Raw genomic sequence first — 115,343 nt, 5'->3', positions numbered from 1 at the left:
CAGCACGGCGGCAATGGCGTAGAGAAAATAGTCGCCGGCCATGTTCGGAGCGGCGGAGGAGAGGCTCGCGGCGAGCAGCACGGCGGTGATCGAGGCGAAAACGCCGGCCAGCAGCAGGCCAAGCCGCTTCATCCGCATGGTCGCGATGCCTGCGAGCCGCGCCGCCTCATCAGCCTCGCCGGTTGCCGCCATATGGGCGCCGGTCCGGGTCCATTTCAGCAGCACATAGGAGATGCCGGTCGCCGCAAGCAGGAACCAGATCAGATTGGGCAGGCCGAGCGTCGTGCCGCGTGCCAGGCCGGTGAATCCGGCCGGCCAGCGCCCGACGAAGGCGACGCCCTGCGTGATCATGAAGGCGAGCCCCTTGGCGATGGCGGCCGTGCCGAGCGTCACGATCAGCGAAGGAACCTTCAGCACCGTGACGCCGAAACCGTTGAAGGCCCCCAGCCCGGCGCCCACCGCAAGAGCGGCCAGGACCGCGATCGCGGGGTCATAGCCCGCCTGGATGAACCAGCCAGCGGCGACTGCAGCCAGGCTCGCGACCTCGGCGATCGACAGATCGAGCTCGGCGATGGTCAGGGCGAGCGCAAAGCCGAGTGCAAGGATGGCGAGGAAGCTCGTGTCCTTGGCGATGTTCAGGAGATTGCCCGGGCTTGCGAAATTCGGCGCAAACGCGACGAAGAACCCGATCAGGGCGAGCCCCGCCAATGCAGTGCCATGCCGTTCGACAAGCGTGCGCATTCAGTGCGTTCCCCGCAACGGAAGCGCCATGCGGCCTCCGGGCGTCGCAAAGGGCTGATGGGGAGACGGGATCGAGTGTCGGGGCATCATGTCATGACAGCGGGCGAGCGGGCATTCCATCCGAACCGGCCGAAGCCGTACCGAATGGAACAACTCAACCCTAGTGCGGGGCCAACGCGAATGCGAGCCGGCGCAACGGGTTGAGAGCGAATTCTCCACGTCCAATTGCGCAACGTCAGGCCCATGCTGCACGTGCGGCCCCTCACTCGCGCCAACCGGCGAGCTGACGCCCGATTGGAGCCAGAGCCTGCTCTGCCTGTCGGAAGAGGCCAAACAGCCGATCATAGGGTTCGCGTGAGGCCGGGTTCGGCTGGTAGACCCGCGCCAGTCTGACAAGCGCTTCCTGCGCTGCGGCGAGATCCGGAAAGCGTCCGAGAGCGGTCCAGGCGACGATGGCAGCACCGAGCAGACCATGCTCCTCGCCTTCGACGACGCCGACCGGACGGCCGAGGATATCCGCCTTGATCTGACACCAATGGCGATTGGCAGCGCCGCCTCCGCCGAAGCGAAGTTCCGCGATCGGCCGGCCTGACGCTGCCTCGGCACGCTCCAGCACGACACGATTGAGGAAACCGACGCCCTCCATCACCGCCCAGGCGAGGTCAACCGCGCGGTGGCGGCGATTGAGCCCGACGAGAGCCCCGCGCAGTGACGGGTCCCAGTACGGCACGCGTTCGCCCTGGAGATAGGGCAGGAAGATCACCGGGGCGGCATCGCGCGGTTCCGCAAGGACGCGGCCAAGCTCGCGACCGGCTTGCGCCGGTTCGCCCTGGAAGCGACCGAGCAGCTCGAGCAGCCAGACCAGCGTGTCGGCCCCTGTCTGGCTGGGGCCGCCGAGCTGGGTGAGGCCGGCGCCCCAGTCTACCGTCATCAGCCCTTCGGCCCAGGCAGCCCGTGCATTGACGAGACCCAGCACCTCCGTCGTCCCGGACAGGTTGTAGCCAAAACCCGGACGCATGGCGCCCAATCCGACCACGCTCGCCCAGGTGTCGTTCGCCATGGCGATCACGGGCCGGCCGGCAAGATGGCCAAGTGCGCCTTCCAGCCCCGGCTGGACATGGCCCATGATCGAAACCGGCTGGCGCAGCGGCGGAAGAAGCGTCACCGGCAGGGCGGCAGCGTCGAACAGCGAACCGCCGGCGGGCGCGGCCGCTGCGGCCGCCTCCAGCCGCGCGAGCGAAACGGTATCGCTCGCCACGACCCCGGTCAGGCGCAGATTCAGATAGTCCTTGGGATCGAGAACATGCGCCGTGGCCGCGAGGATGCCCGGCTCGGACTGTTTCAGCCACCAAAGCCGCGCGAGCGGGTGGAAGGCATTGAGGCCCGCTGTCTCCGGATGCTCCTTCGGGCACGTGGCCAGAAGCGAGGGCAGCGTCGTGTCGGCGCGCGTATCGCGCCATAGCATGGCGGGACGGAGCACCTGGCCGTCGCGATCGACGAAGACCTGCGTGCGCGTCAGCGCCGAGATCGCCAATGCCTCGATCTGCCCGAAGAGCGTGGGATGGGAAGCCTGGAGCACGGCTGCGCTCTCGCGGAGCGCGCTCCACCAGTGGTCGGGATCGATCTCGGCGGCGCCGCCCTGCTCGATCGGCACCCGCATGACGATGCTATGGCGGGCCCGAAGCTGCCCCGCCTCGTCGACGAGAGCTGCGCGAAAACTGGTGCCGCCGAGATCGCAGGCGAGAACCATGCTCACCGGCGAATACTCCCGTCGCCGCTACGCCTGCCGGACATCACCCTCACCTGCATCGCCTTGATCCGTCGCTCCCTGCCAGGGGCCTGCCTCATAGCAGGAGAGCGAGCGGGCGCGTAGCGCCCGCCGCCGGAAGCTGGGGATCAGGCGAGCGCGGCTTCGGTTTCGTCGACCAGCCGCCAGAACAGGCGCACGCCTCCGTCCGGCGCGGTTTCGAGGCCGGGCACGGCAGAGAGCAGCTTGCGGGTATAGGCATGCTGCGGCCGGTCGAAGATCTCGTCGCGGGTCCCGTCCTCGACGATCCGGCCCTCGTTCATCACCACGACACGGTCGGCGACCTGCTCGACCACGCCGAGATCATGGCTGATGAACAGGCAGGAGAAGCCGTGCTTGCGCTGCAGCTCGGCGAAGAGCTCCAGCACCTGCGCCCGCACCGTCACGTCGAGGGCCGAGACCGGCTCGTCGGCGATCACGAATTTCGGACGGCGCACCACGGCGCGTGCGATCGCGATGCGCTGGCGCTGGCCGCCCGAGAGCTCGTGCGGATAGCGTGACGCGAAGCCGTCGGCGAGGCCGACCTCCGCCAGCACCTCCTGCAGCCGCGCCGCCTTCAGGGCCGCCGTCATGCCGGGCACCAGCCGGAGCGGCTCGGCCACGAGATCGCCGATGGTCATGCGCGGATCGAGCGAGGAATAGGGATCCTGGAAGACCATCTGGCAGTTCAGCCGGTAATCCCAATAGGCCGTCTCGCTCTTGTCGATCGGCTTGCCCTCGAAGCGGATCTCGCCGCTGGTCGGCTTGATCAGGCCGGCGATCGCATGGCCGAGCGTGGTCTTGCCCGAGCCCGAGCCGCCGACGACGGCGACGACTTGGCCCGGCGCGACATCCAGGCTGATGCCATGCAGTGCGCGCTTCGGCGCCTCCTTGCGGAAGAAGCCCTGGCGTCCGCCATAGTCGATCACGAGATCACGCACCGAGACGATCGGCGTTCCGGCTTCCGGCAGCGCGCGCGCCGGACCGCGATGCGGCATCGCGGCCAGCAGCTTGCGCGTATAGGGGTGCTTCGGCCGCGCCAGCAGCTCCTCGGTCCGGCCCTGCTCGACGACATCGCCCTGGCACATCACGATGGCGCGGTCGGAATAGCGCGCGATCATGCCGAGGTCGTGGCTGATCATCAGCACGGCGGTGTTGTTGGCCTTGGTCAGGTCGACCATCAGCTCCAGCACGTCGCGCTGCACGACAGCGTCGAGTGCCGTCGTCGGCTCGTCGGCGATCAGCAGCGCCGGCTTCAGCAACATCACCGAGGCCAGCATGATGCGCTGGCGCATGCCGCCGGAGAACTGATGCGGATAGGAGGTCAACGCGCCCTCGGGATCGCGGATGCCGACACGCCGGAGCATGTCGAGGATCAACTCCTTGCGCTCGCTGGTGCTGAGCTTGCGATGCAGCGCCAGGCCCTCGTCGAGCTGCCGGCCGATCAGCATCGACGGGTTCAGCGAGGTCATCGGCTCCTGGAAGACCATGCCGACACGCGAACCGCGCATGGCGCGCAGCTGCTTCGGTTCCATGGTCGTGACCTCCTGGCCCTCGAACTTGATCGACCCGGCGACGCGCCTGACTGCGGGCGGGATGAAGCCCATCAGGGCGCGCGCAGCCAGGGTCTTGCCGGAGCCGGACTCGCCGACGATGCCGACGATCTCGCCTGGCGAGACGGAAAAGCTGACGCCGTTGACGACGCGCTTGCCGGTGCTGCCGATCTCGAGCGTGAGGTCGTCGACGCGCAGAAGTGTTTCGGACGAGGCCATCACATTCCCCTCATGCGCGGGTCGAGCTTGTCGCGCACCGCATCGCCGAGAAGATTGATCCCGAGCAGCGTCAGCGAAATGCACAGGCCGGGGAAGATGCCGAGCCAGACGGCCTGGCCGATATAGGGCCGCGAACCGGCGAGCATGTTGCCCCAGGTCGGGGCCGGTGGCGGCACGCCGAGGCCGAGGAAGGAGAGCGCGCTCTCCGCCAGCAGCACATAGCCGAACATCGAGGTCGCCAGCACGGTCAGCGGCGCGATGCAGTTCGGCAGGATGTGGCGGGCCATGGTGAAGCCCTCGGAATTGCCCATCACGCGGGAGGCGGCGATGTATTCGCGCTCGCGCAGCGAAAGCACCGTGCCGCGCACGATGCGGGCGACCGAGGGCGCATAGGCGATGCCGAGCGCGACGATGATGCCGTATTTGTTGGCACCCACCACCGCGAGCAGGCCGAGCGCCAGCAGGATTCCGGGAAAGGCGAGCAGCGCATCGTTGAAGGCCATGACGATGCGGTCGAACCAGCCGCGGAGATAGCCACTGAAGACGCCGATCACGGTGCCCAGCGTCACGGCGAGCGTGACGGTCAGCAGGCTGATCCAGACGCTGGTCGCAGCGCCCGCCATCAGGCGGGAGAGCACGTCGCGGCCGAACTCATCGGTGCCGAGCCAGTGCATGGCGCTCGGCGCCGCGAGCTTGGCGCGGAACGAGAGCTGCAGGGGATCGTAGGGGGTCCAGACCGCGCCGGTCAGGGCGACGACGAGCAGGACACCGATGAGCAGACCGCCCAGCAGGGCGTTGGGTGCGGGGAGCTTCATTCGGCTGTCACCCGCGGGTCGAAGATGGGATAGCACAGGTCGATCACCAGATTGACGAGGACATAGGTGAAGGCGACGAAGAGCAGGCAGCCCTGGATCACCGGGTAATCGCGCGCGAAGATCGAATCGACCAGCAGACGGCCGAGGCCGGGAATGGTGAAGACGGTCTCGACCACGGCGATGCCGCCGAGCAGGTTGCCGAGCACGAGCCCGATCAGCGTCCAGGTCGGCCCGAAGGCGTTCTTGAAGGCGTGGCGCCAGAGCACGGCGCCTTCCGAGAGGCCCTTGGCGCGGGCATGGGTGATGTAGTCGAGCCGCAGCACCTCCAGCGTCGAGGCGCGCGCCATGCGCAGGATCACGCCGATCTCGTGCAGGAACAGCGTCAGGATCGGCATGACGAGGTAGAGGATGCCGCGTGTCGTGTCCTCGCCGATCGAGACATAGCCGACGACCGGAAGCCATTCGAGCTTCAGCCCGAAGAACAGCAGCAGGAGCAGGCCGAGCCAGAAGGTCGGGATCGAGAGCAGCAGCGTCGCCAGCCCCACCAGGGTGAGATCGAGCGAGCTGTTCTGGCGCCAGGCGGCAATCACGCCGGCCGGTACGGCGACCAGGCAGGCGAACAGCACCGCAACCAGCACCACCTGCGCGCTGATGAAGAAGCGCTGGGCGATGAGCGGCAGGACCGCCTGTTGCGAATTGATCGACTGGCCGAGATCGCCTTGCAGCAGATTGCCGAACCAGATCGCGAACTGCATCGGCAGGCTGCGATCGAGGCCCAGGCGTGCCCGGAGATCGGCCAGGCTCGCCGGATCGGCGAGGTCGCCCAGCATGAGCTGGGCCGGATCACCCGGGATCAACCGGATCAGGACGAAAACCGAGACTGCCACGATGAACAGTGTCGGCAACGCCATCAGGATGCGCGTGAGCGCGAAACGCAGCATTGGTGCTTCCCCTCCCCGTCAGACCTGCGCCTCAATTGGCGAGGTTGACGCCCCACATCCGCATCTTCGACTGCCACGGCTGGAAATCGCGCACGCGCTTGGAATGCGCGATCACGTCGAGGCCGTTGAAGTAGATGATCAGCGGCACCTCTTCGATCATGCGCTTGTGCAGGTCGTCGAAGAGCTTCTGGCGCTCGGCCTTGTCCGAAACGACCATCGACTTGTCGATCAGTGCCTGCGCCTCGGCATTGTCCCAGACCTTGCGCGGCTGCTTGTCCTTCGGCCCGGCGAACTGCTCGAACCCGAGTGCGGGGTCGAAGCGTGCCGAATAGGAGAAGGACTGCATCTGGTAATTGCCCTTGTTGTAGCGATCGAGCTGGGTTGCCCAGTCCAGGACCTCGATCTCGGCATTGATGCCGGCGGCCTGCATCATCGCCTGAGCCACGACGGCGGCCGGGAAACTCGGCACGGTCGGGCGCTTGTTGGCGATGATCGAGATCTTCTCGCCCTTGTAGCCGGCCTCCTGGAGCAGCTTCTTCACCTTGGCCGGGTCATAGCTGAAGCCCTGCTTCTCGACCGGTCCGAAATAGGCCGAGCTCGGATAGATCGCCGAATTGTTCGGCGTGCCGAGATTGCTGGAGGCGGCTGCGACCAGCTCGGTCATGTCGAGCGAGGCGGCGATGGCCTGGCGCAGCTTGACGTTCTTGATCAGCGCGTCGTTCGTCTGGAACAGGAAGGTGTGGCGCACGGCGTTCGGGGCGACCTTCACGTCGAGCTTGGGATTCTTGCGCAGTTCCTCGACATCGCTCGGCAGGATTTCGGCCATGTCGATGGCGCCTGAGATCAGGCCGGCCTTCACCGTCGCGGGATCGCGCACGACAAGGAACTTCACGTCCTTGATGAGCGGCTTCTTCAGGCCGATATAGCCGTCGCGCTTGTCGCTCTTCGGCGACACATAGCCGTCGAAGGCGGTCATGGTGAAATACTCGCCGCGCTTCCAATCGCCGATCTTGAACGGCCCGGTGCCGACCGGCTTGTCCCAGGAACCGTCCGCCTTCAGCGAGTCCTTGTGGATGACGGCGGCCATGGCGCAGTCGGTGCGTGCCAGCGCGTCGAGGAAGAGCGCGCTGGGCGAGTTGATGCGCATCACGACGGTGTTGGCGTCGGGAGCCTCGATCGCCTCGACCTTCAGGCCATTGCGACCGTCGAATTCGGACAGGCAACGCCACTCCGTCTTCGGATCCATGTAGCGGTTCCAGCTCCAGACGACGTCGGCCGAGGTCAGCTCCGCGCCATTGTGGAACTTCACGCCCTTGCGCAGCGTGAAAGTGTAGGCCTTGCCGTCGGCCGACATCTCGACCTTCTCGGCGAGAAGCGGCCCGACCGTGCCATCCTCGGCATAACCGACCAGGCCCTCGACGAGCTGCAGGACGAAATCATCCGTGTTGTCGTCGCGGTTCACGCCGGGATTGGAGCTGCGGATATCGGCAGCGACCGCGACCGTGACGGACTGGGCGGCGGCCGGACCAGCGACGAGCGCTGAGGTCGCCAGTGCGAAGGCCGAGGCATAGATGCGGTTCATGTCGATGTTCCTGTTGTCGTCGTTCTTCTTGGTTTTGAGATGAGCTGGCCCGGGTCCGGCGCGGGCCAGGAGCAACGCCTCAATTGGCGAAGCTGACCTCCCAGAGCCGCGGCTTCCCAGCGACCCAGGGGGCAAAGCCGCGCAGCTTCCTGGAGACACCGGCCGTGTCGACCTGATTGTAGAGGAAGATCAGCGGAGCTTCGGCGAGCATCAGCTTGTGGAGCTCGTCGAACAGCTTCTGGCGCTCGGCCGGATCGCCGACGAGAGTCGCCTTCTCGATCAGCTCGTCGGCACGCCGGCTGTCCCAGGCCTTGGACGGGAATGCGTCCTTGGGTCCGCTGAACTGGTTGTAGCTCTGGGCAGGATCGATGCGGGCGGAATAGCTGAAGGACATCATCTGGAAGTTGCCCTTGGAATAGCGGTCGAGCTGGGTCGCCCATTCCAGCACCTCGATCTCGCTGTTGATGCCGGCGGCCTGCAGCATGGCCTGGGCCACGACCGCGGCCGGGAAGCTCGGCACCGTCGAGCGCTTATTGGCGATCAGCTTGATCGGCTGGCCCTTGTAGCCGGCCTCGGCGAGCAGCTTCTTCACCTTGGCGAGGTCCTGGGTGTAACGCTGGCGCTGCACCTCGCTGTAATAGGGCGACGTGACATAGATCGCCGAGTTGTTGGTCTTGCCGAGCTCGTTCGAGGTGTGCGCGACGATCTGGTCGAGATCGAGCGCGGCCGCGATCGCCTGGCGCATCCGGACATCGCCGAGCAGGGCGTCGCGCGTCTGGAACAGGAAGGCGTGCTTCGTCGCGCTCGGGGCGCTCATCACCTCGAGATTGGGGATCTTCTTCATTTCCGGCACGTCGGAATCAGGGACGTCTGCCACATGCAATGCGCCCGACATCAAGCCGGCCTTGATCGTGGCGCCATCGGCGATGGAGAGGAATTTCACCTCCGGCACCAGGGCACGCTTGCGGCCGACATAGCCGTCGCGCTGCTCGCCCGGGGGCGAGACGTAACCGTCGAAGCGCTTCAGCGAGACGAATTCGCCGCGGCGCCATTCGCCGAGCGTGAAGGGGCCGGTGCCGATCGGCCGGTCCCAGCTGCCGTCGGCCTTCACCGAGTCCTTGTGGATGATCGCGACCATGGCGCAATCGGTGCGCGCCATGGTGTCGAGGAACATCGCACTGGGCTTTTCCAGCTTCATGACGAAGGTCGACGGATCAGGTGCGTCGACACTGGTGACCTTCATGCCGGTCCGGCCGTCGAATTCCGCCCGGCAGCGCCAGTCGGTCTTCGCGTCCATGTAGCGGTTCCAGTTCCACAGCACGTCGGCCGAGGTCATGACCGCGCCATTGTGGAACTTCACGCCCTTGCGCAGCGTGAAGGTGTAAGTGAGCCCGTCGGGCGAGACCGCGATCGACTCCGCCAGCAACGGCGCGACCGCGCCGTTCTCGCGGTAGCCGACCAGGCCCTCGACCATGTGCAGCACGACGGCATCGGTATTGTCGTCCCGGTTGACGCCCGGGTTGGTCGAACGGATGTCCGCATTGAGCGCGACATTGATCGTCGATTGCTGGGCCAGAACCGGCGCAGCAACAAGGGTCAAAGCAATAGCCAGGGACGACGTCAGGTTCACTTCATTTCCCCTTCAGCACGGTGAGAGGCGCAGCATCTGCACGCAGGCGGGTCAGCGTTTCCGCCAGGAATTCCTCGACGCGCGGCACAGCCTTGACGCCGTCATGCGGCATGTTCGGCACCAGATCGAAGCGCACCTTCACGCCTTCGGCTTCGAAGGAGCGCTGCAGGCTGGCGAGCCGCTCAGGGCGGGTCTTGCCGGCATGGTTGGCATCCGGCATCCAGTTGCGGCCGCCTTCCTTGTGGGTGATTTCCCAGGTTTCCAGATCGGCAGCCCCGACGATCATCTGGACCGGCACTTTGGCGAGGGCGGCCAAGTCGATCTCCTGCCCGAACAGCGCCGCGAAATTCCGCGTGCCGACCCACCAGTCGCGCGTCGGATCGAGCAGCGTGACCGAACCCGGTGCTCCGATGCAGGCAGCCCAGAGGCGGTCGGGATGCAGAAGCATGAAGCGATGTGCGAAGTGCCCGCCGCCGGAATACCCGAACAGGGCAAAGCGCTTGAAGTCGAGATTGTAGCGCTCGCCGACCTCATCGACGATGGCAAGCAGTTCGTGATCGTAGCGGATGTCGGCTTCGCGCATGTACTTGAAGCCGTCACGATAGCCGTCGCCCCGCACCCCGACCGGGAAGAGCGGCGCGAGCACGATGCAGTTGTTCCAGCGCGCGAACTCGGTGAAGGCATCGCGATAGGTGATGAAACTGCGGCCGGTGCCATGCATGGCGACGACCAGCGCCGGCGGCTCGCCGCCCTGCCCCACTGACGGCGGCACGTAGAGGCAATAGGCAAAGCGGGGATCGTGTCGGCTGGCGAAGACCGTGGTCCGGTCCATGTCGTAGAGCGCGGCAGCCTTGTCGGCCTTCCCGGCTTCGGGCGCTTCACGCGTCGCAGTCATCGCAGCCATCGGATATCCTTTATTGGCTTTTAAATTGGCGCCAATTATGTTGCACGTTGCATTCAGGCTGGCAAGCTTGGATCGGTCGCTTCGCCCGGTAGCGAAATCGCGGCGAGATGAGCTAGGGGATGACGATGACGACCGTGAAGCGTAAGCCGAAATCGAAACACGCCCTGGCTGGAGAGATCGCCGAGGCGATCAAGCTCGGCCACTTCCGGTCCGGCGAATGGCTCCGCCAGATCGACATCGAGCAGAAATTCGCCGCGACGCGCTTTGATGTTCGCACCGCGCTCGACGAACTCGTCGTGCGCAAGGCGATCGAACATGTCCCCAACCGGGGCTACCGCGTGGCCGAGATCGATCGAGAGACCCTGCGCCATATCCGGTCCGTCAGGATCGTGATCGAGACCTCCGTCGCGACCGCGATCGTTGGCCGGATGACGCCGGCAACCCTCTCGACGCTTCGTGGCCTCGCCGAGGAGTTCGGCGTGGCGGTGCGCGAGGGCACGCGCGCCGACCAGAGCCGGGTCAACGCGGAATTTCACGAAGTGATGTATCATCTCAGCGGCAACCCCGTGCTGGAGGAGCTGATCTGGAACCTGCGTGATCGCGGGCGCGGGTCGAACGTCACGGTATGGGCCTCCCACGACTCGCTGCTGCGCAGCGACCGTGACCATCACGCCATGATCGAAGCCATCGAGAAGCGCGACATTGCGCGCCTCTCGCAGTTGATTGCAGCTCATATTCTCAAGGATGCACCCGAGAGAGAGCCGGGGGACCTTTAGTCGGTGACGCTGACTTCCCAGAGCCTGGGCTTGGACAGGATCGAGGACTGGTAGCCCTTCACGCGCTTCGCATAGACGCCGGCATCGAGCCCATTATAGAGCATGACCATTGGCACCTGGGCGATGAAGCGCGTGTGCAGTTCGTCGAACAGCTTCTGGCGCTCGGCCTTGTCCGAAACCACCATCGACTTGTCGAGCAGCGCGAGCGAGTCCGGATCGTCCCAGACCTTGCGCGGCTGGGTCGCTTTCGGACCGGCGATCGACTCGAAGCTCAGTGCGGGGTCGAGGCGGGCCGAATAGGGGAAAGCCTGCATCTGGTAGTTGCCCTTGCTGTAGCGGTCGAGCTGCGTCGCCCATTCCAGCACTTCGATCGAGACATTGATGCCGGCGCCCTGCAGCATCTGCTGCGCGATCACCGCGGAATCGAAGCTCTGCGGATAGCGCTTGTTGGCGAGCATCACGATCGGCTCGCCCTTGTAGCCGGCTTCCTGAAGCAGCTTCTTGGCAGCCGCGACATCGTGCTTGTAGCCCTGCTTCTGCACCGGCCCGTAATAGGACGACATCGCAGGGACGATCGAATTGTTCGGCTTGCCCAGGCCGTCCGTGACGGCGGAGACGATCTCGTTGACGTCGAGCGCCGCGGCAATCGCCTGGCGCAGCTTCTGGTTCTGCAGCAACGGATCGCGGGTCTGCAGCAGGAGGCCGACCAATCCCATGTTCGAGACGAGCGAGACCTCGACCTTGGGGTTCTTGCGCAGCTCGCCGACTTCAGCGTTGGCGACGTCGGGGATGACGTCGATGTCGCCACGCAGCAATGCGGCCTTGGCGGTGGAGCTGTCAGGCACGATCAGGAAGCGGACTTCATCCACCAGCGGACGCTTGCTGCCGGTATAGCCATCGATCTTGCCGGGAAGGCTGGCGTAGTCGGCATTGCGCACGAGCCGGATATATTCGCCGCGGCGCCATTCGCCGAAGCTGAATGGCCCCGTGCCGATCGGCTTGTCGAAACTGCCATCCGCCTTCACCGAATCCTTGTGCATGATCCCGGTCATGGCGCAATCGGTGCGGGCGATGCTGGCAAGGAAGAGAGAGCTCGGCTTGTCGAGCTTGAACACCACCGTCGAAGCATCCGGCGCCGTTACGGATTCGACCTTGACCCGCCCTCGCCCGTCGAATTCCGAAAGGCAGCGCCATTCGGTCTTCGGGTCCATGTAGCGGTTCCAGCTCCAGACGACGTCGGCAGCCGTCAGCGGCGCGCCATTGTGGAACTTCACCCCCTTGCGCAGTGTGAAGGTGTAGCTCAGCCCGTCCTCGGACAGCGCGACCTTCTCGGCAAGGAGCGGCTTGACCTCGGCATCATCGCCATAGGCGACGAGGCCCTCGACCATATGCAGCACGACGGCGTCGGTATTGTCGTCCCGGTTCACGCCCGGATTGATGCTGCGGATATCGGCATTGAGATGCGCGCGAATGCTCGTTGGCGCCGCGAGCGACGGGCCGAGACCTGCCAGCAGCGAGGTCATTGCCGCACTGGCAAGCGCTGCTGCCGCAATCGGTTTGAAAGCCATGTTCGATCCCCTCCTGATTTTTTGTTAGCGAATGGCGTCGGGCCGCCCTCTACGGCTCCGACGCATGCAAAGAACTCACTCGGCGGCTTCGGCCAGCGTCACCGGATCGTCAGTCAGGCTGTAGCGCGTGAACTGCCGGTTCAGGGCCGGCAGCGGGGCCACTTCCATGATGCCCTTCGCCGGCTGCATGATCACCATCGACACCGTGGCCGAGAGATTGCCGGTCTCGTTGGGACGCGGCGGGCGGCAGACGGCATAGGGCGACAGGAAGTCGTCGAAGAACGCATTCTTGAGATCGGCGACGCTGAGCTTGCGGCCGGCATCGTCGAGCAGCTTGCGGACGCGCCAGTCGCGATAGAAACTCTCCGGCACCCGCGGAATGCCGGTGTCCTTGATCTTGGTGAGCGCGATCGAGCCGACCCAATGGTTGGCATGAACGATCAGGCCATCGGCCGGGTAGATCGGGAAGGCCTCATCAGGGGCGCATTCGAAGTCGATGGCGAAGCCTGCGACCGTCGAGAGCATCATGTTGTTCGAGCAGGCCTTCGGCGTCGTCGCCACGGCCTTCATCGCCATGGCGAAATGCTCCTGCTCCAGCACCTTGCGCCGGATCAGCGCCAGCGGCACGCCAGCCTGGGTGAAGTCGCGCTCGGATTCCAGATAGTTGGCGGTGATCGAAACGCCGGCGGCGTTCATGCCACAGCGAGCAAGACCGCCCGCCTCGACAAAGGTCAGGAAGTCCGGGCCGTCATCGCGGCGCACGCGCAGCACGATGGCGGTCTCGGCGCATTCCGCCTTCCAGTCCCAGTTCTGGCCGTGGATGAGTTCGCCCGTCACGCTGCGCTCGGGCAGAATGACCGCGCCCGTGCAACCATCGTCGAGCTCCTCGCCGGCCTCGACCGGCTTGGCCTTCTCGAGCCGTGCCTTGGCCATGACTTCGGTGCGGGCATTGACCATCACGATATCTTCGAGCGTGACGCCGGCACCGTCGGCTATGCCGCGCATCTCCTCGACATAGTGGGCGCCGAAAGCCTCGATCTCGCGGGCGAATTCGGCGATCAATCGCGACTTGGCAACGGCATCGTAGCCGAGATCGGTGAGCTGGCCGCCATAGAGCTCGATGCTGCGCTTGACGCGCGTGGGGACCGCTGCGCCATGCTGCCGGCCGCGCTCATAGGGCGATCCCGAAACATCGATGAATGGAAAGGGCTCAACCATGGACCAAATCTCCGCGCCGGCTCTGGCGCCCGGCTAACAGTTAATGTATTTCATCACGCAGTAAGACAATCAAGAGGAAATTCATGGCCGAACCGACGCGGCTCCAGCAGGATCTGGCCGAGCGCATCATCCAACTGGCGCGCGAGGATGGCCTCGCGGCGGGCGCATGGCTCAACGAGAACAATCTGGCCAAGCGCCTGAATGTCTCGCGGACCCCGGTGCGGGCGGCGCTCAGCCACCTCGAAGGCCAGGGAATCGTGCTTCGTCACCCCAACAAGGGCGTCGAGCTGGTCAGCGCGCTTCCGCTTCCGGCAGACAGTGGCGGCTCGCCCGACGAGACCGACCTCGCTCTGGTCAGGATCGCACGCGACCGCGAGAGCGGCGCGCTTGGCGATGACGTTTCCGAGCTGGAGCTGATGCGCCGATACGAGATGGCGCGACCGGAAATCCAGCGCACCCTGAAACGCCTGGCCGAGCTGGAGATGGTGGAGCGCAAGCCGGGCTATGGCTGGCGCTTCCTGCATGAATCCTCGGATTCGTCGCTGCGAATGGAGCGCTATCGCTTCCGCATGCTGCTCGAACCCATGGGTTTTCTCGAACCTGGCTTTCGCCTCGACGAGCACTGGGCGGCGGAGATGCTGAGGCGGCACCGCCACACCCTGACCCAGCCCTGGCGCGAGTCCTCCAGCGTCGCCTTCTACGAGATGAACGCGGCCTTTCACGAAGGTCTCGCGGCCGCATCGGGCAATCGCTTCATCCACTCCGCCATCCGCCGGGAAAACCAGATGCGACGGCTCTCCAACTATGATTGGGGCTCCGGCACCGAACGGGTCCAGGTCAGCTGCACCGAGCACATCGAGATCCTCGAACGCCTGCAAGCCGGAGACCGGGAAATCGCCTCGGTCCTGATGCGCCGGCATTTGCAGCGCGCCAGCGAACTCAAGCGGAGAGTCCGGCAACCGCCGCCCACGCCCGGCTAGCAAGGCATGTGAAGTGATATTGTCTTTCGTACGGAATAAAGACAGTATCGCCTCTCGCCAATGGCGCGCCCGTGATGGGATCGCCCCGCCCGAGGATCGCTTCATGCCAGCCACCGCCCTTCGCAGCGAAACCGACCGCAGCAACGCTCCGGACGCCTTCTGGATGCCGTTCACGCCGATGCGCGGCTTCAAGCAGGAGCCGATGCTGTTCGAGCGCGCCGAGGGCATGCACTACTTCACTCCCGAAGGGCGCCAGGTCCTCGACGCGATGGCAGGCCTCTGGTGCGTCAATGCCGGCCACGGCCAGCAGCGCATCGTCGAGGCGATCCGTGAGGCGGCTGGGCGCCTCGATTTCGTCTCTTCGTTCAAGATGAGCCATCCTGCCGCGCAGACCTATGCGGCACGGCTGTGCGATTTCGCGCCCGAGGGGCTCGATCACGTCTTCTTCGTCAATTCCGGCTCCGAGGCGGTCGATACCGCGCTCAAGATCGCACGCGCCTATCACCATGCGCGCGGCGACGCGCGCCGCACCAAGCTGATCGGCCGGGCCAAGGGCTATCACGGCATGGGTTTTGGCGGGCTTTCCGTGGCAGGCCTCGGCCGGCACAAGCGCGGCTTTGGCCCGCTGCTGCCGGAAGTCGCCCATCTCGCCCTACCCTATGATGCCGGCATGGCGTTCTCGCGCGGCCAGCCGGACACCGGCGCGGCCTATGCCGAGGAACTCGAGCGCGTGCTCGAGATGAACGACCCGGCCAGCGTCGCGGCCGTCATCGTCGAGCCGGTGACCGGCTCGGGCGGCGTCTACGCGCCGCCGAAGGGTTATCTCGAGCGCCTGCGCGCGATCTGCGACAAGCATGGCGTGCTCCTGATCTTCGACGAGGTCATCACGGGCTTTGGACGCCTCGGCACCCCATTCGCGGCGCAGGCATTCGGCGTGACGCCCGATCTCATCACCTGCGCCAAGGGCATGACCAATGGGGCGGTGCCGATGGGCGGCGTCATCGTCTCGAATACGGTCTATGATGCCTTCATGGCCGGCCCGCCCGAGGTGATCGAGCTGTTCCACGGCTATACCTATTCGGCTCACCCGCTCGCTTGTGCCGCTGGGCTCGCCACGCTCGATGTCTTTGCCGAACAGGGCATCGTGGCGCGCGCAAAGGCGGCAAGCACGCATTGGCAGGAGCGTGCGCTGGCGCTCAAAGGCTCCCCGCATGTTGCCGACATCCGCAGCATCGGCCTGCTCGGCGCCGTGGAGCTGACACCGCGGCCAGGGCAGCCCGGCGCGCGCGGAGCGGCCTGCGCCAAGGCCTGCTATGAGGCAGGTGTGCTGGTGCGCGGGTCGGGCGACACGATCGTGCTGTCGCCGCCGCTCATCGTCTCGGAAGGCGAGATCGACCTGGTTTTCGCGACCATCGCAACTGCCCTGCGCAGCATCGATTGATGCATCGGCTCTTCAGGACTTGATAGCAACCTCCCAGGCCCGCACGCGCGACTCCCACGGCACGAAGCCGGAGACGCGCGCCGTCGAGGCCCAGGCTTCGATCGAGTTGAACAGCATCACCAGCGGCACGTCGTCGATCATCCGCTTGTGCAGTTCGTCGAAGATCTTCTGACGCTCGGCCGGGCTCTCGATCTTCGAGGCCTTGTCGAGCAGCGCAATCACAGCGGGGTCATCCCAGACCTTGCGGGGCTGGTCCGCCTTCGGCCCGGTGAAATGCTCGAAGCTCAGCGCCGGGTCGAGCCGCGCCGAGTAGGAATGCACCATCAGCTGGTAATTGCCCTTGAGGAAGCGATCCATATGGGTCGCCCACTCCACGACATCGATGTCCGAGTTGACGCCGACGGCCTGGAACATCGACTGCAGCACGACTGCGATGTTGAAGCTTGGCGCCGATTTACGGTTATTGGTGGTGATCTTCAGCCGCTCGCCCTTGTAGCCGGCCTCGGTGAGAAGCTTCTTMGCACGCGCCGGATCGTAGCCGTGCGAGAGGTTCTGCACGTCGCTGTGATAGGCCGACTTGGCGTGGATCGTGGAGTTGTTCGGCTGCACGCCGAGATCGGAGACGATCGCGACGAGCTGGCTGAAATCGATGGCCGCCGCAAGCGCCTGGCGCATCGCCGGCGTCCTGAAGATCGGGTCATTGGTCTGGAAGAGCAGTGCATGGCGCGCTGCCGTGGTCGCGGTCTGGACCGTTATACCGGGAGCCTTCTTCAGCTCGGAGACATCAGAGCCCAGCACTTCGGCGATGTCGATCTGGCCTGCGATCAGGCCGGCCTTCACCGAGGCTGCATCCGGGACGACCAGGAACCTGACCTCCGGAACGAGCGGCCGCTTGCTGCCGGCAAAGCCGTCGAGGCCGCCGGGCAGCGACTGGTAGCCAGCGAAGCGCATCAGGCTGATCTGCTGGCCCCGCCGCCACTCGCCGAACTTGAACGGGCCGGTCCCGACCGGTGCTTTCCACGACCCGTCAGGATTCAACGAATCCTTATGGATTACTGCGGCGCTGCCGCAATCGGTGCGCGCCAGCGAGAACAGAAAGAGCGCGTTGGGCTCGTTGATGCGCATTCGCACGGTGGTTGGCGACACGGCTTCGACCGCTTCGACCTTGAGCCCGCTGCGGCCGTCGAAATCGGCAAGGCAACGCCATTCCGTTTTCGGGTCCATATATCGCTGCCAACTCCAGACGACGTCCGCGGCGGTCAGCGGCGCACCGTTGTGGAAGGTCAGTCCCTTGCGCAGTTCGAAGGTGTAGCTCAACCCATCCGGTGAGGTCTCGACCTTCTCCGCCAGCATGGGCCCGACGGTGCCGCCTTCGCGATAGGCGACCAGCCCTTCGACCATGTGGAGGGTCACCGCGTCGCTGTCGTCGTCGCGATTGACGCCCGGATTCGTGCCGCGAATATCGGCCCTGAGAGCGATGGTCAGGGTTTGCGCTGCCACCGGAGCACTCGACAGTGCCGCGAGCAGCGCCATCGCCGCAATGCGCGTTCGTGAAGCACGTCTCATGAGCAAGGACCTCCCAATCCCCGTGTCAGGCCGCAGCCGCGACGGCGACCGGATCGCCGGAAAGGCTGTAGCGGGTGAAGTGTCGGTTGAGCGCGGGCAGCGGCGCCACCTCCATGATGCCGAGCCCGGGCTCCATCACGATCATCGCGACGCTCGCCGTCAAATCACCGGTCGCTCCGGCTCGTGGCGGGCGACAGACGGCATAGGGCGACAGGAAATCGTCGAAGAGCGCGGCCTTCAGGTCCTCCCGCGTCAGGAAACGCTGCGGCTCGGTCAGCAATCGCCTGACACGCCAGTCGCGGTAGTGACTGTCGGGTGAGCCGAAGCCGGTATCGCGTAGCTTGGCAAGCGCGACCGGACTGATCCAGTGATTCGCGTGCACGATGAGCCCATCTTCCGGGTAGACCGGAAAGGCCTCGTCCGGGGCGCATTCGAGGTCGATGGCAAAGCCCCGGTCCTGGCTCAGCATCATATTGGTCGAACAGGCCTTCGGCGTGGTCGCCATCACCTTCATCGCCAGTGCCAGGTGCTCCTGCTCCAGTGCCTTGCGGCGCACCAAGGCGAGCGGAACGCCTTCCTGGCGGTAGTCGCGATCACTGCGCAGATAATTGCCGGTCACGCAGATGCCGGCTTCGTTCATGCCGTGACGGCCAAGGCCGCCCGCCTCGACGAAAGTGAGCAGATCGGGCCCATCCTGCCGGTGCACGCGCAACACGATCGCGGTTTCCGCGCATTCCGGCTGCCAGTCCCAGTTCTGCCCCTGGATGATGCTCCCGCTCCAGCTTCGCTCCGGCAGGATGATGGCGCCGGTGCAGCCATCGGCCATCTTCTCCTCCTCCTCCTCCTCATCGTCCTCATCGATGGGGCGGGAGGCAAGGAGGCGCGCCTTGGCGACGATCTCGGTCCGTGCATTGATCATGATGATCGCCGAGAGGTCGAGGCCGGCCCCATCGGCAATGCCGCGCATTTCCTCGAGATAGGCCTCGTCGAAGGCAGCAATTCCCCGGCTGAACTCGGCGATCAACGCTTCACGTTCACCTGGCTTCGATCCGAGCCTGTCGAGCTGGCCTGCGTAGAACCGTGCGCTGCGATGCACGCGATCTGTCACCGCCGCACCATGTTGCCGCCCTCGCTCGTAAGGCGACCCAGATACCGAGACGAAGGGAAATGGTGCAATCATCCACAGGCTCTGTGTTTTTTATTGCAGTTATATACACTGGACCATCGCCAAACCTTATTGTCAATGGCAAGAAAGGGAAGCTTCGGAGACGCCCACGTGTCGAGCGGACTGCATCGCGAAATCATTGGTGACATCCTGCGGCTCGGTCGGGACGAAGGATGGGCGGTCGATGCCGCGGTCGGAGAAAAGCCACTGGCCGCGCGCCTCGGTGTTTCACGAACGCCTGTGCGCCGCGCCCTGATCGATCTCAGCGAACGCGGCATTCTGCGGCGGGAGCTCGGCTCGGGCTTCAAGCTCAACCGCCCGATCGATGCCGCGGTCATCGCGGAATGCAGCAATGACGCTGACGGCGGCGCGGAGCTCTACCGGAAGATCCTGAACGACCGCGCCTCGGGCCTGATCCCGCTATCGGTGACGGAGAACGCGTTGCTTGTGCATTTCGGCGCGTCGCGCGGCGAAATGCGGCGCGCTTTGTTGCGCCTCTCCGCGGAAGGAATCGTCCAGCGCCAGCGCGGCCATGGCTGGCAGTTCTCGGAAAGCCTCGATAACCCGCAGGCTATCCTCGAGAGCTATGCCTTCCGCGAGGCGGTCGAGACCGCGGCGCTCAGCCAACCCGACTACCGCATCGATGGCGCCGCTCTGGAAAAGATGCGCAACGCGCATGAGGCGCTGATGCGCAAGCCCGCCTCCGAGATCGCKCCGGACATGTGGTTCCAGGTGAATGCGGAATTCCATGAGACGCTCGCCTCATGGTCACGCAACCGCTTCTTCCTGCAGGCGGTCAAGCGCCAGAATGCCCTGCGGCGCATGCATCAGTTCGTMGACTTCCCGCAATTGACGCCTGACCAGATCAAACAGTCCTGCGAGGACCATCTCGCCATCCTCGACGCTTTGGCCGCGGGGGATCGGCCGCGTGCCGTCGCCCTGCTCTCGGCCCATCTGAGCCAGGCAGCACAGGACTGGCGCAATCAGAACTAAAGACGCATGCGCGCCCTTGCCCCGGGGCTTGGCTTTTCCTTCGGTCTTCCTGATGGTTCGGGCGCCGCTCCCGAAAGGTGGCAAAGCCCACGCCTCTCCTTTGCCAGCAGGATGCCATGTCTGATCGCAGGAATATCGGCACCTTCGACTATGTCGTGATCGGTGCGGGGTCGGCGGGCTGCCTGCTCGCGAACCGGCTCTCGGCCGATCCATCCAAGCGCGTGCTCGTGCTGGAAGCCGGTGGCATGGACGACTGGATCTGGTTCCACGTCCCGGTCGGCTATCTCTACGCGATCGGCAATCCGCGTGCCGATTGGCGGTTCCAGACCGAGCCGCAGGCGGGGCTGGGCGGCCGGGCGCTCGCCTATCCGCGCGGCAAGGTCGTCGGCGGCTGTTCGGCGATCAATGCGATGATCTACATGCGCGGCCAGGCGGCCGATTATGACGGCTGGCGGCAACTCGGCCTGCAGGGCTGGAGCTGGGACGACGTACTGCCCTATTTCCTGAAGCACGAAGACCATATCGCGCCGCCGCCCGGCGGATTGCATCGCTCCGGCGGCGAATGGCGCGTCGAGAACCCGCGCGTGCGCTGGGCGATTCTCGATGCCGTCCGGGATGCGGCACAAGCGGCGGGAATCGCCAAGATCGACGACTTCAACACCGGCGACAATGAAGGGTCGGCCTATTTTCAGGTCAACCAGAAGCGCGGCCGGCGGGTGAGTTCCTATCGCGCCTTCCTGGTTCCGGCGCTTGGCCGCTCCAATATCCGGCTGGAAACCCATGTGCTGGTCGAGCGCATCATCATCGAGGAGGGCCGCGCTCGCGCGGTCGAATTCATCCATCAGGGTGAGAATCTGCGGGTGGACGTGAGTGGCGAGGTCGTGCTGAGCGCCGGCGCAGTCGGCTCACCTGCCATTCTCGAGCGATCAGGCATCGGCGACGGCGAACGGCTCCAGGCTCTGGGCATCGAGACGCGGCGCCATCTGCCGGGCGTCGGCGAGAACCTTCAGGACCATTTGCAGATCAGGCCCGTCTACAAGGTGGAGGGCGTGCGCACCCTCAACAGCGACTATGCGAAACTCTGGCGCAGGCCGCTGATGGCGCTGGAATATGCGGCGCTGCGCACCGGGCCGCTGACCATGGCGCCCTCGCAGGTCGGAGCCTTCGCCAAATCCTCGCCGGATTACGCCACGGCCAATCTCGAATTCCATTTCCAGCCGCTTTCGCTCGACAAATGGGGCGACGGGCTGCACCCGTTCGGCGCCTTCACCGCCAGTGTCTGCAACCTGAGACCTTCGAGCCGTGGCAGCGTGCATCTGAAGAGCCCCGACGCGAGCGACGCTCCCGCTATCTCGCCGAACTATCTCGCAACGGATGAGGACAGGCAGGTCGCGGTCGATGCGCTGAAGCTCGCGCGCCGGATCGTCGCGCAGCAGCCGCTCGCACGATTCAAGCCCCAGGAACATGTGCCTGGTCCCTCGGTGACGTCGGATGCGGAGCTTCTGGAGGCGGCAGGCCGGCTCGGCACGACGATCTTCCACCCGGCCGGAACCGCCAGGATGGGACGAGACGACGATGCCGGCGCCGTGCTCGACGAACGCCTGCGCCTGCGCGGTGTCGAGGGCCTGCGCGTCATCGACGCTTCCGCGATGCCGCGCATCACCTCGGGCAATACGGCCGCCCCGACGATGATGATTGCTGAAAAGGGTGCCCAGATGATCCGGGACGATGCCCGACGACGTTGACGACCCCGCGGCGCAGGAACCTGCGGTCAGCCTGGCTGGGGCATGCAGGGGGCCGGCTCGAGGTTGCGGCAGAGTCGCGATGAGGTCGACATCAAGACGGATTCATCCCGTCGTGATTGAAGGCCTGGTCGCTGCCTGACCCGCCTCCAATGCAGGCTCGCTCTCGTCCTTGAGTTCGACGCCTGTCAGCGAACGCCTGAGCGCTTCCCGTGTAAGCCAGGCGAGCTTGACGGCCGCGTGTTCGAAGGAGAGCCCGCCCGGGCGGATGTTCGAGACGCAATTGCGCGTGGCATCGCTCAGGCCGCGCCGCGGCGCGAAGGTGAGATAGACGCCAAGCGAGTCCGGTGAGGACAGGCCGGGTCGCTCGCCGATCAGCACCGCGACGAGGCGGGCGCCCAGTGCCTCGGCCGCCTCGTCGCCCAGCGCGACGCGTGCCTGGCTCGCAATCACGACCGGCGCGAGTGTCAGCCCCTGGCGCTGCAGTAACGGCAGCATCGCGGCGATGAGCGGCGCCGCATTCTGCTGGACTGCCGTCGAGGACAGGCCATCGGCGACGACGAAGGCGAAATCGAACGCACCGCGTCGGGCCTGCAGCATCGCCTGCGCCTCGGGAGAGAGACGCCGCCCGAGATCGGGTCGCCGCAGATAGAGATCGCGCGAGGGGGCGGCGCTCTCAACCTGCACCGTCTCCAGCGATAGCGCTGCGAGTTCGGCCGCGACCTCTTCGGGGCGGAACGGGATATGAACCGCGTCGCGTGCCTGCGCATGGGCGAGGCCGAAGCGCAGGACCTCGCGCGTCGGCAAGGAAGCACCCGCGCGGCCGAGCGCAATGCGGGCCGGCGTCAGCCGCGTCAGCGCCGCCCAGCGCTCGTCGGCCGGGAGCATGTCGTCGCCGCTCACGCCGCCTGCCCCTGCATGGCCGCCAGCAAGGCCTGCCCACCCCGCCCGCTGCTCAACCGCCCGGCCTCATCCGTGATGTCCATGCGTCGCAGCCAGGCCTCGAACTCGGGTGCGCGTCGCAGCCCGAGCACCTCGCGGACATAGAGTTGGTCGTGGAAGGAGGTGGACTGGTAATTCAGCATGACGTCGTCGGCGCCGGGCACGCCCATGACGAAATTGACCCCGGCCGTGCCGAGCAGGGTCAGAAGCGTGTCCATGTCGTCCTGATCGGCCTCGGCATGGTTGGTGTAGCAGACGTCGCATCCGAGCGGCACGCCCATCAGCTTGCCGCAGAAATGATCCTCCAGCCCGGCACGGATGATCTGCTTGCCGTCATAGAGATATTCCGGGCCGATGAAGCCGACGACCGTGTTCACCAGCAGCGGCTCGAAGGGCCGGCAGACGGCATAGGCCCGCGCTTCCAGCGTCTGCTGGTCGACGCCGTGATGGGCGTCGGCCGAGAGCGCGGAGCCCTGTCCGGTCTCGAAATACATCACGTTGTCGCCGATTGTGCCGCGCTTCAGCGAACGCCCGGCCTCCAGGCCTTCCTGGAGCACAGACAGCGAAATACCGAAGGATTCATTGGCCTTCTGCGTGCCGGCGACGGATTGGAAGACGAGATCGACCGGCGCGCCCTGCCCGATCAGCGCGATCGCACTGGTGACATGGGTCAGCACGCAGCTTTGCGTGGGAATGTCGAAGCGGTGGATCAACTCGTCGAGCAGGCGGACGAGATCACCGAGCACCGGCAGGGAATCGGACGCCGGGTTGATGCCGATCACGGCATCGCCACAGCCATAGAGCAGCCCGTCGATCGTCGAGGCGAGGATGCCGGCGGCATCGTCGGTCGGATGGTTCGGCTGGAGGCGCACGGCCATCGTGCCGGGCAGGCCGATCGTGTCGCGAAAGCGCGTGACGACCCGGCATTTGCGGGCAACCAGGATGAGATCCTGGTTCCGCATCAGCTTGGAAACGGCGGCTGCCATTTCGGGCGTCACGCCGGGTGCGATAGCGGCCAGGACCTCCGGCGTCGCCTTCTCCGAGCAGAGCCAGTCTCGGAACTCGCCGACCGTCTGCGACGCGATCGGCGCGAAGGCGGCCGCATCATGGGTATCGAGAATCAGGCGGGTGACCTCGTCGTCCTCGTAAGGCACCAGCGCCTCATTGAGAAAGGTTCGCAGGGGCAGGTCGGCGAGCGCGATCTTCGCCGCCATGTTCTCTTCCATGCTGGCGGCGGCGATGCCGGCCAGCATGTCGCCGGAACGCAGTGGCGTCGCCTTCGCCATCAACTGCTTCAGATCGGCAAAGACGTGGACATGCCCTCCGACCGTGACGCGGTATGTCATCAAGCTGTCCCCCGGATCCTGCCCGTACGAGTGTGGGAGCGGCCGTGCCGGAGCGCAAGCCGCGCCACCCCATGCAGAGCCTATGCCGGTCTGGCGTAGGCCTCGATCGTGTCGAAGAGCTTGCGCGAAATGATGATGCCGTCGGTCGCCGTGCGTGTGCGGGCGCCGGCGCGACGCTCGCCCGGCAGGCKGGCGCCGGGCTGACCGGCCACCGCATCGAACAGGCGCTCGAGGCGGGACGAAGCGCCCTCGCCCACCAGTTCGCCAGGGTCGATCGCGATGAAAAACTGGCCGGTGCGGGGCGAGCCGCCGAGATTGTCGGCGAAGGAGGACGCATCGATCGAGAGACTGGCGCCGGTCAGCCAGGCTGCGAAGACCTCGACGATCAAGGCAAGGCCGGCGCCCTTGTAGCCGCCGGACGGGACCATCGAACCACCGGCCAGCGCGGCCTTGGGATCGGTCGTCGGATTGCCGTCCCTGTCCAACGCCCAGCCGAGCGGGATCGCCTCGCCGCGCTGCTGTTGGACGACGATTTCGCTCTTGGCGACGACGCTGGAGGATTGGTCGAGCACCAACGGCTCGCGCCCCGCACGTGGCACCGCAAAGGCGATCGGATTGGTGCCGAAGACCGGCGTGGCACCGCCCGCCGGCGCGATCGAGGCCGGAGCGTTGACGAAGGCCAGGGCCAGCAAGCCATTCTGCGCGATGCGTTCGACATGATAGCCGACCACGCCGCAATTATAGGAGTTGGTGACGGCGAGGGCGGCGATGCCCTGGGCCTTTGCCGCCTCGCACAAAGCCGGCAGGCCGAAATCGATCGCCGGATGGGCAAAGCCGCCCTTGGCATCGATGCGGACCAGGCCCGGCTTCGGGCTATCGAGCACGGGGCGCGCCTTCCCGTCGATCTTGCCGACGCGGGCGTGTTCGCAATAGGTCGGCAGGCGCGCGAGGCCGTGGCTATGCACGCCTTCGGCCTCCGCCGCGACGACGGAAGCCGTGATCGGCGCTTCGTTGCGCGGATCGACCCCGCAGGCGAGCAGCACGCGCCGCGTCAGCGCCTCGACCTGGGCGAGCGTCATCTGAACGCCGTCGGCGGAACTCTGCGTGTTCATGCCGCCTCCTCCTTGTCCTGTTCGGCGCCGTAGAACCGGGACGCGGCCTTCGGCGTCACCAGCCCGTMGGAGAGGTCCTTGGCGAGGCGCTTCGGATCGCGCCGCGCCGGATCGCCGAAGCCGCCGCCGCCGGATGTCTCGATGGTGACGGTGTCGCCGGCCTTCAACGGGATGCCCGAGACCTTGGATTGGAGAGAAAGTTTCGAGCCGTCCGCGCGCGTCACGGTGGTGCGGCTGAGCGAACCGGGCTCTCCGCCGCCAATGCCATAGGGCGCATGCCGGAAACGCTCGAAATTGGTCGAGAGCGAGCCCTCGGCCGCGTCCAATCGCCATTCCCGCACGAGGCCCAGCCCGCCACGGAATTCACCGGCGCCGCCGGAGTCGGGAATGAGCCCGTATCTGGTGAAGGTCACCGGGTACTTGGCCTCGACCATCTCGATCGGGGCATTGGTATTGTTGTGCAGGCCGCAGGAGAGCGCGCTCGCGCCGTCGCCTCTGGCATGTCCGCCCCAACCGCCAACCTCAATGTCGAAATAGACCTGGCGCTTGCCCTTCGGGTTCGTCGTCTGCAGCGCGTAGACATAGGAGATCGCGTAATAGGCAGCCGGGATGCGCTCCGGCATGATCTGCGCCAGCGCGCCGAAGACGGCGGTCGCGATGCGATGGTTGACGACCATGCGGCCGGCGACGGGCGCCGGGAAGACCGCGTTGACCACGCTGCCTTCCGGCAGCTTCACGGTGACGGCGCGATAGCAGCCGGAATTGGCCGGGATCTCGCCGCCGAGTGCCGCCAGCAGCGCGTAGTAGACGGCCGAGCAGGTCATGGCGGGGGTGTTGTTGACCGGCCCCTTCACCTGCGGGCTCGACCCCTCAAAATCGAGCGTGATGGTCTCGCCGCGCTTGATGATCTTCACCGCAAGGCGGATCGGCTCTTCCGACTGGCCATCATCATCGACCAGTTCGACGAAGGAGGATTCGCTGTCGGGAAGCGCCTTCAGCGCGGCGCGCACCATGCGCTCGGAGCCGTCGAGGATGGCCGACATTGCGGCTGCGAGCGAGGCGGAGCCGTATTTGCGGGCCATGCGCGCCACGGCCCGCTCGCCGATGCCGAGTGCGGCGATCTGCGCGTTGAGGTCGCCGCGCGTCTCGTCGGGCTGGCGCACATTGTGCAGCAGCATCTCGAAGACGCCGGTGTTGAGCACGCCTCTGTCGACGAGGCGCAGCGGCGGGATGCGGATGCCTTCCTGGAAGACCTCCGTCGCATTGGCATAGTAGCTGCCGGCCGCACCGCCGCCGACATCGACATGGTGGCAGAGCGTACCGACGATGCCGACCCGTTCGCCATCAACGAAAACCGGCCGGAAGGTCTGGATATCAGGCAGATGCTGGCCGCCGGAATAGGGATCATTGGTGACGATGACATCGCCGTCGTTCCACTGGTCGAGTGGAATGAAGCGATCGAGGATCGTGCGCAGGCAGTCCGACATCGAGTTCAGGTGAACCGGGATGCGCGCGGACTGGGCGATGTTGCGGCCTTGCGCATCGAAGACGGCGGTCGAGAAATCCAGGATTTCGCGAACCACGGTCGAGCGGCTGGTGCGCCAGATCGTGATGCTCATTTCCTCGGCCGCAGCGACCAGCGCATTGCGGATGACTTCGAGGCGGACGGGGTCGATGCCCTTGAAAATGTCGCTCATGGTGTCGGGCCTCACTGCGCGGTGATGCGGTCGGCGATCAGGGCGCCGGCGGAATGGGTGACGATGTTCCAGCCGGCCGGCAGGTAGATCGAGGTGTAGGGCTCTTCGACGACGGCCGGGCCGCTGACGGGATCGGTGGTGCCGATTGCATCGCGCTCCCAGACCGGGGTGTCGACTGCCGCTCCCCGGCCATGGACCGGGCGCGACTGTGCGGCCGGTTTCGCGGAGCCGGCGGCCTGGCGCGCCGGCACGGGCTTGGCCAGCGCTCCCACTGCCTTTAGGCGCAGGGCGACGATTTCGACCAGGACCTCGGGCTCGTCATAGGAAAAGCGCTGCTTGTGCAGGGCGTGGAAGGAGGCACTCGCCTTGGCGACACCAGCGGCCGAGAAATCAGCCTCGTCCAGCGGCACACGCAGGTCGAAGGCCTGACCGGCATAGCGCAGGTCGACGGCCCATTCGAAACGGCGTGCCGCGGGCGCGACACCGTCCTCGGCGAGCAGCGCTTCCGCCTCCGTGACGAGGCGGGACGCGGTCGCTTCCAGGCCCGGCGCGAGTTCATCGAAGAGGCCGATCTGCGTGGCGCCGAGATCATGGGCGATATCGGACCAGAGGATGCCCCAGGCCGAGAGCGTCGAGGCATGGGCGGGGAAGATGACACGGCGGATGCCGAGTTCCTCCGCCACCTCGCAGGCATGGACACCACCGGCACCGCCGAAGGACAGCATGGCGAAATCCTCGGGGTCGAGCCCCTTCTCGAAGAGCGAGAGCCGGATCGCCATGGCCAGCGCCGAATTCGCGACGTCGATGACGCCGGCCGCGGTCCTGTCGACGGAGAGCCCTAGCGGCGCCGCCACGGTTTCGGCAGCGCGCCGCGCGGCCTCACGGTCGAGCGGCATCGCCCCGCCCATGAAGCTCTTGCCGTCGAGCCGACCGAGCAGGAGATTGGCGTCGGTCACGGTGAGCGCGATACCACCCTTGCCGTAACAGGCCGGGCCGGGATCGGCTCCGGCGCTGTGCGGGCCGATGCGCAGGCGATTGCCGTCATCGACCCAGGCGATCGAGCCGCCACCGGCGCCGATGGTGCGCATCTCGATCATCGGCAGCCGCACGGGCAGGCCATCGACCTCCCCCTCATTGACCATCGAGACCACGCCGTCATGGACCACGGAGACGTCGAACGAGGTCCCACCCATGTCAACCGCGACGAGATTGGGCTCGCCGAGCTCGGCCGACAGGCGCCTGGCCGCCGCGGCACCGCCGCTAGGGCCGGAGAGCAGCAGGCGGGCGGGCTCACGCCCGGCCTTGGCCAGGCCGGACACACCACCATTGGACTGGACGAGGTAGACCTGAGTCTGCGGCACCTCCTCGGCGAGGCGCCCGGCGAGACGGTCGGTATAGCTCTGGACGATCGGCACCAGCAGCGCGTTCAGCGCCGTGGTCGACATGCGTTCATATTCGCGGATCTCGGGCGAGATGTCGCTGGCGAGTGAGATGGCGACGCCCGGCAGCAAGTCAGACAGAATCTCGCCAACGCGCCGCTCATGGGCCGGATTGGCATAGGCGTGCAGCAGGCAGACCGCGACCGACCTGACGCCGGCCCTGGCGATTTCGGACGCGATCCTGCGAACGCCGTCCTCATGCAGCGGAGTAATGATCCGCCCGTCTGCACCGACGCGCTCCTCGACGCCGAAGCAGAAGCGGCGGGCGACGAGCGGCTCCGGCTGCTCCAGGGTGATCGCGTAGACGTCCTTGCGGCCGTGCCGGCCGATCTGCATCACGTCTTCGAAGCCCGTCGTGGTGACCACTGCCCCGAGTGGCAGCTTGCGTTCCAGCACCGCGTTCGTCGCGATCGTGGTACCGTGCAGCAGATATTGCACTGCTTCCAGCGGGAAACCGAAGCGCTCCGACGCTTGGCGGATGCCGGTGAGGAGGCCGACGGACGGATCCTTCGGTGTACTCGGGGTCTTGATCTGGTGGATCGCGCCGGTACCGGCATCGAGGATCTCGATATCGGTGAAGGTGCCGCCGATATCGACGGCGATGCGGATATCCTGTTCCATCAGGCAAAACTCCAGGGTTCCCGCTCGCGCCGCGAGCAGGCCAGGTTCGAAGAGTGGGCGTTTCGGCGCGGCGGCGGGCCCTGCCCGACCGCCTTCAGTGTTCGGCCGGGCTAGCGGCCTGCTTCATGACAGCTCGAGACCATGCGGCTCCCTTTGTCCGGCCGTCCTGATGCGACCAAGGTGTTCATTTGACGAAGGTCTTGGCGAGGCCGGAGGTCCGGTCGACAACCAGAACGACGACGAGCGTGAGCACGACGAGCAGCACGGACAAGGCCGCGACCAGCGGATCGGCCTGCTGTTCGACGCGGTGATACATCGCAACCGGCAGCGTCGAGATGCGGGGGCCGGTCATGAAGAGCGAGAGCACGACCTCGTCGAAGGAGACGAGGAAGCAGAGCGCCGTGGTGCCGACAATGCCCGAGCGCATCATCGGCAGGGTGACGCGCCGAAACACCGTCAGCGGCGAGGCGCCCAGCGTCGCGGCCGCTTCCTCGACCGGGATCGGCAGGGTGGCGAGAGCGGTCGAGAGCACCCGGATGGCGTAGGGCAAGGTCACGACCAGATGCGCTGCAACGAGACCCTGGAAGGTCGCGAGTAGGCCATATCCGGAAAACACGATCAGGATCGCCAGGCCGAGCACGATCGTCGGCAGCAGCAGCGGCGCGGTGAACAGGCTCGACAGGAATTCCGCGCCGCGCGGCTTGAGCCTGACCAGGGCATAGGCCGCCGGCAGGCCGATCAGCAGGCTGAGCACGGTCACCAGGAAGGCGAGCAACAGGCTCGTCCAGAAAGCGGAGACCATCTTCCCGTCCGCGAAGATCGCCGGGTACCATTTGGTGCTCCAGCTCGAAGGCGGGAACATCATGTAGCTGTCGCCGGAGAACGAGATCGGTACGACGACGATCAACGGCGCCAGCAGGAAGATGAACATCGCACCGGCGAGGATCTTCAGGGCGGGAGAAATCGGGCGTTCGTCCATGATGTCCTCCCCTCACATGATTGCGCGCAGGGCGCGGGTGTAGAGCACGAGAGCACCGCCGAAGATGACGAGCACGAGGATCGAGAGCGTCGCGGCGAGCGGCCAGTTCAGCGTCACGATGGCCTGGTCGTAGATTTCGGTCGCAAGCAGGAAGACACGGCCGCCACCGAGCAGCTTCGGCGTGATGAAGGATGAGACAGCCAGCACGAAGCAGAGCAGCGACCCAAGCGCGATGCCCGGCAGGGTCAGCGGCACGACGATATGGCGAAACACCTTCCACGGCGGCGCGCCGAGCGTGGACGCAGCCTCCTCGACACGCGGATCGAGCCGGCCGAAGCCGGCAAGCAGCGCGAGGATCATGTAGGGCATCAGGATCTCGGTCAGCCCGATCACCACGCCGGTCTTGTTGAACATCAGCTTGAGCGGCGCGATGCCGATGGCACCGAGCGCATTGTTGACGAGTCCGTTTTCCGAGAGGATCGCGACCCAGCCATAGGTCCGCACCACCGCCGAAGTCAGCAGCGGCGAGATCACCAGCACGAGCAGGATCGTGCGCCATGTGCCGCTGGAGCGATGAAGATAGAGCGCGATCGGATAGGAGCAGACCAGCGTCATCAGCGTGATTCCGAGGCTGACCAGGATGCTGTTGAGAATGAGCTCGGCGTAGAAGCTGTCACGCAGCACCGAGGCCCAGGTCGCGAGCGTATAGACCTCGACCATCGCGCCCGTCGCCTGCGACTCGTAGAACGACATGCGCAGGAGGTTGAAGACGGGTGCGAGGAAGCCGAAGGCGTTCACGAGCGCGATCGGCAGGAGCAGCAGCACGACCAGCGGCAGGCCGCTGCTCCGCTCCGCGGCCGGCATCGGGGCCGCCATCGCTGCGGCTGGCGCGACGGCGCTCATGCTGCCGCTCCGTAGACGAAGATGTCCTGCGGCCGCCAGGACAGGGTCACCGGGCGGCCCGGCTCGATCACGCTCTCGCCGCCGCGGGTCGCGAGCTCGACCGAGACGATCTGGCCACCGACATCGACGTCATATTGCAGGATGTCGCCGGCGAAGATCGCGCGGGCGACGGTGCCCGAAACGTGCTGGCGCGCGGAATCCGCGGCTGCAGCAGTGTCCGGCGAAAGCCCGAGGCGATGCGGGCGGATCATCACCTGCACCGGTCCCTCGAGGCCGGCGGGAGCGGCTATGCGCTGGCCTGCGAACTCGGCCGCGCCATTGCGGGCGACAGCCGTCAGGCGATTGCTGCGGCCGACGAAGCTCGCGACGAAGGCCGTATTCGGCGTCTCATAGAGTTCGACCGGGGTTCCGAGTTGTTCGAGCCGGCCCTGATTCATCACCACGACCTTGTCGCACATGGTCAGCGCCTCGACCTGATCATGCGTCACGAAGATCGCAGTGATGCCGAGGCGCTTCTGGATGTCGCGGATCTCGTTGCGCATCTCGTCGCGCAGCTTGGCATCGAGATTGGAGAGCGGCTCGTCGAGGAGCAGGATCGAGGGACGGATGACGAGCGCACGCGCCAGCGCCACGCGCTGCTGCTGGCCGCCGGAGAGCTGGGCCGGCCGGTGCTCCTCCTTGCCGGTGAGGTGGACGAGCGCGATCGCCTCCTTCACCCGCTTGGCGATCTCGCCCTTGTCGACTTTGCGCATCTCGAGGCCGAAAGCGACGTTGCGCGCCACGCTCATGTGCGGGAACAGCGCATAGCTCTGGAAGACCAGACCCATGTCGCGCCGATGCGTCGCGACCTCGGTCAGGTCGCTGCCGCCGACGACGATCCGTCCGGAGGTCGCGGGCACGAGGCCCGCGATCATTCTCAGCGAAGTCGTCTTGCCGCAGCCCGAGGGGCCGAGGAAGGCGACAAGCTCGCCCTTCGGCACCTCGAGATCGAGATTGTCGACCGCGACGAAGTCGCCATAGCGCTTGGTCAGGCTCCGGATCGAAAGGAAGCCCTCTGGTGCATCGGTTCGGCTGGTCATGGTCGACATCCTCCTTTGGCTCAGCGGCTCAGCGGGATCACCTTGCGGCGCCACTGGTCCATGATCGGCTCGCGGACCTTGGCGAGTGCGATCCAATCCACCGGGATGACCTTGTCCATCGACTTCACCGCCGTGCGCGCGATCGCGGCGTCCGAGATCTGCGCCTTGGCATTGGTCGGCGCGTAGAACATCGCTTCCGTGAAAGCCTTCTGCGCCTCGGGGCTGAGCGCGTAGTTGATGAACTTCGCGCCGGCATCCTTGCCGGGGCCGCCGGCGACCTGGTTGACGGTGTTGATCTGGAAGACGCTGCCTTCCTTCGGCAGGGTCGCACCGAGCTTGCCGTTCGAGGTGTCGATGTTCACCTGCGCACGGGCGTTCCAACCGGCGCCCACCGTCGCCTGGCCGGAGATGATCGTGACATAGACCTCGGGCTTCGGCTCCCAGGTCTGCACGTTGGGCGCGATCTCGCCGAGCGCGGCGATGCCCTTGTCGACATTCTTGAGATAGTCGGTGCCACCGCGCGCCTTGTCGGTGATCAGCACGAGCGAGAGGCCCTGGATGTCAGGCATGCCGGGGATTGCGACCTTGCCGGCGAACTTCTTGTCGGCGAGGTCCATCCAGGACTTCGGCGTCTCCTTCACCGTATCGGTGTTGTAGAGCAGCACGAGGTTGTCGAAGGTCACGGCGACGCCGTCGACATCGGCAATGCGCGCGCTGGGGTAGAGATCGGCGACGTTCGGGGTGTTCTTCTCGTCGATCTTGGTGAGCAGCTTCTCGTCGGTCGCAGCCTTCGAGACCGAGACGTCCATGATCACGACATCGGCCTGCGGCGCGGCCTTCTGGGCGCGCAGGTTGCCCAGCATCTGGGCCGAGTTCGGCATCGGGAAATATTCGACCTTGATGCCGGGATTGGCCTTCATGAAGGGCTCGACCACCGCCTTGGTGTAGCGCTCCTGGAAGAGACCGGAATAGGCCATCACCGTCACGGTCTGCTGGGCCATGGCGGTGCTTGACAGGAGTGCGGTCGCGAGCCCGGCTCCGATCGCGATCTTGGCATATGTCTTCATGCGACTTCCCCTCTGTTTATGGTTGCGCGAGCGGCTTTGTGCCGCCCGCTTCGACATGTCGGACATTCAGACCCTGGCGAGCTTGCCCTCGACCATGGCGGTAGCGCCGGAGATATCGGGCAGCTTCTCGCCCTTGCGCAGGCGCTCGAGCAGGACGAGTTCCTGCTCCTGCATTTCGATGGCGCGGCGGGCATAGGCTTCGGCCGTCGCGGCCTTGAGGACGACAATGCCGCTCTCGTCGCAGAGCACGGCATCCCCCGGCTCGATCGTCTGGCCGCCGACGCTGACCGGAACGTTGATCGCGCCCTCGGTGCCGAGGATCTTGGTCGTGATCGGCGACGGACCGCGGCACCACATCGGCATGTCGGTCTTGACGATCTCGGAGAAATCCGTGGCCGGGCCGTCGATGACACCGGCAGCCACTCCGGCATTCTTCATGGCGTGGGTGACGACGCCGCCCCAGCAGGCATGCTTGGTGTCGCCGCAGCGGTCGATCACGACCACATCGCCCGGACGGACGAGCTTGGTCAGGTAGTGCAACGCGGTCGAATCCGCGTGTGGGATGCGGATGGTGACCGCCGTGCCGGCGATGCGCTTGGTCGGCAGCACCGCGCGGATCTCGCGGTCGACGAAGCCTGAATGCAGGACATGACCGATGGTCGCGACTTCGCATTTCTCGAGCAGCGCAACGAGGCTGGCCGGAATCTGCGCCGGCATGGGATTGACGATGAACATGCTGCGCTCCGGTCAGCCGATGACGTGATGATTGGCGACGGGGACCGCAGCGCGGACCTTGGCGGTGTAGTCGAAATCGAGCCTGGCGCTCGTCGTGCCGATACCGTCGGAAGCCTGGGCGGCGATATGGCCCCAGGGGTTGATGACCATGGAATGGCCGTAGCAGGCGTTCTTGCCCTGCGCATGGGTGCCGGTCTGTCCGGTCGCCAGGAACCAGGTCTGCGTCTCGGCCGCGCGGGCCCGGGCCAGCAGTTCCCAATGGTCCTTGCCGGTCATCAGGGTGAAGGCGGCGGGCAGCACGATCAGATCGGAACCGGCGTCGCGCAGCTTGCGGAAGAGCTCCGGGAACCGGATGTCGTAGCAGATGGCGCAGCCGACCGTGGCGTCCCCGACCTTATAGGTCACGACCTCCTTCCCACGCGAGACCATGTTGGACTCACGGTAGCTCGAGCCGCCGGGAGCATCGACATCGAACAGGTGGATCTTGCGGTAATGCGCGATCTGCTTGCCATCGGGACCGAAGACGAGGGTCGCATTGAAATAGTCGTCACCGTCGCGCTCGCAGACGCTGCCGGCATGGATGGTGACGCCGTGCTTCTCGGCCAGGCCCGACATCAGGCGATAGCTCTCGCCGTTCGGAAAGGTCTCGGCGCTCTCGCGCATCGCCGCCGGACTGCCGTCCAGGAAGGCGTAGTATTCCGGCAGTACGATGAGATCGGGATGGTCCTCGGCGACGACCTTCTCGATCATGGCCCGGGCCGTCTTGAGGTTCGCGGACTTGTCGTCCTGCGAGTTCATCTGGATGAGCGAGACTTTCAACGGCGTTCTCCCTGCAGGTGTTGCCGCAGCAGAACAAACGCGAGCCGGCCCGGCAAACGCGAAATTCTTGTTCGCCTCGACAAGAATTGCTTATGAGAACGCCAGCGCCATGCCCTGCCGTTTCCTTGGGCATCCGCCGTATGGTCAGTTGGAGGCCGCGATCTCGACGGCCATGTCCGCGATCAGCGCCGGTAATGTGTTGCCCGGATCATCGGCGAAAACCGCGTGGAAATTCAGCGGCGGCAAGCGCGCATCGACATCGAGAACGCGTAGATCACCCGTCTCCAGGAACTCCTGCACGACGACGCGCGGCAGCACGGCGATGCCGACGCCGTCGCGGATCAGCCGCGTGATGGTGGCGAGCGAGTTGGAGTTGAAGATGCGGATCGCGCTGGGGTCAACTCCCGCCGTTTCGATCACCCGCAGCACGGCCTGATGCGGTTGGGAGCCCTTTGAATAGGCAAAGATCGGATAGTCGACGAGATCGGCGATCGCGAGCCTGCCGGGCTTGAGGGGCAGCTTCGGCGAGGCGATCCAGAGGCATTCGAAGGTGCAGAGCTCGATATTGCGGATATGGGGAGCGACGACCGGCCCCATGACCAGGCCGAGATCGATCTGACCGTCCTGGATCTGGCGCGCCAGGTTCAGGCTGGTGTCGACGTTCAGGTCGATCGTGACGTTCGGATAGGCTTCCTTCACGCGCTCGATCAGCCGCGGCAGCCAAGCATACACGACAGAATCGATCGCGCCGATCAGCACCGTCCCGCGCTCATTGCTGGCGTCGCCGATCGTGCGCTGGAAGTCATTGACCATGCGCACGATCGCTTCCGCCTGCGCCAGGGCGCGCTGGCCGTGCGGTGTCAGGCTGACATTGCGCAGGTCGCGCTCGAACAGGCGGACGCCGAGATCACGCTCCAGGGTGGCGATGCGGTTGGAGACCGACGCCTGCGTGGTGCAGAGCTTGTCCGCAGCGACGGAAAAGCTGCGCAGCCTTGCAACCCAGACGAAGGTTTCCAGGAATTTCAGATTCACGTTGGGCCAGCCCTCATCCGCCTTGGTCACCCATCGACCATGCGAGCGCAACCGGCAAGCAACCGATGCGCGTGACATGAAGACCGATACAGCCGGACCATAGCGACCCGGTGGCGGGATGGCACGCAGGGATGCCGCTGGCGGGCCGCCAGCTGGCCCCGGAGTTGCGTGTCGCCGCTCCGAGGGACAGTGAGGCGCCGCGCCCTTATCTCAGGTCAGCCGGCGAGCTGCATGTCGCGGTCGAGCGGGAAGATCGGCCGGCGGACATGCTTGTAGGGCAGCTTGGTCAGGTCGGGCGTGCAGAGTGCACCGCTGTCGCAGACCACGACCTTGCCGGCGATCGGCTCGAAGGCGGCACGGAAATGCTGCATGGATTTCAGCCCGACCACCCGTTTCGCAACCGGGTCGATCCCGAAGGCGCGGAACTGCTGCAGGTCGAGCATCTGGGCCGGGAAGGTAGCAACGAGGATGTCGATGCCGCCGACACGCAGCACGGCAGTCGTGCCCCAGCTTCCCTTCAGCCCGCCGAGCATCGGCCCGTCACCGACGAAGTCGCCATCGCTCAACAAGAGAAGCGTGCCTTCGAGCGCAAGCGGTGCGCCCCCGACGCGCGGATCGGTCTTGCCGCCGAGCCGGATCGAGACGCGGTCACCGACCGCGTGGCGATGCAGCTCCTCGGCGGCTTCCGGATCGATGATCGGGCCGAAGCAGGCATCCTGGACGTCGGCCGCGATCATCGCGCGCAGCAATTCGGTGGAGTCGCCATAGCCGCCGCCGCCCGGATTATCCGCGTAATCGGCAATGACCAGCGGGCCGTCCTTGGAGTCGAAGGCATTGGCCTGCCGGGCCGCCTCCTCGACCGTGAGATAGGTGTTCACGCTCTCGAAGCGCCGCGTCCACATGTCATGGACAAGCTCCTCGGCGAAGGCGTGGTGGGCGGACAGATCCCCCTGCCCCGTCACCAGGACGGTCGGGCCGACCTCCTCGATATCGGCATTGCCGAAGGCGCCGTTGACGCTGACGGCGAAGACATCGGGCTTCTGCTCATAGGCACGTGCCCGCGCGATGCGCTCGACCATCGGCCCGATATCGGTGCGCCCGCCATTGATCTCTTCCAGCATCGGGCGATGGGCGCGAATGGTGACCGGCCTGATTTCGCCGGTCATGGCGCGCTGCAGAATGCCGGCGGCCTGCCTGGCGCAGTCGCGCACATCGACATGCGGATAGGTCTTGTAGGCGACGATGATGTTGGCGAGCGCGGCCATCTTGGAGGTGACATTCGCATGCGGATCGAGCGTGATGCCGATCGGCAGGTCCGGCCCGACCACGGCGCGCAGACGCTCCAGCAGTTCGCCCTCGCCATCCTGGTCGAACTCGGTGACCATGGCGCCGTGCAGGCCGAGCAGGATGCCGTCCAGCCGGTCCTTGTTCTGCTTTGCGGCCTCGATGATGACGCTGGCGATCCGCTCATAGGCATCGCGCGTCACCGGCCCGCAGGGCTGCGCCGAGGCGCTGATCGTGTGGATCACCGTCCAGCCATTGGGGCGGCCGATATCGAGGAAGCCGGCGATCGGCGTGTTCGCCTCGCTGCGGGCCGCAACGGCCTCGTMGCCAAGCTGGATATTGCGGGACGCGAAGGCGGCGTAATCGGCCGGCTTGCGGCTGAACGTATTGCTCTCATGCGAGAATTCGGCGGTCAGGACAGTGAAGGACATGGCGCTTCCTCATACGTTTCTTCTGGCGGATCGGAACGGACAGTAAGCGGCGGACGGCAGGGTCTCAGCCGTCCCGCAGCGGCCGGCGAATATCGAGCGCCTCGATCAGGGCATCGCCGAACAGGTTGATGGCGATGACCGTCGCCGCGATGACGAGGCCGGGAAATATGATGATCCAGGGTGCGATGAAGATCTGCGCCGTACCGGAGCTCATCATCGCCCCCCAGCTCGGCAGGGGCGGCTGAGCGCCCAGGCCGAAGAAGCCGAGCGTAGCCTCGAGAACGATGGCATCGCCCGTCGCCAGCATTCCCGCCACGATCACCGGCGTGATCGCATTCGGCAGCAGATGACAGAACAGGATGCGGGCCGGGCTGGCGCCGATATTGATCGATGCCTCGATGAAGACTTCGTTCTTCAGGGTCATCACCTGCGCCCGCGTCAGGCGCGTGAACTGGGCGAGATAGGCGATGCCGATCGCGATGGCCGTGCTGTGCAGACCCGGACCGAGAATGGCGATCAGGATCAGCGCCAGCAGGATTTCCGGGAACGACCAGGTCAGATCGACGATGACGGTGACGATCCGGTCGAAGACGCCGCCGAAATAACCGGCGGCTGCGCCGAGCGATGCGCCGACGGCGACCGAGAGCGAGATCGACAGCACGCTGACGCTGAGCGAGGTGCGCGCGCCCTGGATGATGCGGGAGAGCAGGTCGCGTCCGAACTCGTCGGTGCCGAGCCAATGGGCGGCCGAGGGTGGCGAATTCGCCAGGCTCAGATTCTGGCTCGCATAGTCATAGGGTGCGATCCAGTAGGCGAGCAGCGCGCAGAGCACGAGCCCGAGGAGGAAGAGCGCGCTGAGCGCTCCCCGTGGCGAACGCGCGATCCGCGCGGGCAGCGAAGACCGGCTCATCGGGCACCCATCACTTCGCGCAGCCGCGGATCCATGGCTGCCTGGACAAGGTCGCCGAGCAGCGTGCCGAGCATCACCGCGATGGCGAGCATCAACAGGCAGCCCTGGACGAGCGGATAATCGCGCTGGCCGAGCGCGGTGATCAGCAGCGATCCCAGCCCCGGCCGAGCGAAGACGAACTCGACCGTGACCGCGCCGCCGAGGATCCAGCCGATGCGCAGGCCAAGGATGGTGGCGACCGGCATCAACGCATGCTGCAGGACATGGCGGAGCTGGATGCGCCAGAACGGCAATCCCTTGGCGTAGAGCACGCGAACGAAGTCGCGATTGGCCGTCTCGATCATCGCCGCACGGGTGACGCGGGCGATCAGCGCAGTGCCGCCGATGCCGATGGTCAGCACGGGCAGGACGAGCGCCTCCCAGCTGCGCGCACCGGAGACCGGGAACCACTCGAACTGGACCGCGAACATCAGGATCATCAGCAGCCCGAGCCAGAAGCTCGGAAGGGTCGAGCCGAGCAGGATCAGCCCCATCACGGCCCGGTCGAACAGGCTGTCGCGAAAGGAGGCGGCGAGCACGCCGACCGTGATGCCGATGATCGTGGAGAACATGAAGGCGAGCCCGCCGAGAGCAAGGCTGTGCGGCAGGTTCTCGGCGATCAGCTTCGCCACCGGCTGGCGCAGCACGATCGCATCACCAAGGTCGCCGGTGACGACCTTGCCGAGCCAGCGCAGATATTGGGCAATGAGGGGCTGATCCAGCCCGTATCGCGCAATCATCTGCGCCTGCTGCTCGGGCGACGACCCGACCTGGATGATGTGGTCGAGCGGGTCGCCCGGCACGAGATGGATGATCAGGAAGATCACCAGCGACACGGCCAGGAAAACCGGCACGAGCAGAAGCAGTCGCTTGATCGCGAATTGAAGCACGGCGCCCTCTCCCGCTCGAACCGGTCCGCGAACCCGTCAGTTGACGGGTTCGATATCGACGATCGACTGGCTCGACAGACCCGAACCGCGGATCTTCTCCGGCATGGTGACGCGCTTGCCGTGAGCAAAGAGCTGGACCGGCTGGTAGATCGGCGCGAACGGATACTGGGACAATACGTATTCGTGGTACTTGGTGAAGTTGACGACGCGCTCATCCCAATTGCGCGACTTGTTCATTGCGATGTCGTTCAGCTTCTCGGCCTCGGGATCGTTGAACATCGAGACATTGGGATAGCCGAGGCGCTTGGCGCTGAAGAACCAGTCGACGATATCGGCATTGGTCCAGAGATAGGCGCGGACCGCGAGCTGGTGGTCGGTCTTCTTGCGGTATTGCGAATTGATCGTGCTGGAATCGAGGATCGTGATGTCGGCTTGCATGCCGACCGCCTTGAGCTGGGCTTGAAGAACCTCGGCCAGTCGCTTGAATTCCGTGCCATTCTGGGCCCAGAACTTGACCTGGAGCGGCTTGCCGTCCTTGACGCGGATACCGTTGGGGCCGAGCTTCCAGCCGGCCTCGTCGAAAAGCCGCTTCGAGCGCTCGGGGTCGTAGCTGATCTTGTATTTCGGATCGACCTTGGACTCCTGCAGCGAGGAGATCAGGAAGGTGTCGGCCACTTCGCCGAGCCCGCCATAGAGGCTCTTCATGATCTCCGCCTGGTTCACGGCGAAGGCGGTCGCCTCGCGAACCTTGATGTCGGTGAAGGGCTCCACGCTGGTGTTGATCGGCATGTAGACCAGCTCGGTGCCCGGGATGGTCACCACCTTGATCGACTTGTCCGCCTGCATGCGCGGCAGGAAGTCCGTGGGGACGGCGACGATCAGGTCGGCGCCACCGGTCTTCAGCTCGAGATAGGCGGTCGATTCCTCTGCGATCTCACGAAAGGTCAGCTTCTTGAACTTGGCCGGCCCCTGGTTCTTCGAAAGGTCGGAGGCCCAGGCATAGTCGTCATTGCGGACCAGCACGGTCTGCTGGCCGACCGTGAACTGCTGCAGCTTGTAGGGGCCGGTGCCGACGGCCTCGCTGACGCCGAACTTGTCGCCGAGCGCCTGATAGGATTTCGGCTCGGGAATGCACATGAACGAGCTCGCGAGGTTCGAGAGCAGGTTCGGGTCAGGGTTCTTCATGTGGAAGCGCACGGTGAGGTCGTCGATGACCTCGACGCGCTCGATCGCCTCKACGGTGAAGGCGTTCTCGGTGCCCTTGAACTGCGGCACCCACCATTCGATCGTCTTGGCGTTGAAGGGCTCGCCATTGTGGAACTTCACGCCGGGCTTGAGCTTGAAGGTCCATTGCTTGCCGTCGGCCGAAGTCTCCCACGACGTCGCAAGCTGACCGTGGAAGCTCTGGTCGGCATCCTGAAGGACCAGCCGGTCATAGATCAGCGTCGTCGCCGTGTTCAGCTTCGTCGCCTTGATCGGATTGTAGGTCGGCGCGCCGACCCAGCGTGCCGTCAGCACGAAGGTCGCTTCCTGCGCGACGACAGCCGACAACGCTCCCGAGATCGCCGTCCCGGCCAGCGCGAGAGCCAAGGCAGCTCCGCTCACCTTCATCTTCGTCATGACGCCATTCCCCTCTTTTTTGATTGATGTTGGGTCTTCGTTCACTCGACGGGGCCTGAACCATCCCCCACATGCCCCGTGAATCGGCTGTAGAGCGTCGCCATCCTGTTCAGGCGCTCCTCGACGGACGGGCCGAGTTCGATGAAGACGCTGTTGACCAGGAGGCTGCCGAGGCTCGCCATCTGCGCGGTCGAGTCCCAGAACTGGTTGAACTCGGTCGAAACCACGAGAACCTCGTCGACGAGGTCCCGGCCCCAGTCGCAGAACGCGTCGGTCACGAGCGTGGTCCGGATGCCGGCCTGCTTGGCTTCGCGGGCCAGCAGCTTGGCCATGCGCGAGTAGCGGCGGGCCTCGAAGATCACGAGACAGGGCGACGGTCCGCCCGAAAGCAGCAGCTCGGCGAAATTGCCGCCTGCAAGATCGATGAGATGGACGCCCTCGCGTAGGTACTGGAGCTGGTTGGCGAGATACTGGGCGAGGCCCCGCTCCGTCTGGAAGCCCGTGACATAGACGGCCGAAGCCGCGGCAAGCCGCCTGGCGACCCGCTTCCATTCATCCGTCTGGGCCAGCTCGTAGATGGCCACCAGGCCGGAGATCTCGAGCTGCAGGCCGCGGGCGAGCTGATCCTCGCCGGCCAGGCTGCGCTGCTGGAAATCGCGCAACCGGTCGCTGATCAGCCAGGGCCGGTCGCCGATATCCTGTCTGAGCTGTTCCTTGAGATCCTTGAAGCTCTTGTAGCCGAGCGAACGGCAGAAGCGCCCAACCGTCGGCTCGCTGACCTCGACCTTTTCGGCCAGGCTCCCAGCTGTTTCGAACGGCACGCTGTTCAGGCGCGCCAGCATGTAGCTCGCGAGCGCCTTGTCGGCCTTGGAGCCGTCTTCAAGGCAAGCCTGCAGTCTCTGGCGCAGCGTCTGGGTCATGGGTTTGCCCGGTTGATGGCGCAATMAAGAAATTTTTCTTTCATAGTGTCAAACGATTTTTCTTTTCTTGCATATCTCTGAAAAATGAGGCTTCTCGAACGGGTCGCCCGGCCTTTGGGTCGAGCGCGACGCGAGTGATGCCGCCGAGGAGCGATGGGCCAAACGATCAAGCAATCCGACGTCATCGTGCTGGGCGCGGGCATCGTCGGAGTCAGCGTGGCGCTGCATCTGCAGGCTCGTGGTCGTGCGGTGACGCTGATCGACAAGGGCTTGCCCGGCGCCGAAACCAGCCACGGCAATGCCGGCCTGATCGAGCGTTCCTCGGTGATTCCCTATGCCTTCCCGCGGGACCTCTCCACGATCCTGGCCTATGCCTCGAACCGCTCGGTCGCGGTCCGCTATCAGCCGGATTTCCTGGCGCAGATCCTGCCCTGGCTCGCCCGGTACTGGTGGCACTCGGCAAGCGAGCGATTGAACCGMGCCGCCCGGGAGATGCTGCCGCTGATCGAGCGCTGCATCGGCGAGCATGAGCATTTCGCGGGGCCGGCCGAGGTCGAGCCGCTGATGCGTCGCGAAGGCTGGATCGAGTATTACCGGTCAGCGCGCAGCTTCGAACGTGCAGCCGAAGGCGCGGCCGAGCTTGGTCCGTTCCAACTGTCCTATGACGTCCTCGACAGACAGGCGCTCAATCGCCGGGAGCCGGCCCTGCAGGGCGATATCGCCGGCGCACTGCACTGGCGCGATCCGGTCACCGTCAGCGATCCCGGCGCCGTGACCCGCGCCTATGCGAAGCTCTTTACGGCGCGTGGCGGCGAGCTCGTCACCGGCGATGCGAAGGGCCTGGAACAGAACGGCGCGGCCTGGGCGATTACGACACCGCGTGCGCAGTATCGCGCCGAAGCGGCCGTCATCGCGCTCGGCCCCTGGTCGGACGATCTCTGTCGGCGTTTCGGCTACCGTTTCCCGCTCGCCTACAAGCGCGGGTACCACATGCATTACGAGGCGCAGGGCAATGCTGTGCTGAACCACCCGATCTGCGATGCCGAGGCCGGTTTCGTGCTGTCGCCGATGATGCGCGGCATCCGCCTGACCACAGGCATCGAACTCGCGGCCCGTGACGCCCCATCCGACACGCGGCAGATGAAGCAGGCGGAGCAGATCGCACGGCGCATCTTCCCGCTCGGCAAGGCGGTGGATCCCGCACCCTGGCGCGGGGCACGTCCGTGCCTGCCCGACATGAAGCCGATCATCGGCAAGGCGCCACGGCATGACGGGCTCTGGTTCACCTTCGGCCACGCGCATCACGGCTTTACGCTCGGGCCCGTCACCGGTCGCCTGCTAGGAGAAATGATGACCGGCGAAGAGCCGTTCAYCGATCCGCGCCCCTACGCCGCCGAGCGCTTCACCCAACGTGGCTGAATAGGGATCCAAGGCTTGCTCGGTTGCGCTGCGATCATGGGGCGGCCAGCAGCGCCTGGAGCGGCCGCGAAATGGCACCTACTCCGGCGCCAGCATCGGCGTCCTGATGCATGACAGCTCCGGGGCTCCCTCAAGACTCGCTGATCCGGCGGGGCGAGTCTGGCGCAGCGTAATCAGACATTCACATTTTGCGTGATTTTGTTGCAAACTGAAAGCTAATCGCAATCACACTTGCAGTGACAGGCTCATGGATCAGCTCAGCACCCCTCGGCAGGCCGAGATTCTGGCCACGGCGCGATTGCAGGGAAAGGTCGGCGTCGACGAGCTGGCCGCTCGCTTCGATGTGAGCCCCCAGACGATTCGCAAGGACCTCAACGAGCTGTGTGACCGCAGGCTGATGACCCGCATCCATGGCGGCGCCGTCATCGCTTCGGGGGTCGAGAACGTCGCCTACGAGGCCCGCCGCTTCATTGCGCAGGCCGAAAAGCGCGCCATCGGCGAAGCGGCCGCCCGGCTGATTCCCAACAACGCCTCGCTCTTCATCAATATCGGCACCACGACCGAGGAGGTCGCGCGCGCCTTGATGCAACATGAGGACCTGATGGTCATCACCAACAACCTGAATGTCGCGACGCTGCTGTACCGGCAGCCCAGGATCGACGTAGTGTTGGCCGGCGGGCCGGTCCGGCGCACGGATGGCGGGTTGATCGGCTCGAGCACGGCCGAGTTCATCAGCCAGTTCAAGGTCGATTATGCCGTGATCGGGGCCTCGGCCATCGACGAGGACGGTGCGCTGCTCGATTTCGACTTCCGTGAGGTCAAGATCTCGCGCGCGATCATCGATAATGCACGGCGGGTGATGCTGGTTGCCGACCGGCTGAAACTGGAGCGGGCGGCCCCGATCCGCATCGGGCACCTTTCCGAGGTCGATGTCTTCGTCACCGACGAACTGCCCTCGCCCGCGTTGCGAACCCTATGCAAAGGTGAGGCCGTCCAACTCGTCGAAGTCGGCCGCCGGGATTGAGCCGCAACTCGCCCCCTATTCGGGCGAACGCGCCGTGCTGGCCGAGCCATTGCTTTCGCTTTTAGGTTCACCTATTCAAAAATCATCATCAAAACGAAATCAAACCTGAAACTATCACCCGCCAGCCGGAGAGACGCCGTGACCGCCGTTCCCGAGATTGCCGCCCAGCCATATGATCTCGCGATCATCGGCGGTGGTGTGAATGGCTGCGGCATCGCGCGCGACGCATCCGGCCGCGGCGCCTCCGTCATCCTGTTCGAACAGAGCGACCTCGCCAGCGCGACCTCCTCGGCCTCGACCAAGCTGATCCATGGTGGTCTGCGCTATCTCGAGCATTACGAGTTCCGGCTGGTGCGCGAGGCGCTGATGGAGCGGGAGGTGCTCTGGCAGCTTGCGCCGCACATCATCCGGCCGCTGCGGTTCGTGCTGCCGCATCACAAGGGCCTGCGCCCGGCCTGGCTGCTGCGGCTTGGTCTCTTCCTCTATGACCATATCGGCGGCAGAAAGCTCCTGCCGCCGACCAGCACTATCGACCTCCGGCACGCCCCGCAGGGCGAGCCGCTGAAGCCGGAGCTGGTGAAAGCCTTCGAGTACTCGGATTGCTGGGTCGAGGATTCGCGGCTCGTCGTGCTGAACGCAGCCGACGCGGCAGCGCGCGGCGCGGACATCCACACCCGCACGAAGGTGCTCCATGCCGAGCGCGAGGGTGACGCCTGGCGAATCACGACCGTGCGGGACGGCGTGCGCAACAGCGTCCGCGCCAAGGCCCTGGTGAATGCGGCCGGGCCCTGGGTCGGGCAGGTGCTGAACGGGATCGTCCGCTCGAACACGCAGGCCGCCGTGCGCATGGTCCAGGGCAGCCATATCGTGGTGCGCAAGCTCTACGAGCATGACCGCTGCTATATCTTCCAGAATTCCGACGGCCGGATCGTCTTCGCCATTCCCTATGAGCGCGACTTCACGCTGATCGGCACGACCGATCGCGACTACCACGGCGATCCCGCGACCGCTTCGGCCACGGCCGAGGAGATCGACTATCTCTGCGCGGCGGCAAGCGAGTATTTCAAGCAGCCGGTGACGCGTGAGGGCGTCGTCTGGACCTATTCCGGCGTTCGGCCGCTCTATGACKATGGCGCCTCCATGGCTCAGGAAGCAACGCGCGATTATGTCCTGACGCTCGACGCACCCGAGAGGGAGGCGCCGCTATTGTCGGTCTTTGGCGGGAAGATCACCACCTATCGCCGGCTGGCGGAGGCTGCAATCGCGCGCCTGGCGCCGCATGCGGGCTGGGCGACGCAGCCCGGCTGGACTGTCAGCGGCCCCTTGCCGGGGGGCGACTTTCCGGTCACCGGCTTCGATACGCTCGCAGCCTCGCTCAGTGCCGCGCATCCGTGGCTGCCGCGCGAGACCGTCACCCGGCTCGCCCGTGCCTACGGCACCCGGGCCCGCGATATCCTTGATGGCACAGGCTCGCTCGCTGACCTTGGCCAGCATTTCGGCGCCGATCTCTATGAGCGCGAAGTCCGCTACCTCATGCGTGCGGAATGGGCCGAGCGGGCCGAGGATGTGCTCTGGCGCCGGAGCAAGCTCGGGTTGAGGCTGTCGGAGGCCGGCGCCCGGACACTCGACGCCTTCATGACCGCGACCGCGGAAGCACGCCTCGCCCCTGCGACGCGAGGCTGATCTCCTGCAGTTCATCCATGGGCTTGTGAGGCGCCCGCCTGCTCCCGTGCGCTTGATCAAGCCCTGGGAATGACGCACCACTTTGCGCCCTGCCCTACGGCTACCGGATTGCGAGTTTCCGCCATGACTGCCTATGCCGAGATTTCCGCCCATTTCAGCCGCGTCGCCGCCCTGTCCAATGCCATTGGCATCCTGCAATGGGACAATGACGCGATGATGCCAAAGGGAGCGGCCGATACGCGGGCCGAGAGCATGGCGTTGCTGCATGTGCTGCGCCACGGCATGGTGACCGAGCTGCGTATCGGCGACTGGCTATCAGAAGCCGAGGCCGATACGACGCTTGGCGCCTGGGAGCGGGCGAATCTGCGCGAGATCCGGCGCAGCTGGACGGTCGAGACCGCGTTGCCCAGCGATCTGGTCGAAGCATCGAGCAAGGCAGTTTCGGCCTGTGAGATGCGCTGGCGCCAGGCCCGGGCCGATTCGGATTTTGCCGGCCTGCTGCCCTTTCTGGCCGAGGTGCTCAAGCTTCAGCGCGAGATCGGGCGGGCCAAGGGCGAGCGGCTCGGGCTCTCGCCCTATGATGCGCTGCTGAATGATTACGAGCCCGGCGGCCGCGCGCAGCGGATCGACGGGCTGTTCGACGATCTCGCGGCCTTCCTGCCGGGGTTCACGCAGGAGGCGCTGGCAGCGCAGGCCAGGCGGCCTGCCGCCCCGAGTCTGGAAGGGCCCTTTCCGATCGAGGCGCAGCGCCGGCTCGGCCTGAAGATGATGGCGGCGCTCGGCTATGATTTCGAGCGTGGCCGGCTCGACATCTCGACACATCCCTTCTGCGGGGGTGCCGACAATGATGTGCGTATCACCACCCGCTATGACGAGGCCGACTTCACCAAGGCCCTGATGGGCGTGTTGCACGAGACCGGTCATGCCCTCTACGAGCAGGGCCGCCCGCAAGCCTGGTTGAGCCAGCCGGTCAGCCATGCGCGCGGCATGAGCCTGCACGAGAGCCAGTCGCTGCTGATCGAGATGCAGGCCTGCCGGAGCCATGAATTCATGAGCTTCGCGGCACCGCTGATGCGCGAGGCCTTTGGCGCGAGCGGTGCGGCCTGGGACGCCGGGGCCCTGTGGCGCAATGCGACGCGGGTCCAGCCCGGCTTCATTCGCGTCGATGCCGACGAGGTCACCTATCCCGCCCATGTCATCCTGCGCTATCGACTGGAGCAGGCCCTGATTGCGGACGCCATGCCGCTCTCGGAGCTGCCCTCGGCCTGGAACGAGCAGATGCGGCAGCTGCTCGGCATCACGCCGCCGGACGACCGTCTCGGCTGCTTGCAGGACGTGCACTGGCCGAGCGGCGGCTGGGGCTATTTCCCGACCTATACGCTCGGTGCGATGACGGCCGCGCAGATCTTCGACGCAGCCTGCCGGACCCAGCCGGAGATCCTGCCCGCCATCGGGCGCGGCGATTTCTCCCCGCTCCTCGACTGGTTGCGGACCAACATCCACAGCCAGGGCTCGCTCTACGAGACGGACGAGTTGCTGACCCGCGCCACCGGCCGCCCGCTCGACGCTGGAGTGTTCAAGGCGCATCTGCGCCGACGCTATGTCGGAGAAGGGTGACATCGCCCGCAATAGAGCTGGCAGAAATGTAAGATATCTTCCACAATCGCGAACAGGCCGCGCGCGGCGCTCCCGCGCCCGGCTCTCTTCGTCCAGGTGCAAGAGGTCGACATGTCAGCGCGCGGCGCAGCCTCCCCGAAACCCGCTGCCCTGACGCGCCGCCAGCGCAGCGTGCTTGCGGCGGTCCAGGAGCTCGGGTTCGTCACGATCGACGGGCTCGCAAGGGAATTCGAAGTGTCGAGCCAGACGATCCGGCGCGACATCATCAAGCTGCAGCAGGCCAATTACCTGCACCGCTTCCACGGCGGTGCCGGCCTGACGGACGGCACGTTCCGCCCCGGCTACGCGCAGAAGCTGACGACGGCTCCCGCCGGCAAGGAGCGGATCGGCAGAGCGGTGGCGGAGATGATTCCCGACGGCGCATCGGTCTATCTCGATGTCGGAACGACGGTCGAAGCCGTCGCGCGGGCGCTTTTGAGCAAGATGACTCTGCGGATCATCACCTGCAGCGTCTCCGTCGCGATGATCTTCTGCTCCCACGGCAAGTTCGACGTGTTCGTGACGGGCGGCAGCGTCCGTGGCGCGAACGGCTCGCTCGTCGGCAGCGTCACCACCGAAAGCCTCAAGATGTTCAGGGTCGATTATGCGGTGATCGGCTTCGGCGGCTTCGACGATGACGGCGCGCCGATGGATTTCGACCTGGAGAAGATCGCGGTGCGGCAGGTGGCGCTGGCCCATTCCCGCCATGGAATCGCGGTCGCGGATGCTTCCAAGTTCGGCAAGGCCGGCGTTGCCCGCGTCGCGCCGCTCTCGGCCTTCCATGCTCTGGTGACGGATAACGAGCCGCCCAAGCCCCTGCGCCGCCTGTTCGACACGGCTGGCGTTCGCTGCGTCGTGGCATGATGCACGATTTGAGAGGATAGCCGGCAAAATCATGATTGCATGATCGTTCCCGCGCATTATGATCATTTCAGATCAACCGCACCGGCCGCTCAGGCCGCCAGAAGATGCGGCAGAGAATCTGGAGGGAACGGATGGTTCGGATTTCGCTGGCCGCGCTCGGCGCGGTAGCCATGGGGCTCGCCCTGGCATCGCCCGCCCATGCACAGAGTTGCGCAAATCGCGGCACGCTCGATGCGCGTTATTGCGATGCGGATAACGATCTTCTCGCGGATACGCCGAGCGACAAGGCGCAGCAGAAGAACCCGGATACGCTGGTCTTCTCCTACACGCCGGTCGAGGACCCGGCCGTGTACGAGAACGTCTTCTCCGATTTCCTGGCCCATCTCAGCAAGGTCACGGGCAAGCGTATCCGCTGGTTCTCGGCAGAATCCTATGCGGCCCAGATCGAGGCCATGCGCTCGGGCCGCCTGCATATCGCGGGCGTCGCCAGCGGCCCCACGCCGTTCGCGGTCAATCTTGCCGGCTTCGTCCCGATCGTTGCCATGGAGCGCCATGACGGCGGCGTCGGCTATACGCTGCAGCTGATCGTGCCGAAGGACAGTCCGATCAAGAGCATTGCCGATCTCAAGGGCAAACGCGTCGCCCATGTCGCGCCCTCCTCAAATTCCGGCGACACCGCGCCGCGCGTCTTGTTCAAGGACAAGGGGGTCGAGCCGGGCAAGGACTATGAGGTGCTGTACTCCGGCAAGCACGACAACTCGATCATGGGCGTCGTGAACAAGGATTATGACGCCGCTCCCGTCGCATCGAGCGTGGTCGACCGCATGAGAGCCCGCGGCATGTTCAAGCCCGACGACCTGCGCATCGTCTATGAATCGGCGCCCTTCCCGCGGACCGCTTTCGGCATTTCGCATGACCTCGCGCCCGAGCTGCAGGACAAGATCAAGCAGGCATTCGCGACCTTCGACTTCAAGAACTCCAAGTTGGCCAAGGAGTTCAAGGACGAGAAGGGCTTCAAGGCGTTGAGTTACAAGGCCGACTGGGCCGATATCCGGACGATCCAGCGGGATACCGGCATCGTCTATACCCAGGACGGCCTCTCCAAGCTGAAGCCGGATTGATGACGACCCCTTCCGGCACGCCGCTGCTGCGGATCGAGGCGCTCGAAAAAACCTACCCGACGGGCAAACGCGCCCTGGCTGGCGTCGATGTCACCATCGACCGTCCGCAGGTCGTCGCGATCATCGGCTCATCGGGCGCGGGCAAGAGCACGCTGATCCGCTGTATCAACAGGCTGGTCGAGCCGACGGCCGGGCGCATCCTGCTCAATGGCGGGGATATTGTGGCTCTCGATCGCAAGGGGCTGCGAGCCGCGCGGCGGCGGATCGGCATGATCTTCCAGGAGTACAATCTGGTCGAGCGGCTGACCGTGATGCAGAACGTGCTCTCGGGCCGGCTCGGCTATGTCGGCCTGTTCGCTTCGCTGCGCTACCGCTTTCCGCCGGAGGATATCCAGTCGGCCTTCGCGCTTCTCGACCGCGTCGGGCTCGACGGCTACCACAATCAGCGCGCCGACGCCCTGTCGGGCGGGCAGCGGCAGCGCGTCGGCATTGCACGCGCACTGATGCAACGGCCCGATCTGCTGCTGCTCGACGAGCCAACGGCCAGCCTGGACCCGAAAACCGCCCGCCAGATCATGCGGCTGGTGCGCGAACTGGTCTCCGAACGGCAAACGCCAGCGATCATCAATATCCACGACGTCGCGCTGGCAAAGGCCTATTCCGACCGCATCATCGGCCTGCGCGACGGCGTCGTCGTCTTCGACGACGGGCCGGCCGAACTGACGGACGAGGTTCTCTCGGTCATCTATGGCGACGAGGACTGGATCCTGCCCGGTGAGGGCGACGACGAACCCGCGCCGGCGCTTAGTTCCGCCTCATGAGCGCCACCGCCTCCCCCGCCTATCCGACCACATGGCGGCCGCCGAGCCTGTTCGGCAGCCGCCGGCGCCGATTCATCTTCTGGGCCGCCGTCGTTGCCTATGTGATCTGGTCGGTGTCCGACCTCAATATCGACGGCAACCGCATCCTCGCCGGCCTGCCGCGCGCGCTCGATATCTTCGCGCGCATGTTCCCGCCGGATTTTTCGCGCTGGGAGATGCTGCTCTCGGGCATGGTGGAGAGCATCCAGATCGCGATCGCCTCGACGATCGTCGGCGCCCTGCTCGCAATCCCGATCGGGCTGGCTGCCGCTGCCAATCTCTCGCCGCGCCCGCTCTATTTTCTGGCGCGCGGCTTCATCGTGATCGGGCGGACCTTCCATGAGGTCATCATCGCGATCTTCTTCGTGAAGCTGTTCGGCTTCGGCCCCGTCGCAGGGCTGCTTACGCTCGCCTTCTCCTCGGCGATCTTCCTCGGCAAGATGCTGGCCGAGGACATCGAGAACATGAAGGAAGGCCCGGTCGAGGCCATCCGTGCCACCGGCGCGAGTTTTGGCCAGGTCGTCGGCTACGCCGTGGTGCCGCAGGTCATGGTCAAATCGCTCGGCGTGCTGATCTATCGGCTCGACGCCAATCTGCGCCATTCCACCGTCATCGGCATCGTCGGCGCCGGCGGCATCGGCCAGACGCTCTCGGCCTCGTTCTCCCGCTACGATTTCGATTTCTCGAGCGCCATCCTGCTCACCATCGCGGCGCTCGTTGCGCTCGGCGAGTGGTTCAGCGACTGGGCCCGGCGGAGGCTCAGGTGAAGGCGAATGCAAACCAGCGCCGGGATGGCGGGGCTCAGCCCAAGCGCATCTATCCCGACCAGTGGGAACGCCATACGCCGCGCGAGCGGCTGACGCAGTGGCTCTGGCTCCTCGGCGGCGCATTCGCAGCCGTCTGGTCGGTTTCGGCACTCGACATCGAATGGGCCTTCTTTGCCGATGCGCATGAACAGGCGGCCGACCTGATCCAGCGGATGTGGCCACCGCGCTGGTCCTATCTGCCGGTTGTCGTGCGTCCGCTGATCGAGACGATCCATATCGCGACGCTCGGCACGATGATCTCGATCGTGCTCGCGCTGCCGGTCGCGTTCCTGGCCGCACGCAACACCACGCTGAACCAGGGAACCTGGCTTCTCGGGCGCGCAATCCTCGTGCTGTCGCGCTCGATCAACACGGTGATCTGGGGGCTTCTCTTCGTCGCCATCTTCGGCCCCGGCCCGGTTGCCGGCATCTGCGCGGTCGCAGCCCGCTCGGTCGGCTTCATCGCCAAGCTCGTCGCCGAAGCGATCGAGGAGGTCGAGGCCGGCCAGATCGAGGCGGTGGAGGCCACCGGCGCCGGCACCTTCCAGATCTACGGCATCGCCATCCTGCCCCAGATCCTGCCCGTTCTGATCGGCACATCGATCTATCGCTGGGACATCAATGTGCGGGAGTCGAGCGTGCTCGGCTTTGTCGGCGCCGGCGGCATCGGGCTTCTGCTCTACGCCTCGATCAACCAGTTCGCCTGGAGCCAGGTCCTGGTCATCCTCATTGCCATCCTGGCGATCATCATCATCAGCGAGGCGCTTTCCGCCTATGTCCGTTCACGTATCACCTGAAACCGGAGCCGCCGTCAGCCATCTCTCCGGCCTCGCCGAGGTCGCCCAGAGCTATGACGGCTTCCTGCTCGACCAGTGGGGGGTGCTGCATGACGGCACGACCCCCTATCCCGGCGCAGTCGACTGCCTGCAGAGGCTGCGCTCGGCGGGAAAGGCGATCATCATCCTCTCCAATTCCGGCCGTGGGGCTCGGGAAAACGAGGAGCTACTCGCCCGGATGGGCTTTGCCCGCGAGCTGTTCGACCATGTCGTTTCGGCCGGAGACGACGCCCGCGACGCGCTGCTGACCGAGCAGGATCCGTTCTATCGCGACCTCGGCCGCCGCTGCTTCCTGTTTGCGCGCGACGGCGAGGACCACCTGATCGAGGGTCTGGGCCTGACCAGGGTCGAGAGCACCGAGGCCGCCGACTTCCTGTTCATGCTGAGCATGAACCCGCCGCAGCAATCGCTGGCCGGCTGGCGCCCGGCGCTCGAGGCTGCAGTGGCCCGCGATCTGCCGATGATCTGCGGCAATCCCGATCTCTACCGCGTTCATGCCGACGGCACGCTGCATGAGGCGCCCGGACTTGTCGCCCGGTGCTATGCCGGGCTTGGCGGGCGGGTTCGCTATCACGGCAAACCCGAACCGCGCATCTATCGCAGCAGCCTGCAGCGGCTCGGCCTGGCTCCGCGGCGTGTGCTCGCGGTCGGCGACTCGCTTGAGCATGACGTCGCCGGCGCAACCGGTGCCGGAATCGATGTCGCCTTCATTGCCGGCGGCATTCATCGGCAGGATCTGGGTTGGCCGACACCGGATACGGTCGACCATGCGAGCTGCGCCAGGCTCTTTGCAACGGCCGGATGGATGCCCGGTTACGTCGTGCCCTCCTTCGCGTGGTGATTGCCGCGCCCTGACACGGCCGCTGCCAACCCCCGTCCACATCACCGMCAGACGATCCGTTGGCTCTCAGGCCATCGGCTTGCAGGCTGCCAAGCCCTGAGGGCCTGGCGGCGCGCGCCGTCATGCTCTCCGCGAAGCCGTCCCCCTCCTTAAGGTCAAGCTCCCTCAACTAGTCGGCCCGGAATTGGTGTACTAGTATACATGTCAAGGCCTCGGCGCGCGTCCGGTCTGGTTGCGCGGATAGCAGGCCTATCGAGGGAGAGACCATGACCGAAATCACACGCCGCGGCGTGCTGCATGGAGCAGCCAGCCTTGCCGCTCTCCAGGCGACAGGCGCCTTCGCCCAGGGCCTGCCCCTGCCTTCCAGCCCGGTTGCGCTGAACATCATCGACGTCGCCGGCAACCTGCAGCTGACCCAGGCTTCGATCGAACGCTTCGCCAAGGAAAACCCAAAGCTGATCTCGCGGGTGAATTTCTCGCGGGCGCCCTCGCCGGAGCTGCCGGCGAAGCTCAAGGCGCAGCAGCAGGCCAACCGGGTCGATCTCGACCTCGTGCTGACCGGGCCGGGCGCGATGTCCGACGGCATCCAGCAGGGACTGTGGATCGACGTCTGGAAGTCCTATCCGTCGCAACTGCCGAAGGCTGAAGACGTCTATCATGAGCAGGCGCTGATGATGCAGCGCAACTTCGGTCAGAACGAAGGTGTCGCCGTCGTCTATTCCCCGTCGGGGCCGCTTTTCGAATACATCCCGGCCCGGCTGAAGACCGTGCCCAGGACGGCTGCCGACCTGCTGGCCTATGTGAAGGCCAATCCCAAGCGCTTCACCTATGCCCGCCCGCTGAATTCCGGGCCTGGCTGGACCTTCCTCCAGGGCATGCCCTACATCCTCGGCGACAAGGATCCGAGCGATCCGATGAACGGCTGGGACAAGACCTGGGCCTATCTCAAGGAGCTCGGCACCGGCATCGACTACTATCCCGGCGGCACGGCCGCGACGATGAAGGAACTCGGCGAAGGCACGCGCGACGTCATCGTCTCGACGCTCGGCTGGGACATCAACCCCCGCGTGCTCGGCATCGTGCCGAAAGAGGCCGAGGTCTTCGCGCTGGAAAACACTCACTGGATTCCCGACACCCAGTTCATGTGCATTCCCAAGGGCGTGCCGGAGGCCAAGGTCGCCGTCATCCTGGCGCTGATGTCGTTCATGCTGAAGCCCGAGCCGCAGGCCGCGACTTATGACAAGGGCTATTTCTATCCCGGCCCGGCCGTGAAGGGCGTGACGCTCGCCATGGCGCCGCAGGAAAGCCGCGACGTCATCAAGGAATTCGGGCGCGCCCATTATGACGAGCTGATCGCCAAGCTGCCGACCCGCCCGCCTCTGACTCCGGAACGGCTCGTCGCCGCCTTCCGGCGCTGGGACCAGGAGATCGGCGTTGGCCACGGAGCACCCCAATAGCATGCGCTTTGCCGCCATCGGCCTCGACCACCGCCATATCTACAACATGGTCGAAGGTCTCCTCGAAGCCGGCGCTGTCTGCGCCGGCTTCGATCCGCGCACCAGCGACGAGCGCGTCGTTGCCGGCTTCCGCGAGCGCTTTCCGCAGCTCCAGGCCATGGATGCCGACCGGCTGATCGACGATCCCTCGATCGATCTGGTCGCCAGCGCAGCGATTCCCTCGGAGCGCGCCGCGATTGCGATCCGGGCCATGCAGGCCGGCAAGGACGTCATGGTCGACAAGCCGGGCGTGACCAGGTTCGCGCAGCTTGCCGATGTCGAGGCGACGGTCGCCCGAACGGGGCGGATCTTCTCGATCTGCTTTTCCGAGCGCTTCCTGGTGCCTTCGACGATCATCGCCGGCAAGCTCATCGCCGACGGCGCGATCGGGCGTGTGGTACAGACCCTGGGTGTCGGCCCGCATCGACTTAACCGCGCGATCCGGCCGTCATGGTTCTTCGACCAGAGCGCTTTCGGCGGCATCCTCACCGATATCGCCTCGCACCAGATCGACCAGTTCCTGCACTTCACCGGTTCGCGCGATGCGGAGATCGTGGCGTCGGGAACGGGCCATTTCGGCAGCGCTGAGCTGCCGGATTTCGAGGATTTCGGCGAGATCCTGCTGCGCAGCCCGCAAGCCGGCGCCTATATCCGCGTCGACTGGTTCACCGCTGACGGGCTTCCGACGTGGGGTGACGGGCGGCTGACCATCCTCGGAACGGCAGGCACGATCGAACTGCGCAAATATGTCGATATCGCAGGCCGGCCGGGCACCGACCATCTCTTCCTGGTCGATGGGAACGGCACCCGTCATATCGATGCCTCCCGTGAGCCGCTGACCTACTTCCGCAATCTTGTGGCGGATATCGCCGGCAGGACCGAGAGCGCGATGTCTCAGCAACACGCCTTCACGGTCTGCCGGCTGGCGCTGGAAGCGCAGGCGAAGGCCGTGCGGCTGCCCGCCCGCGCGAGCGAAAGGACTGCTTCGTGACCCGCAAGATCGGCATTGCCATCGTCGGCCTCGGGCCAGCTTCCCTGCCGCATTCCCGCAGCCTGATCGACCTCGCAGAGAGGGTCGATGTACGCTGGGCGGTCAGTCGCTCGGCAGAGCGAGCCGGGGCCTACCGCAAGCAGTTCGCCTTTCCGGTGACGACCGATCTCGATGCCGTGCTGGCTGATCAAGCGGTCGAGGCCGTCATTGTGCTGACGCCGCCGAGCAGTCATCTCGACGTGTCCGCGCGCTGCTTCGAGAATGGCAAGCATGTGCTGGTCGAGAAGCCGCTGGAGTTGACGGTCGCGCGCGGCGAGGCGCTGGTCGAAGCCGCGCGCCGTGCCGGCAAAGTCTTCGGGGTCGTGCTGCAGCACCGATTCCGGCCTGCGAGCCTGCGCCTCAAGGCTGCACTGGCCGCCGGCGAACTCGGAACCGTGGAGGCCGCTTTCCTGAGCGTGCCGTGGTGGCGTCCGCAGGCCTATTACGACGAGCCCGGCCGCGGCACGCTGGCGCGTGACGGTGGCGGCGTGCTCCTGACCCAGGCGATCCACTCGCTCGACCTGTTCCGCTCTTTGGTGGGTGTGTCCCAAGTGGTCGCGGCGCAGGCGCGGACCACGAAGCTGCACCGCATGGAGACCGAGGATTTCGCCTCGGCGCTGCTTGAGCTCGGCAATGGCGCACCGGGCACGCTGATGACGACGACCGCCGCCTATCCCGGCCATCCCGAGCGCATCGAGATCATCGGGACCCAGGGCTTCGCGACATTGATTGGCGGCACGCTTAGCCTCTCCTTCCTCGACGGCCGCAAGGAGATCGTGGAGGCGGAGGGCAGCACGGGCAGCGGCGCCAATATCATGGATTTCCCCCATGATGCGCACCGTGCGGTGATCGCCGATTTCCTGGATGCGGTCACGACCGGGCGCGAGCCCGTCGTGACGGGCAACGAGGCGCTGGCATCGCAGCGGCTCGTCGACAGCATCCTCGCGGCCGCGAGGCGTTGAGGCGTCGCCTCTAAAATCCTATCCGGTCATCATGGCATCCCGGGCCGCCCTGCAGGCGCCCGGGATGTTCTTGTCGTGTGCTGGACAGTCGCGTTCGACTGGCCTGCTCAGCGGGCGCGCTTGGCGCCGACCATCTCGTCCCATTTGCGGAAGGCCACGACCATCTTGTCGGGCTTCAAGGGCAGCTCGATCGGATTCTTCGCGATCAGGTCGGCATATTCCGGCCGGCCGAATTCGGCGATCACCTTCTGGCTGCTCTCCGGTGCCAGCGACAGCGGCACGTTCTTCACCGCCGGGCCCGGATAGAGATAGCCCTCGTCATAGGCATAGGCCTGAGCCTTCGGCGTCAGCACATAGGCCATCAGATCGAGCACCACGGCGAGGCGATCGTTCGGGACGCCCTTCGGCACGCACATGAAGAAGGCGTCCGAAACCCAGTGGAAGCCCTTCAACGTGCCGATCATCGCGGATTTCGGCACGATGCCGAGCGCGCGCGGATTGATGTCCCAACCGGTGGTCGAGATGATGATGTCGCGCGAGCCCTCGCCGAACTCCTTCATCGTCGCGCCGGTGCCAGCCGGATAATAGTCGATGTACTGGCCAAGCTCCTGCAGATAGGCCCAGGTCTTGTCCCAGCCGCCGACCGGATCCTGCGGGTCCTTGTCGCCGAGGATATAGGGCAGGCCCATCATGAACGTACGGCCCGGGCCGGAATTGGTCGGGCGCGCATACATGAACTTGCCGGGATTGGCCTTGGCCCAGGCGAGCAGCTCGTCGGCCGTGGTCGGCACGTTCTTGACGCGCTCCGGCGCGTATTCGAGCAGCGGGCCGGAGGGGTAGTAGTTGACCACGACGCCAAAGCCGTCGCCCTGGGCACGGTGCAGATTGAGCGCGGCCGGCTCGTAGTTCTCCTCGATATTCGGGAACTTGTCGGCGAAGTCGGGCAGGATCTTGAGCCAGAGCTTCTGTTCGAGGCCCGCTGCGAGGCCGTCGCTGCCGGTCAGCACGAGATCGAGATCGGCGCGGCCGGCCTCCTGCTGCGCCTTGATCTTGCTGGCGAGTTCCGGCGCCGGCGCCTTCACGAAGGTGATGCGCGAGACCAGCTTCGGATTGGCCGCGCGATAGTCCTCGAACGCCTTCTGCATCAAGGCCAGCGCACCGCCGACATCGATGATGTTGATGCCGACCGGCGAGGTCGGCAGCGGCGGCGAAGCCGCAAAGGCCGCCGGTGCTCCCGTCGCCATCGCGGCCAGGCCGCCCAGCACGGTKCGGCGGTCAATTCCCTTGAAATCCTTGCTCATGGTCTCTCCCTCTTTGGTTAGGCTGATCGTTGGGTTGTCTACATCTTGACCGCGTCGTAGCGGCGTTCCTCGGGCCCGATGCGCACGCGCTGCACGGCGAGATCAGCGGACCACTCGACCTCGCTTAGTGGCAGCTCCAGCCCCCTCGCCCGCAAGGCGGGCTCGAGCACCGCCAGCGGATGGCTCGAGGCCATCGCGACCGCCTCCTCCGGCGTCGCCAGGCCCCAGGCCACGACATTGCGCACCCCCTGATCGAGGCAGAGCGCCGAGCCGGCGAGCGAGACGCTTCCCGGCTGGCGCACGGAACCGTCGGCCTTCCGCTCCACGCTCATGCCGGCGAAGGGATAGTTGCCGGGCTTCGCCGCTGCGGCCGAAACCGCATCGGTCACAAGGATCGAACGGTTAAGTCCCTTGGCACGCAACAGCGATTTCAGTGCCTTGGGGTGAACATGGATGCCGTCGGCAATGAAACTTGCCCAAAGCCCGTCCTCGGCAAGCTGCGCGAAGATCGCATTGGCGAGTTTATGCGTGACCTGCGGCATGCCGTTGCCGAGATGGGTGGACAGGGTCGCGCCCGCCGCGGCGGAGGAAGCGACCTGATCGAAATCAGCAGCGGTATGGCCGAGAGCGACGATCCTGCCCTGGCCATGCAGCGCCGCGATCAGGGCCGGCACGGCCTCGACCTCGGGAGCGACCGTCACCATCAGGATCGGACGGTCGAGCCCTGCTTCCAGGCGATCGACCAGGGTGGGATCGGCTGCGGTCATCGCGGCGGCCGGGTGGCAGCCGGAATAGCCGTCAGCCGGATTCAGGAAGGGCCCCTCGAGATGGTAGCCCGGGCACATCAGCGGGCCGAGGCGGCTCGCCGAGATCGCGGCATCGAGCGCGCGCAGGCGCTCTTCCAGTTCATGCGGATGGGCGGTGATCACCGTCGGCAGGCAAATGGTCACGCCCGTCCGAAGCATCGCCTCGAGCGCCCGGTCGATCTCGGCCGCCGTCACCGCGCCTGAATTGAAGTCGACGGCCGCAAAGCCGTTGACCTGGAGATCGACGAGGCCGGCCGTCAGCATGATCGCACCCTGTCCCACCATCAGCCCCGCTTGAGCAGGGAGGCAGCCGGCGGGTCGAGGAACAGCACCGTGTTCTTGTGGGTCTGAAGGATCGAGGCGGGGTAGAGCGGGCTCACCGGACCTTCCAGCGCATCGCGCGTCGCCTTCGCCTTGCGCTCGTCGGGCACCGAAAGGACGATCAACTCGCTCTTCAGGATCTGGCGGACACTCATCGAGATGGCGCGCTCCGGCACCGCTTCGAGGCTCGGGAACCAGCCTTCGCCGAACTGCTGCTGGCGGCAGGCGCCATCGAGCTTGACCACGATGTAGGGCTCGTCCGTCTCGAAATCGGCCGGGGGGTCGTTGAAGGCAAGATGGCAATTCTCGCCGAAGCCGGCGAAGCAGACATCGATGCGTAGTCCCGCGATTAGTTCGCCGAGCCGGCGCGCCTCCTGCTCGGCATCGCCCTCGCCATCGACCGGGATGAACTCGACCTTGCCACCCAGCGGGGCGACGAAGCGCTCCTGCAGATAGCGACGGAAGCTCGCCGGGTGCTCCTGGCCGAGGCCGACATACTCGTCGAGATGGAAGGCAGTGACCTTCGACCAGTCGATGCCCTCGGCAATGACGAGATGGTTCAGCATCTCGAACTGGCTGGCCCCGGTCGCGACGATGATCGTCGCATGACCGTGCCGCGCCTGTGCTTCGCGAATGGCCGCAGCACCACGGGCCGCAGCCTGGACGCCGAGGGTCTCCTTGTCGGCGACGATGTTGATATCGATCATGCTATTTCTGAACCCGGACAGAGCAAATTGTTTCAAAATTCTCAGATCGAGCTTATGAGCGCCTCTGTAAAATGCAATCTCAATTTCAGAACCATCAGGTTCTAAAATATGGATGCCCATGACACTACCAGCCATCGACCAGATGCTGTTCTCCGACGGGCACGGCAGCGACCGCGCCCGCGCCTTCACGCTTGTTGCACGCGGCCAGGCCCATTCCCGGCCTGAGATCGGCGCTGCGCTCGGGCTACGCTCGACCACGACATCGCGCCTCGTCGGCGATCTGGTGGAACGCCGTCTGCTGCTGGAAACCGCGGGGCAGAAAGCCGGCCGCGGCCGTCCGGCCGGAATTCTCATTGCCAATCCACGCCGCGTCGGTGCTTCCGTCATCTATGTCGCGAGCCAATCGCTGGTCGGCGCTCTGGTCGATCTCGACGGCCAGTTGCTTGAAGAACGGGTCGTCGAGATTGCCTCGGACGCAGATAACAGGGTTGTCGCAGGCGTGATGGCCGGGCTTGGCGCGGATCTGCTCGCCGCGATGCCGCGCGGCATGGAGCATGCCGGCACCGCCGTGTCGCTCTCGGGCTTGCTCGATCTCAGGCGCAAGCAATGGCTGATGTCGTCGCGCTGGCCCAACCTGCGCGGCCTCGATGTCGGTATTGCGCTCGGGGAAGCGGTTGGCCCCGTTGTGGTCTGTCGCAATCTTGACGCCGAATTGCGCGCGCGCATGGCGCAGGATTCGGAGCAGTTCTCGGATGGCGCGCTCCTGCTGCACTGGGGCTGGGGCATCGGACTGGGCTACGCCATCGGCGGACGCTCGCTCGCGCCGCCCGGCGGCTCCTTCGGAGAAGTCGGGCACTGGCGCTTCGCCGCGCTCGACGGCCGCCGTTGCGGCTGCGGCAACACCGCCTGCCTGGAAACGGGCGCGGCGCTCTGGTCGCTCCTGCCGGAACTGCGCCGGCGCTGGCCCGATCTCGCGGAGGACGAGAACCGCCTCTACCGACAACTGGCGCGTTGCGACCTGACCAGCCTGCCCGAGATCGACACGGCTGCGCGTTTGCTGGCGCGCGCACTCGCCAATGCGAGCCGCCTGCTGTTTCCCACCCGGATCATCGTAACCGGCCCGTTCGTCGCCAATGCGCAGCTATGGGCGCATTTCGACGGGTTGTTTAGGGCCGAGGGAACAATGCACGGGTTGATGATGCCTGAACTCGTCAGCGACCGCTCAAGCCGGCAATATGAAGTCCATGGAGCGGCGACGCCGCTGCTCAGCAAGGCGCTGGAAGACCTCTTGCAAGGCGCCTGACCGTCAGCGGACCGGATATCGGCCGGCCCAACGGCCTCGCCTGCTGCCTTTGCACCCGCTCTTCCGAAAGCCGCAATCGACTTGTCGGACCGATGTCTTCGCGCCTGTCTAGTCCTTAGCGCCTGTCTCGGCGCCTGTCCTGGCGTCAATCCTCGGCGGTTTCGCGCCGCAATTCCCAGGCGAGCATCGCCTCGGCGAGCGCATGCAGTTCCTGTTCCTTGGTGCTGGTATCGGAGGCAGCCTGAAGCTCCGCAACACGCAGCTGAGCTTGCTCATAATCCTCGTCGGTGTGAATTACGATCGGTTGTTTCATGGCAGCCCCGCGCTACGTCCGGGTCATGAAAGAGTCTGACCCAACCTGATTATAACCGAAAACCGGCGCATATGTTCCGCTAACGCGTCGGCAGGGCTGCATAATACGCCGCGATTGCCGCAATCTCGTTCACCGACATGTGCCGCGCCATGTAGCGCATTTCCTTGTGAGCCCGCTTGCCGTTGCGAAAGGCCATCATCTGGTTGAACAGATAGCGCTCGTTCTGCCCTGCCAGATGCGGCACTTCGGTGTCGCGGGCGATGCCGTCCGCGCCATGGCAGGCAGCACAATCTTCGAGCGGGGATGTCCGTGGCTCAGACGCCACCGGCGTAACCATCATCAACCCGGCCACCGTGAGCGAGGCCGCAGCCGTCATCCCCAGGCCAAATCTGAACCAGCTCATGATCGAGGCTCCTCCCATCGCAGCCTTCGCCGCAAAGCCATGGGCGAGCCTGTCGCACGGTAAGCGTTAAGATCGCGGAAGCTCCGCCCGAGAAATGTGGGGGGTGCGCATTGGCTCGTACCTGCAGGCTCGCTAGCGCGCTGCCGGTGGTGCCGGATGGATGAACGGCCACGGGCTTGCCTCAGTGCCGCGCGGAATGGTGATCTCGATCAACGCGGGACGATTATCGGCCAGCGCCTTCTCCAGCACAGGGCGGAAGGTTTCGGGCGTGTCGACCCGCACTGCCTCGACCCCGAAGGACCGGCCGAGCTGGACGAAGTCCGGGTTGACGAGGTCCGAGCCGATCAGCCGGCCCTCGAAGCCCGTCAGCTGGTCGCGCCGGACATTGCCGTAGGAGCTGTTGTTGAAGACCAGCGTAACGACGCCGATGCCGTATTGCACGGCCGTCGCCAGTTCCTGGACTGCAAACAGGAAACCGCCATCCCCGGTGATCGCGACCACGGGCCGATCCGGCCACGCCACTTTCGCGCCAAGCGCGGTCGGGAAGCCTGAGCCGAGCGTGCCCTGATAGCCGGAGGACAGATAGGTCCTGGGCTCATAGACCTTGAAGCCGTACCAGGAGGCAAAGCCGACTTGGGAGAGTTCGTCGGTGACGATGCCGTCCCTCGGCAACACCTCGCGCAGGACCTGCAAATAGGCCATTTGCGGTTGGATCGCCTGGATCTTGGCTTCAGCCGCCGCGGTCGCCTCCGTGATCACCGCGCGGCGGCCGGGGCGGCTCTGCGGCAGCCGCCCGGCTGCCTTGGCGAGCGCAGCCGTGGCCGCACGGGCATCGGCCAGGATCGCGACATCGGGAATGGAGCGGCGCATCTCGACCGGATCGATATCGATGCGAACCGATTTCAGGTTCGGCGGCGTATGTGACCAGCGCCAGCCCGGCAGTTCCAGGCGCGTACCGATGCCGATCAGCAGGTCGGTCTGGGGCCAGAGCTCATAGGCCGCAGCCATGGTGAGGCCGAGTTCATGGTCATTCGACAGGATGYCACGACCGCTGCGGAAGGCGACGACCGGCGCATCGATCAGTTCGGCCAGTTGCAGGATGTCATCCGCGGCATCGAACGCGCCGCTGCCGACGAAGATCATCGGCGCCTTCGCCGCCGAGATCAGTCTTGCGGCGCGGTCAATGGCGTCAGCGTCGATGGGTGGCGGTGGCGAGGGATCGAGCACGGAGGTGACCGGCACTTCCCCCGGCTGCGTGAAGACGTTCCAGGGCATTTCCAGCGCGGCCGGACCGCGCCGTCCCRAGAGCATCGCCTGGAAGGCCCGAGACACCGCTGTCGGCGCCAACGCCGGGTGCTCGACGCGCTCGGCCCATTTGGTGAAGCCGCGCAGGGTCGCAAGCTGGTCCGGCATCTCGTGCAGATGCCCGCGACCACGATCGAGGAAGGGGGTTGGCACCTGCCCCGTCAGGCAGAGCACCGGCTCGTTGCCACCAAAGGCCGTCAACAGGGCCGCCCCGGCGTTGAGGATGCCGGGGCCGGGCACGACGGTGCAGACCGAGGGCCGTCCGGTGGCCCTTGCGTAGCCGAAGGCCATGTAACCGCAGGCCTGCTCGTGACGCGCTCCGATGGTTGCGATCCTGTCCTTGTTCCGCTCGAGCGCGTCGAACAGGCCGTAGATCTGTGCCCCGGGAAGACCGAAGACCGTATCGATGCCATGATCGATCAGCCCGGACACAAGTCCCTCGCCGCCAGTCGCTCTCACCATATCCGCCTCACCTTGTCCTGCAGATCCGCCCAACGGGCCGTCACCTTGAGTGGAGTCCCCGCCCCTGCGCCCCGTTAACTCACGCAGCGATGATCGGGGACGCCTGGAAGGAGGGCTGACGCACCGGCGTCTCAGCGAAGAGCGTGCCCTCCTCGAACCAGGAGCGCGGAGCTGGCGCGCCCCAGAGCGTCTGGCGCTGCGGATCGCGCAGATCCCAACGGATCGGTTCGTGGTCGGGGTCGACCGTCTGGTAGTCCGAGCAATAGATCTCGATCCGATGACCGTCGGGGTCGCGGATATAGAGGAAGAAGGCATTTGAGATGCCGTGCCGTCCGGGGCCGCGCTCGATATTGGTGACGTAGCCGGTGGTCGCCATCAGATCGAGCAGGTCGATGATGTTGAGCGGCGTCGGCACCCAGAAGGCAACATGGTGGAGGCGCGGCCCAACCCCATGGGTGAAGGCCATGTCGTGAACGCCACCCTTGCGGTGCATCCAGGCCGCCCAGAGCCGGCTGCCATCCTCGTTCACCGTGTATTCGGTCGTTCGGAATCCGATCGCGTTATAGAACGCGACGGACGCGTCGACATTGTCGGAGAAGCAGTTGAAATGGTCGATCCGGAGCGGCTTCACGCCCTTGTAGAGCGCGTATTTCTGGTGAACCGACGGAAGCTTGTCCATGCTGAAATAGAACTCCAGCGGGACGCCGAGCGGGTCGACAGTCCTGAGCGTGCGGCCCTGGAACGGCGCCTCGACAAACCGGGCCGGCAGGCCGTTCGCCCGAAAGAAATGATGTGCCTTGTCCAGATCCTCTTCCGAGAAAACCTTGAAACCGAGTACCTTTGCGACCGGGCTTTCACCCTTCTCCAAGACGATGCAATGGTGTCCACGTTCTTCCATCGCACGCATGTAGACTCGGCTCTCGCTCTCGTCCGTCACTAGCAGCCCAAGCGTATCGGACCAGAAGGCTCGCGAAGCCGCCAGATCGCACACGGACAGGACGACGTGATTGAGCCGCACCACCTGAAAGGGCGGATTCAATACCGGCTGCGGGACAGGCATAGAGCTTCCTCCTTGGTATCTTATTCCTGCTGCCGGCCTGCTTTTCGAGGGCTTGATGCTGTGAAGCCGGTKGCACGGCTGCGACCACGGCCGCCGTTCCCGCTTCGATCCTTCCCGTTACCGGTCAGCCTCCGAGCCCGAGCTTTGGGACCTTGTGGCTGTCATAGGCGACCGCGATGTTCTTCGTCTCCATGTAGAAATCGAAGGAATAGTCGCCGCCGTCACGGCCGATGCCGGAACTCTTGATGCCTCCGAACGGGGTCGGCAAATGCCGCACATTCTCGGAGTTCACCCAGATCATGCCGGCTTCGAGATCGCGAGCGACACGGTGCGCGCGGCCGATATCACGGGTCCAGAGATAGCCGGCGAGCCCGTAGCGGACATCGTTGGCGACCCGAACCGCATCGGCCTCATCCTCGAAGGGAATCATGGTCAGGACAGGACCAAAGATCTCCTCCTGGGCGATCCGCATTCCAGCTGCAGCGTCGACATAGAGCGTCGGCTCGACATAATTGCCGGCCCCCTCCATCGCCCGCCCGCCGCCGCAGGCGACGCGTGCCCCGCCCTCTCGCGCGAGCGCAGGGTAGGACAGGACCTTTTCGGCATGACGCGGGTGGATCAACGGCCCGATCTCCGTTGCCGGATCGAGCGGGTGGCCGACTTTGATACGCCGGACACGCTCGACGACTCTTTCGCTGAAGCTGTCATAGATCGAGCGCTGGACCAGCGCGCGCGAGGACGACGTGCAGCGTTCGCCATTCAGCGAGTAGATCATGAACAGCACGGCATCGAGGGCGCGGTCCAGGTCGGCATCGTCGAAAACGATCACCGGGTTCTTGCCGCCGAGTTCGAAATGCACGCGTTTCAGCGTCTTTGCGCCTTGCGCCATGATGTGCGAGCCGGTCGTGGTCTCGCCGACGAAGGCGATTGCCCGGATCGCGGGATGCTCGGTCAGGGCCTTGCCAGCCTCTTCGCCGAGCCCGTGCACCAGATTGACGACGCCCGCGGGCAATCCGTGGGCGCGGATCACCTCATCCATGATCTCGGTCAGGATGACCGCGGAGAGCGGTGACCACTCGGCCGGCTTATGGACGACGGTGCAGCCGGCGGCGAGTGCCGGCGCGATCTTCCAGGTCGACAGCATGAAAGGCGTGTTCCACGGCGTGATCACGCCGACGGGGCCGATCGGTTGGCGGATGGTGTAGTTGATATGGTCGGTATCGGGCAGCGAAAGCCCGTTGCCCGCCTCGGTGGCACGATCGGCGTAGAAGCGAAAATTCTCGGCGCCGCGCAGCGCAGCCTTGGCCATATAGCGGATCGGTTGGCCAGTATCGCAACTCTCGACGAAGGCGATCTCCTCGGCTCGCGCCTCGATCGCATCCGCTATCGCATGCAGGATCTTGCGACGCGTCGCGCCTGGAACATCGCGCCAGACCTTGAAGGCCGCCTCGGCGGCGCGGGCCGCACGGTCGATCTCCGCTGCACCACCGGAGGCGATGGTGCATTGATGCTCATTGGTGGCCGGATCGAGCGTTTCGAAGGTGGCGCTCGTGGCGGAGAGCACGCGCTCTCCGGCAATGACATGCGGAACGACCCCGCCGGTGAGGAAGCGCGCCATGGCGCGCTCGGCCCCGATCAGATTGCTGGCGAATTTCGGATCGATGGCCCGGTTCATGCGAGGCCTCCCTTGCGTGCGAGGCGTTCATGCAGATTGTTGGTCTTGAGCGAGGCCGTCCCGTCGATCTCCTGGACCTCGACTGTGAGACCGAGCCCGATCTTGCTGAACAGGTCGGCGGTTTGCGCTTCGAGCGTCGCCATCAGCGCTTCGGCGACCCGCCGGCGCGTCGCGGCATCCCGACCCTCCCCGATCCGAGCCAGAACGGCAACAAAACCGTGGGTCGGATCGCCATCGGCGATCGCGAAGATATCGCGGCGTTCGGCCCGCGTCCGCAGGCCGCCAATGGGGAAAACCCCGGTTGCGAGCGCTGTATGGTGCAATTCGTCGACCAGCCGGCGGAGCGACAGCGCCGGCTCAAGATTGGCTGAATATTCGACGATGATATGCGGCATCCGCGCACCCGCCTCGTGTTCGAAATTAAATTAACGTGTTAAATTAATTTGAGCAAGCGATTACCGGCGCGAACCGCTAGAATGGTGGCATTGCTCTGATCCTGCGCACCGCCCCGGAAGGGACCACGTTTGAGAAGCCCCGCTCCACCCCCCGATGAGTCCTCGCAAGGTGGGACGCGTGTCCATCTTCGCCATTTCTCGAAATCCCTGCCGATGTCCCTGCTGCGGGCGCGCGAAGCGGTCATGCGCTGCTTTCGGCCGTCGCTGCGGCAATATGAAATCACGGAGCAGCAATGGCGGGTGCTGCGGGCGCTGAACTCGGTGCCCAGCCTGGAGGTGACCGATCTCGCGCGCGCAACGTTCCTGCTCGCGCCGAGCCTGTCGCGGATCCTCGTCGACCTCGAGGCCAGACACCTCATCACGCGAGGGGCCGATCAGCGTGATCTGCGTCGCGCCATCATCTCGATCAGCCCGGCCGGCGCCAGTTTGATCGAAACGGTGACGCCGGTCTCGGAAGCGATCTACCGCGACATCACCAGCCGCTTTGGCGACGAGAAACTCGCGACTCTGCAGGCCTTGCTGCGCGAGCTGGAGGGCGTGGCCAGCGCTGTCGCACCCCATGACGAGAGTGCGGGCAAGCCGCCCCCGCCAGGGGAAACCACGCGAAAGAAGCGAAGGATTCCCCTGAAACGGAAGCGCAGCGCGACCTGACGACGCGCCGCGCTCCGGCCTCCTTAGACCTTGCCGAGGATCGTGGTCATCTCGGCCGGGGTGAAAGCCCGCATCGTCTGGTTGCGGATGTTACCGAGCTTGGCAACGGCAAGACTGAGCGCAGTGGCGCTCATCTCGTCGGGAGCATCCACGGTGACGAGGACGTCATACTTGCCGAGCGTGTAATAGGCGTCCTTGACGGTGATCCCCTTGGATTTCGCCATCTCCCGGAATGCTTCCAGGCGTTTGACGCTGTCATTGACGTTACGGATGCCTTGATCGGTGAAGTTCGCGAGGACGACGTAGGTAGCCATGACGCGCTCCTCCCTTTGAGCCCCGGCGCAATGCACCACAGCTGGAGACGCCAGTCGATCTGTACCTGGGGGAATGGCGTGCCTGCCTTGCGAGACGCGCGTCCAGCTCCGCCTGGGAGCGCCTCGCCTATTGCGGGCTCTTGATGGCCTGGCTCACCCGCGCCGATGAAATGCTCGTTTCGCCTCTGAACGGTTCGTCCATGATGATGATGAGGCCGAGCACCATGCCGATTGCGCCCATATGCGCCGCGATCAGGGCAAGAGCGGCAGGGTTCAGGTAAAAGCGGCCGTTCATCAGCATCGCGCCGAGCAGAAAGATCAGGATCATCCACCAGAAAATCCCCGGCACGCTCTTGGTCGCCGTTTCGAGCCGCCCCTGGCGATATTCCTCCAGCCTGTCCAGCAATCCGCGCAGCGAGGAGGCCGAATCCCGATACTCCGCCGCAACCTTGCGCACCTGCAGGACCAACGCAGCGAGCGCACGATCAGCGGTCGCAGAAAGCCCGGCATCCTCGGTCGAGAGGGAATGCCACTCATCGCGGGTCACGGCACCGACATAGTCTCGCAGCGCCTTCCGCGCCGCCTCGGGCTCGCTCCCGTCGAGACTCGCCAGATCCCGATCGAGGCGCGCGATATAGGAGCCCTCACGCGAAACCGCGTCATCAGCCCGCGCCAGATTTACACGGACATCCGCAAGCATCAGGGCGAGCACGAAAACCGAGAACGCCAGCAGACTGCCATGAACGACCTCGGCGAGCTTGTTGGGCTCGTCGGCAGCGTCCCGAGGCCGGGCAAACCATAGGCGACGGGCAATGGAGGCGAGCAATACTCCCAGTACCGCAGTGGACAATCCGCAAATGATCAGGATCACTGCGTCCGAATAGGCTGCAATCAGTTGTATCATCGAGAGCATCACCCTCCTCACAACAATGATAGCATGCTGGCCGACGCTGCCGCGGATGCAGCGAGACGCCTACCCCCTGAGCCGCTCACGATCCAGGTAGGTTGTGAGCCGCGGCAGCAGGCGGGCAGACAGCCAACTCGCCGCGACGCCGCTCACACCTCCGGCGATCTTGACCAGGGCATCTCCCAGCCGCGCGTGCCTGTCGGGTGACAGCATCTGGAAGAGCTCCAACCCTATTGCGATCCCGATGGTCAGCAGGAGTATGATCCCAATTCGCCGGGGATATGCGGTGGCGAAGAGGAAACCTAGGAGGCCGAATGCGCCGAACCGTTCGAGATGAACGGCATCGCCGATTCTCGGACGCAGCTCGATCGCGGACAAGGTTGCGTAAGCGATGAAGGCGAGCGTGAACCATGCCAGGGCGCGTAGAACTATCCTGAATGTCATGGTCCGTCGATCTCTGGCTGTGGGGCGGCGAGCTGCTGGCGCTCTATCGCGCGCTCTCGCTCACAATGGAAGCCCGCCTATTTCGCCAGCAGCGCCCGATAGACCTCCAGCGTCTTCTGGGCGACGTTCGGCCAGCTATAGGCCAGCTCCACCCGCTTGATCTGGGAGCGGGCCTGCTCCTCGCTGATCGGATTGGCGATCTTTGCCATTATCGCCGCGGCGAGCGCATCGACATCGCCAAGCGGAAAGTAATCCTCCGGAGGCAGGCCAAGTTCCCGGTTCGCGGCGATATTGCTGGCGAGCACCGGGAGGCCGGACGCCATGGCCTCCAGGAGCGCGATCGGCATCCCCTCATGGCTCGACGGCAGGACGAAGAGCGCGGCATTGGCGAAGAGTTCGGCAAGCCTGTCGCCGGACTGGAAACCAGTCAAGACGACGCCGGGCACGGCCTGGGCCATCTCCCTGACCTGCAGGGAATAGGCGGTTTCAAACTCCGCTCCACCCGCCAGGACCAGGCGAAGGTCGGAGCGCCCGCTCCGCGCAAATGCTTCGATGAGGTCCGTTTGCCGCTTCTCCGGAACGAGGCGGGCGGCAAGCAGGACATAACGCTTGGGCTGCAGGCCAAACTCCGCCAGGACGCCAGTCCGATGCGCGCCCCGGGAGATGGCCACACCATTCGGCACGAAGCTGACCGGCGTATCGTAGCGGGAGCTCATGGTCTGGGCGACCTCGCGCGAGACCGCGATCCGGCCATGGGACAGGCGCATGCCGAGATACTCGCCAAGTCTTAGGGCGCGCCGGGCAACGCCGCCCCATTTCTGCCGGTCGTAATCATAGCCGTGATGGGTCACGACCACCTTCATGCCCAGGAGACGGGCGAGAGGCACCATCAATGCCGGGCCAACCGCATGAATGTGCAGGATGTCCGGCCGGCGCACCGCCGCGAAACAGACGCCCAGGAAGGTATGGACGATGGCCTCCAGCGCCATCTTGCGGGGGGCCCAGAGCGAGAAGACACGGATACCGTTCGCGGGAGAAGGCGGAGACGGCAGGTAACGGTGCCGGCCGATGACTTCGACGTTCCAGCCGCATGCGGCCATCTCGCCGGCCAGCATCTCGACATGTTTCTCTACGCCGCCCTGAACATTGGGGATGCCGCGGAGTCCGAGGAAAATGACACGCCGTGGAATATCCTGACTTGCCATAGCCACCGGCTGTGCGGGAGGCACCTCAAGAGGAAGACTGGTCAATGACGCCTCCGCCGATTGCTGCCCGGCCGGTCTTGAACGACAATGCCGAAGACCGTTGCGCTTTCAGCTCGGCGCCGGACCTCGGAGAGATTCCTCTTGGGAAGGTAGAGAGTGGAATCCGGTGTTCTGGAAAATCCCTCTACCTGATTTCGATGAATTTTATAGAATGCGGGCTGCCATCCGCAATAGACAGCCCGGCGCGCGGCGTGTTTTCCAATTATTAACCTTTACATCGCTTTTTGCCTCGTCGCCTTTCAGGCGGCCCCGAGCGCGGCATAGAGGTTCAGCGTCCGGTCGCGAAAGGCGGCGGCGGAGAAGTCGGCTGCGATCCATTTGCGCCCCGCCGCTCCCATCCTCGCGCGCTCGGCCGCCGGGAGCGCGGCCAGATCTCCCAGTTTCTGCGCGAGATCCTGCGCGTCTCCCGAGGTCACCAGCATTCCGGTTTCTTTCTCCCGGATCATCTCCGGGATGCCGCCGATGGCGGCACCCAGCACGGGACGTCCCAGCGCATAGGCTTCCAGGATGCTGATCGGGGCGTTCTCATACCATTCGGAGGGCAGCACCAGCGCTCGGGATTGTCCGATCAGGCGGTGCAGGTCCTGCCCTGACAAGTGCCCCACGAAGCTCACGTCCGCGCCGGTTTCATCGGCGCACTGGCGAAGGGCCGCTTCATCGGGCCCAGTGCCGGCCACGATGAGCCGCTGCTTCGAGAGAGCGACGGCCTTGATCAAGGTCGCCAGCCCTTTCTCGGGCGCGAGGCGGCCGGCGAAGACGAAATAATCGCCCTCCTCCCAGTCGCTGCTGTAACGCTCGACATCGACGAAATTCGGTATGTATTCCAGCTGCTCGCGGGGCCAGCCCCATTCGACCAGCTTCTCCAGATAGAAGCGGCTGGGAACGACGATGCGGTCGAGCTTGTCCCGGTAAAGGCCGAGCGAGCGATGCACCAGAGTTTCCGCCAGGACCAGGGTGCTGTACGGCACGGATCCCTTGATGCAGCGATGGCGCAGGACATTGTAGATGTGGCCGCCGCGGCAATCCTCGCAGATTTTTCCATCGCGCAGCATCTTGTAGGACGGACAGGCGAGCTTCAGGTCATGCGCCGTCATCACCACCGGAATGCCAGCTGACTTCAAGGTGGAGAAGATCGCCGGGGAGAGGTGGTGGTAGACGTTATGGGCGTGGGCGACCGAGGGGCGCGCCTGCTCGATCAGTCGCGCGATATTCCGTTGCGCTTCGACGGAGTAGATGATGCTTGCTGCTTGGACGACCTTTCGCAACGGGCTCGTCTGGCGACCATATTCGATCTCCGACACGAAATAGTCTGACCATGGCGAGGGTTCATTGTCCTCATGCTGCATGGCAAAGGGGACGACATCCCAACCGATCCTTTCGAACATGGTCATGTGGTCGAAGAAGACCGCCTCGGCCCCGCCGCGGCGGTAGAAATAGTTATTGATCGCCAGCAGGCGCTTCCCGGCAGGTTGGGGTTTTGCCACGTCCCGGCTCCTCACCAGCCGATCCGATCCAGAATGCGATCGACAGGCTGGACCGCGCATCCGCGCTCGACCGCGTGACGCACCAGATGCTCGAATGTGCCCAGCGTACACCCATAGGATGTCGGGTTGGGTGCGATGTCATGCGTGAAGAAGACGAGCCAGCCGGGCATGGCGACCACCTCGTCGATCCAGCGTGTCAGGGCGCGCGCCTCCGGATCGGGCTGGCGAATCTCGACGGCCTTGAGCATCAGGGGATCGACCGCACCGCGATTGATGGCTTCGCCGGCCCCGCGGCATGTGCGGAAGCGCCGGCGGAATTCGGGTCGCGCCAGAGGCCATGCCGCATTGTAGGGAAAGGCGAAATTGGCCGGCTCCGCGGAAATGCCGGCTTGCGCGAGATAGTCGGCATTGCGGTCCAGATCGCGCGACAGATCGGCGCCGGGAATGTCGCGGATCCTGCGATGCGAGAAGGTGTGGCAGCCGATTTCGTGACCGCGTTCGGCGAGATCCCGGCACCCGTCCGGTGTTATCAGCACCCGGTTCGGCTCGACCTGCCCCGCAAGCCCTCCGGCGATATAGAACGTGCCACGCACGCCATATTTCTCGAGGATCGATGCTCCCTCGCTACGGGCAGAATCTGGAACATCGTCGAAGGTGAAGGAGACCAGCGGGGTGTCCGTCTCCAGGCGGCGCCTGGAGCCCGCAAGCCCCCAGATCAGCCGGTTGCTCAGGCTGTCGACCTTCGCTCCAAGGCGTTCGGATACGCTAGGCATGCGCGACGGCCCCTTCCGGCTGGGTCCGGCGCTCCGGCGCCAGCGCGGCCGAGGCCTGCAGGGACAGGCCGTAAAGCGCGAACAGCAAGGTGAACCAAAGCGAGTTGCCACCTTCGAAGAACAGGCTCTCGAGGCCGGCATTGAAGATGGCGTAGAGCMAGATGCGGGTGAAGAGCCGAGTCAGATGCGAGTGCTCGGCGTCGGGTTCCAGCCGCGAAATGTTGCGGAGCGGCAGGACGACGAGCCAGACCAGCGTCAGCAAAAGCCCGGGGATTCCCGTCATCAATGCGACGTCGAGATAGGAATTGTGCCCGTTTGCCGCGGCAACCGCCCAGGTTTCGATCGAGCCGCCGCTGTGGACGAGCTCCGATGTCTGCCAGAAACCCTTGAAGCCGTATCCTGTCAGTGGCCGGTCCGCGAGTTCGGAGACGGCAAACCGCCAGATATCCGCGCGGTTGGTAAAAGTCGCATCGATCCCGAGCTCGTTGATGAAATCGCCCAGCGGCCTGAAGACCGCAGCCCCGATCGCGAAGATGTTGAACGCCCCGACACCGCCGATGACGATCGGAATGCGCAGGAAGCGAACCTTCTCGAAGACCCATGCGAGCAGAAGGATAGCCGGCAGCATGGCCGTCGAGGTCTTGCCGCCGGTATTGATCAGGAAGAGGAACGACAGGCACAGGATCGTCATGCCCGCGATCCGCGACCAGGCATTCATGACGAAGAGGCCGAAGAACGAAGCGACCACCATTGCCGCTGCAGCGCTGTTCTTGTGCGGGAAATGCCCGCGCCACAAACCGGCATTCATCGGCTCGCGCAGCTCGGAAGCCTGATGGATCGCCAGCAGCGGCTTGAACAGGATGCCGTAATAGCTGACCCCCAGCATGATGAGCGTACCGATGCCCAGCATCTTGGCGAAATGCCTCTCGGAGGCCGGCAGCAGCAGATAGATGCTGGCATTGACCGTCACCATGACGGCGAGAACGGTCCCCTTGATCCCGAGCATGGGGTAGGACGAGATCAGCGAAACCAGGAAGAACCAGGCAAACAGCAGGCCCAACAGCACGCGCGGCTGCAGGATGATGCTGCGCATCGGGTGAAGCAAACCGTAGGCGAGCGTGCCCGCGAACAGCAGCAGCGACACGACTTGGTTCATCAGGTTGGAGTTGCCGGCGCTGGGGTCCAGCACGGCCTCGCCGGTCAGGTCGACGAAGGGATTGAGGGAAATCCAGAAGAACAGGAAGATCGCCATGAACAGGGCGGTGCCGACAGTCTCCCTCAGCTTCTCTCCTCGATCTGCCTCCCCCTTGGCGGCGCTTCCCATGGCCGCCCCTCAAGCAGCCGCGGGCTGCGGGTGACGGATATAGGTCCAGGCCCCACGCGCCAGGGCCGCTGCAATCCCGAGCATAAGGCCCAGCATCACCGCCGCCGCCAGCAGGATCAACGTACGAGGTGGCCAGCTACGCGCCTTGGGYGGCATCGGTGACGAGATCACACGCACATTGCTGGTGTCGATCTGCTGGCGCTCACCGATCTGCTGGGCACGCGCCAGGTGGGTTTCGTAGATCGCCGCCTTGGCGCGCGCGTCGCGCTGTAGATCGCGCAGCTGCACTTCGGCGTCGTTGTCGGTGAAGACGTTCGACTTCCCGTCGCCCGCCTTGTCCTGCAGTACTCTGAGCGTCGTCTGTTCCCTGTTGAAGTCGGCCTTCGCGCCTTCGAAGATGCGGCGGGCTTCGCGGGACAGTGCTCCTTCGAGCACCTGCTGTTCGGATAATGCTGTGATCAGCTGCGGATGGCGCGCGCCAAAGGTCGCCCTGATCGACCCGATCTGCTGCTGCAGCGTATTATACTGCGCTCGCAGACTCGTCATGGTCGCGGAATCGAAGATCGACGCGCTGGCTGCCCGCCGCTCTGCGATCGCTGCACTCATCTGCCTGTAGCGCGATTCCGCCTGAATGAAGCGCTGCTGTGCATCCAGAACCTGCGTATTGAGCTCGCCCGAGAGCCGCGTGCTGACGAGCTCGCCATTATTGGACTGCAGCCMTTTCGCACGCCGGAAATCCTCCACCCTCCGCTCCGCCTCGGTCACGTTGCGGCGCAGCTCATCCAGGCGGTTATTGAGGTTCTTCACCACCCGGCCGGCGCTTTCGGCCGCTGACTGGAAAAGCTCGGCCTCGAAGGCTTCGACAATCGCGTTGGATATCGCGACAGCCTTCTCGGGGTCTTCCGCCCAGAGCTTCATGACCACGACGAAGGAGCGCTCCTCGCGCCGCGCCTCGACCCGTTCGGCCAACGCACGCATCACGGCAAGGCGATTGTCCTGACTGGCATCCCTGGACGAGATCAGGCTCCTGAGCGCCGACAGATAGCCAGGCTGCACGAACTCCGGATCATTGGTCAGGTCGAGCCGGTCTATGACCCGTGCCAGGACGTTGCGCGAGGTCAGGACCCTGAGCTTGCTCTCGACCTCGAGCAGTTGTGCATCACGCTGCGGATTGGTCGTGAAGACGTCGTCCCGGACGACGTTCAGGTTCGAGGGATCAATGAGGATATCGGTGTAGACGGTATAACGAGGCGGCGTCGTCACCGCATAGACCAGCGCCGTGGCGACGCAGATGACGATGGCGGCAACGATCATGCCTATTCCCCGCCGCAGCCAGACGAGGATGTCGTCGGCCCCGACATCGGCGAGCAAGCGGAGACGGGCAATCGGGCTTCCACTCCCGAATGAACCTTGCGCCCGGCTCGACTGCGGGGAGTGAGACGACGGATCGGAGCGTGCGCCAGAAGACGAGGCTGCATCATCGCGCAGCGATTCCGAGCGAATCCGGGAATGGCCTGTCGGCAGAGGCGCTTGTCGCTGCTCCGACTCCTTCGGCCCGTACATCCGCTTCGCCCTCAGCACGCAACTCTAGACGGAAGAGACGCGCCTATCCCCCGTAAACATGCCCTAGGGGTATGCTCCGGCCCTGAATTTTACGTTAATCGCAACGAGAACACCGCATCCGGGAACGACAATCCGGCCCTCGATCTTGCGGCAAAGTCCAGCTGCGTCATCAGATCCCTTGGGACGTCGATCTTCGGCCTTGATCCGAAGTCTAATCAAGAACTTGGGGCTTTGCCGGGTGCTTCGAAATTTACCATTCGCATGGATATCCCCAAGCGTTAACGCTTGCTCGCCCAGGATTGGCTATAGTTCAACCGGACACGAAGGACTTGGAAGCATCTCGGCATGTGCGGATTTGGGGGCTATTTCGGCGCGGTCCGGGATGGGAGGGAACTCCTTGAACGGATGACGGCCGCGATTGCGCATCGCGGTCCCGACGAGCAAGGGCTCTTCACGGCGAAGGACGCAGGTCTCGGACATGCGCGACTGTCGATCGTCGGCCTGGGGGATGGCCAGCAACCGATGTCCGATGCGACGGGTGAACTGACGATCGCCTTCAACGGCGAGATCTTCAACTATGTCGAATTGCGCGAGCAGCTGCGCGCAAAGGGGCGCCGCTTCCGGACGTCGAGCGACACCGAGGTGATCCTGCATCTCTATGAGGAGATGGGCGAGGATTGCCTGTCCGTCCTCAATGGCGATTTCGCCTTCGCGCTCTGGGATGGCCGGCGCCGCCGCATGGTTCTGGCCCGGGACCGCATGGGCGTCCGGCCGCTGTTCTATACAAGGCAGGGCGATCGGTTCTATTTCGGCTCAGAGGTCAAGGCGCTTCTTCAGGTCCCGGGCGTGAGTGCAGAGATCGATCCCGTCGCCCTCGACCAGATTTTCACATTATGGGCGCCGATCGCGCCGCGCACGGCCTTCCGCGACATCTTCGAGCTGGAACCAGCGCATCTCATGATCGTCCAGGAGGGCAGCGTCTCGACGCGGCCTTATTGGAGCCTGGATTATCCCGACCGGGATGCGCCATCCCGGCACACCGATGAACGCGCTGCGGCAGAGGAACTGCGCGCCCTGCTGACCGAGGCGACCCGGATTCGCATGCGGGCCGATGTCCCGGTCGGCTCCTATCTCTCAGGCGGGCTCGATTCCTCGATCACCTCTGCGCTTGCTGCGGGCATGGCGCCTGGCGGCCTCAGGACTTTCTCCGTCACCTTCGACAGCGCCGAGCATGACGAAAGCGCCTTCCAGATGGAAATGGCCCGGGCACTCGGGACGCAGCACAGTTCCGTCGCCTGCGGCGAGGGCGACATCGCCGCGGTCTTTCCCGACGTGATCCGCTTCACCGAGCGGCCGATCCTCAGAACCGCACCTGCCCCGCTTTTCAAACTCTCCGGCCTGGTGCGCGAGGCCGGGCTGAAAGTGGTGCTGACGGGTGAAGGCGCGGACGAGGTCTTTGCCGGCTATGACATCTTCAAGGAGGCCCGGGTTCGGCGCTTCTGCGGCAGGCAGCCCGGCTCCCGGATCAGGCCGCACCTGTTTCGCAAGCTCTATCCCTATCTGCCTGGCCTCAGGCAACAATCCGCAGAATATCTCGCATCGTTCTTCGGGGCGAACGGTGCGGCACTCGACGATCCGCTGTTCTCGCATCGGCCGCGGCTCGACGGCACGGCGGCAACGAAGCTGTTCTTCTCGGGCGACCTGCGTGCCACGCTATCGGGCTATGACGCGGCCGAGGAACTCGCTTCGCGTCTGCCGGAGGCCTTCAGCCGCTGGCACCCCTTGCATCAGGCGCAGTATCTGGAGGCCCGCTTCCTTCTGCCGGGCTATATCCTGTCCAGCCAGGGCGACCGCATGGCGATGGCCCATGGCATCGAGGGGCGTTTCCCCTTCCTCGATCATCAGCTGGTCGAGTTCGCCGCCGGGCTTCCCCCCGAGATGAAGCTGAAGGGGCTTGTCGAGAAGCACATCCTGCGCGAGGCGACCAAGGACCTGCTGCCGCCCTCGATCAGCCGACGGGCAAAGCAGCCCTATCGCGCGCCGGACAGTCACTCCTTCGTCGGAGCGGGTGCTGCCGATTATGTCCGGGCAGCCATGGGCGAGGCGCAGGTCGCAGCCGGCGGCCTGTTCAATCCCAAGGCCGTGGCAAAGCTGCACGAGAAATGCAGCGCGCGCCCAGCCTCCGGCTTTCGCGACAACGCGGCCTTTGTCGGCATCCTCTCGACGCAGCTCTGGCTGCAGACATTCACCGGCACGAGCGGCCGCAGATCAGAGGCCGCCTGAAACCGGCCGGGAAAGGAACAGACATGAGCGACACAATCAGGGACAGCGTGAAGGCCTTCGTCGTCGAGAACTTCCTGTTCGGCGATACCAGCCATGAGCTCGCCGGTACGGCGTCGCTGATCGAGAACGGCGTCATCGATTCCACCGGGGTGCTCGAGCTCGTGGCCTTCATCGAGGATCGCTACGGGATCACCGTGGCCGATGCCGATATCGTGCCCGCAAACCTGGATTCGCTTGATCGCATCTCGGCTTTCATCGCGTCGAAAGTATCCGCTCCGGTCACGGCGTAACGATTAGGGGCGGAGCAACAGGCTCATGCGGATCGAGCAATTCCTCGTCACGAACGCCGCCGCACAGGCTGCGAAAACGGCGCTGGTCACCGACCAGAGGCGGCTGCGCTATGACGAGCTGGATGATCTTTCCAGCCGGCTGGCCACCACGCTCGCCGCAAGCGGCGTGAAGCGGGGCGACCGCGTCCTCGTCTTCATGGACAATTGCTGGGAAGCCGCCGTCTCGATCTTCGCGGTTCTCAAGGCCGGCGCGACCTTCAGCCCGATCAACGCCTCGACCAAGGCCGACAAGCTGGCCTATGTCATCGGCGATTGCGAGGCCGCCGCGATCCTGACGCAGGCGAAACTGTTGCCGGTTGTGACGCAGGCGCGCGCGTTGGTCCCAGGGCAGGCGCTCTTTGTCGCTTCGACGCAGTCGCCGGCCGGCCGGCCGCTCGAAGGCGCGGTGTCCTTCGAGGATTGCCTGAAGGGCTCGCCAGCTTCAGTCGGTCATGGCGGCATCGATATCGACCTTGCCATGCTGATCTACACCTCGGGCTCCACGGGCCGGCCCAAGGGCGTGATGATGACGCATCGCAATATCGATGCGGCGGCCGACTCGATCACGACCTATCTGCGCAATACGCCCGACGACATCATCCTCAACGTCTTGCCGCTGGCATTCGACTACGGCCTTTACCAGTTCCTCATGGCGATGAAGCTTGGGGCGACCCTCGTCCTGGAAAAGTCCTTCGCCTTCCCGCAGGCGATCTTCGAGCGCATTCGCACTGAGAATGTCACTGGTTTTCCGCTCGTGCCGACKATGGCCGCGATGATCCTGCAGATGCGCGATCTCGAGCCGGGGTTCCTGCCGAGCCTGCGTTATCTCTCGAACACGGCCGCAGCCCTGCCGCCCGCCCACATCGCTCGACTGCGTGAACTGTTCCCCGGCGTACGGCTCTATTCGATGTACGGCCTGACGGAATGCAAGCGCTGCACCTATCTGCCGCCGGAAGAACTCGACCGCCGGCCGGGCTCGGTCGGGATCGCCATTCCCAACACCGAGGCGCTGGTCGTCGACGATGAGGGCAACCGCGTGGCTCCGGGCGTGCCGGGCGAGCTGGTGATCCGCGGCCCGCATGTCATGCAAGGGTATTGGCGCAACGAGGCGGCAACGGCACAGATGCTGCGCCCAGGGCCGAACCCTTGGGAGAAGCGCCTCCACACCGGCGATCTCTTCCGGACGGACGAGGAGGGCTTCCTCTATTTCGTCGGCCGCAAGGACGACATCATCAAGACGCGCGGCGAGAAGGTCGCTCCGAAGGAAGTGGAAGCGGTGCTGCACGGCCATCCCGGCATCGCCGAAGCGGTGGTGATGGGCGTGCCCGACCCGGTGCTCGGCCAGGCCATTGCCGCCCTCGTCGTCCTGTCGGATGCGAGCCTGAGCGAGCGGGACATCATTCGCCACTGCGCTGTCCATCTCGAGGATTTCATGGTGCCGCGGATCATCGCGTTCCGCACCGAACTGCCGAAGACGGATACCGGAAAGGTCAGCCGCAGGCTGGCCGCCGAAACGCTGGGAGCAGCGGAATGAACCTCCCCCCTGCCCCGAGCTTGCTCGCCTTCTCGGCTGCCACGCTGACGATCGACAACGCCGCGGAGACGGAGCGGATCGTCGCCGAACTGCGTGGGCAGTTGCGCGGCATGCGCAAGCGCGGGCTCGTGCTCGGCCTGTCCGGCGGCATCGATTCCAGCGTGTCCGTCGCGCTGGCGGTCCGCGCCGTTGGCGCCAAGAACGTCTTCTGCCTGTTCATGCCGGAAAACGATTCCGATCCTGAAAGCCTCCGGCTCGGCCGGCTCGTCGCCGACACGTTCGGGATCGAGGCTGCGGTCGAGGATATCGGCCCGACGCTGCAGGCCATGGGGTGCTATGAACGACGCGACGGCTTCATCCGCGAGCTCGTACCCGCGTATGGGCCGGGTTGGGCGTCCAAGATCGTCATCGCCAACTCGCTCTCGGGCGACGGCTACAACATCTCGTATCTGGTCGTTCAGGACCCCGAAGGCCGGCAGACGAAGCTACGCATGCCGCCTGCCGTCTATCTCGGCATCGTCGCCGCCACCAACATGAAGCAGCGCACGCGCAAGCAGATCGAATATTATCACGCCGACCGGCTGAATTTTGCCGTGATCGGCACGCCGAACCGGCTCGAATATGATCAGGGCTTCTTCGTGAAGAACGGCGACGGTGCCGCCGACGTGAAGCCGATCGCCCATCTCTACAAGAGCCAGGTCTATGCATTGGCGGCTCATCTCGGCATCCCCGAAGAGATCCGCAGGCGGCCGCCGACGACCGACACCTACACCCTCGAGCAGACGCAGGAGGAGTTCTACTTCTCGCTGCCCTATGACCGCATGGATCTGTGCCTCTACGGGCTCAATCACGGCCTCACCGCCGAAGAGGTCGGCACTGCCACCCAGTTGACGGCCGTCGAGGTCGAACGGGTCTGGGCCGATATTGCAGCCAAGCGCAAGGCGACCCGCTACCTGCACCTGGGGCCGCAGCTCGTGCGCCCGGTGGACGAGATCGCACATTGAGGCCAGCGCACCGGCGGCGGCCTGTCCGCCTTCGGTGCGCGAAAACTAGTCGAAGCTGCCGCCGTTCAGGCGGTTCCAATGCTCGCCCGCCAAGCCGTTCAGGAAGCCCTGCCCGTTGCGGAAGGCCTGAACGAGCTCCTCATCGGGCGAATGCACGACTGTCGATGCGATGTGGGTGAAGGCAATGCGCCGGCCCAGCATGGCTTCCAGCAGCGCGGGCTGCGTGCGGCCGCGCAAGCCGGCAACGCCGCGTGTCGCCGCGTGACCGATCAGGCAATCGATGACCGGGCCTGCCTGCCCTGGCCTGGCAAGAACCTGAAGGACGCGCGCGATCCGCCCCGGGCGGGCGTGATAGAGAAAGGCGCCGATCGGCGCCCCGCTGGCCGAGGTGACCGACGCATACACCGCCTCGCCATAATCGGGCTTCTCGGACGCCTCGGCGACGATATGGGCGAGTTGTTCGCCTGACCAATCCGGACGCAGCGCGAACTGCTCCGTCAGCGGAGCGACAAGCGCGGCAAAGCCGGGCTGATCGATTTCGGCGACCTTGAGACCACCTTTGACATGCCAGTTTTCCGGCACGCCCGACCAGCGCAGATMATTGTCCTGCATCCTGCCGCGCAGATAGCGATCGAGTCCCCGGGAGACCGGGTTCAGCAGCCGCACCGCACCGATCCGGCTCGCTGCCAGATCCAGCATGAAGGCCGATGGCCGGATGATGCGGACCMAGTCCAGGCTGTACTGCGGCAGGGTGATCCCGCGCAGCCTCGTCCACATCTGCGCAGAGATCTCGCTGGCGGTTTCACTGAACGAGAGATCCTGCGGCCCGGCGAGAAAGGTCTTGAGCAGCCGCGCGCCGGCCATCGGGTCGCTCACCCGCCGCTCGACCATCAGGGAACCGCAGATCGCCGCGCGCAGCTTGCGGCGGCCGTGAATCATCGGCAGCACATTGACGCCGACGAAACCCGAAATGTCGCCCTCACCAGACACATGGACGAGGGGGGCGATCTCGGGATCGCAACCCGGCGCTTCGAGATAGTGTCGACGCAGATAGGTCGCGAGCGTGGGAGGCGGAGGCACGCCGCGATCCCGGAATATCCTTTGAAAGAGCCCCGTAACCGCCGGGATATCGGCGGCGCCCAGCGGGCGGATCTCGCTCATGCCGGTCGGCCTGTCGCTTCGGACGTTGCCTGCCCGAACTCCGGGAGCTTGCGGACAAGGGCAACCCGCGGCGTTCCCGCCTCATTCGCGGCGAAGGTCATGGATTCGTAGGCCTTGGTCCTGGCAATGAGCGCCGCCGCTTGCCTATCCTGGCCCTCGCCGAATTCGAACAGCAGCCAGCCGCCCGGCTTGAGGAAGGCTACGGCATCCCGGATCACGCGCTGGTGGATCGATATGCCATAAGGGCCGCCGTCAAAGGCTTCGCGCGGCTCGGCCTCGAGCAAATGGGCGCTTTCCCCCTCGAGGCGCGACGTGGAGATATAGGGCGGGTTGCAGACGATCAGGTCGACGGCACCCTCCAGGCCATCGCCTGCGAGAGCGGAGAACAGATCTCCCTGCCTGATGGTGACACGGTGCTCAAATGCCAGGCGCTCAGCGTTTCGGCGGGCGAGCTCGACGGTGCTGTCGGTCAGATCAGCGGCCCAGACGCGCGCCGACGGAATCTCGGCTGCGATCGCCAAAGCGAGATTGCCCGAGCCACAGCACATGTCGACCACGATCGGCTCCGCAGCGGCCCGTTCGCGAAGGATCGCGACTGCTCTCTGGCCGAGGAGTTCGGTTTCCTGGCGCGGCACGAGAACGTCAGGCGCCAGCTCCAGGCTCACCCCCATGAAGCGATGCAGGCCGGGCCGGGGCTTGCCGTCGAAATCCAACACTGTGCGCGGCATGAACGCCCCTTCCCTTGCTGAGCGCCTTATTCATCCGCGAGAAACTATGGCGGTCAGGTAAACGGAGGCTGAAATGAAGTGAACGGAGGGTGTTAACCGCACAATCATTTCTGCGTGTTACTGGCCGTATTGTCGATGGTGGACGCCACCGAGTGCCGCTATCTCGGTTGTTGTCAAAGGCAGGACCGGATGGCTTCGGATAACGCGAAAGGATCGAGTCATCGCAGAGCGTTTCTGCCTATGCTCGTGTCCTATGCCGCGTCAGGCGGCAGCCTTGTCATCAGTTCCGCCGCACAGCTTCTGACCTTCGCCATCCTGGCCCGCTGGCTCGGCGTCCATGAGTTCAGCCTCTTCGTCGCCATCACCGCGATTTCGAACATCGCGGTCCATATGTGCGGGCTCGGTGCCATGGAATGCCTGGTTCGCCGCGTGGCGCGCGACCGGGCGATCTATCCGGACATGCTTGGCCACAACATCATCCTGACGGCCGCCAGCGGTGTGTTCCTGGTCCTGCTCGGGGCGGTGGCTCTGCCCTTCTTCTTCACGCTCTCCAGCGATCCGGCGACGAATGTCGCAGTGATCACCCTGATGCTCGTCACGAATATCATGCTGGTCCGCATCATCGTGCTGGCCGAGCAGATCTTCATCGCCCATTCCGATTTCGGCTCGGCCAACACGGTGGTGGTCAGCTTCGCCATCGCGCGGACGATCGCCGCCTGCCTTGCCTGCATCGTCTTCGGTGTTTCGACGCTCGCGACCTGGGTGCTGTGGCAGTTTGCCTGCCATGTACTGGTTGCGCTGGCATGCTGGCGCGCCATTCGCGGGCTGGGCCAGCCGAAATACCGGATCGTGCGCGAAGAGCTGCCGCTCGGGCTCTATTTCAGCATTCCCTTCATCCTGCGGGCGATCCGGCAGAACGCCGACCTGCTCGTGCTCAGCCTCGTCGCGACAGCGGAAATCGTGGCGAGCTACAGCGTGGCGCGACGGATGCTGGAAAGCAGCTATCTCTCGGTCGAGGCGCTCAATCGCCTGGTCTACCCGGGTTCGGCCAAGGCGACGGAGGCTGGCCTTCAGCACGCCCTGCCCCGCGTCAGGAAGGTTCTCATTGCAGCCACCGCGATCAGCATCGCGGCGGCGATCGCCGTCTTCGTGCTGGCGCCGGTCCTGCCCTATCTGTTCGGCAAGGACTATGTCTCGCTCGTCTCCTTCGTCAGGGCTCTCTGCTGGGTGGTGATACCGCTGGCGATGTGGTCCGTGGCGGTTGAGGCGCTCGGAGCGTCGGGCCACCAGCCGACCCGCGCCGCGGTCATGGGACTTGGCAGCGTCATTGGCGCTGCGGTTGCCGCCTGCGCGACCTGGTATGCCCCGCCCACCGGGACTTTCGTTTCATTCTACGTGATCGAGATCGCCATGGTGGCTGCGGCCTGGGGGGCACTCCTGCATGTCGTGAACAGGGACAGGGAGGAGGCGCGCAAGCAAGGTCTCTCTGCGGGGATCGCGCATGGACGCTGACCTGCAACAGAATCTGCAGTCATCCCGCCCGACCAATGGCGAGGAGAGCCCTCCGCGCGGTTGTGGCGTCCGCCCGATKACGAAGCGCGATATCCCAATCATCGCAAGACTGTTCAGCAAGACCTTCCGTAGCCACAAGAGCGAGGTCGCGCCGGATCTGGAAGGATATCTCGAGACGGTCTTCTTCGGCAGCCCGCATTACCGGCCGGAGCATGGCAGCATCGTCTATGACAGTGCTGCCGGCAACGTTGCCAGCGCCATCCTTGCCCTTCCCATGGAATTCACCGTCCATGGTCGTCCGATCATCGCCAAGGTTCTCTGCGCCTTCATGGCGGATGGGAAGGAGGGCGCGGCAGGAGCTGCGCGCCTTGCCCGGCAGATGCGCGCGGCCCGGCAGGATCTCTGCTTCTCCGACAATGCCTCGCCGGTCAGCGCCGATCACTGGGTTGCCGGAGGCGGTGTGGTTCTGCCGGTACAGAGCCTCGAATGGCAGCGCACGTTCCGGCCGCTTGCTGCCGGGGCGATCGCGTGGAGCCGCTACGTGCCGCTGTTGCGGTCCCCTGGCGTCCTGCGCCTTCTCGGCCTGTTCGATGGGCTGCTGCGCCGGGGAAGGCGCTCGCTGATCCCGGCCGCGGCGGCGGGCTGCCGGACGATCAGTGCCAGTCCGGACGAGTTCTTCCGCTGCGCCGGCCCGATGATGGAACGCTTTCCGATCCGGCCGGTCTGGTCAAAGCCMGAGTTCGACTGGCTCGTCGGCGTCGCCGCGCTGAACCAGGGCCTCGGCTCCCTGCAGTACAGGACCGTAATCGCCGAGGACGGCCGCGTGATCGGCGCCTTCCTCTTCTTCGGCAAGACGGGTCGGGAAGCCAACGTCCTGAACCTCCTATGCGCCGCGGGCCACGAGTTTGACGTCACCGGCCAGATGTTCGCGCATCTGGACGCAGAGGGCTATGCCCAGGCGAACGGGATGGCGCAGCCATTCCTGATGAACGCAATATCGCGGCAGCGCTGGCTGTCCTTCAAGCACCGCGGCTATTTCTGCCTTGTCACGCGCCATGCCGAGATCAAGGACGCCACGCTCCGCAACGAGATCTATTTCGGCGGCCTTGCATCGGAAAGCTGGAGCAGGCTGCTCACCGATTTCTGACGTCGTGGCGCTCGTATCGACACTGGAGGCCCGATTGGCCGTTTCGATCATCATCAAGACCCTGAACGAAGAGAAGCGCATCGCCGCGACGATCGAGAGCGCACTGGCGGCGCTTGGCGACCTGCAGGGCGAGGTGGTCATCGCCGATAGCGGCTCGTCCGACCGCACCGTCGAGATCGCGTCAGGCTACCCGGTCGTGATCGCCCAGATCGTCGCGCCGGCGCGCCCGAGTTGCGGGATCGGGCCGCAGCTCGGCTTCCAGCATTCCCGCCACGAGTACATCTGCCTGATCGACGGTGACATGCTGGTCGATGCCAGCTTCCTCGATGCTGCCATCCGTTTTCTCGTCGAGAACCCTGCCGTGGCCGGCGTGACCGGACATGTCGAGGAGATGCAGGTCTCCAATCTCGAATATGCGAGACGCGTGCAGCGCAATGGACCCGAGAACAGAACCGGCCCGATCGACCGGATGAATGGTGGCGGGCTCTACCGGCGCAGCGCGATCGAGCAGGCCGGCTATCTCTCGGACCGCAATCTGCATGGCCATGAGGAGATCGATCTCGGCATCCGCCTGCGGAGCCGCGGATGGAAACTGCATCGGCTCGACCGCCGCTTCGTCCAGCATTTCGGCCATACGCTCAATTCCTACAGGCTCCTGACGAGGCGCTGGAAGAACAAGTATCTGCACGGTGTCGGCGAATTGCTGCGCGCGTCGCTCGGCAAACCCTATTTCTTCCAGCTCCTGCGGGAACTCCCCGAGCTCAAGCTATGGAGCGCGGTCTATCTCTGGTGGGGGCTCTCCATCGCGATCCTGCTGTTCCTGCCCGACAAGGCGCTGGCTCTCGGGCTGGTCCTCGCCCTCTTTGCCGGCATCGTCGCGTTGATGAGCCTTCGCAAGGGTGGGCTCGGCATGGGGCTCTACACCGTTGTCGCCTGGTTCTTCCACGCCGCAGCGCTGCCTGTGGGCTTCCTTCGGCGGCGGCGCCCCCCTGCCGCGCCGATCGAGAGCCGCATCATCCATGAACCGGCGAGAACGGCCGCCTGACGGGCGCAGCCGAGCCACGAACACCTCAGGAAAGCTCCCTTCATGACCGACGACACTGTGGAGAAGACCGTTTCGCTCTGGGACCGGATCGTGCATTCCTCGTCGGAATATTTCCGCAGGAGGCGCGGCGGCTTGTTTCGGGAGACCATCCCCGAATTCACCTCGCTCAAGGTCTGCGACGTCGGCGGCTCCAGGCACTTCTGGGAAAAGCTCGACCCGGCCGACGTTCCCAAGGACCTGACGCTGGTCAACATCCGCGACGACGGCCAGGCGCGCTCGTTCACCGGCTCGTTCGGCGATGTGAAGGTCATCGTCTATGACGGAGACCGCCTTCCCTTCGAGGACAAGTCGTTCGACGTGGCGGTGTGCAACTCGGTGATCGAGCACGTGCCGCCGGCCAAACGAGCCAATCTCGTGCGCGAGATCAACCGCGTCTCGAACTACTACTTCATCCAGACGCCGGCCTTCGTCTTCCCCATCGAACCGCATTTCTTCTGCCCAGCCCTCCACTGGCTGCCGCGTCCGCTCGCCCGCAATGCCGTCAGGCTGTCGCCGTGGCGCTTCCTGTCCAAACCCTCCGAGGAGCACATCCGGGAGTATTTCGAGGAGATTCAGATCCTGACCTTGAAGGAGTTCCGCTCCTATGCGCCTGGGGCGAATCTGGTCCGGGAGAAGATCGCAGGCCTCACCAAATCCTACATCCTGCACGGCCCGTCGCGGCCCTGAAGGGCGCAGCGGGATCGTCCAGGGTTCGCCGGATAGGGATTGGTCGGCATGAAGAGACTGCTTTCCTCATTGGCTGCGGTGCTGGCGCTTACCGCCACCGCGCCTTGCGCCATCGCCGCCGACCAATGGCTGCCCGTTCGCGAAGTGTCGCTGGAGATCCGCCCCGGCAGCCCGCTCGACTTCTCCGCGCTCCTGCCCAGCCGGGCGATCGGGCCAAAGGGCTCGATCGGCGCGGGCCAGCGGGTGGTGGCGCGGCAGGACGGCCGTCTCGCCCTCGCCCAGGCGCCCGAAGAACCGGAACGCCTGTTCTGCGCCTCTCTGGCATGGAGCCCTGCCTCGGGCGGCTTCCCTGATCGCGCCGGGGCCGACCGCTACGCAGAGCAGCTCGCGCGCCACGGCTACAACATCGCCCGGCTAACCTTCCTTGACGCATCGCTGATGTCTGGCCGGGGCAAGGATTTCGATTTCGACCCCGACACGCTCGACCGCATCCATTATCTGCTCGCCGCGCTGAAGCGGAATGGCATCTACTGGATCATCGACGGAATGACCTCGTGGCGCGGCGCCTATGGCGGCCATGACGACCGCTGGGATCCAGCCGGCAACCTCAAGCTCGCGCTGCATCTCGACGCCGCAGCCTTCGCCCATTGGAAGACCTTCACCGAAAAATTCCTCGCACGGGTCAATCCCCATACCGGCATCGCGCCGATCCATGACGATGCGCTGGCGCTGGTCATCCTGGTCAATGAGAACGGCATCGAGTTCGAGGGCGTCGTGCAGGACCGGCCCGGCAAGCCACCGTATGACGCGATGCTCGCGGCCCCCTTCAATCGCTGGCTGGCGAAGCGCTATGCGTCGACGGCTGCTCTTTCGAAGGCCTGGGGCGGGCTCGGCTGGACCGAGCGACTGGAGAATGGCTCGATCGCACTGCCCGGCAACCGTTACGCAGATAGCGCGCGCATGCGCGACCTGCAGGCCTTCTTCATCGAGGTCGAGACCGAATCCGCCGCAAGGATGAGCCAGGCGCTACGCACGCTTGGCTACAAGGGCCTGATCAGCACCTACAATAACTGGCCGACGATCCAGACCGCCCTCAGCAGGCGTGGCCTCGAAGCCGTGACGATGAATACCTATCACGACTGGATCGGGGGCTATGCGCCCGGCAGCAAGCTGCTCCAGCAGAGCTCGGTCGGCGACGGAGCCAATGCGATGCGCATGATCGCGGCGGCGCGCTGGCTCGGAAAACCCTTCATCGTCAGCGAATACGATCACCTGTTCTGGAATCGCTATCGCTACGAGGGCGGGCTCGTCTTTCCGGCCTACGCCGCACTGCAGGGCTGGGACGTGCTCTGCCGGCACGCCCACGGCCCGATCATCCTCGCCTATGGCGAGCCGTATCCGCACAAGCGGGCCATGCTGCCCTACGCGATCGCACTCGACCCCGTGGCCCGCGCCGGCGAGACCCTCTCCGCACTCCTGTTCAGGCGCGGCGATGTCTCCACCTCCCGGATCAGGATCCCGTTCGCGGTTCGCGGCGAGGATGATCTCGGCCCGGACATGCAGGCCCGCGAGCCTGAGAATCTGACGGATCTGGCTCTGGTCGGGCGGATCGGATTGCAGGCTGCCGACCGCATCGGCGAACAGATCGCCGTTCTTCAGCCTCGCGACGCCAATCGCACGGCTGCGATCATCGACAGGCTGAAGAAGAGCGGCGCGCTCCCGCACGGAAATGCCACCGATATCGCGGCGGGGCTCTACCAGAGCGACACCGGCGAGATCGTCCTGAACCGCCCAAGCCGGCAGTTGCGCGTTTCGACGCCCGCGACGGAGGCCCTCGCCTTCTCCGCGCAGAGCCTGCCGGCCAGGCTGGGAACGATGAGCGTCGAAACCGCGGAGGGTGATGGCCTCGTCGCCCTGGCCTCGCTCGACAGGCCGGCCTCCCTCGCAAAGGGCAGCCGCTTCCTGCTGATCTTCGCCACCGATGCCCGCAACACCGGCATGACCTTCCGCGACCGGCAGGAGAAGGTCATCGAGGATTTCGGGCGGCTTCCGGTCCTGATCCGCAAAGGGCAGGTCGATCTGCGGATCAACAGGACGGCGCCGCGATGGCAGCTCTCACCTGTCTCTCTCGACGGAACGGTGAAACCGCCGATCACCCGTGGCGCAGGCCCGGTTTCCTTTMGCCTGTCGAACGATCTCCCGACCGGCCCGACGACTTATTTCCTGCTGGAGCTCCTGGAAAGCTGATGGCGCTGCCGAGCCCGCTGGCGCTCGATGCCGGCCCCCTCTCTGGTTCGAGAGTGGCGCCCGGACCTGAAACCGCTCTTCGCCGGGCTTAACTTAGCCGGCCACGACATCCTGACGCACCGGCCGTACAAGCACCGTCCGGTCCTCGCAACGGCAGGCTCGCGCGGTCCGTCGCTGCCCTTGCTCTTCACTGTTGTTTCGGGCAGGTTTCATGCTGTTGCAGACATGAATACTGGTTGAAATCGGCAGGAGAGCGTGAACGACACGCGCCCTGACGTCTGGAATGCCGTTCGGATCTGGGAGACTGGTGCCCCGCCCTATGGACAGAACACTTCAAGACGGCCTGATGATTCTTGAAGCCTTGGCCAAGAGCGATCAGCCGAGGAGCGTTCGTGATCTGGCGGAGCAGACCGAACTGGGCGAAAGCCACGTTCAAAGCGCTTTGGCCGTCTTTGAGCATGCGGGCTATCTCGCCCGCGAGCCCGACACAGGGCGGTGTGGGCTATCACTGAAATTGTGGGGGCTGGGGGTCGGCCTGTTCGCCCGACTTGAGCTGAAGCGGGAAGCGCAGCGCCACCTCTCCGAACTCGCCCTGCGCACGCGCGAAACCGTACACCTGTCGGTCCTCGCTGGGGCCGATGTGATCTATATCGATAAAATCGATAGCCCCGAGCCGCTTCTTGCCAGCTCCGATGTTGGCGGCAAGGCTCCGGCCCACGCGGTTGCGATCGGAAAGGCGATTCTCGCGTTTCAACCCTCGCATGTCATCGAAGAGATTGGGCGAAATCTTCTCGCCTTCACGCCAAGGACCATCAATAGCCTTGAAGGGCTCGAGCCCGAACTGTCAGCGGTCCGCTCGCAAGGCTATGCCGTCAACCTCGGCGAATGGCGCGGCGCCGTCTATGGATTGGCGGCCCCGATCAGGCGCGCCGACGGCGTGGTCGAGGCTGCGGTTGGCGTATCGGGGCCATCGGCCCGGCTGACACCCGAGATGATCAAGCTCATGGCGGAGCAGGTCATGGAGGCCGCAGACGAGATATCGCGCGGGCTCGGCTATGCTGGGACCGGGCGGTAGCACCCTATACGCAGCGGACACTGTTCGAGCGAATCAGGCAGAAGGACCGCGACTGTCTGCCCGATCATGCCCGCCTCATGACGGCACGCCCTCGCCGAGCACTTCATCCGTGGTCACTCATTCCATAGGCCAATACCCCCGGCGGAGAGCCTCTACGTCCTGAGAAATGGGAGCTTCTGCTCGTACGAAGGGGCCGATCGCCTTTCGCGAGCACAAAGTGACGTCGTCTGAGTAGTCCACATGCGCCCTCGGTTGAATCGCTGCTCGCTGGCGCAAGTGCCGGCGATCCACTAACAAACAGCGCAGGCCACGCATTGGGAGCAGGATAGCCGGCGATGGCGGATTCGAATGTTTTCAGGCGTCGCGTGTATCACATCGGCGGCTACGATCATGCGCAGCCCGCGGTCGTGCATGGTCGCTTTGTCAGGGAAACGCGACGTTTTGAGCGTGCGTGGGCGGCCGCCGTGGTTTCGTCGGAGCCTACCAACAGCGATGACGTCTCGACCTGGCAAGTGCTCACGACCGGCCCCAACTGGCGGGTCGAAACCGAGTATTGCGCAATCAGATGGGACGATGTGGTGGAGGCCACGAACAGGCGCCCGATATGGTGGCGCATTCCTCAGGGCCTCCTCGCCTTCGTCGATTTTATCGTGGCCGGAGCGCTCTGGGGCTATCTGCGCGCCAGTTGGCGCTACGCGATGTTCTTCCTCTATCCATTCTTGATTCTGGCGATCATTGTTGCGTTTTCGCTTGCTGGCGGGGTGGCCCTGGCGCGAGCCACCGACTCCAGCGCGATTGGAGCACTGGCAGCAATCGGCGCCTTCCTCCTCTGGTTTCTCGCCGCCGATCGTTGGGTTTATCTGGGGCTTCTCTTTGACGACTGGATCTTTGCCCGCCAGTACATCCGGCGGGGCGATCCGATCCTCGAAGGGCGCCTGCGACGCGTTGCTGCCGATATTGTCGAGGCCAGGGGCAGCGGCTCGGTGGACGAGATTCTCGTCGTCGGACATAGCCTTGGAGCCGTGCTTGCGATCGATCTCATCGACCACGCCATCGAGCTCGGTCTCGAGKAGCAGGACGATCGTCCTCGCCTCACGTTTCTGTCCGTAGGATCGTCGACCCTCAAGATCGGGCTTCATCGCGCCGCCCGTCGTTTCCGCGCCGCGGTCGAGCGCGTGAGCGCCTGCCGCGCCGTGTTCTGGGCCGACTACCAGGCGCGCTCGGACGTGATGAATTTCTACCGGGCCGATCCTCTGCCGCTGATGGGTCTGGCCGCCACGGGCTCACCGATCATTCGCAGCGTCAGCATCAGGCGCATGATTGATCCGGCCCGCTATCCCCGCATTCGCAAGAACTGGTACCGGATGCATTGCCAGTTCGTCAGGGGCAATGATCGGCGCGCGCCGTATGATTATTTCATGTTCGTCTGCGGGCCGCTCTTTGCAGAACAACAGGTCAATGCCAAGGAAGGTGCCATGCAAGCACTCGATGCCGACGGTCGATTTCTCGTTTCCCCCTCCCCGGCCCTGACGGGCGATCACAGCACCGAGGTCGCCAAGCGATGACCCTGAGCATCGCCAAGGCGATCTACGCCCTGCTTGCCGTTGGCTGGTACATCATCCGCATTCCGCATGAGCGACGCGCCCGCCGGACCCCGGTTTCCCGGAGCGCTCGCGGGTTGCGGGAAATCATCCTGCTGAGCATTTCGTTCACGGGCCTTGGACTCTTGCCGTTCATCTATGTCGCGACCGGATTCCCGCGCTTTGCGAACTACCCGTTCCAGCCGGCTCTCGCCTGGCTCGGAGCCTTCGCCACGATCGCGGCGCTCATCCTGTTCCACCTCACGCACCGGGCTCTCGGCCGCAACTGGTCCGTGTCTCTGGATCTCCGCGAGAGCCATCGGCTCGTGACGGAGGGCGTGTACCGCTATGTCCGGCACCCCATGTATTCGGCGTTCTGGCTGTGGGCGATTGCCCAGGCTCTCCTGCTGCCCAACTTTATCGCCGGGCTGTCCGGCCTGGTCGGCTTTGGAACGTTGTACTTCTTCCGCGTCGGCCAGGAAGAGCGCCTGATGCTCGATGCGTTCGGTGCGGAATATGGCGACTACATGGCGCGGACCGGGCGCGTCATGCCAAGGTTCCACGCCTGAGGGCAAGGTCACAGTCTCGCGACCTGCGCGCGCAGAGGGCTCCGTCGCTCTGGCTCCCAAGAGGGTGAAGCGGCGGAGAACGCCGGATCTGCCCAGGCATTTTGCCGAGTACTCCGCAAGGGAACCACCTTTGCGATCGGCCCGGTCAACCGAGTGATGAAGGTCAGGTGACATACCGATGCGCTCGTCGCGCGTTGGTGGCGATATTATCGCTACCAGTACGCTGTGCGGCGAAGGATCCATGTCTATTCTGGCGGCGGGCTAAGAGTTCTCTAGCTTCGACTTTGCATGACTCGACTTCGCCTGGACGAAGAATGAACTCCAGCGGTTAAGGGCGTTGCTCGGGAACAATGAGCGAAGCATCGAGGACGCTAGAGCACCTTCGGACGGTTCAGCCCCCGGAAACCACGAACGTCTTCGCTCCAGCAAAACCCGGCCTTAGCCGATTGAAAGTGCTGAGGATATTTGGAATACTCGACGTTGTGCCGCACTGCCGCGATCCGGGGCAAGGAAGTGGGTTTGGTGTTGCGCATCCGCACTAGTAGCCGAACTTGTTTCAGTCATAGTTGCAATGTTCTCAACGAGGGCGAATCAATGAAAAAGCTTATGATCTTGGCTGTATCCGTTGCGTTGGTGGGCGTTGGTGGCTGCACCACTTATGGTATTGGCAAGGGCAAGGGGAAGGCTCCCCCTCCAGTTGCTTCTMCGATCGTTACGAAGGGCTGACGCTCGATATTCTGAAAACGGCCGGAACAATCCGGCCGTTTTCTTCATTTGATTAGAAACTCTTCCGGGAGTTTGATGACACGGCTACTGCTGTTGTCGTGCCTATCGCCGAGGCTGTTCTTCTTCCGGAAACCGGAGCTCTGCGATGCGGAACAAATCAAACAATCTGGCGCGCGCCAGCATTCTCTTTGCTTGTGCTGCTGCCATTTCTTTGCCTCTCTGGCTGGCTCCTGCCAGTGCCCAGGAGGATCGCTACCTGCCTCCTCCCGAGGCCAGCGATGAGGCTATCGCGCCCGACCCACGGGCGACCGGCTCGGTCGGCAGGACGACATCCCGGCACTCCCGACGGCAGGCTGACCAGCGAAGCGGTCAGTACTTCGTCGAGTTTCGGTCGCGCTATGCACTGAGCTACGGCCATACCTTTMTCGTCTATGGCCGGCTGAACGCACGGGGCGAAGTCGGCCAGGTTCKKGCAGATCAGGTTGCCGGCCTGCATCCGGCCGGCGAAGGCCCGCAGCTCTGGTCTGTCGGGCACGTCCTTCCCGTTCCAGCGGAGACAGGCCCCAGCGACGGCGACCTGGAGGATGAATACATCTCGGCGCGGTACCGGGTTCTGTTGACCGAAGCCCAGTATCAACGGGTAGCGGCCTATATCAGGCAGAAGCAGCGGAAGCCGACGGCTTGGCATGCCGTGCTCTATAACTGCAACAGATGGGTTGGCGAAGTTGCGCAGTACATGGGCCTGAAGGCCCCTGACAATACAATGCTCTACCCGGCTGAGTACATCGCCAGCCTGCGCGCGGTCAACGCCGGGCGCGCCAGAGACGACGCAATGCCGGCATCCCTTCAGCAGTAAGCCGCGAGGTCATCCCGCTGTTCATTCGCATATGCGCGACGAGCAGCGGGTGGCAACGCCGAAAAGCGCTGCGCGCGTGCCTGTCAGCGCAGGACGATAACCGGCGTACCGACGGCGACGCGGTCGAACAGATCGACGATGTCGTCATTGAACATGCGAAAGCAGCCATAGGACGCGAAGGTGCCTATGGAATCCGGCCTGTTAGTGCCGTGAATCGCGTACTGACCTCCGCCGGACAATGTGAGCGCGCGCGCTCCCATCGGATTTCGTGGGGAGCCTCCCGGGATGACGTCCGGCAGACTTGGGTTGTCCCGCTTGATCTCATCGGGAGGCGACCAGGCAGGCGCAACATGCTTACCCTCGACCTCGACCGCTCCGAGCCATTGCTTGGATGACTTCCCGACCGCTACCTTGTAGCGAATGGCGGTTCCGTCTCCCTGCACCAGGTAAAGCCGCCGTTCCTTTGTCTTGATGACGATGGCGCCTGGCGTCCCATCTCCCTTATATGTAACGGTTTCGCGAGCACTGACTGGGATTGCGACCATCATGGCCGCGAGTACGATGCATGTCCGGAGCACTGCCAAGCTTCCTGCACTCAGATCGTCTGCGTCGCGACGACTTCAACGATCGGTTCATACCAAGGTCTGGTTGATTATTAGTGCATGATTTGGGTTTACTCCAGAGGAAGTGTAACGCGCAGTTTTACGCACGCTCCCGGGAACCAATGAGGTCGGAGTGACGGGCTCTCACCCATGCGCGGCATGATGACAGTTAAGAGTGTCATGCCGGGGTGGACACGGTCGCATTCTACATTGTTTTCGATGCCAGGGCAGCGCCCCCGGCGGCGGAGCCAGGACGACGCCTTCCGCACCGTCGCAGCTTTGTGACTGCCCGCCAGCCAGTCACCGCACGCGGCGGCTCGGATACGGGGCCTCAGTGGTCTGCGCGGGGCACGAACTGCGCAGTAGGATATTCAGCGCGCCGGGACCGACTGCGAACAACGCCACGAGTGACTGCGGATCAGTTTGCCGGGTCGCGAGCCGCCATCGTTTGAACGCCCGCTGGCGGCACGGACGTGTGGGCGCCGGTAGCCGCGCCAACCCGCTGCTGCGTCGCTTTCGACACGAGCCGGGATCGGTTGAGGGCCGTGAAATCGCTGGCGCGATGGCTCTGGCTGGCGCGGCCCTCGAAGACCAGCACGTCCGCATGGGTCACGACGATATCGCCGCGCCGCAAGGTCGGGTCATCCAGATACCAGTATGGATCAACGGCCGGATCGAGTTTGACCACCGGCGCGGTCGGCTTGGACGCCACGAGTTTGCGCGGCTGCTGCCGCCGCTTGGGGTGGACGGTCACGCTCAGCGGCGCGGGTGGAACGAAATAGACTTGCGGGGGCGGCCGGGGTTGCCCGAACAGTGCGCGCGCCAGGTCATCCAGGAGACCGGCGGATTGGGCGGGCTGGGCCACAAGAAAGCTGGTCATGCCAATGATGAGCAGCCTACAGCTTCGCGCAAGTTTCATAGGCCCATCCTCGCGAACTGATCGCCTGGGCACGGTGCACCCCAAGCCTGCGACGACGGTTTCGACTCATTGCGCCGCGGGCCGGATTGCACCCAGGCCAACTCTCCCGCCCTTCGAAAGGGCTCATGGGCTGCGCCGCCGTGCAGCGCTCCCTGGCAACTCAGTCAATCTCCTATCTCATTCACGCATGCGCTTGTGTGATGCGTCTCACTCAAGCGGCGCTCAGCGCCTTTGCCACATCGGTCAGGGTGGCCTTCTCCGCCGCGCTGACCTGGGTTCCCCCAAACCCGATGAAGCCGCCTTCGCTCGAGGCCTCCGCCACCGTCTCTGCCACATGCGAGAGCCATGTCTTGAATGCAGGAGCTTCGGTCGGGGCCTTGGCGTCGACGATTTGCGCTACGCGCGTCAGCATTGCCAGAATGCTCTGCTTCGCATCTGCCGGGGTCTTTCCTGCCAGTTCGGCGCGAAGCGACTCGCGTGCCTCGCCGCGCCCTTCCGAGCTCTCCATGTCGGCAACAATGGCTTTCGCAAGCTCGCCCGCGTCCGCGTCGCTCCTGGCGCTCAGAAGCGCACGCCCGCTGGCCAGGCTCTCCTTGAACACGCCCCACAGCCCGTTAGGCTCGGCAAGCGTGACCGCCATGCCGGCCAATAGCGGGCTGCCCAGGATCAATTTCCATTCATCTGCTCCAAAGTTCGCCTTGATCGCCATCACGGCCTCCTGCGCTCGGCGCGCTATCGAAACATCACGAACGGCCTGCCTCGCGCTAGGCCCGCGCCAGCGCGTCGAGATTCGCCCGCACACCATCGATCGTCGGCTTGGCGATCTCGGCCACGCCGGGGATCGCCAGCACCTTGGTGAACAGGTCCTCCAGCGACGGCCTGACGGCGCCGATCAAGGCCGTCAGCGCGGAGCGGCTGCTGGCAGGCAGCTGACTGGCCACGCCGTTGACCTTGTCGAACTGGGCTGCCGCGCCCTGCAACCGTGGCAGCGCCGCCTTTGCTGAGGCCGCGTCCGTAACGCCCTTGAGCGCGCTTGCGAGCCCATCAATCGCCGTTTGAATCTCGGTCCCGACGTTTACGCCGCCGGCAGTCACGTTCTGCAGGGACTGCAGCGCTTGCGTTGCCACGGCGCCTGCCTGTCCAATAGCGGTTTGAGCCGGCAGCACCGGCTGAGTTGCCACAGGCCTGGGCTGTTCAACGACGACGGGCGCATGACGCCCGAAGAACCACCAGCCTACCGCAAGCACCGCAAGGATCGGCAAGGCCCATGTCAGCCACCCCGGCATTCCGCCGGTTCTCGCCTGTGCCGCCGCACGATCGGCCATGGCGCCGGTCGTGGACGCTGTCGACCTTGCAGTGTCCGCGACAGTGCTMGCGCCACTGCCGACAGCGCCGAGAAGGCCAGCTTTGCCAAGCATGTCAGCAAAGCCCGCGGGCAAGGCAGCCGAGATGTTCGCCTTCTGTGACGTCAACATCTGGGCGAGGCCTGACGCATCCAATCCCGCCGCCGACTTCTGTTGCCCCAGTGCTCCCATCACGGCCGGCGTCAAAAGGCCAAGCAACGAGGAGCTTGCCCCGCCGCCGAGGMCCGCGAATTTCGAGATCGCGCCAGCAAGTCCGGACATCGCCGAACCTCCGAGGAGCGAGGAGAGCATATTCGTACCGCTGTCGGCGACTGTCTTCTGGTCAGAGCCGCCGATCATGCTGGCGAGACTGTCAAGCATTCCCGGATTCTGCTGCGAAACCGTGTCGAACAATTTGCGTGATCCCTCCGGCGTGGATGCGACACCCGTAAGCGTCGCCAGCAAGCCGGGGACAGCGGCGTTGGTCGCCTTGCCAACCGAAGACTGGTCCACGCCCAATGATGCAGCCAGCTTGGACATCAGATCAGGCGACAGGAACTGCATGATGATTGATACGAGATTGATGCTCATGGCGGGTTACTCCGCTGAAGTAGACGCATGAACACGCCAATACGAGAAATTTCTGCAGGTTATATCGTCGTATAAGATTGAATTATTTCAATTTACTGTCGGAAATTTGGCCTCAAGCGAAGTATGGATACGGAATTGAGACCGATAAACGATCGTCACTACCGAGAAAAGGCACTGCGCCTGATCCCGGACGAGCAGCTCGGCAGGGATGTTATTACAGAATGAGGGTGCTCTTTTCTCTGATGAGAACTTACGGCACAAGTATCGCTCAAGCGTCATTCCAATCGGCAACAGGCACGCGGAATGGCAACTGCGCAGCAGTATCAGCGCTCGGCGAGATTACACCCTTGCAGGCTTGGCCGCAATTAAGAAGACCTGACTGCTCGCTGATCGGTTCGCAGCGGACCAGCGGCCAGCAGTGGGGCGAGTTCCCCCAGCGTTCATGAACGCATAACCTCGGGTGTCACTCCGGTCGTCGCGGAATGCGCCTCCACTTGAGTCAGTCACTGTGAGATGCGGCCACGTCCAACGGGCTAGACCCCTCGCAGCGGAGGCTCCCTTCGGCACCCGGATGAGACCGATCGGAATGAGTGCCGCACGAATGGCGTTCCCCTCACGCGCCGCCGAGAGGGCCCAGGTCGCGCGCGATCAGGCTATAGAGCGCCTGTGCCGCCGGGGTCAGCGTTTCCCCGTGCCGCCGGATCACGGAGACTGGCCGGTCGATGACGGGGTCCACCAGCGGGATCTGGGCGAGGTCCGGGCGCAGGTTCTCGACGATCGAGGCGACCAGGATCGCCACGCCCAGACCTTCGGACGCCAGCCCGATCGCGCTCGAGAAGTACTCGACGACGAACTTGGTCCTGACCTCGATGCCTGAGCGGGCGAGCTGGGCTTCCATGAGCAGCCTGTTGCCGCTGCTGCCGCCGAGCGTGATCAGGTCGAAATCCGCAAGTTCTGCCCAGGCTATGGCCGCTTTTCCGGCGAGCGGGTGGTCGGTGCGGCAATAGGCGACGAAGGGATCGCGAACCAGGACCTCGTTATGGAGGTCCGGCTGGTTCGGCGGCTGCACATGCAGGCCAAACTCCGCCTGGCGTCGGCGCACTGCTTCGATGACCAGGATGCTGGTCCGGTCGAGGATCTCGACGCGATTATGCGGATGCTGCACGGCATAGGTCCGCAGAATGCGCGGCAGGCGCCCATACATCAGCGACGGTACCGAGGCGATCGCGATGTCGCCTGTAGAAAAGCGCGAGATCGTCTTCAGCCGGTCGAAGGATCGGCCGACCTCGTCGACCATGCGCTTGGCCTCCGGCAGGAACTCCCGGCCGATGCTCGTCAGCGCCACCGTGCGGGTCGTGCGGTCCAGCAGCTTGAGGCCGACATGACTCTCGAGCCTTTGGATGCGGCGCGTCAGCCCGGTCTGGGTGACATGCAGCTTTTCGGCCGCCTTGTTGAAGCTGCCGAGCTCGGCGACCTGGATGAACGCCTCGACCCCGTCGATCGGATGTTTCATGCGGAAAGATCATCGATATATGTCATTATTTCAGCATACGAGTGGCTGCCCATCGGTCAATAGTGTTGGGGAAGGCGCGGCACCTGGCATCACCCGGGGACAGAAAGCGCCACGAGGAAACGCACCGATGATCGATACCCGTGTCGCCACGCGTGGCAGACGCGTGCTTGTCACGCATGACCGGTTGGCCGAAGGCGCCATCCAGCTTCTCAACGCCCATGACGTCGATGTCTTCTTCTCGCCCGCCTATGCCGCGCCGGATCTCGTGGCCCAGCGGGTTGCCGAGCTGCAGGTCGATGCGCTGATCGTCCGGCAGGGCCGCGTCGATGACACGATCATCGCCGCCTCGCCCAGGCTCAGGGTCATCGCGAAGCACGGTGTCGGCGTCGACAACATCGATCTTCACGCGGCGGCATCGCGGAATATCCCTGTCATTCGCGCCATGGGCTCGAACTCGCGCGCCGTTGCCGAACACACGATCGCGCTGTCGCTGGCGTTGTTGAAGGACATTCCTCGCCTCGATCGGGCCGTGAAGGGTGGCGAGTGGCCGAAGCCCAGTTTCCTGGGGCGGGACATCGCCAGCACCGTGATGGGCCTTGTCGGCTTCGGCGCGATCGGCCAGGAGGTCGCGCGGATCGCCACYGGGCTTGGCATGCCCGTGATCATGCACGACCCCCATGCCCAACGCGAGATCGCGCAGTTTGGAAACGGGGGCAATCGTGATCTGGAAAGCCTGCTCGCGGAAGCCGATATCGTCAGCTTGCATTGCCCGCTGACCAACGCGACGCGAAATCTCCTCAATGCGGAGCGCTTCGGCCTGATGAAGCCGACATCCTTCGTCGTCAACACGGCGCGCGGTGGCCTGATCAGTGAGCCGGCTCTCTTTGAGGCGCTGCGCGAGGGCAGGATCGCCGGCGCCGGCCTCGACAGTTTCGCGCTCGAGCCGCCAGCCAAGGACAACCCGCTCTGGACTTTGCCCAACCTGATCGTGACCCCGCATATCGCCGGCGTGACACAGGGTTCGGCCAAGGCCATGGCAGAAATCGCGGCCCAGCACGTCATTTCCGTGCTGGACGGCAACGCAGCCGATGCACGCAGCCTGGCAAGGCTCGCGGAACTCGCTGCGGAATGAACCTGGCGCACGAAGCCGGGCAAACAGAAACAACCGGGAGGAGACGAACATGAGGATTGCCTACAAAGCCCTCGCGGGACTGGCGCTATCGGCGCTGACGTCGGTGGCGCATGCGCAGCAATATCCGGACAAGGCCATCCGGATGATCGTGCCATTTCCTCCCGGCGGCGGGACCGATGTCGTGGCCAGGGTCGTGGCGGCCAAGCTCAGCGAAACGACCGGCTGGACGGTGGTGCCCGAGAACAAGCCCGGCAGCGGCGGCAGCGTCGGCCTGGGCCTGGCCGGCAAGGCCAAGCCCGACGGCTATACGATCGTGCTGGCGCAGAACGCCAACATGGTCATCAACCCAATCCTCGGAAAGGCGAACTACGACCCGATCGCGGATTTCACCCCGATCGCGCTCACCGCGTCGGCGCCGCAGGTGATGGTCGTCGCCAAGGATTCGCCGATCAAGTCGGTCAGGGATCTCCTGAACACAGCAAAGGACAAGCCCAACGCCATTAAGTTCGCGACGCCCGGCGTCGGAACCAGCTCGCATCTTGCCGGCGAGTTGCTGCAGCAGCGGACTGCGGTGAAGTTCCTGCACGTGCCCTACAAGGGCACAGGGCAGGCCGTTCCCGATCTCCTCGGCGGGCGCGTCGACGTCTATGTCGCCTCGGTGCCCTCGGCGATGTCTCATATCAAGGAGGGCACGATGCGCCCGCTCGCGATCTTCGCGAAGGCCCGCAGCTCCGACCTGCCGGAGGTTCCGACCTTCGAGGAGCTTGGCGTCAAGGATTCTGAGGCCGTGACATGGTGGGGCGTGGCCGCCCCCGCCGGCACGCCTCACGCGATCGTCGCGCGCCTGAACACCGAGATCAACAAGATCCTGCAGATGCCGGACACGAAGGAGAAGCTCAGGGCGGCTGGCGCCGAGGCGATCGGCGGCACCGCACAGGAGTTCTCCGCCCTGATCAAATCGGACGTGCCGAAATGGACCGCGGTCATCAAAACCGCCGACGTCAAGGCTGACGACTAGGGCCGGGTTGGCGGCGGCCATTGCCTTGCGCTCGGGATTGCCGGCGCCGCCTGCACTCTCGGGCGCCTGCCCGAAAGGCGGCTCACTGCGGCATCGATCAGCGCCTGTTCCGGTGTTCAGGGCTGGCAGGTCGCAATCGGCGCGGTGAAGCAGCCATTGCGAGGTCCTGAAGGTCGGGCCTGAACTGCCGTGACACTCTGCAGCCAGACCAAGATCCTCGGATTGGCTCGCCCGGCAATATAGGGCCGGGACCATCCGGGAATGAGGCCTTTGGCTGCCGGGTTTGCGCCAAGGCGTGGCCCCGAAAGCCCGCTCGTTGCGACCCCGATGCCGGAGCATGGAGATCCTGATGAAATCGGATGTGATGAGAAACAAGGATGTCCTGTCCGGGCTGCTGTTCATGGGCCTGGGTTCGATCGCGCTCCATATCTCGCTCGATTACCGCTTCGGCAGCACGGTGCGGATGGGGCCGGGCTATTTCCCAAAAATCCTGAGCGGCCTGCTGATCGCGTTCGGCGTCGCCATCCTGATCAAGGGATTGAGGCAGGGCGGAAACCTGGCCGGTCCATGGTCCTGGGCTCCGCTTTTCCTGCTGACCCTGGCCATGGTGCTGTTCGGCTTCACGATCGAGCGCCTTGGGTTCCTGCCCGCGCTGGCGCTCATGTTCCTGGTCGCGGCCTATGCCGGCAACGAGTTCAGGCTGCGCGAAGTCTTCGTGCTGACCGCCGTGATGAGCTCTTTCGCCGTGATCGTCTTCATCTGGGGCCTGAAGCTGCCCTATCCGCTCTTCGCCTGGAATTTCTGAGCCATGGAGATGCTCGAACATTTCGCGCTCGGGTTCGGCGTCGCCATGACGGTCCAGAACCTGACCTATTGCCTTCTGGGCGTCGCGCTCGGAACGCTGATCGGCGTGCTGCCCGGGGTCGGGCCGCTGGTCACGATCTCGATGCTGCTGCCGATAACCTTCGGGCTCCCCCCGGTCTCGGCGCTGATCATGCTGTCGGGCATCTATTATGGCGCCCAGTATGGCGGCTCCACCACCGCCATCCTCGTCAACCTGCCGGGTGAAACCTCGTCGGCCGTGACATGTCTCGACGGCTACCAGATGGCTCGGAACGGCCGGGCCGGGGCAGCTCTCGCCACGGCTGCGATTTCGTCCTTCGTTGCCGGCTGCATCGGCACGCTGCTGATCGTGCTGCTCGGTACGCCGCTCGCGGGATGGGCGCTGCAGTTCGGCGCGCCTGAGTATTTCTCGCTGATGGTGATGGGGCTCGTTTCGGCATCGGTGCTGTCGCATGGCGACATGCTCAAGGCGCTTGCCATGGTTGTCGTGGGCCTGCTCCTCGGCCTTATCGGCACTGACGTGAACTCGGGCATGGAACGATACACGTTCGGCCTGCCCGAACTTGCCGACGGCATCGGCTTCACGGTTCTGGCGGTCGGCATATTCGCCTTGTCGGAAGTCGTGATGAATCTGGAGCAAAAAGAAGAGCGCGGCATCTTCAAGGCGAATATCGCCGGACTTATGCCAAGCCTGTCCGATCTGAAGGCGATCACCCTGCCGACCCTGCGCGGAACCGCGATCGGTTCGTTCTTCGGCATCCTGCCGGGTACCGGTCCTTCAATCTCGTCCTTCTCGGCCTATATGCTCGAGAAGAAGCTGGCACGGGATCCCTCGCGCTTCGGTCAGGGTGCGATCGAGGGCGTCGCGGCTCCCGAGGCTGCGAACAATGCCGCCGCCCAGACGGCCTTCATACCGACGCTCACGCTGGGAATTCCCGGAAGCGCCACGATGGCGCTGATCCTCGGCGCGCTCGTGATGAACGGCGTCCAGCCGGGACCGACGGTCATGACCCGCAACCCGGAGCTGTTCTGGGGCGTCATCGCCAGCATGTTCATCGGAAACGTCATGCTGGTGGCGCTCAACCTGCCGCTGGTTGGAATCTGGGTGCGGCTGCTGAGCGTGCCTTATCGCTGGCTCTTCCCGTYGATCATCATGTTCTGCGCGGTCGGCAATTACAGCATCAACGGCAGCGCGATCGACGTCTATCTCTGTGCCGGCATCGGCGTGCTCGGCTACGTTCTGGCCAAGCTCGACTGCCCGCCTGCGCCCCTGGTGCTCGGCTTCGTGCTCGGCCCCCTGATGGAAGAGAGCATCCGTCGCGCTCTGCTCCTGTCGCAAGGCGATTTCACGGTCTTCCTCACCAGCCCGATCAGCCTCGGCTTCCTCATCGTGACGATGCTGCTTCTCGGCAGCATGGTCCTGCCCGCGATCCGCCGGGGCAAGGAGCGCGTCGACCGCGAAGAGGCCGGCGCGACATAGAGCATGCTGCGAAAAGTGGCAACGGCTCTTCGCACCAAGCATGCTCTAAACTATTAGATTCGATCACGTTTTCTGCGTTTTGACGATTTCGTCCAAACGCAGCGTGATCGAGCCGGCCTCGCCCGTCATTGCCCCAAACGGGGCAATCCCTCGGCGCCACCACGGATGCATCTCGACCCCGGCTGGCTGGCGCAGACAGCAAAGGATAGCTCATGCTCGGATTTCGGATTCTCAAGCGTCGCCGCCAGGTCGACAGCAGACTCATCGCGCGTTTCCGCGCGTTGCCGGTGGCCAATGTCAGCGATTCGATGTCGCGGATGACGGCGGGCGGCGCTTCGCTTCGCCCGCTTCATCGCGGCGGCGTCATGGCCGGGCCGGCCATCACCGTCAAGACACGCCCCGGCGACAACCTGATGATCCACAAGGCGCTCGATCTCGCCGCCCCAGGTGACGTCATCGTCGTGGATGCGGGTGGCGATCTCACGAACTCGCTGATCGGCGAACTCATGATCTCGCATGCGCAGACGCGTGGCATCGCCGGCATCGTGCTCCACGGAGCAGTGCGCGATGCCGCCTGGATCCGCGAGAACGACCTGCCGATCTTCGCAGCGGGCATCAGCCATCGCGGCCCCTACAAGGACGGGCCGGGCGAGATCAACGTTCCGATCTCGATCGAGGGCATGGTGATCGAGCCCGGCGATCTCGTCATTGGCGATGACGACGGCATTCTCTGTGTGCCCTTCGACCACGCCGACGCGATCTATGAAGCCGCGCGCAAGAAGCACGAGGCGGAAGAAAAGAAGATGCTGGCGATCAAAGAGGGCAAGGACGATCGGAGTTGGATCGATGCAACTCTTGCCCGCCTGGGATGCGCCATCGAAGCCTGACAGCGGCAAGCTGCACCCGCGTCGTCATCCCCCGCGGTCGGCTCGTCCGCCTGGGGAGATGACGCCGTTCGTTCCCGGCGACGAGCCGATGGTCACGAGGACGGGCTCAGTGGCTCGTATCTGAKATCAACAATAGAATCGTCTCACGAAGGGGAAGCGACGGCACGGCCCTCTCCTGCTGCCCACGCGCTGCGTCGGCGACCTGACACGATGCCTCTGCAGCACGGTGCAAGGGGGCATCGTAGGCACGTCCCGGCCGCCCTTCAGCGAATATCCCGATTTTTCAGATATTTAACACCCCATAAGGAGTGTGGCGCGGCCTACGGGAGTCGAACCCGTCTCCCCAGCGTGAAAGGCTGGTGTCCTAACCGATAGACGAAGGCCGCAAGGCTTCGGTTGCAATTCGTTGCAACCCATCGGAAGCGGGGCGAGCTATAGTGCGACATTCCCGGATCGGCAAGCCTGAGTTTGGCAAATTCTCGACGCCAGATAGCAGTCATGCACAGGCCAGATGGGCTCACACCACCCGGGCAAGATCGATCACCCGCACTTCCACGGTTTCCTTGCCGCCCCAGCGGTTGAGGGTGAGGCTTGCGGCCAGATGCACGCTTTCGCCGCGTGCGGCCAGTAGCGCACGGCCCAGCGGTTCCTGGGCCACGCGGAAGGCAATACCGCCGATCGTGGCGCCATCGCCGCTGCGGAGCTTGATCCTGACATGGCCGCCGCTGCCGATCTCGACTGCATCGACCAGGCGATGCGAGGGAAAGACGAAGACGGGCTCGGGGCAGCCGGCGCCATAGGGGCCGGCCTTCTCGATTTCCGCCAGCAGGCGGGGATTGGCGCCGCCCGCGCTCATCGCCGCATCGACGAGCAGCGATTCCGATTCGCGCGCCTGGGCGACCTCCGGAGCGAGACGTTCGGCGAGAAAGGCATGGAAGGCCGTATCCTGCCCCGGGGCCAGCGTGACGCCGGCCGCCATGGCGTGGCCGCCGCCTTTCACCGCAAGCCCCGCGTCCACCGCCTGCCTGACGGCGCGGCCGAGATCGACGCCGGCGACCGAACGGCCCGAGCCGGTCGCGCCGCCCTCCCCGTTCTGCGCCAGCGCAAAGGCTGGGCGGCGAAAACGCTCCTTGAGGCGCGCCGCGACGAGACCGACGATGCCGGGATGCCAGTCGGCCGAACGCGCCAGCAGGACCGGCAGGTCCTCAGCTTTCGTCAAGGCGTACTCGGCCTGCGCCACCGCCTCCTCGACGGCGAGCTTCTCGATCTCCTGCCGCTCCTGATTCAGGCGGTTAAGTTCGGCGGCGATGCTGCGCGCCTCGATCTCGTCGGCAGTCATCAGCAGCCGCGCGCCAAGGCCGGCATCGCCAATGCGTCCACCCGCATTAATGCGCGGCCCGAGCAGGAACCCGAGATGCCAGGGCTGAACAGGGCCATCGAGCCCGGCGACGTCGAGCAAGGCTGCGAGGCCCGCCCGCGTGCGGCCGCGCAGCATCGCGATGCCCTGCCGGACGAAGGCGCGGTTCAACCCCTTGAGCGGCACGACATCGGCAACGGTCGCAAGTGCGACGAGATCAAGCGAGGCGAGCAGATCCGGCTCGGCGCCACGCTGCGCCCAGAAGCCCTGCCGACGCAGTTCTCGGGCGGTCGCGACCAGCGTCAGGAAAACGACCCCGGCGGCGCAGAGATGGCCGAGCCCCGAGAGATCGTCCTGCCGGTTCGGATTCACCAGCGCCTCGACCTGCGGAAGCTGTTCAGGCGCCTGGTGATGGTCGAGCACGACGACATCCAGGCCGAGCCGGCGCGCTTCTGCCAGCGGTTCATGGCTGGTCGTGCCGCAATCGACCGTGACGAGCAGCGTCGCCCCCTCGGCGGCCAGCATGCGGATGGCTTCGCTGTTGGGGCCGTACCCCTCGATCAGCCGGTCCGGAATGTGAATGCGCGGCCGGGCGCCGGCATCGCGCAGAAAACCCGCCAGCAGGGCGGAGGAACAGGCGCCGTCGACGTCGTAGTCCCCGAAGATCGCGACGGCCTCTCGTGTTGCAACCGCGCTTGCCAGGCGCGCGGCAGCCGCATCCATGCCGACCAGGGTCGAGGGGTCGGGCAGGAGATCGCGCAGCTTCGGCTCGAGATAGCGCATGGCATCGGCAGCCTCGACGCCGCGTCCGGCAAGCACGCGTGCCACGATATCGGGGAGCCCTTCGACCTGCGAGAGGGCCTCGGCACGGCCGAGCCCTGCGGCATCGAGCCGATCACGCCAGATGCGGCCGAGCGCCGAGCTGGTGACACCGAGAAAAGGGCGCTGGGCAATCATATTCATACCCAAGGGGTTCGCGCAGCCCGGGCCATTCGTCAACCGGGGCCGGGCCGCCTTGTCGCCGCAGACGGTGTCGCCATAGTGGTTGCGGGGGAAATGGCCTGGCGAAGGGGCTGATCATGCCGCTCGATGCAGATGTCATCGTCATAGGGGCAGGCCTCGCCGGCCTCGTCGCCACGGCAGAGCTTGCCGATGCCGGGCGCAGGGTCATCCTGCTCGACCAGGAGCCGGAACAGTCGCTCGGCGGGCAGGCCTTCTGGTCCTTTGGCGGGCTCTTCCTGGTCGATTCGCCGGAGCAGCGCCGGTTGCGGATCCACGACTCACGTGAGCTTGCACTGCAGGATTGGTTCGGCTCGGCCGGCTTCGATCGCGACGAGGACGAGTGGCCGCGGCGCTGGGCAAAAGCCTATGTCKATTTCGCAGCCGGCGAGAAGCGCAGCTGGCTGCACCGCCAGGGCATCCGCTGGTTTCCCATCGTCGGCTGGGCCGAGCGCGGCGGCTATCTCGCAACCGGGCATGGCAATTCGGTGCCGCGTTTCCACGTCACCTGGGGCACCGGCCCCGGTCTGCTCGAACCCTTCCTTCGACGCGTGCGCGAGGCTGCGGCAAGCGGGCTGGCTTCGCTGCGCTTCCGCCATCGCGTCACCGGGCTGACGAAGAGTGCAGGCGCGATCGACGGCGTCGAGGGCGAAATCCTGGAGACGAGCGGGGTCGGACGCGGAGAGGCGAGTTCCCGCGGCATCGTGGGCCGGTTCGCGCTGAAGGCCCAGGCCGTGATCGTCTGTTCGGGTGGCATCGGCGGCAATCATGACCTCGTGCGGCGACACTGGCCTGCGCGACTGGGTACGCCGCCGAAGCGCCTGCTGTCGGGCGTACCGGAGCATGTCGACGGCAAGATGCTCGGGGTCACCGAAGCGGCCGGCGCGCGCCTGATCAATGGCGACCGGATGTGGCACTATGTCGAGGGCATCCGGAACTGGAGCCCGGTCTGGCCGAAGCACGGCATCCGCATCTTGCCCGGCCCCTCCCCGTTCTGGTTCGACGCGCGCGGCAACCGACTGCCTGTGCCGCTCTTTCCCGGCTTCGACACGCTCGGAACGCTCGAGCACATCATGAAGACCGGCTTCGACTATTCCTGGTTCGTGCTCGACCGGAGCATCATCGCCAAGGAATTCGCGCTTTCCGGTTCGGAGCAGAATCCCGACCTTACCGGCAAGAGCTGGCGCAAGGTGATCGAGCGCGCCACTGCCGGCATTCCGGGTCCGGTTCAGGCGTTCATGGACAAGGGCGAGGATTTCATCGTCGAGGCGGAGTTTTCGCGCCTCGTCGCGCGCATGAATGCCCYGACGGGCGACAACCTGATCGACGAGGCGCGTCTTCGCGCCGAGATCGAAGCACGCGACCGCGAGGCCAACAGCGCCTTCGGCAAGGACCTGCAGCTGACGGCTCTGCGCGGCGCACGCGCCTATATCGGCGACCGGTTGATCCGAACCGCAAGGCCGCACCGGATCCTCGATCCACGGCACGGCCCGTTGATTGCTGTGCGCCTCAACATCCTGACGCGCAAATCGCTGGGCGGGCTTTTGACCGACCTGTCTTCGCGCGTGCTCGGAGACGATGGATCGCCTCTAGCCGGCCTCTATGCGGCTGGCGAAGCGGCCGGGTTCGGCGGTGGCGGACTACACGGCTATCGTGCACTCGAAGGAACCTTCCTTGGCGGCTGCCTGTTCTCGGGCAGGATTGCCGGACAGGAAGCAGCGCGCGCGGTTCGCTGAGTAGCGCCGGCGACCTCGCCCTGAGCGACATGAGACAGCAGCGTCCCGGCCAAATTTAGAGAAAAGCGAGAAGAACAGCGACATTCCTCGCTTTTTAGACATGTCGTTCCGCAAACATAGGGCAGATGCAGGGCCCTCATGCCGTTCCGGCACTTTTAGCTTGCAACCGTAGCCGAAGCTGCGAAGTTCCTCAGCGGAAGACTTTGTCGATACCAAGGAGGCTCCGTGTCCTGGGTTCACTCTGTCCTGAACCAATCCCCCGAGATCGCACTCTTCTTGTCGCTGGCGATCGGATACTGGATCGGCAAGTTCCAGTTCGGGAAATTCCAGCTCGGCGGTGTCGCCGGCTCTCTGCTTGTGGCGGTCGTGATCAGCCAGGTCGGCGTCTCCATCGACAACGGCATCAAATCGGTCCTCTTCGCCCTGTTCATCTACGCGGTCGGTTTCGAAAGCGGGCCGCAATTCTTCCGCTCGCTCGGCCGCCAATCGATCCGCGAGATCGTCATGGCGGCGGTCCTCGCCCTCAGCGGCCTAGCGACCGTCGTCGTGCTGGCGCGGGTGATGGGGCTGGATAAGGGCCTCGCAGCCGGCATTGCGGCCGGTGGCCTGACCCAGTCGGCCATCATCGGCACCGCGAGCGCCGCCATCGGAAAGCTCGGCCTCGCAGCGGAAGAGGTGCAGCGCCTGCAAGGCAATGTCGCGGTCGGCTACGCCGTCACCTATATCTTCGGCTCGTTCGGCGCGATCATCGTCTGCGTCAACGTCCTGCCCTGGCTGATGGGACGGACCATCCGCGACGACGCGATCAAGGCCGAGACCGAGCTTCTGGCCGGCGCCAAGATTTATGGAGCCGGCGAACATGCCGCTGCTCCCGATCTCGTCGGACGGATCTTCCGCATCGAGGCCGGAGCCGGCAAGACCGTCGAAGACCTGGAGGCGAGCGCCCCGTCCCCCGTCAGCATCGAACGCGTCAAGCGCGGCGGCGCCTTGATTGCGGTGCAGCCTTCATTGCCGCTGACGGCCGGCGACATCGTCCTCGTCATCGGCCGACGGGTCGGCGTCGTCGGGCTGGCTCCCAAGTTGGGGGCCGAGCTGCAATCCTCGGAAGGCATGGATGTCATCGTCGTCACGCGCGACGTCGCGATCACCAATCCCGATTTCGTGCGCAAGACAGTCGCCGAAATCAATGCGGCCACCGCGGGGCAGCTCCGCCACGGCATCTATGTCATCGAGGTCAAGCGGGCCGGCAAGCCGATCGTCCTGAAAGGCGACACGATGATCGAGCCTGGCGACGTCGTCACCCTCTACGGCACGTCGGACGATGTGCAGCGCATGGCACGGATCGTCGGCAGCATCATCCTGCCCAGCGACAAGACGGATTTCGTCTTCCACGGCTTCGGCCTCGTCGTCGGCCTGCTGATCGGTCTTCTGGTCGTTCGCATCGGCTCGATCCCGCTGACGCTCGGCAGCGGCGGCGGCGCCCTGCTCTCCGGCCTCGCCTTCGGTTGGTATCGCAGTCGCAACCTGACGGTCGGCAACATGCCGACGCCGGCCTCGACCCTGCTGCGGGATCTCGGCCTCGCCGGGTTCGTCGCGGTCGTCGGGCTGCAATCGGGCCTGCAGGCGGTCAGCACGGTCCTACAAAGCGGCGTCTCGATCTTCATCGCCGGGGTCATCGTGACGATCCTGCCGCTGATCATCACCATGCTGGTTGGCCGCTACATCCTTCGCTACGACAACACGGCCATTTTCGCCGGTGCCCTTTCCGGCTCGCGCAGCGCCAATCCCGCCTTTGGCGAGGTGCTCGACAAGGCCGGCAACTCCATACCGACCACGCCCTTCGCCATCACCTACGCGCTGGCGAACGTGTTCCTCACCCTGCTAGGTCCCCTCGTCGTCGCCTTTGCCTGAACCAGCCGGAGACGCCCCATGACCATCGACTATTCGCAATATGCCAAGCTGAGCCCCTTCGAGCTGAAGGACGAGCTGATCAAGCTCGCCTCCAGCAGGGAAAACCGGCTGATGCTGAATGCCGGGCGCGGCAATCCGAACTTCCTGGCGACGCTACCGCGACGGGCCTTCTTCCGCCTCGGCCTGTTCGCCGTCGCAGAAGCGGAACTCAGCTATTCCTACATGCAGAACGGCGTTGGCGGGTTGCCCAAGATCGCGGGCATCGAGGGCCGCTTCGAGCGCTTCACGGCCGAGCATCGCGATCAGCAGGGCGTCGTCTTCCTCGGGCGCGCGCTGAGCTATGTCCGCGACCAGCTCGGTCTTTCAGCCTCGGATTTCCTGCATGAGATGGTCGAAGGCATCCTGGGCAGCAATTACCCCGTGCCGCCGCGGATGCTGAAGGTCAGCGAGGACATCGTCCGGCAATACATCGTCAAGGAGATGATCGGCGGCTTCCTGCCGGCGGCGAGCATCGATCTCTTTGCCGTCGAAGGCGGAACCGCCGCGATGACCTATATCTTCAACACGCTGAAGCAGAACGGCCTGCTCAAGCGCGGCGACAAGGTCGCCATCGGCCTGCCCGTGTTCACACCCTATATCGAGATCCCGGAACTCGACGAATACGGGCTGGAAGAAGTCGCGATCAACGCCGACCCCAAGCAGGACTGGCAATACCCGGACAAGGAGCTCGAGAAGCTCAAGGACCCGGCGATCAAGGTGTTCTTCTGCGTCAACCCGAGCAACCCGCCTTCCGTCAAGATGGACGACCGTAGCCTGGATACGGTCGCGCGCATCGTTCGGGATCACCAGCCCGACCTCACCATCCTCACCGACGATGTCTATGGGACCTTCGCCGATAATTTCCGCTCGCTCTTTGCGATCTGCCCGCAGAACACCATGCTGGTCTACTCGTTCTCGAAATATTTCGGTGCGACCGGCTGGCGGCTCGGCGTGATCGCGACGCACAAGCAGAACATCTTCGACGATCAGCTCGCAGCCTTGCCAGAGTCCACCAAGGTCGCGCTCGACAAGCGCTACGGCTCGCTGCTTCCCGATGTGCGTTCGTTCAAGTTCATCGATCGGCTCGTCGCCGACAGCCGCACCGTTGCACTCAACCACACGGCCGGCCTGTCGACGCCGCAGCAGGTGCAGATGGTGCTGTTCTCGCTCTTCGCGCTGATGGACGAGGGCGATAACTACAAGACCGAACTCAAGACGCTGATCAGGCGGCGCGAAGCGGCGCTCTACCGCGAGCTCGGGCTTCCGCCTGAAACCGGGCCGAATGCCGTCGACTACTACACCTTGCTCGATCTCGAAGACATCGCGCGCAAGCTGCACGGCCCCGAATTCGCGGCCTGGGTGAAGGATCGCGCGAGCGCCGGCGACCTTCTCTTCCGCATCGCCGACGAGACCGGCATCGTGCTCCTGCCCGGTCGCGGTTTCGGCACGCAGCAACCGGCAGGTCGCGTCTCGCTCGCCAATCTGAACGAGTTCGAATACGCCCGGATCGGCCACGCCTTGCTTGGCATGGCCGACGAATTCTATGCGGAGTTCAAGAAGAAGGGCGGGAAACCAGCCAAGGCCAAGGATTCAGCCGCGAAGAAGCCAGGCAAGAAGAAGAAATCCTGAACCCGATCGCACGCTAAATCATCGGACCGGATATCGTATCCGGTCCGATGATCTAACCTTCTGCGTTTGCATAGGCTTTCCCGAAAACCGCAATCCACTTTTCGGGCCGATGCTTTAGGCCATCGGCCGCATCATCCCTCACCGCAACGTTCGGTTTTGGATGATGCGGCCGGATGGGTCCGGATAAATTCCGTGATGTTTTCCTGTTCGGGAACGCCGATCGGAGACGGGGCCTCACGGCGAACCGCAGCGCCAGCCGAGTCAGCGATCAAGGGCCGATCACGGTTCCCCGGGCCCGGCCACCGGAGACGCGGCAGGAGCAGCCCGTGCCGACCAATCCCGCGTCGATCAGCGCGCAGGTCCTGACCGGCGTCGCGCAATAGCCGCCGACATCGCTCGAGACGGGCGTGGAATAGGCAGGGTAGCTATAGGAGTAAGCATAAGGAGACTCGTACGGATACGAATAGTCGTATCCGTAATACGGGTAGGCAGCCGAGGCCGCGATCGCCGTGCCGGCAACGAGACCGGCCGCGCCCCAGCCATAGCCGTAACGGGAGTAACCCCAGCCGCGACGCCAGCCCCAGTAGTTTCCTGCCCGCATATAGGGTCGGTTCCAGCCGCCTCTCCAGCCGACGCCGCGATATCCGTACCCTCCAGGCCGGAACCCGACGCCCCGCCCGTACCAACCGCCGGCGCGCATGCCACCATGCCAGCCGCCGCCATGGAAGCCCCCTCCGCCGTATCGTCCCTGGGCGGATGCATCGTCGACAGCGACAGTGACAAGGGGAAGGACTGAAGCCGCAAGAAGTAGGATGTGGCGCATGGCACGCTCCCGCGACGGAACACACCACAATCATAGCGCGAAGGAGGTGGCCGGGGATCCCTCGGACGGCACACGTTTCAGCGATTGCACGAATACGCGGCGAGCAGGCTGAATGAAGAATGGCCGGGACGAGCCCGGCCATCATCAAAGGCGTTCCTTCGGAACCTCCTTCGGAATTATCCCGTCACCGCACCCTCGCTGGCGGAGCGTGCGAGCGCCGAATATTTTGCCAGCACGCCGCGCTTGTAGCGGGGCTCCGGCTGCGTCCAGGCAGACCGCCGGCGTTCGATCTCGGCCGCGTCGACATCGAGCTGCAGGAGCAGCTTGTGAGCGTCGATCGTGATCTGGTCGCCTTCGTGGACGAGCGCGATCGTGCCGCCCTCGAACGCCTCGGGCGTGACGTGGCCCACGACCATGCCCCAGGTGCCGCCGGAGAAGCGGCCATCCGTGATCAGGCCGACGCTGTCGCCGAGGCCACGGCCGATGATCGCCGAGGTCGGAGCCAGCATCTCAGGCATGCCCGGCCCGCCCTTCGGCCCGAGATAGCGCAGGACCACAACGTCGCCGGGGCGGATCTTGTCGGAAAGGATCGCCTCCATCGCCGATTGTTCGTCCTCGAACACCCGAGCAGGACCGCTGATGACGGGGCTCTTCAGACCCGAGATCTTGGCAACCGCTCCGCCCTCCGCGAGATTGCCCCTGAGGATGGCGAGGTGGCCTTCCTTGTAGAGCGCCCCGCTGATCGGGCGGATCACCTCCTGCGAGGCCCGCGGCACATCCGGCACATCGGCCAGCTCTTCCGCCATGGTGCGCCCGGTGATGGTCAGGCAATCGCCATGCAGGAGCCCGGCGGTGAGCAGGACTTTCAGCACCTGCGGGACACCGCCGGCCTGATGCAGATCGACAGCCATGTATTTGCCGGAGGGCTTGAGGTCGCAGATCACCGGAACCTTGCGGCGAACGCGCTCGAAATCGTCCAGCGTCCACTCCACCTCGGCGGCGTGGGCGATCGCCAGATAATGCAGCACGGCATTGGTCGAACCGCCGGTCGCCATGATCAGCGCGACCGCGTTCTCCATCGACTTTCTGGTGACGATATCGCGCGGCTTGATGCCCTTCTTCACCGCCTCGACCAGAACGCGGGCCGATTCAGCGGTGCTGTCGACCTTCTCCTGATCGGGATTGGCCATGTTGGAGGAGTAGAGCAGCGACATGCCGAGCGCTTCGAACGAAGAGCTCATCGTGTTTGCGGTATACATTCCGCCGCAGGAACCGGTCGTCGGGCAGGCGTTGCGCTCGATCCCGTCAAAGTCCTCCTGGCTCATCTTGCCGGCCATGAAGGCACCGACCGCCTCGAAGGCCGAGACGATCGACAGATCCTCACCCTTCCATTTTCCCGGCTTGATGGTGCCGCCATAGACATAGATCGCCGGCGCATTGGCACGCAGAATGCCGATCATGCCGCCCGGCATGTTCTTGTCGCAGCCGCCGAGGACGAGCACGCCGTCCATCCACTGGCCCTGCACCGAGGTTTCGACGCAATCGGCAATGACCTCGCGGGAGACCAGGGAGTATTTCATGCCCTCGGTGCCCATCGACATTCCGTCCGAGATCGTCGGCGTGCCGAATACCTGCGGATTGCCGCCGGCTGCCTTGATCGCTGCGATCGCGGCGTCCGCCAGCGGCTGCAGGCCGGCATTGCAGGGCGTGATCGTCGAATGCCCGTTGGCGATGCCGATCATCGGCTTGTCGAAATCGGCCTTCTCGTAACCCAACGCGTAATACATCGCGCGGTTCGGCGAGCGGGCGATGCMCTGGGTGATATTCTTGGAACGTTCGTTGAAGGGCATGGGCGTGTGCTCCCGGTCGGCGGCAGTCAGAGGTGACGAGGCAGTTTTAAAGCCACTCCAATCTAATGAGAAATATACTTTTCTATCGCCATTAGGTCGCAGGGCATATTAGAGGATCCCATGGACCTCCGTCAGCTCCGCCATTTTCTCTCCGTCGCAGAAGAGCTGCATTTCGGCCGGGCTGCCGAGCGCCTGGGCATGACGCAACCACCCCTGAGCCAGTCGATCCAGGCCCTGGAGAGTGAATTGGGCGTGCAACTCTTCGTGCGGACGAAGCGCAGCGTCGCCCTGACGCCCGTCGGCCAGGAATGGCTTGCTCACGCACGTGCCGCTCTCGACAAGGCCGCGGGGTTGCCGGAAACCGCCCGCCGCCTCTCGCGCGGCGAACTCGGCAGCCTGCGCCTCGCTTTCGTCAGCACGGCCGATTACAGCGTGCTTCCCGGGATGGTCAGCCGGTTCCGGCAGAGTTTTCCTCATGTCGCGGTCTCGCTGCGCGAGGCAACCAGCGACATCCAGATCGAGGCGGTGCTGACCGACGAGATCGACGTCGGCATGATCATCGCCCCCGACCGCAAGGCCCTGCAGGCCACGCTCAATTATCGCCCGCTCCTGCGCGAGCCCTTGGTCGCCGCTGTTCCCGAGGCCTGGATCGCGGCCCGCCGCCCGGGTTTCACCGCCGAGACCTTGCGCGCCGAGGCGATCATGGCCGCGCCGCTCATCCTGTTTCCGCGCCATATCGCGCCTGCATTCCACGACATCGTGTCGGGCTACTTCGCCGAGCATGGCGCGCCCCTTGCCGTCCATCAGGAGGCGATCCAGATGCAGACGATCATCGGGCTCGTCGCCGCCGGCATGGGAATCGCGCTGGTGCCGCAATCCATGACCAACCTGCGCCGGCGCGGGGCGCATTACCTGCCTCTGCAGGATTCCGCTCCGGAGATCGAAACCGGCCTAGTCTGGCGCGCGGCCAACAGCTCGCCGACGCTGCAGCGCTTTCTCGAGATCGCGTCCTAACGCATTGGCCCGAAAAGTGGATTTCGGTTTTCGGGAAGCCCGATGCAGCCACGGAAGGTTGGATCATCGGCCGGATACGATATCTGGCCCGATGGTCCAGGCGCCGTTCCTGCAAGGATGAGCCTGCTCCCGCGGCGCGGCTAAGCTGCCCCCCAAACAGCAACGGCCGGGACATGCCCGGCCGTCGTTCGAAATCCTGTCCTGGCGGGGCGCTCG

The 115,343-nt window shown here is 64.9% G+C and carries 98 protein-coding genes and 1 tRNA gene (1 of these 99 only partly in view); 42 read left to right on the top strand and 57 right to left on the bottom strand.

Annotated elements, in window-relative coordinates:
- The 8 genes from AC1DIO_RS17325 to AC1DIO_RS17290 form a co-directional block, all read right to left on the bottom strand.
- On the bottom strand, positions 1–741 hold the 5' portion of the coding sequence (locus tag AC1DIO_RS17325; protein WP_441478038.1) for an ABC transporter permease. Its footprint begins 201 nt before the window's first position; only the first 741 of its 942 coding nucleotides appear in the window; it begins with the start codon at positions 739–741; its stop codon lies off the left edge, out of view.
- A 262-nt stretch (positions 742–1,003) separates the two neighbouring features.
- Positions 1,004–2,491: a xylulokinase gene (locus AC1DIO_RS17320; protein WP_476776388.1), complete on the bottom strand. Its 1,488-nt coding sequence runs from the start codon at positions 2,489–2,491 to the stop codon at positions 1,004–1,006.
- Between the two features lie 146 nt (positions 2,492–2,637).
- Positions 2,638–4,299 (bottom strand): ABC transporter ATP-binding protein, encoded by a 1,662-nt coding sequence (locus tag AC1DIO_RS17315; RefSeq protein WP_441507102.1) that lies wholly within the window; start codon positions 4,297–4,299, stop codon positions 2,638–2,640.
- Positions 4,299–5,114 carry an ABC transporter permease gene (locus tag AC1DIO_RS17310; RefSeq protein ID WP_069880963.1) on the bottom strand — a complete coding sequence of 272 codons (816 nt, stop codon included), beginning with the start codon at positions 5,112–5,114 and terminating at the stop codon, positions 4,299–4,301. The genes AC1DIO_RS17315 and AC1DIO_RS17310 overlap by 1 nt, the downstream gene beginning before the upstream one ends.
- A complete protein-coding gene (locus AC1DIO_RS17305) occupies positions 5,111–6,055 on the bottom strand; it encodes an ABC transporter permease (protein WP_069880964.1) in 945 nt (314 codons plus the stop codon). The genes AC1DIO_RS17310 and AC1DIO_RS17305 overlap by 4 nt, the downstream gene beginning before the upstream one ends.
- A 31-nt stretch (positions 6,056–6,086) precedes the next feature.
- On the bottom strand, positions 6,087–7,637 hold the full coding sequence (locus tag AC1DIO_RS17300; RefSeq protein ID WP_441507101.1) for an ABC transporter substrate-binding protein: 1,551 nt from the start codon (positions 7,635–7,637) through the stop codon (positions 6,087–6,089).
- A gap of 79 nt (positions 7,638–7,716) precedes the next feature.
- On the bottom strand, positions 7,717–9,267 hold the full coding sequence (locus tag AC1DIO_RS17295) for an ABC transporter substrate-binding protein (protein WP_441490843.1): 1,551 nt from the start codon (positions 9,265–9,267) through the stop codon (positions 7,717–7,719).
- A 1-nt stretch (position 9,268) separates the two neighbouring features.
- Positions 9,269–10,162 (bottom strand): alpha/beta hydrolase family protein, encoded by an 894-nt coding sequence (locus tag AC1DIO_RS17290; protein WP_441507126.1) that lies wholly within the window; start codon positions 10,160–10,162, stop codon positions 9,269–9,271.
- A 128-nt stretch (positions 10,163–10,290) separates the two neighbouring features.
- Here AC1DIO_RS17290 and AC1DIO_RS17285 point away from each other — a divergent pair, with 128 nt between their 5' ends.
- Positions 10,291–10,947, top strand: a complete 657-nt coding sequence (locus tag AC1DIO_RS17285) for a GntR family transcriptional regulator (protein ID WP_441507100.1) — start codon at positions 10,291–10,293, stop codon at positions 10,945–10,947.
- Here the strand turns inward: AC1DIO_RS17285 and AC1DIO_RS17280 are convergent.
- Together AC1DIO_RS17280 and AC1DIO_RS17275 are read right to left on the bottom strand one after the other, a co-directional pair.
- Positions 10,944–12,515, bottom strand: coding sequence for an ABC transporter substrate-binding protein (locus AC1DIO_RS17280; protein ID WP_441507099.1), 1,572 nt, complete (start codon positions 12,513–12,515; stop codon positions 10,944–10,946). The two genes, AC1DIO_RS17285 and AC1DIO_RS17280, sit on opposite strands and share 4 nt — an antisense overlap.
- Before the next feature lie 75 nt (positions 12,516–12,590).
- The gene (locus AC1DIO_RS17275) at positions 12,591–13,733 is read right to left on the bottom strand and encodes a C45 family autoproteolytic acyltransferase/hydolase (RefSeq protein ID WP_441507098.1); all 1,143 of its coding nucleotides are present in this window, start codon (positions 13,731–13,733) and stop codon (positions 12,591–12,593) included.
- An 83-nt stretch (positions 13,734–13,816) separates the two neighbouring features.
- On the opposite strand from AC1DIO_RS17275, the gene AC1DIO_RS17270 reads away from it, so the two are divergent.
- Both AC1DIO_RS17270 and aptA read left to right on the top strand, forming a co-directional pair.
- The gene (locus tag AC1DIO_RS17270; RefSeq protein WP_441507097.1) at positions 13,817–14,713 is read left to right on the top strand and encodes a GntR family transcriptional regulator; all 897 of its coding nucleotides are present in this window, start codon (positions 13,817–13,819) and stop codon (positions 14,711–14,713) included.
- Between the two features lie 103 nt (positions 14,714–14,816).
- Positions 14,817–16,154: an omega-aminotransferase AptA gene (aptA, locus tag AC1DIO_RS17265; protein ID WP_441507096.1), complete on the top strand. Its 1,338-nt coding sequence runs from the start codon at positions 14,817–14,819 to the stop codon at positions 16,152–16,154.
- A 12-nt stretch (positions 16,155–16,166) separates the two neighbouring features.
- On the opposite strand, the gene AC1DIO_RS17260 is transcribed toward aptA, so the two are convergent.
- Both AC1DIO_RS17260 and AC1DIO_RS17255 read right to left on the bottom strand, forming a co-directional pair.
- Positions 16,167–17,720 carry an ABC transporter substrate-binding protein gene (locus AC1DIO_RS17260; protein ID WP_476853741.1) on the bottom strand — a complete coding sequence of 518 codons (1,554 nt, stop codon included), beginning with the start codon at positions 17,718–17,720 and terminating at the stop codon, positions 16,167–16,169.
- A 25-nt stretch (positions 17,721–17,745) separates the two neighbouring features.
- Positions 17,746–18,816: a C45 family autoproteolytic acyltransferase/hydolase gene (locus AC1DIO_RS17255; RefSeq protein ID WP_441507094.1), complete on the bottom strand. Its 1,071-nt coding sequence runs from the start codon at positions 18,814–18,816 to the stop codon at positions 17,746–17,748.
- On the opposite strand from AC1DIO_RS17255, the gene AC1DIO_RS17250 reads away from it, so the two are divergent.
- Both AC1DIO_RS17250 and AC1DIO_RS17245 read left to right on the top strand, forming a co-directional pair.
- The gene (locus AC1DIO_RS17250) at positions 18,811–19,878 is read left to right on the top strand and encodes an FCD domain-containing protein (protein ID WP_476832515.1); all 1,068 of its coding nucleotides are present in this window, start codon (positions 18,811–18,813) and stop codon (positions 19,876–19,878) included. The genes AC1DIO_RS17255 and AC1DIO_RS17250 overlap by 6 nt on opposite strands.
- A gap of 116 nt (positions 19,879–19,994) precedes the next feature.
- A complete protein-coding gene (locus tag AC1DIO_RS17245) occupies positions 19,995–21,623 on the top strand; it encodes a GMC family oxidoreductase (protein ID WP_441507092.1) in 1,629 nt (542 codons plus the stop codon).
- A gap of 102 nt (positions 21,624–21,725) precedes the next feature.
- Here the strand turns inward: AC1DIO_RS17245 and eutC are convergent, their stop codons facing one another.
- The 17 genes from eutC to AC1DIO_RS17160 form a co-directional block, all read right to left on the bottom strand.
- The gene (gene eutC, locus AC1DIO_RS17240) at positions 21,726–22,508 is read right to left on the bottom strand and encodes an ethanolamine ammonia-lyase subunit EutC (RefSeq protein WP_441507125.1); all 783 of its coding nucleotides are present in this window, start codon (positions 22,506–22,508) and stop codon (positions 21,726–21,728) included.
- A gap of 11 nt (positions 22,509–22,519) precedes the next feature.
- Positions 22,520–23,908 carry an ethanolamine ammonia-lyase subunit EutB gene (locus tag AC1DIO_RS17235; RefSeq protein WP_441507091.1) on the bottom strand — a complete coding sequence of 463 codons (1,389 nt, stop codon included), beginning with the start codon at positions 23,906–23,908 and terminating at the stop codon, positions 22,520–22,522.
- 80 nt (positions 23,909–23,988) lie between these two features.
- Positions 23,989–25,020: an Ldh family oxidoreductase gene (locus AC1DIO_RS17230; protein ID WP_476853740.1), complete on the bottom strand. Its 1,032-nt coding sequence runs from the start codon at positions 25,018–25,020 to the stop codon at positions 23,989–23,991.
- Entirely contained in the window at positions 25,017–26,717 is a 1,701-nt protein-coding gene (locus AC1DIO_RS17225) for a hydantoinase B/oxoprolinase family protein (protein WP_476853739.1), read from the bottom strand. The genes AC1DIO_RS17230 and AC1DIO_RS17225 overlap by 4 nt, the downstream gene beginning before the upstream one ends.
- 11 nt (positions 26,718–26,728) lie before the next feature.
- Positions 26,729–28,777, bottom strand: a complete 2,049-nt coding sequence (locus tag AC1DIO_RS17220) for a hydantoinase/oxoprolinase family protein (RefSeq protein ID WP_441507088.1) — start codon at positions 28,775–28,777, stop codon at positions 26,729–26,731.
- Between the two features lie 184 nt (positions 28,778–28,961).
- Entirely contained in the window at positions 28,962–29,756 is a 795-nt protein-coding gene (locus AC1DIO_RS17215) for an ABC transporter permease (RefSeq protein ID WP_441507087.1), read from the bottom strand.
- A gap of 12 nt (positions 29,757–29,768) precedes the next feature.
- Entirely contained in the window at positions 29,769–30,659 is an 891-nt protein-coding gene (locus tag AC1DIO_RS17210; protein WP_441490857.1) for an ABC transporter permease, read from the bottom strand.
- Positions 30,656–31,738, bottom strand: coding sequence for an ABC transporter ATP-binding protein (locus AC1DIO_RS17205; protein WP_476853738.1), 1,083 nt, complete (start codon positions 31,736–31,738; stop codon positions 30,656–30,658). The genes AC1DIO_RS17210 and AC1DIO_RS17205 overlap by 4 nt, the downstream gene beginning before the upstream one ends.
- 20 nt (positions 31,739–31,758) lie before the next feature.
- Complete coding sequence (locus AC1DIO_RS17200; protein ID WP_441507124.1) at positions 31,759–32,739, bottom strand: ABC transporter substrate-binding protein; 981 nt, start codon at positions 32,737–32,739, stop codon at positions 31,759–31,761.
- A 132-nt stretch (positions 32,740–32,871) separates the two neighbouring features.
- Positions 32,872–33,540 (bottom strand): RraA family protein, encoded by a 669-nt coding sequence (locus tag AC1DIO_RS17195; protein WP_441490859.1) that lies wholly within the window; start codon positions 33,538–33,540, stop codon positions 32,872–32,874.
- A 12-nt stretch (positions 33,541–33,552) separates the two neighbouring features.
- Entirely contained in the window at positions 33,553–34,359 is an 807-nt protein-coding gene (locus AC1DIO_RS17190) for a carbon-nitrogen hydrolase family protein (RefSeq protein WP_441490860.1), read from the bottom strand.
- Positions 34,360–34,503: 144 nt separating this feature from the next.
- A complete protein-coding gene (locus AC1DIO_RS17185) occupies positions 34,504–35,391 on the bottom strand; it encodes a LysR family transcriptional regulator (RefSeq protein WP_441490861.1) in 888 nt (295 codons plus the stop codon).
- A gap of 215 nt (positions 35,392–35,606) precedes the next feature.
- Entirely contained in the window at positions 35,607–37,106 is a 1,500-nt protein-coding gene (locus AC1DIO_RS17180; RefSeq protein WP_476853737.1) for a M81 family metallopeptidase, read from the bottom strand.
- Positions 37,107–37,170: 64 nt separating this feature from the next.
- Positions 37,171–38,016, bottom strand: a complete 846-nt coding sequence (locus AC1DIO_RS17175; protein ID WP_069880984.1) for an ABC transporter permease — start codon at positions 38,014–38,016, stop codon at positions 37,171–37,173.
- Complete coding sequence (locus AC1DIO_RS17170) at positions 38,013–38,945, bottom strand: ABC transporter permease (RefSeq protein WP_441490864.1); 933 nt, start codon at positions 38,943–38,945, stop codon at positions 38,013–38,015. Before AC1DIO_RS17170 ends, AC1DIO_RS17175 begins: the two co-directional genes overlap by 4 nt.
- Before the next feature lie 36 nt (positions 38,946–38,981).
- Complete coding sequence (locus AC1DIO_RS17165) at positions 38,982–40,565, bottom strand: ABC transporter substrate-binding protein (RefSeq protein ID WP_441507084.1); 1,584 nt, start codon at positions 40,563–40,565, stop codon at positions 38,982–38,984.
- Positions 40,566–40,606: 41 nt separating this feature from the next.
- Positions 40,607–41,485 (bottom strand): MurR/RpiR family transcriptional regulator, encoded by an 879-nt coding sequence (locus AC1DIO_RS17160; RefSeq protein WP_113519031.1) that lies wholly within the window; start codon positions 41,483–41,485, stop codon positions 40,607–40,609.
- Between the two features lie 153 nt (positions 41,486–41,638).
- Here AC1DIO_RS17160 and AC1DIO_RS17155 point away from each other — a divergent pair, with 153 nt between their 5' ends.
- From AC1DIO_RS17155 to AC1DIO_RS17095, 13 genes are all read left to right on the top strand, one after another.
- Positions 41,639–42,904: an NAD(P)/FAD-dependent oxidoreductase gene (locus AC1DIO_RS17155; RefSeq protein ID WP_476853736.1), complete on the top strand. Its 1,266-nt coding sequence runs from the start codon at positions 41,639–41,641 to the stop codon at positions 42,902–42,904.
- Between the two features lie 247 nt (positions 42,905–43,151).
- A complete protein-coding gene (locus AC1DIO_RS17150) occupies positions 43,152–43,928 on the top strand; it encodes a DeoR/GlpR family DNA-binding transcription regulator (protein ID WP_441507082.1) in 777 nt (258 codons plus the stop codon).
- A 138-nt stretch (positions 43,929–44,066) separates the two neighbouring features.
- On the top strand, positions 44,067–45,611 hold the full coding sequence (gene glpD, locus AC1DIO_RS17145; RefSeq protein WP_476853735.1) for a glycerol-3-phosphate dehydrogenase: 1,545 nt from the start codon (positions 44,067–44,069) through the stop codon (positions 45,609–45,611).
- A 123-nt stretch (positions 45,612–45,734) separates the two neighbouring features.
- Positions 45,735–47,228 carry a carboxypeptidase M32 gene (locus AC1DIO_RS17140; RefSeq protein WP_476776376.1) on the top strand — a complete coding sequence of 498 codons (1,494 nt, stop codon included), beginning with the start codon at positions 45,735–45,737 and terminating at the stop codon, positions 47,226–47,228.
- Between the two features lie 111 nt (positions 47,229–47,339).
- On the top strand, positions 47,340–48,131 hold the full coding sequence (locus AC1DIO_RS17135) for a DeoR/GlpR family DNA-binding transcription regulator (protein WP_069880992.1): 792 nt from the start codon (positions 47,340–47,342) through the stop codon (positions 48,129–48,131).
- Between the two features lie 131 nt (positions 48,132–48,262).
- Complete coding sequence (gene phnD, locus AC1DIO_RS17130; RefSeq protein WP_441507078.1) at positions 48,263–49,252, top strand: phosphate/phosphite/phosphonate ABC transporter substrate-binding protein; 990 nt, start codon at positions 48,263–48,265, stop codon at positions 49,250–49,252.
- A gap of 23 nt (positions 49,253–49,275) precedes the next feature.
- Positions 49,276–50,073 (top strand): phosphonate ABC transporter ATP-binding protein, encoded by a 798-nt coding sequence (gene phnC / locus AC1DIO_RS17125; RefSeq protein WP_441507123.1) that lies wholly within the window; start codon positions 49,276–49,278, stop codon positions 50,071–50,073.
- A complete protein-coding gene (gene phnE / locus AC1DIO_RS17120) occupies positions 50,070–50,879 on the top strand; it encodes a phosphonate ABC transporter, permease protein PhnE (protein ID WP_441490871.1) in 810 nt (269 codons plus the stop codon). Before phnC ends, phnE (AC1DIO_RS17120) begins: the two co-directional genes overlap by 4 nt.
- Positions 50,876–51,715, top strand: coding sequence for a phosphonate ABC transporter, permease protein PhnE (phnE, locus tag AC1DIO_RS17115; protein WP_244523542.1), 840 nt, complete (start codon positions 50,876–50,878; stop codon positions 51,713–51,715). Before phnE (AC1DIO_RS17120) ends, phnE (AC1DIO_RS17115) begins: the two co-directional genes overlap by 4 nt.
- Positions 51,693–52,595 (top strand): TIGR01459 family HAD-type hydrolase, encoded by a 903-nt coding sequence (locus AC1DIO_RS17110; RefSeq protein ID WP_441490872.1) that lies wholly within the window; start codon positions 51,693–51,695, stop codon positions 52,593–52,595. The genes phnE (AC1DIO_RS17115) and AC1DIO_RS17110 overlap by 23 nt, the downstream gene beginning before the upstream one ends.
- Before the next feature lie 266 nt (positions 52,596–52,861).
- Complete coding sequence (locus AC1DIO_RS17105; protein WP_441507076.1) at positions 52,862–54,052, top strand: extracellular solute-binding protein; 1,191 nt, start codon at positions 52,862–52,864, stop codon at positions 54,050–54,052.
- Between the two features lies 1 nt (position 54,053).
- Positions 54,054–55,082, top strand: a complete 1,029-nt coding sequence (locus AC1DIO_RS17100; protein ID WP_476776387.1) for a Gfo/Idh/MocA family protein — start codon at positions 54,054–54,056, stop codon at positions 55,080–55,082.
- Positions 55,079–56,083 carry a Gfo/Idh/MocA family protein gene (locus AC1DIO_RS17095; RefSeq protein WP_476776375.1) on the top strand — a complete coding sequence of 335 codons (1,005 nt, stop codon included), beginning with the start codon at positions 55,079–55,081 and terminating at the stop codon, positions 56,081–56,083. The genes AC1DIO_RS17100 and AC1DIO_RS17095 overlap by 4 nt, the downstream gene beginning before the upstream one ends.
- Positions 56,084–56,190: 107 nt before the next feature.
- Here AC1DIO_RS17095 and AC1DIO_RS17090 read toward each other — a convergent pair whose 3' ends face one another.
- The 3 genes from AC1DIO_RS17090 to AC1DIO_RS17080 are packed head-to-tail and all read right to left on the bottom strand — an operon-like array spanning position 56,191 to position 59,218.
- Positions 56,191–57,384, bottom strand: coding sequence for an ABC transporter substrate-binding protein (locus AC1DIO_RS17090; RefSeq protein ID WP_441507074.1), 1,194 nt, complete (start codon positions 57,382–57,384; stop codon positions 56,191–56,193).
- Between the two features lie 38 nt (positions 57,385–57,422).
- Complete coding sequence (locus tag AC1DIO_RS17085) at positions 57,423–58,454, bottom strand: N-acetylglucosamine-6-phosphate deacetylase (RefSeq protein WP_441507073.1); 1,032 nt, start codon at positions 58,452–58,454, stop codon at positions 57,423–57,425.
- A gap of 20 nt (positions 58,455–58,474) precedes the next feature.
- Positions 58,475–59,218, bottom strand: coding sequence for a glucosamine-6-phosphate deaminase (locus AC1DIO_RS17080; protein ID WP_476776374.1), 744 nt, complete (start codon positions 59,216–59,218; stop codon positions 58,475–58,477).
- Positions 59,219–59,336: 118 nt separating this feature from the next.
- Here AC1DIO_RS17080 and AC1DIO_RS17075 point away from each other — a divergent pair, with 118 nt between their 5' ends.
- Positions 59,337–60,521: an ROK family protein gene (locus AC1DIO_RS17075; protein WP_476769955.1), complete on the top strand. Its 1,185-nt coding sequence runs from the start codon at positions 59,337–59,339 to the stop codon at positions 60,519–60,521.
- A gap of 145 nt (positions 60,522–60,666) precedes the next feature.
- Here the strand turns inward: AC1DIO_RS17075 and AC1DIO_RS17070 are convergent, their stop codons facing one another.
- From AC1DIO_RS17070 to AC1DIO_RS17045, 6 genes are all read right to left on the bottom strand, one after another.
- A complete protein-coding gene (locus AC1DIO_RS17070) occupies positions 60,667–60,834 on the bottom strand; it encodes a hypothetical protein (RefSeq protein ID WP_441490879.1) in 168 nt (55 codons plus the stop codon).
- A gap of 79 nt (positions 60,835–60,913) precedes the next feature.
- The gene (locus AC1DIO_RS17065; RefSeq protein WP_441507070.1) at positions 60,914–61,237 is read right to left on the bottom strand and encodes a c-type cytochrome; all 324 of its coding nucleotides are present in this window, start codon (positions 61,235–61,237) and stop codon (positions 60,914–60,916) included.
- A gap of 132 nt (positions 61,238–61,369) precedes the next feature.
- Positions 61,370–63,004 (bottom strand): thiamine pyrophosphate-dependent enzyme, encoded by a 1,635-nt coding sequence (locus AC1DIO_RS17060; protein WP_476853734.1) that lies wholly within the window; start codon positions 63,002–63,004, stop codon positions 61,370–61,372.
- A 79-nt stretch (positions 63,005–63,083) separates the two neighbouring features.
- On the bottom strand, positions 63,084–64,064 hold the full coding sequence (gene hpaD, locus AC1DIO_RS17055; protein ID WP_441507068.1) for a 3,4-dihydroxyphenylacetate 2,3-dioxygenase: 981 nt from the start codon (positions 64,062–64,064) through the stop codon (positions 63,084–63,086).
- Positions 64,065–64,188: 124 nt separating this feature from the next.
- Positions 64,189–65,739 (bottom strand): 5-carboxymethyl-2-hydroxymuconate semialdehyde dehydrogenase, encoded by a 1,551-nt coding sequence (hpaE, locus tag AC1DIO_RS17050; RefSeq protein WP_441490883.1) that lies wholly within the window; start codon positions 65,737–65,739, stop codon positions 64,189–64,191.
- On the bottom strand, positions 65,736–66,134 hold the full coding sequence (locus AC1DIO_RS17045) for a 5-carboxymethyl-2-hydroxymuconate Delta-isomerase (protein ID WP_441490884.1): 399 nt from the start codon (positions 66,132–66,134) through the stop codon (positions 65,736–65,738). The genes hpaE and AC1DIO_RS17045 overlap by 4 nt, the downstream gene beginning before the upstream one ends.
- Positions 66,135–66,347: 213 nt before the next feature.
- Here AC1DIO_RS17045 and hpaR point away from each other — a divergent pair, with 213 nt between their 5' ends.
- The gene (hpaR, locus tag AC1DIO_RS17040; RefSeq protein ID WP_441507067.1) at positions 66,348–66,845 is read left to right on the top strand and encodes a homoprotocatechuate degradation operon regulator HpaR; all 498 of its coding nucleotides are present in this window, start codon (positions 66,348–66,350) and stop codon (positions 66,843–66,845) included.
- 23 nt (positions 66,846–66,868) lie between these two features.
- Here hpaR and AC1DIO_RS17035 read toward each other — a convergent pair whose 3' ends face one another.
- From AC1DIO_RS17035 to AC1DIO_RS17000, 8 genes are all read right to left on the bottom strand, one after another.
- Positions 66,869–67,159: a GYD domain-containing protein gene (locus AC1DIO_RS17035; protein ID WP_069881005.1), complete on the bottom strand. Its 291-nt coding sequence runs from the start codon at positions 67,157–67,159 to the stop codon at positions 66,869–66,871.
- 127 nt (positions 67,160–67,286) lie between these two features.
- Positions 67,287–68,063 (bottom strand): bestrophin-like domain, encoded by a 777-nt coding sequence (locus AC1DIO_RS17030; protein WP_441490886.1) that lies wholly within the window; start codon positions 68,061–68,063, stop codon positions 67,287–67,289.
- Positions 68,064–68,132: 69 nt separating this feature from the next.
- Entirely contained in the window at positions 68,133–68,510 is a 378-nt protein-coding gene (locus tag AC1DIO_RS17025; protein WP_441490887.1) for a VanZ family protein, read from the bottom strand.
- A 77-nt stretch (positions 68,511–68,587) separates the two neighbouring features.
- On the bottom strand, positions 68,588–69,715 hold the full coding sequence (locus AC1DIO_RS17020; RefSeq protein WP_441491070.1) for a glycosyltransferase family 4 protein: 1,128 nt from the start codon (positions 69,713–69,715) through the stop codon (positions 68,588–68,590).
- Between the two features lie 299 nt (positions 69,716–70,014).
- Entirely contained in the window at positions 70,015–71,259 is a 1,245-nt protein-coding gene (locus AC1DIO_RS17015) for a glycosyltransferase family 4 protein (protein WP_441507066.1), read from the bottom strand.
- Between the two features lie 11 nt (positions 71,260–71,270).
- A complete protein-coding gene (locus tag AC1DIO_RS17010) occupies positions 71,271–72,032 on the bottom strand; it encodes a polysaccharide deacetylase family protein (RefSeq protein WP_441507065.1) in 762 nt (253 codons plus the stop codon).
- A complete protein-coding gene (locus AC1DIO_RS17005; RefSeq protein ID WP_476853733.1) occupies positions 72,025–73,356 on the bottom strand; it encodes an O-antigen ligase family protein in 1,332 nt (443 codons plus the stop codon). Before AC1DIO_RS17005 ends, AC1DIO_RS17010 begins: the two co-directional genes overlap by 8 nt.
- A gap of 9 nt (positions 73,357–73,365) precedes the next feature.
- Positions 73,366–74,919 (bottom strand): GumC family protein, encoded by a 1,554-nt coding sequence (locus AC1DIO_RS17000; protein ID WP_476853732.1) that lies wholly within the window; start codon positions 74,917–74,919, stop codon positions 73,366–73,368.
- Between the two features lie 345 nt (positions 74,920–75,264).
- Between AC1DIO_RS17000 and asnB the strand changes: the two genes are divergently transcribed.
- Genes asnB through nadE form a run of 4 tightly spaced genes read left to right on the top strand, consistent with a single transcriptional unit; the run spans position 75,265 to position 80,069 of the window.
- Entirely contained in the window at positions 75,265–77,202 is a 1,938-nt protein-coding gene (asnB, locus tag AC1DIO_RS16995; RefSeq protein ID WP_441490892.1) for an asparagine synthase (glutamine-hydrolyzing), read from the top strand.
- Positions 77,203–77,225: 23 nt separating this feature from the next.
- On the top strand, positions 77,226–77,492 hold the full coding sequence (locus AC1DIO_RS16990) for an acyl carrier protein (RefSeq protein ID WP_441507062.1): 267 nt from the start codon (positions 77,226–77,228) through the stop codon (positions 77,490–77,492).
- A 25-nt stretch (positions 77,493–77,517) separates the two neighbouring features.
- Complete coding sequence (locus AC1DIO_RS16985; RefSeq protein WP_441507061.1) at positions 77,518–79,065, top strand: class I adenylate-forming enzyme family protein; 1,548 nt, start codon at positions 77,518–77,520, stop codon at positions 79,063–79,065.
- Positions 79,062–80,069, top strand: coding sequence for an NAD(+) synthase (gene nadE / locus AC1DIO_RS16980; protein ID WP_476776371.1), 1,008 nt, complete (start codon positions 79,062–79,064; stop codon positions 80,067–80,069). The genes AC1DIO_RS16985 and nadE overlap by 4 nt, the downstream gene beginning before the upstream one ends.
- 45 nt (positions 80,070–80,114) lie before the next feature.
- On the opposite strand, the gene AC1DIO_RS16975 is transcribed toward nadE, so the two are convergent.
- Both AC1DIO_RS16975 and AC1DIO_RS16970 read right to left on the bottom strand, forming a co-directional pair.
- Positions 80,115–81,230, bottom strand: coding sequence for a hypothetical protein (locus AC1DIO_RS16975; RefSeq protein WP_476853731.1), 1,116 nt, complete (start codon positions 81,228–81,230; stop codon positions 80,115–80,117).
- The gene (locus tag AC1DIO_RS16970; protein ID WP_441507058.1) at positions 81,227–81,958 is read right to left on the bottom strand and encodes a N5-glutamine methyltransferase family protein; all 732 of its coding nucleotides are present in this window, start codon (positions 81,956–81,958) and stop codon (positions 81,227–81,229) included. The genes AC1DIO_RS16975 and AC1DIO_RS16970 overlap by 4 nt, the downstream gene beginning before the upstream one ends.
- 189 nt (positions 81,959–82,147) lie before the next feature.
- Between AC1DIO_RS16970 and AC1DIO_RS16965 the strand changes: the two genes are divergently transcribed.
- From AC1DIO_RS16965 to AC1DIO_RS16925, 9 genes are all read left to right on the top strand, one after another.
- The gene (locus AC1DIO_RS16965) at positions 82,148–83,470 is read left to right on the top strand and encodes a lipopolysaccharide biosynthesis protein (protein WP_441507057.1); all 1,323 of its coding nucleotides are present in this window, start codon (positions 82,148–82,150) and stop codon (positions 83,468–83,470) included.
- The gene (locus AC1DIO_RS16960; protein ID WP_476853730.1) at positions 83,460–84,617 is read left to right on the top strand and encodes a GNAT family N-acetyltransferase; all 1,158 of its coding nucleotides are present in this window, start codon (positions 83,460–83,462) and stop codon (positions 84,615–84,617) included. Before AC1DIO_RS16965 ends, AC1DIO_RS16960 begins: the two co-directional genes overlap by 11 nt.
- Positions 84,618–84,651: 34 nt before the next feature.
- Positions 84,652–85,662 (top strand): glycosyltransferase family 2 protein, encoded by a 1,011-nt coding sequence (locus AC1DIO_RS16955; protein WP_441507055.1) that lies wholly within the window; start codon positions 84,652–84,654, stop codon positions 85,660–85,662.
- Positions 85,663–85,704: 42 nt separating this feature from the next.
- Positions 85,705–86,388 (top strand): class I SAM-dependent methyltransferase, encoded by a 684-nt coding sequence (locus AC1DIO_RS16950; protein WP_476776369.1) that lies wholly within the window; start codon positions 85,705–85,707, stop codon positions 86,386–86,388.
- A 48-nt stretch (positions 86,389–86,436) separates the two neighbouring features.
- Positions 86,437–88,635: a glycoside hydrolase gene (locus AC1DIO_RS16945; protein WP_476853729.1), complete on the top strand. Its 2,199-nt coding sequence runs from the start codon at positions 86,437–86,439 to the stop codon at positions 88,633–88,635.
- Between the two features lie 346 nt (positions 88,636–88,981).
- Positions 88,982–89,710, top strand: a complete 729-nt coding sequence (locus tag AC1DIO_RS16940; protein ID WP_476853728.1) for an IclR family transcriptional regulator — start codon at positions 88,982–88,984, stop codon at positions 89,708–89,710.
- Positions 89,711–90,045: 335 nt separating this feature from the next.
- Positions 90,046–91,275 (top strand): hypothetical protein, encoded by a 1,230-nt coding sequence (locus AC1DIO_RS16935; protein ID WP_476853727.1) that lies wholly within the window; start codon positions 90,046–90,048, stop codon positions 91,273–91,275.
- Positions 91,272–91,859, top strand: a complete 588-nt coding sequence (locus AC1DIO_RS16930; RefSeq protein WP_476776366.1) for a protein-S-isoprenylcysteine O-methyltransferase — start codon at positions 91,272–91,274, stop codon at positions 91,857–91,859. Before AC1DIO_RS16935 ends, AC1DIO_RS16930 begins: the two co-directional genes overlap by 4 nt.
- Before the next feature lie 871 nt (positions 91,860–92,730).
- The gene (locus AC1DIO_RS16925) at positions 92,731–93,441 is read left to right on the top strand and encodes a hypothetical protein (RefSeq protein ID WP_476853726.1); all 711 of its coding nucleotides are present in this window, start codon (positions 92,731–92,733) and stop codon (positions 93,439–93,441) included.
- Between the two features lie 83 nt (positions 93,442–93,524).
- Here AC1DIO_RS16925 and AC1DIO_RS16920 read toward each other — a convergent pair whose 3' ends face one another.
- The 5 genes from AC1DIO_RS16920 to AC1DIO_RS16900 all read right to left on the bottom strand — a co-directional run bounded on the left by AC1DIO_RS16920 (position 93,525) and on the right by AC1DIO_RS16900 (position 98,409).
- Positions 93,525–93,989: a L,D-transpeptidase gene (locus AC1DIO_RS16920; protein WP_441491071.1), complete on the bottom strand. Its 465-nt coding sequence runs from the start codon at positions 93,987–93,989 to the stop codon at positions 93,525–93,527.
- 472 nt (positions 93,990–94,461) lie between these two features.
- Entirely contained in the window at positions 94,462–94,962 is a 501-nt protein-coding gene (locus AC1DIO_RS16915) for a hypothetical protein (RefSeq protein ID WP_441490907.1), read from the bottom strand.
- 211 nt (positions 94,963–95,173) lie between these two features.
- The gene (locus AC1DIO_RS16910) at positions 95,174–95,671 is read right to left on the bottom strand and encodes a hypothetical protein (protein WP_441490908.1); all 498 of its coding nucleotides are present in this window, start codon (positions 95,669–95,671) and stop codon (positions 95,174–95,176) included.
- A gap of 55 nt (positions 95,672–95,726) precedes the next feature.
- Complete coding sequence (locus AC1DIO_RS16905; protein WP_476853725.1) at positions 95,727–96,896, bottom strand: DUF937 domain-containing protein; 1,170 nt, start codon at positions 96,894–96,896, stop codon at positions 95,727–95,729.
- 613 nt (positions 96,897–97,509) lie between these two features.
- Positions 97,510–98,409: a LysR family transcriptional regulator gene (locus AC1DIO_RS16900; protein WP_476853724.1), complete on the bottom strand. Its 900-nt coding sequence runs from the start codon at positions 98,407–98,409 to the stop codon at positions 97,510–97,512.
- Positions 98,410–98,536: 127 nt separating this feature from the next.
- Between AC1DIO_RS16900 and AC1DIO_RS16895 the strand changes: the two genes are divergently transcribed.
- The 5 genes from AC1DIO_RS16895 (at position 98,537) to AC1DIO_RS16875 (ending at position 103,769) form a co-directional block, all read left to right on the top strand.
- Positions 98,537–99,541, top strand: a complete 1,005-nt coding sequence (locus AC1DIO_RS16895; protein ID WP_441490911.1) for a hydroxyacid dehydrogenase — start codon at positions 98,537–98,539, stop codon at positions 99,539–99,541.
- Between the two features lie 49 nt (positions 99,542–99,590).
- A complete protein-coding gene (locus AC1DIO_RS16890; protein ID WP_441490912.1) occupies positions 99,591–100,559 on the top strand; it encodes a Bug family tripartite tricarboxylate transporter substrate binding protein in 969 nt (322 codons plus the stop codon).
- 349 nt (positions 100,560–100,908) lie between these two features.
- Complete coding sequence (locus AC1DIO_RS16885) at positions 100,909–101,364, top strand: tripartite tricarboxylate transporter TctB family protein (protein WP_441490913.1); 456 nt, start codon at positions 100,909–100,911, stop codon at positions 101,362–101,364.
- Positions 101,365–101,367: 3 nt separating this feature from the next.
- The gene (locus tag AC1DIO_RS16880) at positions 101,368–102,882 is read left to right on the top strand and encodes a tripartite tricarboxylate transporter permease (RefSeq protein ID WP_476853723.1); all 1,515 of its coding nucleotides are present in this window, start codon (positions 101,368–101,370) and stop codon (positions 102,880–102,882) included.
- Between the two features lie 212 nt (positions 102,883–103,094).
- On the top strand, positions 103,095–103,769 hold the full coding sequence (locus AC1DIO_RS16875; RefSeq protein WP_476853722.1) for an RraA family protein: 675 nt from the start codon (positions 103,095–103,097) through the stop codon (positions 103,767–103,769).
- A gap of 311 nt (positions 103,770–104,080) precedes the next feature.
- Here the strand turns inward: AC1DIO_RS16875 and AC1DIO_RS16870 are convergent.
- Both AC1DIO_RS16870 and recJ read right to left on the bottom strand, forming a co-directional pair.
- Positions 104,081–104,155: transfer RNA gene (locus AC1DIO_RS16870), tRNA-Glu, on the bottom strand.
- 131 nt (positions 104,156–104,286) lie between these two features.
- Complete coding sequence (gene recJ, locus AC1DIO_RS16865) at positions 104,287–106,089, bottom strand: single-stranded-DNA-specific exonuclease RecJ (protein ID WP_476776364.1); 1,803 nt, start codon at positions 106,087–106,089, stop codon at positions 104,287–104,289.
- 116 nt (positions 106,090–106,205) lie between these two features.
- Here recJ and AC1DIO_RS16860 point away from each other — a divergent pair, with 116 nt between their 5' ends.
- The 3 genes from AC1DIO_RS16860 to AC1DIO_RS16850 all read left to right on the top strand — a co-directional run bounded on the left by AC1DIO_RS16860 (position 106,206) and on the right by AC1DIO_RS16850 (position 111,440).
- On the top strand, positions 106,206–107,861 hold the full coding sequence (locus AC1DIO_RS16860; RefSeq protein WP_476853721.1) for an FAD-binding dehydrogenase: 1,656 nt from the start codon (positions 106,206–106,208) through the stop codon (positions 107,859–107,861).
- 225 nt (positions 107,862–108,086) lie between these two features.
- Positions 108,087–109,772 (top strand): aspartate-alanine antiporter, encoded by a 1,686-nt coding sequence (gene aspT / locus AC1DIO_RS16855; protein WP_476776362.1) that lies wholly within the window; start codon positions 108,087–108,089, stop codon positions 109,770–109,772.
- A gap of 18 nt (positions 109,773–109,790) precedes the next feature.
- Entirely contained in the window at positions 109,791–111,440 is a 1,650-nt protein-coding gene (locus tag AC1DIO_RS16850) for a bifunctional aspartate transaminase/aspartate 4-decarboxylase (protein ID WP_476853720.1), read from the top strand.
- A 268-nt stretch (positions 111,441–111,708) separates the two neighbouring features.
- Here AC1DIO_RS16850 and AC1DIO_RS16845 read toward each other — a convergent pair whose 3' ends face one another.
- Both AC1DIO_RS16845 and ilvD read right to left on the bottom strand, forming a co-directional pair.
- The gene (locus tag AC1DIO_RS16845; RefSeq protein ID WP_441490920.1) at positions 111,709–112,263 is read right to left on the bottom strand and encodes a hypothetical protein; all 555 of its coding nucleotides are present in this window, start codon (positions 112,261–112,263) and stop codon (positions 111,709–111,711) included.
- A 176-nt stretch (positions 112,264–112,439) separates the two neighbouring features.
- Positions 112,440–114,113, bottom strand: coding sequence for a dihydroxy-acid dehydratase (ilvD, locus tag AC1DIO_RS16840; RefSeq protein ID WP_476853719.1), 1,674 nt, complete (start codon positions 114,111–114,113; stop codon positions 112,440–112,442).
- Positions 114,114–114,233: 120 nt separating this feature from the next.
- On the opposite strand from ilvD, the gene AC1DIO_RS16835 reads away from it, so the two are divergent.
- Entirely contained in the window at positions 114,234–115,127 is an 894-nt protein-coding gene (locus AC1DIO_RS16835) for a LysR family transcriptional regulator (RefSeq protein WP_476776360.1), read from the top strand.
- Positions 115,128–115,343 lie beyond the last annotated feature (216 nt).

This window comes from Allobosea sp. 05T439 (assembly GCF_056396005.1).
This window is presented reverse-complemented; position numbering and strand designations above follow the sequence as displayed.

Bases quoted from the DNA above. Each gene is read 5' to 3' on its own strand.
- AC1DIO_RS17320 (WP_476776388.1), bottom strand. From the start codon at position 2,491: ATGGTTCTCGCCTGCGATCTCGGCGGCACCAGTTTTCGCGCAGCTCTC.
- AC1DIO_RS17315 (WP_441507102.1), bottom strand. From the start codon at position 4,299: ATGGCCTCGTCCGAAACACTTCTGCGCGTCGACGACCTCACGCTCGAG.
- AC1DIO_RS17310 (WP_069880963.1), bottom strand. From the start codon at position 5,114: ATGAAGCTCCCCGCACCCAACGCCCTGCTGGGCGGTCTGCTCATCGGT.
- AC1DIO_RS17305 (WP_069880964.1), bottom strand. From the start codon at position 6,055: ATGCTGCGTTTCGCGCTCACGCGCATCCTGATGGCGTTGCCGACACTG.
- AC1DIO_RS17300 (WP_441507101.1), bottom strand. From the start codon at position 7,637: ATGAACCGCATCTATGCCTCGGCCTTCGCACTGGCGACCTCAGCGCTC.
- AC1DIO_RS17290 (WP_441507126.1), bottom strand. From the start codon at position 10,162: ATGACTGCGACGCGTGAAGCGCCCGAAGCCGGGAAGGCCGACAAGGCT.
- AC1DIO_RS17285 (WP_441507100.1), top strand. From the start codon at position 10,291: ATGACGATGACGACCGTGAAGCGTAAGCCGAAATCGAAACACGCCCTG.
- AC1DIO_RS17280 (WP_441507099.1), bottom strand. From the start codon at position 12,515: ATGGCTTTCAAACCGATTGCGGCAGCAGCGCTTGCCAGTGCGGCAATG.
- AC1DIO_RS17275 (WP_441507098.1), bottom strand. From the start codon at position 13,733: ATGGTTGAGCCCTTTCCATTCATCGATGTTTCGGGATCGCCCTATGAG.
- AC1DIO_RS17270 (WP_441507097.1), top strand. From the start codon at position 13,817: ATGGCCGAACCGACGCGGCTCCAGCAGGATCTGGCCGAGCGCATCATC.
- aptA (WP_441507096.1), top strand. From the start codon at position 14,817: ATGCCAGCCACCGCCCTTCGCAGCGAAACCGACCGCAGCAACGCTCCG.
- AC1DIO_RS17245 (WP_441507092.1), top strand. From the start codon at position 19,995: ATGTCTGATCGCAGGAATATCGGCACCTTCGACTATGTCGTGATCGGT.
- eutC (WP_441507125.1), bottom strand. From the start codon at position 22,508: ATGCTCCCGGCCGACGAGCGCTGGGCGGCGCTGACGCGGCTGACGCCG.
- AC1DIO_RS17235 (WP_441507091.1), bottom strand. From the start codon at position 23,908: ATGACATACCGCGTCACGGTCGGAGGGCATGTCCACGTCTTTGCCGAT.
- AC1DIO_RS17220 (WP_441507088.1), bottom strand. From the start codon at position 28,777: ATGGAACAGGATATCCGCATCGCCGTCGATATCGGCGGCACCTTCACC.
- AC1DIO_RS17215 (WP_441507087.1), bottom strand. From the start codon at position 29,756: ATGGACGAACGCCCGATTTCTCCCGCCCTGAAGATCCTCGCCGGTGCG.
- AC1DIO_RS17210 (WP_441490857.1), bottom strand. From the start codon at position 30,659: ATGAGCGCCGTCGCGCCAGCCGCAGCGATGGCGGCCCCGATGCCGGCC.
- AC1DIO_RS17205 (WP_476853738.1), bottom strand. From the start codon at position 31,738: ATGACCAGCCGAACCGATGCACCAGAGGGCTTCCTTTCGATCCGGAGC.
- AC1DIO_RS17200 (WP_441507124.1), bottom strand. From the start codon at position 32,739: ATGGCCCAGCAGACCGTGACGGTGATGGCCTATTCCGGTCTCTTCCAG.
- AC1DIO_RS17195 (WP_441490859.1), bottom strand. From the start codon at position 33,540: ATGTTCATCGTCAATCCCATGCCGGCGCAGATTCCGGCCAGCCTCGTT.
- AC1DIO_RS17175 (WP_069880984.1), bottom strand. From the start codon at position 38,016: ATGAGCCGGTCTTCGCTGCCCGCGCGGATCGCGCGTTCGCCACGGGGA.
- AC1DIO_RS17160 (WP_113519031.1), bottom strand. From the start codon at position 41,485: ATGACCCAGACGCTGCGCCAGAGACTGCAGGCTTGCCTTGAAGACGGC.
- AC1DIO_RS17150 (WP_441507082.1), top strand. From the start codon at position 43,152: ATGGATCAGCTCAGCACCCCTCGGCAGGCCGAGATTCTGGCCACGGCG.
- AC1DIO_RS17140 (WP_476776376.1), top strand. From the start codon at position 45,735: ATGACTGCCTATGCCGAGATTTCCGCCCATTTCAGCCGCGTCGCCGCC.
- AC1DIO_RS17135 (WP_069880992.1), top strand. From the start codon at position 47,340: ATGTCAGCGCGCGGCGCAGCCTCCCCGAAACCCGCTGCCCTGACGCGC.
- phnD (WP_441507078.1), top strand. From the start codon at position 48,263: ATGGTTCGGATTTCGCTGGCCGCGCTCGGCGCGGTAGCCATGGGGCTC.
- phnE (WP_441490871.1), top strand. From the start codon at position 50,070: ATGAGCGCCACCGCCTCCCCCGCCTATCCGACCACATGGCGGCCGCCG.
- AC1DIO_RS17110 (WP_441490872.1), top strand. From the start codon at position 51,693: ATGTCCGTTCACGTATCACCTGAAACCGGAGCCGCCGTCAGCCATCTC.
- AC1DIO_RS17105 (WP_441507076.1), top strand. From the start codon at position 52,862: ATGACCGAAATCACACGCCGCGGCGTGCTGCATGGAGCAGCCAGCCTT.
- AC1DIO_RS17100 (WP_476776387.1), top strand. From the start codon at position 54,054: ATGCGCTTTGCCGCCATCGGCCTCGACCACCGCCATATCTACAACATG.
- AC1DIO_RS17085 (WP_441507073.1), bottom strand. From the start codon at position 58,454: ATGCTGACGGCCGGCCTCGTCGATCTCCAGGTCAACGGCTTTGCGGCC.
- AC1DIO_RS17080 (WP_476776374.1), bottom strand. From the start codon at position 59,218: ATGATCGATATCAACATCGTCGCCGACAAGGAGACCCTCGGCGTCCAG.
- AC1DIO_RS17075 (WP_476769955.1), top strand. From the start codon at position 59,337: ATGACACTACCAGCCATCGACCAGATGCTGTTCTCCGACGGGCACGGC.
- AC1DIO_RS17070 (WP_441490879.1), bottom strand. From the start codon at position 60,834: ATGAAACAACCGATCGTAATTCACACCGACGAGGATTATGAGCAAGCT.
- AC1DIO_RS17065 (WP_441507070.1), bottom strand. From the start codon at position 61,237: ATGAGCTGGTTCAGATTTGGCCTGGGGATGACGGCTGCGGCCTCGCTC.
- hpaD (WP_441507068.1), bottom strand. From the start codon at position 64,064: ATGCCTGTCCCGCAGCCGGTATTGAATCCGCCCTTTCAGGTGGTGCGG.
- hpaE (WP_441490883.1), bottom strand. From the start codon at position 65,739: ATGAACCGGGCCATCGATCCGAAATTCGCCAGCAATCTGATCGGGGCC.
- AC1DIO_RS17045 (WP_441490884.1), bottom strand. From the start codon at position 66,134: ATGCCGCATATCATCGTCGAATATTCAGCCAATCTTGAGCCGGCGCTG.
- hpaR (WP_441507067.1), top strand. From the start codon at position 66,348: ATGTCCCTGCTGCGGGCGCGCGAAGCGGTCATGCGCTGCTTTCGGCCG.
- AC1DIO_RS17035 (WP_069881005.1), bottom strand. From the start codon at position 67,159: ATGGCTACCTACGTCGTCCTCGCGAACTTCACCGATCAAGGCATCCGT.
- AC1DIO_RS17030 (WP_441490886.1), bottom strand. From the start codon at position 68,063: ATGATACAACTGATTGCAGCCTATTCGGACGCAGTGATCCTGATCATT.
- AC1DIO_RS17025 (WP_441490887.1), bottom strand. From the start codon at position 68,510: ATGACATTCAGGATAGTTCTACGCGCCCTGGCATGGTTCACGCTCGCC.
- AC1DIO_RS17020 (WP_441491070.1), bottom strand. From the start codon at position 69,715: ATGGCAAGTCAGGATATTCCACGGCGTGTCATTTTCCTCGGACTCCGC.
- AC1DIO_RS17010 (WP_441507065.1), bottom strand. From the start codon at position 72,032: ATGCCTAGCGTATCCGAACGCCTTGGAGCGAAGGTCGACAGCCTGAGC.
- asnB (WP_441490892.1), top strand. From the start codon at position 75,265: ATGTGCGGATTTGGGGGCTATTTCGGCGCGGTCCGGGATGGGAGGGAA.
- AC1DIO_RS16990 (WP_441507062.1), top strand. From the start codon at position 77,226: ATGAGCGACACAATCAGGGACAGCGTGAAGGCCTTCGTCGTCGAGAAC.
- nadE (WP_476776371.1), top strand. From the start codon at position 79,062: ATGAACCTCCCCCCTGCCCCGAGCTTGCTCGCCTTCTCGGCTGCCACG.
- AC1DIO_RS16970 (WP_441507058.1), bottom strand. From the start codon at position 81,958: ATGCCGCGCACAGTGTTGGATTTCGACGGCAAGCCCCGGCCCGGCCTG.
- AC1DIO_RS16965 (WP_441507057.1), top strand. From the start codon at position 82,148: ATGGCTTCGGATAACGCGAAAGGATCGAGTCATCGCAGAGCGTTTCTG.
- AC1DIO_RS16950 (WP_476776369.1), top strand. From the start codon at position 85,705: ATGACCGACGACACTGTGGAGAAGACCGTTTCGCTCTGGGACCGGATC.
- AC1DIO_RS16940 (WP_476853728.1), top strand. From the start codon at position 88,982: ATGATTCTTGAAGCCTTGGCCAAGAGCGATCAGCCGAGGAGCGTTCGT.
- AC1DIO_RS16930 (WP_476776366.1), top strand. From the start codon at position 91,272: ATGACCCTGAGCATCGCCAAGGCGATCTACGCCCTGCTTGCCGTTGGC.
- AC1DIO_RS16920 (WP_441491071.1), bottom strand. From the start codon at position 93,989: ATGATGGTCGCAATCCCAGTCAGTGCTCGCGAAACCGTTACATATAAG.
- AC1DIO_RS16915 (WP_441490907.1), bottom strand. From the start codon at position 94,962: ATGAAACTTGCGCGAAGCTGTAGGCTGCTCATCATTGGCATGACCAGC.
- AC1DIO_RS16910 (WP_441490908.1), bottom strand. From the start codon at position 95,671: ATGGCGATCAAGGCGAACTTTGGAGCAGATGAATGGAAATTGATCCTG.
- AC1DIO_RS16900 (WP_476853724.1), bottom strand. From the start codon at position 98,409: ATGAAACATCCGATCGACGGGGTCGAGGCGTTCATCCAGGTCGCCGAG.
- AC1DIO_RS16890 (WP_441490912.1), top strand. From the start codon at position 99,591: ATGAGGATTGCCTACAAAGCCCTCGCGGGACTGGCGCTATCGGCGCTG.
- AC1DIO_RS16885 (WP_441490913.1), top strand. From the start codon at position 100,909: ATGAAATCGGATGTGATGAGAAACAAGGATGTCCTGTCCGGGCTGCTG.
- AC1DIO_RS16875 (WP_476853722.1), top strand. From the start codon at position 103,095: ATGCTCGGATTTCGGATTCTCAAGCGTCGCCGCCAGGTCGACAGCAGA.
- recJ (WP_476776364.1), bottom strand. From the start codon at position 106,089: ATGAATATGATTGCCCAGCGCCCTTTTCTCGGTGTCACCAGCTCGGCG.
- AC1DIO_RS16850 (WP_476853720.1), top strand. From the start codon at position 109,791: ATGACCATCGACTATTCGCAATATGCCAAGCTGAGCCCCTTCGAGCTG.
- AC1DIO_RS16845 (WP_441490920.1), bottom strand. From the start codon at position 112,263: ATGCGCCACATCCTACTTCTTGCGGCTTCAGTCCTTCCCCTTGTCACT.
- AC1DIO_RS16835 (WP_476776360.1), top strand. From the start codon at position 114,234: ATGGACCTCCGTCAGCTCCGCCATTTTCTCTCCGTCGCAGAAGAGCTG.